This window comes from Marichromatium sp. AB31, from assembly GCF_003718685.1.
GTDB lineage: Bacteria > Pseudomonadota > Gammaproteobacteria > Chromatiales > Chromatiaceae > Marichromatium > Marichromatium gracile.
Genome location: NZ_RHFI01000008.1, coordinates 1 through 115,343, shown reverse-complemented (window position 1 = coordinate 115,343; position 115,343 = coordinate 1). Strand labels below are relative to the sequence as shown.

Sequence of the window (115,343 nt, the reverse complement as noted above, 5' to 3'; positions counted from 1 at the left end):
CAAGTGATGGACCTGAATCTATCCGGCCTCAGGGCCGCGATCCGTCGACGAGCCAAGAATTTAATGGAACTCTACAACCCGCGCATCTGGCGCGAACGGGGCCTCTGGTGGACCAGCGGAGTATTTCTGGTCACCTATCTGTTGGTGGTACTGGTGCTCGGCATCGTCTGGTCGCGCTCGCCCGGCGAGTTCGATGTGCGCGAGAGCGCACTGGAGATGGTCGGGGGCGACGAGGCCCGACTGGTCCCGGGCACCCTGACCACGGCCACCGCCATCCGCATCGTCGAGACTCTGCTCGACAAGCCCGGTGGCTATCTCTCCAATGATGTGATGCCGCCCGGGGTCTATCTCGACAATATCCCCAGTTGGGAGTTCGGTGCCCTGACCGAGGTGCGCGACCTCGTCGACTCGCTGCGCAATCACCTCAGCCGTGCCCAGTCGCAGTCGATCGAGGACGTCGACCTGCAGATCGCCCAGCCGCAGTTCAACTACAACGCCAACTCCTGGATCCTGCCCTCGAGCGAGTCCGAGTACCGCAAGGGTGCCGATGCGCTCTATCGTTATCTTGAGCGACTCTCCGACGAGCGCGCTCAGGATGGTCAGTTCTTTGCCCGCGCCGACAACCTGACGATGTATCTGGGGCTGGTGGAGAAGCGTCTGGGGAGTCTGGCGCAGCGTCTGTCCTATGCCGTGGGGCAGCGTCAGCTCAACACCGACCTGGCTGGCGACCCAAGCGCGCGTCAGTCGACGGCGGTCCCCGAGGAGCGGGTGCAGAAGACGCCGTGGAACCAGATCGACGACGTCTTCTTCGAGGCGCGTGGTTACACCTGGGCGTTGCTCCACACCCTCCAGGCAATCGAGGGTGATTTCAAGTCGGTGCTCGAGAACAAGAACGCGCTGGTCTCGCTGCGCCAGATCATCCGCAAGCTCGAGGAGACGCAGAGCCCGATCTGGAGCCCGCTGATCCTCAACGGTACCGGCTTCGGCCCGATGGCCAATCACTCGCTGGTGATGGCCTCCTACATCTCACGGGCCAACGCGGCGATCATCGAGCTGCGCACGCTGCTCGAGATGGGCTGAACGGGGCGGGCGGCACGACCGCCGCCCGTTCGTCATCCTACCTGGCCGGGGGCGTTCAGCCCTCGGCCTGCTCTTCCTTCTCAGCGGACGCTGCCGCCTCGACGTCGCTCGGTGCGGTGGTGGCGCGGTGGCTCGCCGCGCAGGCGGCCACGCACTCTTCGCGCTGGATACGACAGATGCGCAGGTCCGCGCCAAGACAGACGTCGGGCTTCAGGCAGCCGGCGCCGCGATTGGCGACACAGGTCTCGTAGTCTTCCCCGATCATGCGAATATGGGTCTGGCACTCGGTCTCGCGGATCTGCTGGCGCTGCTCGCAATGCGTGCTGGCGATCTCGCAGCGTGCCAGGCAGGTCTGTGACTGCGGGTCCTGGGCCTTGAAGTCACTGCTGGTCTCGGGGGTGGCGCAACCGCCCAGGCTCAGTGCGAGCAGGGCGGCGGCGAGGACGGGGGCGAATGCAAGCGGCATCGGCGGGACTCTCCTTCGAAAATGGGCGAAGACTAGCATAGAAGCCCCGGGCTGAACGCCGCTCGGCGATACCCGGGGCTGAGGGTGGCGATTCAGCCGCGCAGGTCGCGCAACTGCGCGAGGATACGCTGCTCGAGCCAATAGATCGGGCGCCAGGGATGGCTGCCGGAGACGAAGCCGACATGGCCGCCGTGGCGGCTGAGCTCCAGGGTGACGCCGGGGCCGAGTTCGTGTGCCATCGGGACCGTGGACGGATACATGAAGGGGTCGTCGGCGGCGTGGATGATCAGCGTCGGGGTGGTGATCCCGCGCAGATAGCCGCGACAGCTCGAGCGGCTGTAGTAGTCGAAGACACCGGCAAAGCCGTTGAGCGGTGCGGTGATCTGGTCGTCGAAGTCGTTGAAGTCGCCGATCCGCTCGAGGTCGACCGCCAGCGGCAGGGGGCGGTCGGCGAACTTGCGTCGCAGGTTGGCCTTGAGCCGGTCGAGCAGATAGCGACGATAGACCCTCGAGAGCCCGCGATTGAAACGCAGCATGCCGTCGCGCAGCACGAAGGGGACGGAGACGGCGATCGCTGCGCCGACCCGCGCGGTGTCGCGCTCGCCGAGATACTTGAGCAACAGGTTGGCGCCGAGCGAGAAGCCGACCGCCGCAAGCGGCTCGCCCTCGGGGTCGGCGGCGAGCTGCTCGAGCACCTCGGCGAGGTCCTCCGAGGCCCCCGAGTGATAGGATCGATCGAGCCGATTGGGCGCCTCCGAGCAGCCGCGCAGGTGCATGAACACCGGCTGGAAGCCGGCGCCCTCGAGGGCGTGGATCAGTGAGCCGGCGTAGTGCGACTCGAGGTTGCCCTCGAGCCCGTGGATCAACACCACCCGCGGACCGACGGGGCGACCGATGGCGAGATCGATGAAGTCGCCATCGCTGAGCTCGATGCGTCTCGGGGTCAGGTCGAGCGGCGGGCGTCGGCGCATCAGCGCCGGCCAGACGGTCTGCAGATGGGCGCCGGGCAACCACCAGGCGGGACGGAAGTCGCTAGCGACGAGACGTGCCATCGTTGGGGGAATCCTTGTGAGCGGGGAACGGCGGGCGGTCTGCGCGGTGCGGGGACGTCCGGTCGGGGCAGGGCGCCGACGCATTGAGGGCGGGCCCGCTTCTCCCCTATACTGCAATCCAAGCATGATGACGGAATCCCGTCTCGATTGGAACCATCGCCTCCGGATCCAAGCACGATCTCCAGCCGTCGTGCGCGGGTCTGCACCCAGGAAACCAAATCCGATGCGGAAAACCCTTCCGACCCTGATCACGGCTCTTCTGTGCGGGATCGCGCCGCTGAGCCAGGCCGAGGATCTGCTGCAGATCTATGACATGGCCGCGCAGAGCGCGCCCACCCTGCGCGAGGCCGAACAGCGTCTGTTCGCCTCCCGCGAAGCCCGCCCCCAGGCCCAGGCACTGCTGCTGCCGAACCTGAGCGTGCAGGGCGACATCGACTATCAGAGCGTCGACAGCAGCGGTACCAGCACCTTCGGCAGCTTCGACCGCTATGACAAGTACGGCACCCAGGGGCTGCAGGCGGTGGTCAACCAGACCGTCTACGACCGCGCCAGCTGGATGACCCTGAAGCAATCCGATCATGTCATCGCCCAGGCCGAGGCCGAGTTCCGCGACTCCCAGCTCGAACTCATGGTCCAGACCACCGAGGCCTATTTCAACGTGCTGCGCGCCGCCGACGCGGTGACCGTGCAGGAGGCGCTGCTGCGCGCCAACGAGCGCCAGCTCGAGCAGTCGCGCCAGCGCTTCGAGGTCGGTCTGGTGGCGATCACCGACGTCAACGAGAGTCAGGCCGCCTACGACCGCTCGCGCGCCGACCTGATCACCGCGCGCAACGATCTCGACAACGCCTGGGAGGCGCTGCGCACCATCGTCGGCCCGATCCAGGTACCGCTGGCGCGCCTCGGCGACCGCCTGCCGCTCTCGCCGCCCGAACCCAACGAGATCGACGTCTGGGCCAAGACCGCACTGCGCAGCAACTACGGCATCATCGCCGCGAGCGAGGCGGCCAACGCCGCGCGCAAGGGCATCGAGATCGAGCGCTCCGGCCACTACCCCTCGGTCAACCTCCAGGCCGGCTACGACATCTCGCGCTCCGATGCGACCTTCGACACCGACTCCGACACCGGCTTCGTCGGTCTGAGCGTCAACATCCCGGTGTTCCAGGGTGGGGCGGTGAGTTCGCGTACCCGTGAGGCCGGCTACAACTTCCGCGCCGCTCAGGATCGACTCGACCAGACCCGTCGTCAGGTCAGCCAGCAGGTCAAGGACGCCTATCGCGGCATCCTCTCGAGCATCGAGGACGTCAAGGCCCGTCAGGCCTCGATCGTCTCGGCGCGCTCGGCGCTGGAATCGACCCAGGCCGGGCTCGAGGTCGGCACCCGCACCCAGGTCGACGTGCTCAACGCCCAGCGCAACCTGTTCCAGGCCGAGTTCGAGTACCTGAGCGCGCGCTACAACTACATCGTCAATGGGGTCAAGCTCCACCAGGCCACCAGTACCCTGAGTCGCGAGGTGCTGGCCAAGGGCAATGCCTGGCTCGATCCCGACGACATGGTGGCGCCGCCGACCTATTGATCCGTCGGGCCGCGCCGGTGTGCTCGGCGTGGCTCGATCCGTTGTCCTGAATCCTTCTCGTTGCCTGGATCCCGATCATGTCTGGAAGCAGTCTCGGTAAACTGTTCGTCGTCTCCGGTTTCGGCGAGAGCCACGGGCCGGCCATCGGCGGCATGGTCGACGGCTGCCCGCCCGGGCTGGCGCTGTGCGCGGCCGATCTGCAGCGCGACCTCGATCGGCGCAAGCCGGGGCAGTCGCGCCACACCACCCAGCGGCGCGAGTCCGACACCGTCGAGATCCTCTCCGGGGTGTTCGAGGGGCGTACCACGGGGGCACCGATCGGGCTGCTGATCCGTAACGAGGACCAGCGCTCCAAGGACTACTCCGAGATCGCCACCCGCTATCGTCCCGGACACGCCGACTACTGCTACGACCAGAAGTACGGTCATCGCGACTATCGCGGCGGCGGTCGTTCCTCGGCGCGCGAGACGGCGGTGCGGGTCGCCGCCGGGGCGATCGCCAAGAAGTATCTGGCCGAGCAGGTCGGGGTGCGGATCCGCGGTCATCTCTCCCAGCTCGGCCCGATCCGTCCGCGCGGCTTCGACTGGGCGGCGGTCGAGTCCAACCCCTTCTTCTGGCCGTGTCGCGAGAGCGTGCCCGAGCTCGAGCGCTTCATGGACGAGCTGCGCAAGTCCGGCGATTCGATCGGGGCGGCGCTCACCGTGGTCGCCGAGGGGATGCCCACCGGGCTCGGCGAGCCGATCTACGACCGGCTCGACGCCGACATCGCCCACGCGATGATGGGGATCAACGCGGTCAAGGGGGTCGAGATCGGTGACGGCTTCGCCTGTGTCGAGCAGCGCGGCAGTGAGCATCGCGACGAGATGACCCCGGAGGGCTTCCTCTCCAACCATGCCGGCGGGGTACTCGGCGGCATCTCCTCGGGCCAGGACCTGGTGGTCCGTATCGCGCTCAAGCCGACCTCGAGCATCCGCATCCCCGGGCGCTCGATCGATCGTGACGGCAACCCCGTCGAGGTGGTCACCAAGGGGCGTCACGACCCCTGCGTGGGGATCCGCGCCACGCCGATCGCCGAGGCGGTGTTGGCAATCGTGTTGATGGATCATCTGCTGCGCCACCGCGCCCAGAACGCCGCCACCCAGGCGCCGATCCCACCGATCGCCGCGCGCGCGCCCGGCGCCTGAGTCCGCGTGCGCGCCCCCGTGGCGCCGCGCGCCCCCGTCATGCCCTACTGGCGTCTCTCCGGCTACTACTTCTTCTATTTCGCCTCGCTCGGGGCGTTGGTGCCCTATTGGGGGCTCTATCTGCAGGATCGCGGCTTCGATGCCCTGGCCATCGGCCAGTTGATGGCGATCCTCTACGCCACCAAGGTCGTCGCCCCGCTGGTCTGGGGTCAGCTGGCCGACCGCAGCGGCCGGCGGATGCCCTTGGTGCGGCTCGCCGCGCTGCTCTCGGTCGTGCTCTTCGGGCTGATCTTCTTCGGCGAGGGGTTCTGGGCCACGGCGCTGGCGATGGCGCTGTTCAGCTTTTTCTGGAACGCCTCGTTGCCGCAGCTCGAGGCGGTGACCTTCAATCATCTCCGCCGTCGGCCGACGCGCTATGCGCTGGTGCGGGTGTGGGGTTCGGTCGGCTTCGTGCTGGTGGTGGTGGCGCTGGGGATGGCGCTGCACGTGCAGTCGTTCGCGATCCTGCCCTGGTGGGTGCTGGCGCTGCTCCTTGGGATCTGGTTGACCAGTCTGGTGATCCCCGACAGTGCGCCAGTGCATGCCAAGGGCACCGAGCCCCGGATCGGGGCCTTGTTGCGCCGGCCCGCGGTGCTCGCCTTCTTCGCCGCCTGTCTGCTGATGCAGCTCGCCCATGGCATCTATTACGCCTTCTACTCGATCCATCTCGAGGCCAACGGCTACGGTACCGACGCCGTCGGCGGGCTGTGGGCGTTGGGGGTGGTGGCCGAGGTGGCGATCTTTCTGGTGATGCACCGCCTGCTCGAGCGCTTCGGCGCGCGTCGGGTGCTGCTCTGGAGTCTGGCCCTGGCGGTGGTGCGCTGGCTGGTGATCGGCGCCTGGGTCGAGCTGCTGTGGCTGCAGGTGCTCGCCCAGTTGCTCCATGCCGCGACCTTTGCCACCTTCCATGCCGCGGCGATCCATTGGGTCCACCATGCCTTTCCGGGGCGCACCCAGGGGCGCGGGCAGGCGCTCTACAGCGCGCTGAGCTTCGGCGCCGGCGGCGCCGCCGGCAGCCTGATCGGGGGGTTGTTGTGGGAGGACGCCGGTGCGCTGGTGACCTTCGGCGGCGCGGCGCTGGCCTCGGCGGTGGCCTGGGTGCTGGCCTGGGGCTGGGTCGATCGTCCTGCGCCGGCGGCGGTGCGGCACGCCTGAGGCGGTCGGGGCGAGCGCCCGTGCTATGCTCGCGGTGCCTGTGACGCCGCGGCTGCGTCACCTCTTCAGCTGTCCCTTCCGGCAGCATTCGCAACCGGGGCTGCGTATTCCGTCATGGTCGTTCTCAATGCTCCGTATCACACCCTGCCCGGGCACCGTCACCCGCCGGGGGCGACCGTGGAGGACGCCGGGGTCAACTTCTCGGTGTTCAGTCGTCATGCCACCGGTGCCGAGCTGCTGCTCTATGCCGGTGCCGACAGCGCCGAGCCCTTCCAGGTCATCCGTCTCGACCCCGAGGTCAACCACACCTTCTTCTCCTGGCACGTGCTGGTGGTCGATCTGCCGCCGGGGACCCACTACACCTGGCGCATGGACGGTCCCTTCGATCCGCAGGGCAACGGCTGGCGCTTCGACACGGAGGTCGAGCTGGTCGACCCCTGGGCGCGCGCGGTCAACGTCTGTGACTGGGACCGCTGGCGCCGTCAGGACGAGGGCGTGCGCCCCCACGACTCGCCGCGCGGTGTGGTGCTGGCCGAGGAGTACGACTGGGAGGGCGACACCCCGCTGCGCCGAGCCTGGGAGGAGACCATCATCTACGAGCTGCACGTCGGCGGCTTCACCCGACATCCCAGTGCCGGGGTCGCGCACCCGGGGACCTTCCTCGGGCTGATCGAGAAGATCCCCTATCTGCGCGCGCTCGGCATCAGCCATGTCGAGTTGATGCCGGTGATGGCCTTCGACGAGCAGGACGTGCCGCCGGCGGTGTGGCGAGCGGGGCTGCGCAATTACTGGGGCTACAGCAGCTACGGCTTCTTCTCGCCACACCCGGGCTATTGCGTCGACCCCGAGGCCGGCTGCCACCGGCGCGAGTTCCGTGACTTGGTCAAGGCGCTGCACCGCGCCGGGATCGGGGTGATCCTCGATGTGGTCTTCAACCACACCAGCGAGGGCGGGGCGGGGGGACCGACCCTGACCTTCAAGGGCTTCGGCAACGAGACCTTCTACTGTCTCGACGTGCTCGATCGGCGCATCTATCTCGATTTCACCGGTTGTGGCAATACCGTCAACGCCAATCACCCGCTGGTGGCGCGCTATATCATCGACGCGCTCGAGTACTGGGTGCGCGAGATGCACGTCGACGGCTTTCGCTTCGACCTGGCCAGCGCCATGGCGCGCGACGCCGACGGTCAGCCGCTGGCCAACCCGCCGGTGTTGTGGGGGATCGAACTCTCCGACACCCTGGCCACCAGCCGGATCATCGCCGAGGCCTGGGACGCCGCCGGGCTCTATCAGGTCGGCAGCTTCCCCGGCTATCGCTGGATGGAGTGGAACGGTCGCTATCGTGACGTGATCCGTCGTTTCGTGCGCGGCGATCCCGGGCTGGTGGCCGAGGTCGCCACCCGGCTCGCCGGCAGCAGTGATCTCTACCAGGCCAACCTCCGCCATCCGCTCAACAGCGTCAACTTCGTCACCTGTCACGACGGTTTCACCCTCTGGGATCTGGTTTCCTATAACCGCAAGCGCAATCTCGCCAACGCCGAGGACAACCGCGACGGCACCGACGACGATCTGAGCTGGAACTGCGGCATCGAGGGCGAGACCGACGACCCCGAGGTGCTGGCGCTGCGTCGGCGTCAGGCCAAGAACCTGCTTGCGCTGCTGCTGCTCAGCCAGGGGGTGCCGATGCTGCTCGCCGGCGACGAGGTGCTGCGCAGCCAGGGCGGCAACAACAACGCCTGGTGTCAGGACAACGCCGAGAACTGGTTCGATTGGTCGCTGGTCGAACGCAACGCCAGCATGCTGGGTTTCGTGCGCGGCCTGATCGCGCTGCGCCAGCGTCATCCGAGCCTGCGCCGGCGGCGCTTTCTCAGCGGTCGGGCGCGCGCTGGCGGGGGGCTGCCCGACATCCGCTGGCACGGGCTCGAACCCGATCAGCCCCCCTGGGAGGACCCCGAGGCGCGGGTGCTCGCCTTTACCCTGGCGCCGTTGCACAAGACCGAGGCGGTGCTCCATGTCGCCATCAACATGGAGCCCTGTGCCCGCCGCTTCACCCTGCCGCAGCTCCCGGGCGTTGCCTGGTTCCGTGCGCTCGATACCGCCAGGGCCTCACCGACCGACCTGATCGAGCCCGACCTCCAGCCGCCGCACCCGGCCTCGGTGCTGCTGGTGCGCGGCCGTAGCCTGGTGGTGCTCGAGGGGCGGGCCGAGTAGGGCGCGTCGATCGTCAGCCTCCAGCGGCCAGCTTTCAGCCTCCAGGGGCGAGGGCTGGCTGGCGGCGGCTGACGGCTGGTGGCTCTTGCCTGTCTCGCGCTCTTTGCGCCATTGCGGTTCAATCCTCTTGGCCGCTGGCCGCTGGCCGCTGGCCGCTGGCCGCTGGCCGCTGGCCGCTGGCCGCTGGCCGCTGGCCGCTATCCCGCGCTTTACCCGTCCCGCCCCATTGTTTAATGTGGGATTGCTCTAGCCCGTGGATGTCACGGGACTCGTCGACCCGCTGTTCAGATCCGGATGACCGTCACCAATATCGCCCACGCGCTCGGGCTCCACATGCACCAGCCCCCGGGCAATCTGCGCCTGCTGATCGAGGTCAGCCCCTGGGAGGCCGAGCAGATCATCCGTTGTTACGAACGGGTCGTGCGCTATGCCGAGCACTTTCGCGATGTCGCGGTGTTGCATGTCGGTTTCTCCGGGGTGCTGCTCGAGCAGCTGCTCGATCCCGAGGTGGTTGCGCGTTATCGCGCCATCGTCGATATCCCGGCGATGCTCGAGCGATATCGCCGGGCGCCCAACATCGAGCTGGTGGGGACGGGGTATTCGCATCCGATCTTCCCGCTGATCGCGCGCGCCGACTGGTCCGAGCAATTGACGCGTGGGCGGGCACTGGTTGAGCGTGCCTTCGGTCGTGCGCCGCGTGGGTTCTGGCCGCCGGAGCTGGCCTTCACCATGGAGATGACCCCGGCGCTGGTGAAGGCCGGTTACGACTATGTGGTGGTCGACGGTGGCCATGTGCGCCCGGCAGATGGCATGAGCGACGTGCTGCGCCCCTATCTGGCCTGTCATGATGGCGCCTGCATCCGTGTGGTGCCGCGCGATCGCGCCCTCTCCGGCGCGCAGCAATCGGGACTGGAGCCCGATGGTTTCGAGCGCGAGGTCTGTGTCCGCGCTGCCCGCTCGCCGCGTCCCCGCGAGCCGCGTTTGCTCACCACCTGGTGCGACGGTGAGAATGGTGCCTGGCTGCGTCAGACCCAGGAACAGGCTGGCTTCTTCGGTCATTTCTTCGCGCCGCAGATGACGCGCTGGCGCGCCGGCGAGAGCATGATCCGTCCGGTCTCGCTCGGACGCTATCTCGATGCCTTTCATCCACGCGTCCACGCGCGGGTCCAGACCGGTTGCTGGAACACCGACGCCGATGTCGGCGCCGCGCTCTCGCGCTGGACCGGTAGTCGGGCGCAGCGTGCGGCGGTGACCGAGCTGGTGCGACTGAGCGAGCGGTATTGGAGTCTGTTGCGCGAATATCGCGAGGATGACGATGATGGCCACCTGACGCGCGCCCGGCAGTTGATCCTCGAGGCCGAGACCAGCTGCTATCTGTACTGGGGCGAGTCCTGGCTGCCGTATCTGCATCAACGCCTGGAGGCTGCTGCATCGGCCTTGGCCGAGTTCGCGGGAGAGAGCGGCTCGGCGCCGCCTCCGATATGCTGCGCGGTCGACTTGACGTCGGCCGACGCCGAGGCCTGATGGGGCTGATTTGAAGAGGAGCGCAGAGCGATCGATATCCACCAAGACTTCAGCGCGGACGAGGTCAGTGCGCGTCCCGGCGATGCCGCCGATGCGGTGATGGTCGATCCATCGCTGATGTCGTATCCGGTGTCGCTGGATTTCCCTGCGCCCCGGCGTGGCAGTGAGGTGACCCTGTTCGAGCGCGCCGCCGGTGGTATCGGGGCGAGCTGGTGTCTCGCCTCGACCGATGTGGCCCGCGCCGCCGCGCTCTTTGGTCCTGGAGGGGCGAGTCCGGTGGTGCGGTTGCTGCGTGCGGATCCGGGCGCCGGCGATCGGCTGGTGGCGGAGCGGGTGGTGCGGGCACGGGTGAGCGGTGGCGCGCATGGGCTGATGGGACTCGTGGAGAGACCGCCGAGCGGTGATTATTGCGCCGAGCTCGGGCTCTCCGACGGCGCCGAGGGCTGGGTGATGATCGCCCGCTCCGAGCCCTTCGCGCATGGACTCGGGCTCGAGGTCGATGTCGAGCGGGTGCGCCGCGGTGTCGTGGCGCGAGGCGATGTCGCCGCCTCGGTGTCGATCGCCGCGCCTGCTCCTGCCGATGCGCCGCGGCCGGAGGAGGCGCGACTGGTCGGTCAGGCCCCGCCGAGATTGGAGTACGCACAGCCCTCGCCGCGCGCCGAGGATGTCGTGGTCGAGGCGCGGTTGTGCGTCTCGGGCTGGGCGCCGCCGGGGCGCGAGATCGATCTCTTCGGTCAGCCTTATCGGGTGGGGCCCGGTGGGCGCTTCCAGTTCGAGTGTCGGGTCGAGGACCCAGAGCTGCTGCGCGCGATCCTGGCGCAGCATCCGCCAGCGCTGGCGTCGCGCACCGAGGAGGACTGAGCGATGCGCGTGGTCATGGTCGGCGCCGAGTGTGCGCCCTTTGCCAAGGTCGGTGGGCTCGGTGACTTCATCCAGGGGCTGGCGCGCGCCCTGGCCGCGACCGGTGTCGAGGTCCAGGTGCTGCTGCCCTATTATCGCGGGCTGCTGCCGGAGCCTTTCGTCTCGCGGCTCGAGCCGCGAGACGTCGCAGTATCGATCCCGCTCGACGGCGCCGCGCTCGAGTGCACCTGCTGGCGTCTGCGCGCCGAGGGACTCGACTGTGTCCTGATTGATCCGGCGGGTGACTGGTTCCGCCGCCCGCACGTCTACGGTGAGCCCGACGACGGGCTGCGCTTCGCGCTGTTCGCGCGCGCGGCCGATGCGCTGCTGCGCCGCCCCGGATGGCGGCCCGACATCATCCATTGTCACGACTGGCAGAGTGCGCTGCTACCGGCGCTGCAATGGGCCGTGACGGATGCCGGCGAGCCCCCGGTCCGGGTCTGTCTCACCCTGCACAACCTCGCCCATCAGGGGCTGATCGAGCCGGCGGTGTTGGCCCGTCTCGGGGTCGATGTCGGGACGCTGCTCGGTCCGGGGCCGCTCGACGATCCCGCCGCGCCGGGGCGGGCCAATCTGTTGCGTGGCGCCATCCACTGTGCCGACTTCGTCAATACCGTCTCGCCGCGCTATGCCTGGGAGGTCCTGCACACCGGGCAGGGCATGGGGCTGCAGGGGGTGCTACAGGCCCATGTCGACAAGTTCGGCGGTATCCTCAACGGCATCGACGACGCGCTCTGGGATCCGCGGACCGATCCGCTGATCCCCGTCCACTATGGCCCCGATAGCCTGTCGCTCAAGGCCCGCAACGGCGAGGCGTTACGCCGGCGTCTGGGGTTGCGCGCGCGCGCCGCGCCGATCCTCGCCGTGGTCAGTCGGCTCGACGCGCAGAAGGGTGTCGAGCTGATCCTCGGCGGGATCGACAGCGCGCTCGCGCTCGGCTGTCAGGTGGTGCTGCTCGGCGCCGCGCCGGATGCGGCGGTGGCCGCGCGCTTCGCCGCCAAGCGTGAGGCGCTGGCCGACTGTCCCGATGCCCATCTCGAACTCGCCTTCGACGAGGGGCTGGCCCATCTCATCTATGCCGGTGCCGACATGATCCTGGTGCCGAGCCGCTATGAGCCCTGCGGGCTGACCCAGCTGATCGCGATGCGCTACGGCACCGTCCCCCTGGTGCGTCGGGTCGGCGGTCTGGCCGATACCGTGGTCGACGCCAACCACAGCGATCGCCCGGTGGGTGAGCGCAACGGTTATCTGTTCGAGGCGCAGACGACCGAGGCGGTGCATGCCGTCCTGGGTCGCGCCGCTTGGCTGTGGCGCCATCACCCGGATCACTTCGATCGTCTCCGGGACAACGGGATGCGTGCCGATCACGGTTGGCGGCGCCCGGCGGCGCGTTATCTCGACCTCTATCGCGGGCTGCTCGGCGCGTGATCCCGATGTCTGGCGCGGCGTGCGTGCCGCGCCAGGTTCGGGACGTGAGAGATGGTTCCGGGACCTTCCTGACGTCTGTGGCTTCAGCCTCCCCGGGGAGTGGGGTGCGTCGATTTCCGGGTGTCATGGTCGTCTCGGGAAACTAGCAATTATCGAACCATGAAATGTCTTGCGAATTGAAATGAAAGCCGATTCAGCGGCTTGTCTGTCCATTAAAAACATCTGTCCAATTTTATTGACATCACAAGGCGTCAAGCTAATATGACACCTGGGATCCCCAAGGGGTTCTGAGGAATTTCAAGGTCTGGCTGATTGCCAGGCCATTCGGTTCTCGATCACCGAACTCTCAATTCGCAATCCGCCGAGGAGGAGAATCATGCAGGTATTCGACTACAAGCCGATGGAACAGGATTACCGGATCTGGTTGGTCGTCAATCCCTCAACCTGGCTGATTCCGATCCTTGCCGCGGTGCTGGTCGTCGCGCTCGCGGTCCATGTCTATGCCTTCTCGCTCCCGGATCAGGGTTGGGCGGCGCCCGAGGCGGCTGCCGCGCCCGAAGAGGTCGTGGTCGTCGAGGAGGTGGTCATCGTCGAGGAGCCGGCCGCAGTCGAAGAGGCTGCGCCTGCCGCCGATGCGGCGCCCGCCGAAGAGGCCGCGCCGGTCGAGGACGCTGCCCCTGCCGAGGAGGCCGCACCGGCTGAAGAGGCCGCTCCGGCCATGCCCGAGACCGCTTGATCCGTCTCCGTCGTGACGGCGAGCCGTTCGTCGTCGCGGCACACCCGCCGCGGCCCCGGTCGCGGTAACCCATGACCCATCTTGGAGGATGACCCCAATGAGTCTTTCCGGACTGACCGATCAGCAGGCGAAGGAATTCCACGAGCAGTTCAAGGTGACCTACACCGCGTTCGTCGGGCTTGCTGCGCTCGCCCATCTGTTCGTCATCGCGGCCAATCCCTGGTTCTGATCTCACGCCCACCGGCGTCCCTGACCATCACTCAAAGAGAGAGTTGTCATGAGCGATATCGCAAAGCCGAAAAACCCCGATGACGATTGGAAGATCTGGCTCGTCGTCAATCCTGCCACCTGGCTGATGCCGATCCTGTTCTCCGTGCTGGTCATCGCGCTTGCGGTGCACGCGGTGGTGTTCTCGATCGGTCTGGGCTGGTAACGGCCACCGATCCGGTGTCGCCGAGCGGTCTCTGACGGCCGTCGGTGAACCAGATCAACGGGGATGCGTTCGCGCATCCCCGTTTTTCATTGGCTCATGCCTCGCTCCCGGTCTCGGTCGGCGTCTGTTCGAGCAGGCGCTCGATGTGGACCCGCACTGCCGGGATCACCCGCGCGACCTCGGGCGAGAGCCGGTAGCTGGCGTAGTCGAGCGAGGCGGCGCCGACCGAGAGCAGCCAGGCCCTCGGGCGGTGGTCATAGAGGGCCTCGCACCAGGCGAGCAGTTCGCGCGGATCGAGGAAGTGGGCCATGCTCGATCCGCCGGTGCGGCTCGGGTCGAGACGTTGACAACGGATCTCGCCGGGCGCGGTATCGAGCGCGGCGTCGAGGAAGATCACCCGGTCGCAGTCGAGCAGCTCCGGGATCAGGTCGGCGGTGAGGATATGACGGGCATGGATCCGCAGGCGCGGGTCGCTCGTCTCCGCCCCGAGTTGTTCGGCGAGCAGCGGGCCGAAGGCGTCGTCGCCGCGGATCGGGCTGCCGTAGCCGAGGATCAGGACTGGCATGTGCGCTCCAGGCGGTCGAGCAGCCGCTCGCGCTGATCGCGCAGCTCGATGACCAGTGGCATCTGACCGACGGCGTGCGAGGCGCAGGACAGACAGGGATCGTAGCAGCGGATCACCGCCTCGACCCGGTTGAGCATGCCCTCGTTCAAGCTGTTGCCGTCGACATAGGCTGCGGCGACCTGACGGATGCTCTGGTTCATCGCCAGGTTGTTGTGACCGGTGGCGATCACCAGATCGACCCAGGTGATCAGCCCCGTCTCGTCGATACGGTAGTGGTGCATCAGGGTGCCGCGCGGGGCCTCGGCGACACCGATCCCTTCGTCGCGATTGCTGCGCGCGCGGGCACGCACCCGGGTGTCGAGGATCTCGGGGTGTCTGAGCAGTCGCTCCATCATCTCCAGGGCATAGATGATCTCGACCAGCCGCGCGTAGTGATAGTGGAAGCTGCTGCTCACCGGTCCCGACTCCTGCAGCATGCGGAACTCGGCGAGGGCGACGTCGGCATAGGGGGTGCCGCAGGCGTCGGCGTTGTTGAGCCGCGCCAGCGGGCCGACGCGATAGATCCCCTGCGGATAGCCGTGCGGCTTGTAGTAGGGGAACTTCATGTAGCTGAAGTCCTCGACCGCCTCGCCGATCAGCCGGGGGTATTCGTGCGGCGGCACCTGATCCTCGAGGATTCGACCCTCGGCGTCCTTCACCCGCAACAGCCCGTCGTAGTGCTCGAGCCGTCCCTCGGGGCTGACCAGGCTGAGAAACAGGGTGGGGAAGTTGCCAAAGCGCGTCGCCTCGTCGCGAAAACGCGGCAGCAGCCCCTTGTAGAGGTCGTAGGTGCGCTTGGCAATCTCCAGCCCCTCGGGGAGCAGGCCGAGGATGGCGTCGCGTTGCTCGGCGCCGAGCGGCTCGCTCACCCCGCCGGGCACCACCCAGGTCGGGTGGATCTTCTTGCCGCCCAGGGTCTCGATGATCTGCTGACCGATCTGGCGCAGCCGGATGCCGTCGCGCGCGAGTTCGGGGTGCTGGCGCATCACCCCGAAGATGTTGCGGCTGGCCGGGTCGGAGTCCCAGCCGAGCAGCAGGTCGGGCGAGGAGAGATGGAAGAAGGAGAGCGCGTGCGATTGCGCCAGCTGGGCAAGGTTCATCACCCGGCGCAGCCGCTCGGCCGCCGGCGGGATGCTCACCGAGAGCAGATGATCGCAGGCCTTGTTGGAGGCGAGCAGGTGACTGACCGGGCAGATCCCGCAGGTGCGCGCGGTGAGCGCCGGCATCTCGCGATAGGGCCGACCCTCGCAGAACTTCTCGAAGCCGCGGAACTGGGTGAGATGGAAGCGGGCGTCGGCGACCTCGCCCTGGTCGTCGAGCTGGAGGCTGATCCGGGCGTGTCCCTCGATGCGGGTGACCGGCTCGATGGTGATGGTGCGGCTCATGGTGTCCTCTTGCTCGTGGCGTGCCGGCTCAGGTGCCCGTCTCGCGCCCCTGCTCGTTGGCGAGCGCCCGGGTGGTGATCTCGTGGTAGAGATGGATCATCGAGGCGATGATGCCGCCGAGCTCGGGGTGATCGCGCCAGCGTGGCTGCAGCGACCGGGCGTCGGCGAAGACCTCCTCGAGAAAGCTCAGGTCGAAGGTGTCGAGCGCCTCGCCACGCTCGACCTTGGCCTTGATGTCGAGCGCGCGCGGCAGGCGCTGGGTGCGCAGTCGCTCGAGCAGGGCGACGATCACGCCTTGTTCGGTCTCGGGGTCGGACATGGCCGGTGGTCTCCTGGGGTTGGTCAGGCGCCGAAGCGGGTGAAGGCGCTGGGGTCGGGGTCGCGCCCCTCGAGCAGGGCGACGAGCACCTGCCAGATCGCCTCGGCGCTCGGGGGGCAGCCGGGGACGAAGACGTCGACGGCGACCTCGCCGTGGATCGGCACCACGCGCTGGCGCAGCGCCGGCACCCCGCGCTCGGGCAGCTGTGGCTGCAGGGTGACGTTCTCGCGATAGGCGCGGGCGAGCACCTGCTCGAGCGGGAAGTGGTTGCGCATCGCCGGCACGTTGCCGTTGACCGCGCAGTCGCCGAGGCTCACCAGCACCCGGCAGTGCGCACGGAAGCGGCGGGCGAGCGCGAGGTCGTCGGCGTTGCTGATCGAGCCCTCGAGGATGCCGACGTCGACCCGTTCGGGCAGCACCTTGGCATCGACCAGCGGGCTGTAGACGATATCGATGCGCTCGCTGAGCTCGATCAGCCGCTGGTCCATGTCGAGCAGCGACATGTGACAGCCCGAGCAGCCGTCGAGCCAGGCGGTGGCGACCTTGAGTCTGGGGGTGGCGCTCATCGTGGATGCCTCCGGCGCGCGAGGATCGGCAGGAAGTGCTGGTCCTTGACCATCTCGCCGACCGAGGTGCCCTGCTTGACCAGCGCTCCGGTGGGACAGACCTGGACGCACTTGCCGCAGCTGGTACAGGTCTCGCTCTCGGCCCAGGGCTGAGCCATGTCGGTGATCACCCGACAGTCGCTGCCCCGACCCATCACGTCCCAGGTGTGGGCGCCCTCGATCTCGTCGCACACCCGCACGCAGCGGGTGCAGAGGATGCAGCGGTCGTGATCGACCCGGAACATCTCGTGCGAGCTGTCGACCGGGTAGGAGACGGCGCGTCTGGGCATGCGCATGTGGTCGACCCCGCAGCGTTGCGCCAGAGTCTGCAGCTCGCAGTGACCGTTGGAGACGCACACCGAGCAGACATGGGCGCGCTCGGCGAACAGCAGCTCGACCAGGGTGCGGCGGTAGCGGCGCAGCCGCTCGGTGTCGGTGTGCACCTCCATGCCCTCGACCACCCGCGTCGAGCAGGCGGCGGCCAGGCGTGGTTGGCCGACGATCTCGACCATGCACAAGCGGCACCCGCCCCAGGCCGAGAGCCCCTCGAGGTAGCAGAGGCTGGGGATCGGGATGCGGTGCTCGCGACAGACCTCGATCAGGGTCTCGTCCTCGCGGGCGGAGAGGTCCTGGTCGTCGACCCTGAAGGTGACGACACGGACCTTGGGCTGGCTGGCTGGACCTGGCATGCTCCCTCCCGTGCCTTCAGTCGACGAGTCGCGACTCGTACTCGTCGCGGAAATAGCGTAGCGTGCTCAGCACCGGATTGGGCGCGGTCTGACCGAGCCCGCACAGGCTGGTGGCCTGCACCACCTCGCACAGCTCCTCGAGCAGCGCCAGCTCGGCGCGCCCGGCCTCGGCGGCGGCGATGCGTTCGAGCAGGGCGTGCATCTGCTGGGTGCCGGTGCGACAGGGCACGCACTTGCCGCACGACTCGGTCATGCAGAACTCCATGAAGTAGCGCGCGACATCGACCATGCTCGAGCGCTCGTCCATCACGATCATCCCCCCCGACCCCATGATGGTGCCCAGGCCCTTGAGGCTGTCGTAGTCGACCGGGGTGTCGAGATGGGCGCGGGGGATGCAGCCGCCCGAGGGGCCGCCGGTCTGTACCGCCTTGACCCGACCGCCGCCGGGGATGCCGCCGCCGATGATCTCGATGATGTGCGCCAGGCGGGTGCCCATGGGCACCTCGATCAGCCCGGTGTTGACGATGGTGCCGGCGAGCGCGAAGACCTTGGTGCCCTTGGAGCCCTCGGTGCCGAGGGCGGCGAACCAGTCGCCGCCCTCGCGCACGATGGGGGCGATGTTGGCGAAGGTCTCGACGTTGTTGATCAGCGTCGGACAGCCCCACAGCCCGGCCTCGGCGGGGTAGGGCGGGCGTGGCCGTGGCTGGCCGCGCAGCCCCTGGATCGAGGCCATCAGCGCGGTCTCCTCGCCGCAGACGAAGGCGCCGGCGCCGAGACGGAGCTCGATCTCGAAGCCGAACTGGGTGTCGGCGATCTGGCTGCCGAGGAAGCCGGCGCGCTTGGCCTTGCGGATGGCGTTGGTGAGCCGCTCGACGGCCAGCGGGTACTCGGCGCGGACATAGACATAGCCCTTGCTCGCGCCGACGGCATAGCCGGCGATGGCCATGCCCTCGATCACCCGATGGGGGTCTGACTCGAGCACCGCGCGATCCATGAAGGCGCCGGGGTCGCCCTCGTCGGCGTTGCACACGACATATTTCTGCCCGCCCGGCATCTTCGCCACCGTCGACCACTTCAGTCCGGTCGGGTAGCCGCCGCCGCCGCGACCGCGCAGGCCGCTGCTGGTGACCTCGCGGAGCACCTCGGCCGGGGTCAGCTCGGTGAGCGCGCGCACCAGGGCGCTGTAGCCGCCGACGGCGATGGCGTCGTCGAGGCTGTCGGGGTCGATCCGGCCCGAGTGTTCGAGCACGATGCGATGCTGGGCGGTGAAGAAGGGCTGGTCGGTGGGGCAGTGCAGCCGCTCGATGGGCTCAGGGTTGCCGAGGTTGTCGAGGATCGCCGGGGCGTCGGTGGGGGCGACGTCGCGATAGAGGCGCGAGGCGTTCAGCGTGTCGCCGGGTGCGGCCACCGCGACCAGCGGACCGGCCGAGCACAGCCCCATGCACCCGACCCCCTTGACCCGACAGCTCTGGGTCTGCGGCTCGACCCCGGCACGCAGCGCATCGAGCACCTGGCCGGAGCCCGAGGACTGACAGCTCGCGGCCATGCACACCCGGATCTCGTGTTCGGTCTCCGCGCCGCGGGCGCGGATGGTGGCGGCCTGTTCGGCGAGGTCGTCCAGATGCATCGCTCTGTCGCGGGGAGCCCGGCTGTGGCCGGGTGGGATAGCACGGCTCGTTGGCAAGCCCCGGTCCCGCTCTCCTCTTGAGGTTGGCTATCTCGGTGGCTGACTGGTCGGTGGCGCCTGACGGTGCCCGCCGCCCCCTGTGCTGAGGCCGCCGCCTCAGGCCGGCGCGCGGGCGCGTGGTGGCGGCGCTGGTGCGGTCTTCGCGTGTTCGAGCTGATCGAGCCGTTCGAGCAGTGCTTCCGGGGCGAGCTTGCCGACGACCTCGCCGTCGACCACCGCCGCCGGGGCCAGTCCGCAGGCGCCGACACAGCGCGCGGTGAGCACCGAGAGCGCGCCGTCGGCGGTGGTCTCGCCGGGCTCGACCTGGTGGTGCGCGCGCAGCGCATCGACCAGCACGCCCGCCCCCTTGATATAGCAGGCGGTGCCGGTGCACACCACACAGGTGTGACGTCCCTTGGGCTTGAGTCGGAACAGATGATAGAAGGTGGCGACACCGAAGACCTTGCTCAACGGGACGTCGAGCGAGGCGGCGACGAACCTGAGCGCGGTCTCGTCGAGAAAGCCGAAGGCGTCCTGGACGCTGTGCAGGGTCTCGATCAGGGCGTGATCGGCATAGCCGTTGCGGCGCATGGTGGCGTTGACCAGCTTCCAGCGGGTGTCGTCACTGGGCAGCGGCGGTTTGGGTCGATGCAGGCTCATGTCCCCTCCGTCCGTCTGGCGACGGTGCGTGGATTCGAGCGCGTTCGGTGTCTGTCCCCGGATGATCGCACCCGGATGCGCGTGCCGCTCCTCGCTTTCGGACGGGGTCGGCTCCCGGCTATACTCGCGCCAGTGCAAGTCCTGCTGCGCATCCAGACAAAGGAGACTATGGACGAAACGCTCGCATCCCGCAAACGGGCCCGCGGCATCTATCTGCTGCCCAACCTGTTCACCACTGCCGCGCTGTTCGCGGGCTTCTATGCCGTGCTCTCGGCCACCCATGGGCGTTTCGAAGCCGCTGCGCTGGCGGTGCTCGCGGCCATGGTGCTCGATGGTTTCGACGGGCGCATCGCGCGACTGACCCATACCCAGACCGATTTCGGCGCCGAGTACGACAGCCTCTCGGACATGGTCGCCTTCGGCGTCGCCCCGGCGCTGGTCGCCTATCACTGGGCGCTCTCCGGGCTGGGCAAGGTCGGCTGGCTCGCCGCCTTCGTCTATACCGCCGCCGCCGCGCTGCGGCTGGCGCGTTTCAATACCCAGGTCGGGATCGCCGACAAGCGCTACTTCCAGGGGCTGGCGAGTCCGGCGGCGGCCTCGATCATCGCCACTGGTGTGTGGCTGGGCACCGACCTGGGGGTCGATGGGGCGAGTCTGTCATGGCTCGCCGCGCTGCTCACCGCCGGGGCCGGCCTGTTGATGGTGAGCAATTTCCGCTATCAGAGCTTCAAGCAGGTCAATCTGCAGGGGCGCGTGCCCTTCCTGCTCGCCGTGGTCATCATGCTCAGCTTCGCGGTGGTCTACATCAACCCGCCGCTGGTGCTGTTTGTGATGTCGGTCAGCTATGCGCTCTCGGGTCCGGCATGGACCCAGATCCGTCTGCGTCAGCGTCGCGCGCGGCGGCGCCAGTGAGCGCCCGGGGGTAACCGCGGTGTCGGGACAACTCGTCTCCCTGGTGCTCGGCAGCGGTGGCGCGCGCGGGCTGGTCCACATCGGCGTGATCGAGTGGCTGAATGCCCATGGTTATCGGATCGCCTCGATCAGCGGCGCCTCGATGGGTGCGCTGGTCGGAGGCATCCACGCCGCCGGCGAGCTCGACGCCTACAAGCATTGGGTGTGTGCGCTGCGCCGTCCCGACGTGCTGCGCTTCCTCGACTTCGCCTTCAGCGGCGACGGGCTGATCAAGGGCAACCGCATCATGGACACCCTGCGGGCGATGGTCGGTGACTTCGCCATCGAGGATCTGCCGATCGTCTTCACCGCGGTGGCCACCGACCTCGACCGCCAGCGCGAGGTGTGGATCTCGCGCGGCGCGCTGTTCGACGCCATCCGCGCCTCGATCTCGATCCCCGGTGTGTTCCGCCCGCACTGCTATCTGGGCAAGACCCTGGTCGATGGCGGATTGCTCAATCCGGTGCCGATCGCCCCGACCTTTCGCGACCTCACCGACCTGACCATCGCGGTCAACCTCAATGCCCAGCCCATCCCCGAGGCGCCACGCCCCCGGGTCGAGCGCCGGAATGATGCCGCGGCCTCGGCCACGCCCCCTGCCGAGATCGGTTACGAGCAACGGATTCGCCAGTTTCTCGACGCCATCGGACTCGATCTCGCCCGCGAGGACGAGGACAAGCTGGGGATGTTCGAGCTGATGAACCGCTCCTTCGAGACCATGCAGAACAGTATCGCCGCGGTGCAGCTGGCCGCCTATCGCCCCGACGTGGTGATCGATGTGCCGCGCGATACCTGTGCCGCGCACGAGTTCCACCGCGCCAGCGAGTTGATCGAGCTCGGCCACGCCCTCACCGAGCAGGCCGTCCGCGAGGCGCGTCGCTGAGTTCGGGGCGCTGCTCTCAGCACAGCGCCAGCATGGCCTCCTCGCGGGTGTAGAAGAGCCCGTCGCGAACGAACCCCGAGACGATCCCGGGACGGGTCTGTACCACGTTGCCGGCGGCATCGCGGCGCGCCACCCAGGTCGGCGGCAGGCCGTCGAGCACATGCACCGGCGCCGGGGAGCCGTCACGGAACCGCGACAGCACCCACTCGCCGCTGGTGCTGTCGAGATAGCCGGGGACGAAGTTGGCGGTGCGGTTGTGTTCGCTCACCCCGCGGGTTGTGGCGAAACGGACATTCTCGTCATGCAATGACAGGGCTGTCAGGCCGGCGCTGCGTCGCGAAAGCGGCTCGAGCGGCCAGGAATGGGTGCCTCTGCTCGATGTTTCGTTACACATGATATCTGCTCGTTGCGTGGATGCTGACTGGGTGGTCAGCCCGCTCGGCGCGGCTGAGCCCGGATCCGGCGCGGGGCCGTCGCTGTGATCGCGACGGCGCGCGCGCTGCCTTGTCGTTGATGCAGCACGGACCATGCCTTGTTATCGGCCTTGGCGTCCATTCGAACAGCGGAAAATGTAGGGATTTTGCGCGCGCTCAATCCACCGGCAGTTGGGTACGTTCGAACACCCGCCGCAGCACGAAGCTCGAGTGCACCCCGGAGACCCCCTCGATACGGGTGATACGCTCGATCAACAGTGCCTGATAAGCCTCCATGTCGGGGACGATCACCTTGAGCTGGTAATCGGCGTCGCGCCCGGTGATCAGCAGACACTCCAGGACCTCGGGCATCGCCGCCACCGCCCGCTCGAAGCGCTCGAAGCGCTCCGGGGTGTGGCGATCCATCGAGATGCTGATGATCACCAGCAGGTTGAGCCCGAGCGCCTGGGGCGAGACCAGGGTGCGATGGCCGGTGATGATGCCCGCGGCCTCGAGCGCGCGTACCCGACGCAGACAGGGCGAGGGTGAGAGCCCGACCCGCTCGGCGAGGTCCTGGTTGCTGATGCGTCCGTTGTCCTGTAGTTCGGCGAGGATCCGGCGGTCATAGCGATCGAGTTTCATCAAGGCTCCGCGGTTGCGTCTTCAGTTGTCTGGATGTTTTCAGAGTTGGCATTTTATTGCGCGAAACGCGCTTTTGCGGCGCGAATTCGCAATCCTCTGCCTGAGCCTCCGGCGTAGACTTACAACCGTCGGCCAACCAGCCGCCAACCACCGGCAGACGCCTACCAGGCGCGCGCCGAAACAGGCTCGATGTCCCAACCAGGACGAGAGCGGCCGAGGGTCCTTACCGGGACCAGGCACAGGAGACGACGCTCGCCATGTCTCTGCGCGACGACAGCGCGAGGTCGTCACTTCACAGGCCCTCAGGGTTGACTGCCGGGAAAGACCGGCCCCGATTCATTCGCGGGTCGTCGTCGCACGGCCCGCGTCCCGCCCCGCCGCGTGTCAGCGGCGGGGCATCCCCGCCAAGGAGTAGAGCGCATGACCCGCTTTGATCATCGCCGCTACCGGCCGTCCCCGGCGATGGCCATGCCCGACCGCCAGTGGCCGAACCGCACCGTCGAACAGGCCCCGCGCTGGGCCAGCGTCGATCTGCGCGACGGCAACCAGGCACTGCTCGAGCCGATGGATGTCGCGCACAAGCAGCGGTTGTGGCGATTGCTGGTCAAGCTCGGCTTCAAGGAGATCGAGGTCGGTTTCCCGGCCGCCAGCCAGCCCGATTACGACTTCGTGCGCTGGTTGATCGAACACGACGAGATCCCCGAGGACGTCACCGTCCAGGTGTTGGTGCAGGCGCGCGAGGCGCTGGTCGAGCGCACCTTCGCGGCGCTCGCCGGCGCACCGCGGGCGATCGTCCATGTCTACAACTCGACCTCGCCGGTACAGCGCGAGCGCGTCTTCGGTCGCGACCGCGCCGGGGTGATCGAGATCGCCCGCAACGGCGCGCGGCTGTTGCGCGAGGCCGCGTCGCGTCACCCCGAGACGCGCTGGACCTTCGAGTACTCGCCGGAGAGCTTCACCGCCACCGAGCCCGACTACGCCCTGGAGGTGTGCGAGGCGGTGCTCGCCGAGTGGGCGCCGACGGTCGATCGCCCCTGCATCATCAACCTGCCGGCCACCGTCGAGGTCGCCAGCCCCAACGTCTTCGCCGATCAGGTCGAGTACATCTCCACCCGGCTCTCGCGACGCGAGGCGGTGGTGCTCTCGGTGCACCCGCACAACGACCGCGGTGGTGGCGTGGCCGCCGCCGAGTTGGCGCTGCTCGCCGGCGCCGATCGCGTCGAGGGCACCTTGTTCGGCAACGGCGAGCGCACCGGCAACGCCGATCTGCTGACCCTGGCGATGAACCTCTACAGCCAGGGCATCGATCCCGAACTCGACCTCTCCGACCCGGCCGAGATCGTCGCCGTCTGCACCGAGTGCACCGGGTTGCCGGTCCATCCGCGTCACCCCTGGTTCGGCGAGCTGGTCTATACCGCCTTCTCCGGCAGCCATCAGGACGCGATCCGCAAGTGTCTCGCCCGGCAGCGCCCCGACGCGCCCTGGGACGTCGCCTATCTGCCGATCGACCCGCAGGATCTGGGCCGTGACTACCGCGCGGTGATCCGCGTCAACAGCCAGTCGGGCAAGGGCGGGGTGGCCTTCGTGCTCGAACAGGACTACGGCTTGCGCCTGCCGCGCTGGTTGCAGGTCGAGTTCGCCCAAGTGGTGCAGCGCGAGAGCGAGCGCCACGGCGGGGCGCTCGCCGCCGCCACCCTCTACGCGCTGTTTCGCGAGCACTATCTGCGCGAACAGGGCCCGGCGCGGTTGATCGGCTATCAGCTCGACCATCCCGGCCACGACCGCGTCGAGGCACGGATCGACGCCGGCGAGGGCGAGCAGCGCTGGTGCGGCGAGGGCGAGGGCACCATCGCTGCCTTCGTCGATGCCTGCGCGCGACGCTTCGACCGCAGCCTGCGGGTGCGGGATTATCAGGAGCACGCGCTCGACGGCGGCACCGAGGCCGAGGCGGTGGCCTATGTCCAGCTCGAGGTCGACGGCGTGCCGATCAGCGGCGTGGCGACCGATCGCGATACCGTGACCGCCTCGCTGCGCGCCGTGCTCCAGGCGCTCAACCGCGCCGCGCTGGCCCGGGCCGAGGTCGCCTGATCGGCGCGCCATGCCCGTCAAGGATATGACGGGCATGGCGCGCACGGGTTATGATCCGCTCCCGGTGGCGGGATCGGAGACGCTCCGCCGAGGCGGTGCATGGGGCACCCCCTGTATGGATCTCGCCGCGCAACCGACGTAGAGTAGCCGGTTGGACTACGGAGCGGCAGTCTGAGCCCATGGATCTCCGACATCACCCAAGCGAATCCCCGGCCGATCACACCCCGGACGCCGCTGCGCGCTGGGACGTCCCGGACCTGATCGACCTCGAATACTATCTCGACGCCGACGAGCGCGCGCTGCGCGACGAGCCCGCCGCCCGTCAGCGTCTCACCGAGCGCGATCGCGCGCTCTATCTCGAACACATCCAGGCGCCTCTCGACGGCGCCGCGCCCCACACCCAGGAACACCGTCGCGCCAGCCTGCGTCGCTGGCTCGCCGAGCGTCGCGCGCGCGAGCCAGCCGGCATGGGCGCGCTGCTGCCCGGCGCGGCCTTCGCCTCGGCGCAGCGACTGGGCAACCTGTTGCTCGGCGGCGCCGGCTTCCTGCTCGGCGTGGCGGTGGCCTCGGCGCTGCTCAACTACGACGGGCTGCAGCCGGTCAGCGTCACCTGGTACCTGTTCCTGCTGGTGTTCGTACAGTTCGCCCTGGTCGTCGCCCTGGTCTCGACCTGGGTGACGCGCCGGGTGCGCACCGGCGCGGCGATCGGCCAGGACCTCTCGCTGCTGACCCGTCTCATCCAGCCCCTGCTCAGCAAGGGCGCGGGCTGGTTGCAGCACCAGCGCCTGGCGCACAGCACCGAGGAGGTGCGCGAGCGCGCCCAGTCCACGCAGGGGCTGCTGCGCGCGCAGTATGCGCTCTACGGTCCGATCGCCTACCTGCCGCTGCTGATCCCGGCCCAGCTCTTCGGGGTGGCCTTCAACCTCGGGGTGATCCTCACCACGGTGATGCTCGAGTGGTTCACCGACATCGCCTTCGGCTGGGGCTCGGCGCTCGCCGTACACCCGCAGACCATCCACGACCTCGCACGGCTGATCGCCACCCCCTGGGGCTGGCTGTTCGGCGAGGGCGTCGGCTATCCGACCCTGGAGCAGATCGAGGGCTCGCGGATCTATCTCGAACAATGGGCGATGTCCTCGGTGGCCCGGCCCGACCCCGAGCACCTGCGCTCCTGGCGCTGGTTCCTGGTGCTGGCGGTAATCTCCTACGGGCTGCTGCCGCGGCTGCTGCTCTACTGGGCCTCGCGCCTGGTCCTGCGGCTGTCGCTGGAGCGGCTGCCCTTCACCCATGGCCGTACCCAGGCGCTCTATGCGCGGATGCTCAACCCCCGGCTCGACTTCACCGGGGTCGGCGGCGAGGGCGGAGCCGAGATGCACATCCCGGCGCCGGTTGCCCCCGGCGAGCGCAAGCCCAAGGAGGCGGGTGAGCCGCGCGCCAAGGTGCCGCTGCACGTCGCCCGGCCCTGGCGCGATCAGGTGCAGCGGCGCGCTCCGGTGCCGCCGCAATCGACCCCGGTGGACGAGACCTCGACCCCGCCAGCCGCCATTCGGTCGGCGCCAGAGACCGCCGCTCGACCGGCGGTCCCTGCGGTCCCGACCATGCCGGTGACGCCGCCCGTCCCGAGCGCGGCACCGTCCGTGGGCGAGGTCGCGGCGGCGGATTCGACCGCCGAGACTGCGGCGGGGACGCCTGGGCCCCGAGCGACCCCGCCGGTGTTCGAGCAGGTCGCCGAGCCCCCGGTCGAGGACCGGACCTCGGCGTCCGAGCCCGTCACCGAGCCCGAGGCCGAGCCGAAGGCGGCGCCGGCGGCCGCCGAACCCGAGGGAGTGCCCGAGCCCCCGCGGCCGGCGGTCGAGCCGGTCGTGGAGCCTGCGTCAGAACCGGAACCCGAGCCCGAGCCCGAGCCCGAGCCGCACGCGGCATCTGAGTCGGGAGAGGGGCAGGAGAGGGTTGGCGATACCGGGGCCGAGCGTCTCATCGAGCCCGATCCGGAGGCCGCGTCGAGGACCGAGCCCGCCGAGCCGTCGGTCGCGGCGGCGTCGCAATCGTCGATCGTGTCCGACGCCGTCTCGTCGGTGGATCAGGCGCGCTCGACCGCGGCGCCCGAGTCCGTCGCCGAGCCGGAATCCGAGCAAGGGGTGGAGGTGACCGAGGGCGAGACCGAGCCGGAGGCGGAGAAGACGACCGCCGAGCCCGAAGGAGCGCCCGAGCCCCTGCAGACGCAGGCCGCGACGCTCGTCGAGTCGGCCGCAGAGCCCACGTCAGAAGCGGAACGCGTGTCGGAACCCGAGCCCGAGTCGACACCCCAACCTGAGCCTGAGCCTGAGCCTGAGCCTGAGCCTGAGCCTGAGCCTGAGCCTGAGCCTGAGCCCGAGCCCGAGCCCGAGCCCGAGCCCGAACCTGTGGTACCGGTGGCCTCAGGCGCTGGGCCGCGTTTCGCCCCCGACGGCTGTCTGCTGCTGATCCATGTCGACATCGACGACGTGCTCGAGCCCGAGGATCAGCCGCGACTGGCCGCGCTGCTCGCGCAGCACACCGGGTGGCGGATCGGCGCCCGGGCGCCCTTCGGCGCCGGCAGCCAGATGACCGAGGAGGCGCTCGCCCTGGTGACCGACGGGGCCTGGGAGGCGCCGCCGGCGCGCATCGCCATCATCCAGGACGGCTCGCAGCCGCCGATCACCGAGAACCTGGTGTTCCTGCGCGAGCTGCGCGCCGCCGCCGGCACCCAGGCACAGATGCTGCTCGCGCTGGTCGGCGACCCCGAGGACGAGGACCGCCTGCCGCCGCTCAGCACCTTCGATTACACCGACTGGCAGCGCAAGATCGAGCAGATGGCCGACCCCTATCTGCGTCTCGAGATGCTGGCGCCGCAGCCGCAGGATGGAGAAGATTGATGGCGGTGAAGATCCCACGCCTGGCGATCATGGGACACCCCAACGCGGGCAAGTCCTCGGTGGTCGCCACCCTCACCGAGAACGACCGGATCGCGATCGACAAGCGCGCCGGCACCACCACCGAGTCGACCAGCTACCCGGTGATCATCGATGGCCGCACGGTGGTCGAGTTCATCGACACCCCGGGCTTCCAGAACCCCAACGCCATCCTCGAGTGGTTCCAGGCCAACGAGTCGGTGGGCGATCTGGCGCGCGCCTTCGTCGACACCCATCAGCGCGACCCGCTGTTCGCCCACGACTGCGCCCTGCTGCAGCCGGTGGCCGAGGGCGCGGGCATCATCCTGGTGGTCGACGGCTCCAAGCGCATCAAGGAGAAGGACCGGGTCGAGATCGAGCTGCTGCGTCTCACCGGCCGTCCGCGCATGGCGATCCTCAACAACCTCACCAACCAGGATCGCCACATGGCGCAGTGGCAGGACGCGCTGAGCAAGGCGTTCAACTCGGTGCGCGAGTTCAATGCCCACCGCGCCACCTACAGCGAGCGCATCAAGCTGCTCGAGGCGCTCAAGAGCATCGATCAGCGCTGGGAGGAACGCGTCGAGGAGGCGATCGACGCCTTCGCCTGCGACTGGGAGCGGCGCACCGACCAGGCGGTCAACACCATCCTGCAGTTGCTCAAGGATGCGCTCACCTATCGCGTGACCCGTACCGTGAAGAACGGCAAGCTGGTGTTCAAGACCGGGCGCGAGCGTATCCGCGACGAGGTCGCCGCCGAGTTCGAGCAGGGGCTGCGCCAGCTCGAACTCGACGCCCAGGAGCATGTCCGCGCCAACTTCCGCCATCATGTCTGGAACCTGCCGCCGGACTCCATCCTCAACCAGGATCTGTTCTCCGACGAGGTCGGTCAGGCACTGGGGCTGTCGCGGCGTCAACTGGCGATGGTCGGGGTCGCCGCCGGCGCCGCCTCCGGGGCCACCGTCGATCTCGCCGCCGCCGGTCACTCGCTCGGCGCCGGGGCGCTGATCGGCGCCTTCACCGGCGGCGTGCTCGGACTGGTCGGCGGCAAGGCGCTGGCCAAGCTCGATATCGAGCGCGCCCCCGGCACCCAGCGCTTCACCATGGGGCCGGTCTCCGACCCGCGCTTCCCCTTCGTGCTGCTCGATCGCATCGTGCTCTACAGCGCGCGGGCGATGAACTGGGCGCATGGTCGTCAGGCCGCCGACGAGGAGGCGGCGAACAAGGTCCCCGAGCGCGTCGCGGTGCGCCGTGGCTTCTCCGAGGAGCTCACCCAGTCGCAGCAGCGTGAGCTCGCGCGCTTCTTCCAGGCCGCGCGCCGCGGTCGCGACTGCGACCGCGAGGCGGCCTGTCGCGAGATCATCAAGGAGATCCTCTCCGGCGTCGCCACCAGTCGGATCGACAGTCGCGCCGACATGTAGCCGACATGTCATGGCTTCATCCCGTCTGCGAGCAGGGCCGCGCGCGGGCGGTGTGTCCTTCATCCCATCCAAGGCGGCCCGTGCGATCGACCAACCATGCAAGCCAACGACATCCTCGCCATCGATCAGGCCCATGCCTGGCACCCCTATACCTCCACCCGCGATCGCGACCCGGTCTATCCGGTGCGCGCCGCGCGCGGCTGCCGCATCGAGCTGAGCGACGGGCGCGAGCTGATCGACGGCATGTCCTCCTGGTGGTGCGCGATCCACGGCTACAACCACCCGGTGCTCAACCAAGCCGCGCGCGATCAGCTCGAGCGCATGGCGCACGTGATGTTCGGCGGACTCACCCACGAGCCGGCGGCGCAGCTCGTCGAGCGGCTGGTGGCGATCACCCCGGAGCCGCTGCAACACGTCTTCCTCTGCGATTCGGGCTCGGTCTCGGTGGAGGTGGCGATCAAGATGGCGCTGCAGTTCTGGCAGGCCGCCGGTCGCCCCGAGCGCCATCGCCTGATGACCATCCGTCGCGGTTATCACGGCGATACCTTCAACGCCATGTCGGTGTGCGATCCGGTCACCGGGATGCACCACCTGTTCAGCGCCACCCTGCCGCAGCAGGTCTTCGCCCCGGCGCCCGAGTGTCGCTACGGCGAGCCCTGCACGCCGGCGGCGATCGCCGAGTTCGCCACGCTGATCGAGCGCCACCAGCACGAGCTGGCCGCGGTGATCCTCGAACCCATCGTCCAGGGCGCCGGCGGCATGCGCTTCTACAGCGCCGACTACCTGGCGCAGGTGCGAGCGCTGTGCGATCGCTTCGAGGTGCTGCTGATCGCCGACGAGATCGCCACCGGCTTCGGGCGCACCGGGCGGCTGTTTGCCTGCGAGCACGCCGGCATCGCCCCGGACATCATGACCGTCGGCAAGGCACTGACCGGCGGCTACATGACGCTCGCCGCCACCCTCGCCAGCACGCGCGTGGCCGATACCATCTCCGGGGCCGAGCCCGGCGCCTTCATGCACGGACCGACCTTCATGGGCAATCCGCTTGCCTGCGCGGTGGCCAACGCCAGCCTCGGGCTGCTGCTCGAGGACGACTGGCTGGGCCGGGTGGCGGCCATCGCTGCCGGGCTCGAGCGTGGTCTGGCGCCGGCGCGCGCGCTGCCCGGGGTGGCCGAGGTGCGGGTGCTGGGCGCGATCGGTGTGGTCGAGATGACCGAGCCGGTGGCGATGCGCGAGATCCAGCGTCGCTTCGTCGAGCGTGGCGTCTGGGTCCGTCCGTTCGGTCGGCTGATCTATCTGATGCCCCCCTTCGTGATCACGACCGAGGAGCTCGAGGCGCTTTGCGCCGCGGTGGTTGCCGTGGTCGCCGACTCGGCCGCGGACTGATCTCGCTGCCGTCCTGGCGTTGTTTCCGCCCACCGCTGCCCTGATCTGGTGGCGGTGGCGGTAATCGTGGAAACAAATGGCATCCACCACATTTGCCGTAGCAGGGTGGCCTGCGCCTCGGCACAATGCCCCTCCCGGGGGTGAGACCGCCCGCCGGCCTGGTCATCGTCGCCCCGGGCGCCGATGACGGCGCATCCAACCCCAGCTCAATCGACCAAGGGACACCGTGAATCGTCTGCTCAAGTTGTTGCTGCCCGTCCTGATCCTCGCCGTCGGTTTCGGTGTCTTCCAGTATCTCAAGCAAACCCGCCCCGATCGCCCGGTCACCGAGACCCGCGAGCGGGTCTGGCGGGTGGCGCTGGAGCCGCTCGAACCGCGTGCGCTGGCGCCGATGCTCGAACTCTACGGCCAGGTCGAGAACCCCGACCTGCTGCGCGCGGCGGCCTCGGCCTCGGCGCGGGTGGCGCGGGTGCTGGTGCGCGAGGGTGAGCGGGTGGTGCCCGGCCAGCTGCTGCTCGAACTCGATCCGCGCGATCTGGTGCCGGCGCTCGCCCGCACCGGCGCCCAGGTCGCCGAGCTCGAGGCCCAGCTCGAGAGCGAGCGCAACGGTCAGGAGAGCGATCAGGCGGCGCTCGAACAGGAGCGCCGCCTGCTCGAACTCTCCGAGGACGCGGTGGCACGCGCCAAGAGCCTCACCCGCCGTCAGGTCGGCTCGCAGAACGACCTCGACATCGCCGAACAGGACCTGGCCCGTCAGCGTCTGGCGGTGAGCGAACGCAGCATGCGCATCGCCGACTACCCGGCGCGCCGGCGCGCCCTCGAGGCGCGGTTGCAACAGGCCCGTGCCGAGTACGAGGAGGCGCGACTGGCGTTCGCCCGCTCGCGCGTGGTCGCGCCTTACGCCGGGGTGGTCAGCGCGGTGGAGGTCGCTGTGGGCGATCAGGTCAAGACCGACGAGGTGCTGCTCTCGCTCTATCCGCTCGCCGGGCTCGAGGTGCGCGCCCGCATCCCCGCGCCCTATCAGGCCGAGCTTGCCGCCGCGCTGCGCAACGCCGGCTCCTTGCCGGCCTCGGCGCTGGTCGATGGCGGTCGTGTCGGGCTGGTGCTCGAGCGGCTCGCCGGCGAGGCCGATCCGAGCGGCATCGACGGGCTCTTCACCCTCACCGAAGGGGCCGAGTGGTTACGTATTGGTCAGATGCTCACGCTGCGCCTGGAGCGTCCGTTGCGCGAGTCGGTGGTGGCGGTGCCCTTCGCCGCGGTCTACGGCGGCAACCGGGTCTATACCTTCGTCGACGGGCGGATGCGCGCGGTCGCGGTGCGCACCCTGGGGAGCTGGTTCGCGCCCGATGGCGAGGAACGGCTGCTGGTCGCGGCGCCCGAACTCGTCTCCGGTGACCAGCTGGTGGTCACCCACATGCCCAACGCCGTCGACGGGCTGCGGGTGGAGGCGCATCAGTGAGCCGGGCGCGTCGGGCAACGGGACATCGCAGCGACCTGATCGGGCTGTTTGCACACCACAAGGTCGCGGCCAACCTGCTGATGGTGATGATGATCCTCAGCGGCATCTTCGCCCTCGATCGGCTCAACATCCAGTTCTTCCCCAACTTTGATCTCGACATCGTCAGCGTCCGGGTGGTGTGGACCGGGGCCAGTGCCGAGGACGTCGAGGATGGCATCACCAACCCGCTCGAGCAGCGTCTGCGTAGCGTCGACGGACTCAGTGACCTGACCTCGACCTCCTCGCAGGGGATCTCGGCGATCACCCTGGAGTTCGACGAGGACACCGACCCGCTGCTCGCGCTCGATCAGGTCAGGCGGCTGGTCGACAACTTCCGCAACCTGCCGCAGGACGCCGAGAAGCCCGAGGTGGCGCTCGCCACCCGCTACGAGACCGTGGCGCGGCTGCTGGTGAGTGGCCCGGATCGCCCCGAGGAGCTGCGTCATCTGGTGCGCCGCTTCGAGTCCGAGCTGCTCGATCGCGGGATCGACAAGGTCGACATCCGCGGGTTGCCGGAGGAGGAGATCAGCATCGCGGTCGACCACCAGCGTCTCGAGCAGCTCGGCCTGAGCCTGGGGCAGATCGGCGATCGGGTGGCCGCCTTCAGCCGCGATCTGCCGGCCGGTCAGGTCGGTCGCGCCGAGGCCGCGCGCGAGCTGCGCAGCCTCGACAAGCGGCGCGATCCGCTGGAGTTCGCCGACCTGCCGGTGGTGACCGAGGAGGTGCTGCAGATCGATCTCGGCGATGTCTCCGAGATCGAGCGGGTGCCGCGCGACGGTCAGCTGCTGCTCACCGTCGATGGCCGTCCGGCGGTGGAGATGGTGCTGCAGCGCGCCGAGCTCGGCAATTCGCTGGAGGCGGCGCGGGTGCTCGACCAGTGGCTCGCCGACACCCGCCCGACGCTCTCGCCCGGGGTCGAGCTGGTGGTCTACGACGCCGCCTGGCAGTTGATCCGCGACCGCATCATGCTGTTGGTGAGCAACGGCGCCGGGGGCTTGATCCTGGTGGTGGCCATCCTCTTCCTGTTTCTCAGCGGACGGGTGGCCTTCTGGGTCGCCTGGGGCATCCCGGTCTCCTTCATGGCGACCCTGTTCATCCTCTATCTCGCCGGCGGCAGCATCAACATGATGAGCCTGTTCGCGCTGATCATGGCGCTCGGCATCATCGTCGACGATGCCATCGTCGTCGGCGAGGACGCCCAGGCCCATCACCAGATGGGCGAGGATCCGCTGCTCGCCGCCGAGGGCGGGGTGCGGCGGATGCTCGCCCCGGTGCTCGCCTCGTCGTTGACCACCATCGCCGCCTTCCTGCCGCTGATGCTCGTTGGCGGGATCATCGGCAACATCCTCGGCGCCATCCCGCTGGTGGTGGTGGCGGTGATCCTCTCCTCGCTGCTCGAGAGCATGCTGGTGCTGCCCGGGCACCTGCGCGGGGCCTTCGTCCACGCCCATCGCACCCAGCCGGGGTCGTTGCGCGCGCGTCTCGACCGCGGCTTCGAGCGGCTGCGCGACGAGTTCTTCCGCCCGCTGGTGACGCACGCCGTGGAGCACCGCTTCGCCACCATCAGCGCGGCGGTGGCGCTGTTGATGATCGCCGTCGGCCTGCTCGCCGGGGGGCGCATGACCTTCGTCTTCTTCCCCACGCCCGAGAGTCAGATCATCAATGCCAATGTGACCTTCGTCGCCGGCACGCCGCGCGCGCGCGTCGATGACTTCCTCGAACATCTCGACCACACCCTGCGCGAGACCGAGGCGAGCTTCGATCAGGGGCGGCTGGTCAACCTGGCCATCGCGCTGCACGGCAGCAAGCCCGAGAGCGCCGGCTCGACCGCCGATCAGCTCGGCGGGCTGCGCGTCGAGCTCACCCCGACCGATGCGCGCACGGTGCGCAACGCCGAGTTCATCCGCGCCTGGCGCGCGCGCATCGAGCAGCCGCCGGGGCTGGAGTCCTTCACCATCACCTCGCGCCGGGCCGGACCGCCGGGGCGTGATCTCACGGTGCGTCTCAACGGTGCCGAGGCCGAGACCCTCAAGGAGGCCGCGCTGGCGCTCTCCGAGGCGCTCAAGGGCATGCCCGGGGTCGGTGAGGTGGAGGACGACATGGCCTATGGGCGCGAGCAGATCATCTATCGGCTCTCGCCGGCGGGCGAGGCGCTGGGGCTGACCGTCGAGGACCTGGGGCGCCAGCTGCGCAACGCCTTCGACGGCCAGCTGGTACAGATCTTCCAGGACGGCGCCGACGAGGTCGAGGTGCGGGTGCGGTTGCCGCGCGCCGAGCGCGACCAGCTCGGCGCGCTCTATCGCTTCAACGTGCGTCTGCCCGACGGTTCGGCGGTGCCGCTGAGCGCGGTGGCCGAGTGGGATTCGCGCCGTGGCTTCGAGATCCTGCGTCATGCCGGCGGCAAGCTCGCCGTCGAGGTCTCGGCCGATGTCGACTCCGAGGTCAGCGAGGTCGGCGCGGTGCTCGAGTCGCTCGCTGCCGGGCCCTTGCCCGAGCTGCAGCGTCTCCACGGTATCAGCTACTCGTTCGAGGGACGCTCGGCCGATCAGCGCGAGACCCTGGGGGACATGCGCAAGGGCCTGCTGCTCGGGCTGATCCTGATCTATATCATCCTCGCTTGGGTGTTCGCCTCCTACGGCTGGCCGCTGGTGGTGATGGCCGCCATCCCCTTCGGTCTGACCGGGGCGCTGTTCGGGCACTGGTTGATCGACATCGACGTCACCATCCTGTCGCTGTTCGGCATGTTCGGCCTCTCCGGGATCGTGATCAACGATTCGATCATCCTGGTGAAGTTCTATCAGCAGTTGATCGACCAGGGGCTGGGGCGCCAGGACGCCCTGGTCGAGGCTGCCTGTCAGCGTCTGCGCGCGGTGTTGCTGACCAGTCTGACCACGGTCGCCGGGCTGATGCCACTGCTCTTCGAGACCTCGGTTCAGGCCCAGTTCCTGATCCCGATGGCGACCTCGATCGCCTTCGGTCTGGCCTTCGCGACCCTGTTGGTGTTGCTGGTGATCCCGGCGCTGCTGTCGGTGCACGAGAGCATCCATGCCCGGTTGCAGGCGCTGCGCGTGCGGCCCGCCTGAGCACGCTGCGTTTGCCAAGGACGAGGCCAGGGCAGTAGGCTTCGGCCATCATCCCCGTGACGCCGGTTGCGGCGTGACTGGGGATTCGGGGTGAAGCGGTCTGGTGATGCGAAGGGATCGAACCATGCAGCAGTGTTGCGGTTGGATGCCGGCCGAGCAACGGCCGGTGGCGGAGATTCAGGGAAGTCTTGCGACCATGCTCGAGGGCAGTGCCGCCGAGGTGGCGCAGCGCTGTGTTGCCGAGGGTGGGTTTGCGGGTCGCTCCGGGGCCGATCTGGCCGAGTCGGACGGCCTGCTTGTGCTGATCGTCGGTCGTCCACGCAGTGCGCATGATTCCGCTCCGGTCACCGCGCGCGCGCTGCTCGCGCGCTGGCAGGAGCGGGGCAGGGCGCTGCTCGGTGAGCTGCACGGACCCTTCGCGCTGGCCGTGCTCGATCGCCGCCGCCGCACCCTGACCCTGGCGATCGATCGGCTCGGTATCCATTCCCTGGCCTTCGCCGTCGGGCCTCAGGGCGCCGTCTTCGCCACCCGCGCCGACCGGGTCGCCGCCCACCCCGAGGTGGCCGCCGCGCTCTCGCCCCAGGGGCTGTTTCACTATCTCTACTTCTACCAGGTGCCGGCGCCGGGGACGGTGTTCCACGGCGTCGAGAAGCTGCTGCCGGCCGAGTGGGTCGAGATCGACGCCTGCGGCGGGGTGGCGCGCGGTTTCTACTGGCGTCTGGCCTATCGCGACGCGCCCCGCCACGACTTCGCCGCGCAGCGCGCGCGTTTCCACGGGCTGCTGCGCGAGTCGATGACGCGCGCCCGGGGCGAGGACGCGGTCGCCGCCTTCCTCTCCGGCGGCACCGACAGCTCCACCGTCGCCGGGGTGCTCACCGAGCTGCAGGGCACGCCGGCGCGCACCTATTCGATCGGTTTCGCCGCCGAGGGTTTCGACGAGATGGAGTACGCGCGGCTCGCCGCCCGCCACTTCGGGCTCGACGCGCGCGAGTACTACCTGACCCCGGACGACGTCCTCGCCACCATCCCGCTGATCGCCACCACCTACGACGAACCCTTCGCCAACGAGTCGGCGGTCTCGGCCTATCACTGCGCGCGCCTGGCCGCGGCGGACGGCTACCGGGTGATGCTCGGCGGCGATGGCGGCGACGAGATCTTCGGCGGCAACGAGCGCTACGCCAAGCAGGGCGTCTTCGAGCTCTACGCCGCGCTGCCGGCGCCGCTGCGCCGCGGGTTGGTAGACCCGCTCGCCGCGCTGCCGGGGATGGGAGCCTGGTGGGGCGGGCGCAAGCTGCAGAGCTATGTGCGCCAGGCGCGCATCCCGCTGCCCGAGCGCATGGAGTCCTACAACTTCGTCCACCGCCAGCCGCTCGCCGAGATGTTCACCGCCGATTTCCTCGCCGCGATCGACCCCGAGGCGCCGGCTGCGCTGCTGCGCGATCCCTACAATCGCGCGGCCAGTGACAGCTACATCAATCGCATGCTCCATCTCGACCTCAAGTTCACCCTCGCCGACAACGATCTGCGCAAGGTCTCGGCGATGGCCGCCGCCGCCGGGGTCGAGGTGCGCTATCCGCTGATCGACGACGCCATGGTCGAGTTCTCCGGCGAGGTGCCGCCGGACTGGAAGGTGCGCCGGGGTTATCTGCGCTGGTTCTTCAAGCGCGCGCTCAAGGGCTATCTGCCCGATGCCATCATCGACAAGAGCAAGCACGGCTTCGGCCTGCCGTTCGGGGTCTGGGTGCGCGAGCACGGACCGCTGCGCGAGCGCGTCTCCGATCGTCTCGCCGACAGCCAGCGTCGCGGCTGGCTGCAGCCGGGCTATGTCGAGCGGCTGCGCCGCGCCCACGAGGCCGAGCACGCGACCTATTTCGGCAAGATGCTGTGGGTGCTGGTGACGCTCGAGGAGTGGCTCGATGCCCAGCCCGACCGGGTCGTGCGGCTCCATGACTGAGCCGTCCGGGGCCGACTGTCCCGCGCGCATCGTCCTGATCGGGCCGCTGCCGCCGCCGGCCGGCGGCATGGCCAACCAGACCCGCCAGCTCGCCGAGCTGCTGCGCGCCGAGGGGCTGGCGGTCGAGCTGGTGCAGGTCAACGCCCCCTACCGCCCGGCCTGGGCCGGACGGTTGCCGGTGGTGCGCGCACTGTTCCGCCTGTTGCCCTATCTGTGGCGACTGTGGCGCGCCATGGGCGGTGGCGGGGTGGTGCACCTGATGGCCAACTCCGGCTGGTCCTGGCACCTCTTCGCCGCCCCGGCGCTGCTGATCGCCCGTGTCCGCGGGCTACCGGCGGTGATCAACTATCGCGGCGGCGAGGCACAGATCTTCCTGCGCGCCCAGGCGCGCTGGGTGGTGCCGCTGATGCGTCGCGCCGCGGCCATCGCCGTGCCCTCGGGCTATCTGCGCGCGGTGTTCGCGCCCTACGGCCTGGAGGCCGAGGTGGTGCCCAACATCGTCGATCTCGAACGCTTCGCCGCGCGCGCCGCCGCCGCGCGCCACCCCGAGGTCCCACACCTGGTTGTCACCCGCAACCTCGAGGCGATCTACGACAACACCACCGCGCTGCGCGCCTTCGCGCGCATCCGCGCGCGCTGGCCGGCGGCACGTCTGACCATCGCCGGGACCGGGCCCGAGGCCGCGGCGCTGGCCGCCGAGGCGCGCGCGCTGGGGATCGCCGAGTCGGTGACCTTCAGCGGTCGGCTCGAGCGCGCGGCGATGGCCGCGCTCTATGCCGAGGCCGACCTGATGCTCAACCCCAGCCGGGTCGACAACACCCCCAACTCGGTGCTCGAGGCCTGGGCGAGCGGGGTGGCGGTGGTCAGCACCCGCGTCGGCGGGCTGCCCTATCTGGTCGAGGACGGGGTCGATGCCGTGCTGGTCGCCCCGGGTGATCCCGAGGCGCTGGCCGAGGCGGCCTGCGCCCTGCTCGACGATCCGCCGCGCCGCGCCGCGCTGGTCGCCGCCGGGCGGCGCGCGGCCGAGCGCTTCTCCTGGCCGGCGGTGCGACCGCTGTGGCTCGCGCTCTATCGGCGGATCGCCGGCGGGGAGGGGTGCGGCGAGTGAGAGACATCGCCATCACCCTGATCATCTTCGGCCTGTTGCCGGTGATCCTCTCGCGCCCCTATGTCGGCATCCTGGTGTGGTCCTGGCTCGGCTACATGAACCCGCACCGGCTCGCCTGGGGGTTCTCGACCACCATGCCCTTCGCGATGATGGTGGCGCTGGCGACCTTCGCCGCGATGATCGCCTCCAAGGAGCGCCACCCGCTGCCCTGGTCGCGCGAGACCGTGGTGCTGCTGATCCTGGTGCTGTGGATGTTCATGACCACGGCGCTCTCGCTCTATCCCTGGCTGGCCTGGCCGCAGTGGGACAAGGTCTGGCGGATCATGCTGATGACCTATGTCACCCTGATGTTGATCAACGATCCGCAGCGGGTGCGGTTGCTGATCTACGTGATCGCACTCTCGATCGGTTTCTACGGCTTCAAGGGCGGGGTCTTCGTGCTCACCGGCGGTAGCGCCAACTCGGTGCTCGGTCCCCAGGGCAGCTTCATCGAGGATCGCAACTCGCTCGGTCTGGCGATGATCATGACGGTGCCGCTGCTCTACTACATGCGTGCGCAGATGACGCATGTGTGGGCGCGGATCGGGCTGCTGGTCGGTATCGTGCTCACCCTGATCGCCATCGTCGGCACCCATTCGCGCGGCGCGCTGCTCGGGTTGGCGGCGATGATGCTGTTCTTCCTGCTCAAGTCGCGACAGAAGTTCGCCGCCATCCTGGCGATGATCCCGCTGGCGCTGGTGCTGCTCTACGTGATGCCCGAGGAGTGGTTCCAGCGCATGGAGACCATCGAGCACTGGGAGGAGGACGAGTCGGCCTCGGAGCGGGTGCGCGCCTGGCACAACGCCATCGATCTCGCCCAGCACCGCTTCATCGGTGGCGGCATGCGCGCGCTGGTGGTCTGGGGCGGGCGCGACTCGCACAGCATCTATTTCGGCATGCTCGGCGAGCACGGCTGGGTGGGGCTCGGGCTGTTCCTGCTGCTGCTGTTGCTCACCTGGCGCTCGGCGAGCTGGATCATCCGCAACGCCAAGCGCCAGCCCGAACTCCGGTGGGCGCGTGATCTCGCGGCGATGATCCAGGTCAGCCTGGTCGGCTACATGGTCGCCGGCGCCTTCCTCGGGCTGCAGTACTTCGACATGTACTACCACCTGGTGGTGATCGTGGTGATGACCAAGATCCTGGTGCGCCGTGCGCTCGAGCCCGATGGGCCGGCGCGCGCGCCACCGCACGTCCGGCGCGCGCCGGCACCGGCACGGGGGCTGGACCGATGAGCCTGGTGTCGACGCTGGTCGTGCTGCTGCTCTGCGCCTGGTGCGCCATCCTCCTCGTCTATCGTCGGCGTCTGCTGCGGCTGTGGCGCGAGCCGGTGCTCGCCGCCCCGGTGCTGATCATCGAGAGCGACGACTGGGGGCCGGGGCCGGCGTCCCATGTCGCCGCGCTCGAGCGCCTGATCGCGCTGCTCGCGCGTCATCGCGACGCCAGCGGGCAGGCGGCGGTGATGACCATCGGCGCAGTGCTCGCGATCGCCGACACCGCCGCGATCCGCGCCGGCGAGATCAGCTGCTACCGACGTCAGCGGCTGTGCGACAGCGACGGCGCGGCGATGCGCGAAGCGCTGCTCGCCGGGCGCGCGCGCGGGGTGCTCGCGCTCCAGCTCCATGGCATGGAGCACTACTGGCCGCCGAGCCTGCTGACGGTCGCGCGCCGCGATGCCGAGGTCCGCGACTGGCTGGAGACTGCCGCCGGCAGCGATACCGAGCGTCTGCCCTCGGCGCTGCAGAGTCGCTGGACGGATGTCACCACGCTGCCCTCACGCCCGCTGCCCGAGTCCGAGATCCGCGCGGCGGTGGCCGAGGAGGTCGCCTGTTTCGAGACCAGCTTCGGCGCGCGTCCGTTGGTCGCGGTGCCGCCGACCTTCGTCTGGACCGAGCAGGTCGAGCGCGCCTGGGCCGAGGCCGGGGTGCGGGTGATCATCACCCCGGGGCGGCGTCTCACCGGGCGCGACCGCGCCGGGCGTCCGGGCGGCTGCGATCGCGACATCCTCAATGGTGAGCGCGGCGCCGGCGGGGTGCGCTATCTGGTGCGCGATCTCTATTTCGAGCCCGCTCTCGGTCACCGCCCCGAGCGGCTGTGCGACGAACTCGCGCGCCACTTCGCGCTGGGGCGCCCGGCGCTGATCGAGACCCACAGGTTCAACTTCACCGGCGAGCACGCCGAGAGCGCCTATGCCGCGCTCGAGACGCTGCTCGAACAGGCGCGCGCGCGCTGGCCGGGACTGCGCTTCATGTCCGCCGAGGCGCTCGCCACGGGCCAGGTGAGGGGCGCGGAGTGGCTGGTGCGCGATCGCGCGCGCCGGCTCGAGGTCTGGCTGCGTCGCGCCGCGCGCGTCGACCGGCTGCGCAAGCTCGCCTGGTCGAGCGGACTGGCGCTGCCGGCCTGGGCGCTACTGGCGGTCTTGGGCGCGTGGCGCCGAGGAGAGGAACACGGATGACGGATGCACGCTATCTGGTACTGAGCGAGCTGTTCATGCCCACCAAGGGGGGCACGGCGGTGTGGTTCGCCGAGGTCTATCGCCGACTCGGTGGCGCCGGGACCCATATCGTCACCGCGCGGGTGCCGGGCGACGCGGACTACGACCGCACCCAGCCCAACAGCGTCCATCGGGTGACGATGCGCGAGTCGCGCTGGCTGCGCCCGGCCTCGCTGCCGCGCTATCTGGGGCTGTTGCGCGGCGGTCTGGCGGCGATCGCGCGCGCGCGTTTCAGCGCCGTGCACGCCGGTCGGGTGCTGCCCGAGGGGCTGGTCGCCTGGCTGCTGGCGCGACTGATCCGCCGCCCGCTGGTGGTCTACGCCCACGGCGAGGAGATCACCACCTGGTCGCGCTATCCGCGTCGGCTGTGGGCGATGCGCTGGGTCTATCGTCGCGCCGAGCGGGTGGTGGCCAACAGCGACTTCACCCGCGAGCGCCTGCTCGAGCTGGGGGTGCGCCCGGCGCGCATCCGGCTGATCCACCCCGGTGTCGACCTGGCGCGCTTCCACACCGCGATCGACGCCAGCCCGGAGCGCGCCGAGCTGGGGCTCGGCGAGGGCGCGCGGCTGATCCTCTCGGTCGGGCGGCTGAGTCGGCGCAAGGGCTTCGATCGGGTGATCGAGGCGCTGCCCGCGCTGCGCGCGCAGGGGCTCGACGTCCATTACGCGGTGATCGGCATCGGCGAGGACCAGCACTATCTGGAGACGCTCGCCGCGCGTCACGGCTGCGCCGAGCGCGTCCATCTGCTCGGTCACGTCGCCCCCGAGGCGCTGCCGTGCTGGTACGCCGCGGCCGATCTGTTCGCCATGCCCAACCGCGAGATCGACGGCGACACCGAGGGCTTCGGCATGGTCTTTCTCGAGGCCGCCGCCTGCGGTACGCCAGCGCTTGCCGGGCGCGCCGGTGGCACCGGTGCGGCGGTGCTCGACGGCGAGACCGGCCTCAGGGTCGAGGGCGCCGACGCCGAGGCGGTGAGCGCCGCGTTGGCGCGGTTGCTCGGCGATCCGCTGTTGCTCGCGCGCATGGGCGAGGCGGCCGCCGCCCGCGCCCATGCCGCGTTCTCCTGGGAGCGGGTCGCCGAGCTGACCCGGACACTGTGATGATCAAGACACCCGCAGCACTCTCGCGCCGACTGGTCTATCCGCTCCAGGAACGGCTGCTGGGACGCCCGACCTTCGCCATGCTCGACGAGCTGGAGCAGAGCCAGTGGTTGTCGCGCGAGGCCATCGAGACCTTGCAGCGGCGCCGGCTCGCGCGGCTGCTCGGCATCGCCAATGGCCACTGTCCGTGGCATGCCGAGCGGCTGGCGGCGGTCGGTCTCGGCGCGGTCGATGCCGCCACCGAGCTCACCCCCGAGGACCTCGCGCGCATCCCGACGATGGACAAGCGTGACGCCCAGCTCGCCGGCGAGCGGATGCGCTGGAGCGGGGTGCCGGGCGGGGCGCAGCCCTACAACACCGGCGGGTCGAGCGGTACGCCGCTGCGTTTCGTGTTCGGTCGTGCGCGTCAGGCCGCCGACGCGGCGGGGCGGATGCGGGCGCGACGCTGGTGGGGGGTGGAGGTCGGCGACCCCGAGGTCTATCTCTGGGGCGCGCCGGTCGAACTCTCGCGGACCGATCACGTCAAGCAGCTGCGCGATCGTCTGCTCAACCAGCTGGTGCTCGACGCCTTCGCCATGTCGACGGCCAACATGGACCGTTATCTCGTCGCGCTCGAGCGTTTCGACCCGGCCTGTATCTACGGCTATGCCAGCAGCCTGGAGCTGCTCGCCGAGCATGCACGGGCGCGGCGTCGCATCCCCCGGTTGCGCGCCCTGCGGGTGGTCTGCGCCACCGGTGAGCCGCTCTATCCGCATCAGCGTGATATCATACGCGACGTGTTCGGCGTGCCCATGGCCAACGAGTTCGGCAGTCGCGATATCGGCTTCACCGCGCACCAGACGCCCGCCGGTCAGCTGTTGCTGCTGAGCGAGGGGCTGATCCTCGAGGTGCTCGACGATGCCGGGCGCGCGGTGGCCCCGGGCGAGGCGGGCGAGGCGGTGATCACCGGGCTCTGCTCCGAGGCCCAGCCCTTCATCCGCTACCGCACCGGCGATCGGGTGCGGTTGAGCGCCGAACCCTGTCGCGCCGGGCGCGGACTGCACGTGATCGACGCGGTGCTGGGGCGCTCGACCGACTTCGTGGTCAAGCCCGACGGCACGGTGATGCACGCCCTGGCGGTGATCTACATCCTGCGCGCGGTCGAGGGGGTGGCCGAGTTCAAGGTCATCCAGCACGCGCTCGATGTCATCGAGGTCCAGCTGGTGACCAACGCGCGCTGGCGCGAGGCCTCGCGCCAGACCATCCTCGCCGCCTTCGCCGAGCGGCTCGGTGCGACGGTGCGGGTCGATATCGAGCAGGTCGCAGCGATCGCCCCGGAGGCCTCGGGCAAGCATCGCTATGTCGTCAGTCGGGTCTCGCCGCCGTTCGGTGGGGCCGTGGAGAATGAGGAGTCCAGTCGATGACATCCCCGCTCACCCTGCTGGGGCTGCCCAGGCGTTACCGGTTGTGGCGTCCGACCCATCTGCGCCTGATCGCCGCCGATCTGCTGCGCCCCGCCGCCCAGTCCCCGCGCGACCGGCGCGCGCACCTGAGCGCGGCGATCGACTGGCTGTGCCGCGCCCAGGACCGACGCGACGGGTGCGCCGACGCCGGCGGGGTCTCGGCCGGGTGGAGCTTCGAGGACGGCTGGCTGCCGAGCTATCCCGAGACCAGCGGCTATATCGTCGAGACCCTGCTCGCCGCCGCGCGGGTGCTCGATCGCCCCGAGCTGACCGCGCGCGCCGGGCGCATCCTCGACTGGGAGCTGGGGCTGCAGTTGCCCGACGGCGCCTTCCCCGGACACTTCGGCGAGCCCGGCAGCACCCCGGTGATCTTCAACACCGGCCAGATCATGCACGGCCTGCTCGCCGGTCATCAGCAGCTCGGTCGCGACGACTGTCTCGCCGCGGCGGTGCGCGCGGCGCACTGGATGGTCGCGCGTCAGGACCCCGATGGCTGCTGGCGGCGCAGCGTGCACAACGCCATCCCCCACGTCTACAACACCCGCGCCGCCTGGGCGTTGCTGCGCACCGGGCTGGCCAGCGGCGAGCCGGGGCTGGTCGAGGCGGCGCTGGCCAACCTGCGCTGGGCGCGCTCGCAGGCGAGCCCCAGCGGCTGGTGGCGCGAGAACGCCTTCCGTCGCGGCGAGGCGCCCTTCACCCACAACATCGCCTATGCCATGCGCGGCCTGCTCGAGGGCGGGGTGCTCGCGGGCGACCCCGAGCTGGTCGAGTCGGCGGCCTGCGCGGCACGGGCGCTGGTGCGCGCGCAGCGTGCCGACGGCTGGATCGCCGGCGCCTTCGCCGAGGACTGGCGACCGGCGGCGCGCTACAGCTGTCTGACCGGGGTCGCGCAGATCGTGCTCAACTGGCAGCGGCTCGAGCAGCTCGGGGTCGTCGGCGCGTGGCGCGAACCGATCGAGCGCTCGCTGGGGTTCCTCGCGCGCAACCAGCGTCTGCGCGGCGACGGCGCACCGGATGACGGCGCGCTGGCCGGCTCGCTGCCGATCTGGGGTCGCTATTCGCGCTTCGAGTACCCCAACTGGGCGACCAAGTTCCTCGCCGATGCGCTGATCATGGCCTGCTCCGACGAGGTCGTGCCGCCGCTGCCCGAGCGCGCGTCGGTGGAGGCCGGGGCATGAGCGGGCCGCGCGTCATGGTGCTCTGCGGGCGCTCGCCGCGCCATCTCTATCTGGCCAACCGGCTGTGCGCCTGCGCCGAGGTCTGCGCCGTGGTCCACGAGGCGCCGACCCAGTGGACGCGCGAGAAGCTGCTGCGCAACCTGCGCCCGGCGGTGGCTGGGCGCAAGGCGTGGCGCTGGCTGCGCGATCGTCGTCGTTACAGCGGCAACCCCGAGGCGCGTTTCTTCTTCGGCGCGGCCACCCCGGCGCTCGCGCGGCCCGAGCTGGCGCACGAGGTGCCGAGCGTCAGCGACCCGGCGCTGCTCGCGCTCGCCGAGCGGCTGTCACCCGAGCTGATCTGTGTCTTCGGCACCAGCCTGATCCGTGGTCCGCTGCTCGAACGCTACCCGCTGATCAATCTCCACGGCGGGCTCTCGCCCGAGTATCGCGGCGCCGACTGTACCTTCTGGGCGCTGCACAACGGCGAGCCCGAGCAGGTCGGCTGCACCCTGCACTTCATCGACCAGGGGATCGACACCGGACGGTTGATCGCCCATGTCAGCCCCGAGGTCCGTCCCGACGACGACGAGCTGACGCTGTTCTGGCGCGGGGTGCGCGACAGCGCCGAGGTCTATTGCGAGGCGCTCTCGCGCTGGCGCGCCGGTACCCTGCCGGGGGCGGTGCAGCCGGGGCGGGGGCGGCTCTATCAGGTGCGCGATCGCAGCTGGAGGGCCGAGCGCGCGCTGGCGCGACGCCTGGCGCGCGCGCCGCTGCCGGCGTTGCCGGCGCGGGTGCGCTGGTTCGAGGCCGCCGCGCCCAGTGAACAATGAGGATGTCATGAAGAGGATCGATCAGGTGAGCGAGACGAGTCGGGATCGGGCCGCGGCGCTGCTCGGCGCGGGGCTGCTGTTGCTCGGCGCCGTGCTGCTGGCGCCGTCCCCGGTGCGCGCTGCCGAGCCGACGGCGCTGGAGATCGTGATGTTGCCGCCCTATTGCCAGGCGCGACTGAGCGGTGATCGGGCGGCGATGGAGCAGTGGAGTGCGGCGCTCGGCAAGGAGGTCCATCTGCACATCCACCACTATTGTTACGGCTTGGTCTACGTCAATCGCGCCAACCAGACCTTTGAGCAGCGCAAGCGGCGCTATCTGCTCAATCAGGCGATCAGTGAGTTCGACTATGTGCTCAAGCGCTGGCCGCCGACCTCGACGCTCTATGCCGAGGCCCAGGGGCAGAAGGCGCTGGCGCAGATGCTGGAGCAGCCATGAGCGAAACGGCGGGGCAGCCTGGAGCGCAGGCACGGGTGTCGGTATGGCGCGAGCTCTACGCCTATCGCGAGCTGATGCTGACCCTCGCCTGGAAGAACGTCATCGTGCGCTACAAGCAGGCCTATCTCGGTCTGGTGTGGGCGGTGCTCAAGCCGTTGCTGCTGATGCTGATCTTCAGCGTGGTCAAGGGGTTCGTCGGCATCGAGACCGGCGGCATCCCCTATCCGGTGCTCGCCTTCGCCGCACTGATGCCCTGGATCCTGTTCCAGGAGTCGGCCTCCGAGGGGGTCAACAGCGTGGTCGGCAACGCCGCGCTGATCCGCAAGATCTACTTCCCGCGCGAGATCTTCCCGATCACCGCGACCCTGACCAAGCTCATCGAGCTGTTGATCAGCTTCGCCATCCTCGCCGCGCTGATGGCCTACTACCAGATGGCCCCGACCTGGCAGGTGCTGTGGGTGCCGCTGATCATCGCCTATACCCTGCTCGCGGCACTGATCATCAGCCTGGTCGGCTCGGCGATCAACGTCTACTACCGTGACATCGGGGTGGCGCTGCCGGTGTTGCTGCAGATCGCGATGTATCTCTCGCCGGTGATCTATCCGCTGTCGCTGGTCAAGCAGCGTCTGCTCGAGGACCAGGCCGCCGGCGCCTGGTCGGACTGGCTCTACCTGATCTATACCCTCAATCCGCTGGCCGGGATCATCGACGCCTTCCAGCGCACCATGCTCCACGGCCAGGCCCCCGACCTCGCCAGCCTGTGGCCGGGCATGCTGCTGACGGCGCTGCTGCTGCCGCTCTCCTACCGGCTGTTCAAGCGCGCCGAGTCGCGTTTCGCCGACGTGATCTGAGCCATGCAGGCCCCTCAGGTCATCACCCGGCACCCATCCCGCGCGCGCCCCGAGCGGCGCGGCGCGGGGCACTCCCTTGCCACCCAGGCGCCGCGGCACGGCCGCGGCGCGGACGACCCCGTGGACCCACATGGCCATCTACTATCTCTGTCCTGAGCACCGCCACCCGGTCGGTGGCGTGCGGGTGATCTATCGCCATGTCGACATCCTCAACGCCCACGGCATCCCGGCCTACGTGGTGCATCGCACCCCGGGTTTCCGCACCGACTGGTTCGACAACGACACCGCCATCGTCTACTGGCGCGAGACCCGCGTCGAGCGCCTGCTGGCGCGGCTGCGCCGTCGGTTGCTCCCGGAGGCGGTGATCGAGCTGCCGATCCGTGGCGGGCGCGCCGCGAGGATCGGCGCCGGGGACATCCTGGTGGTGCCGGAGATCTACGGCCCGGACCTGGCCGCCGCCCAGGGGCGCGGTATCCCCAAGGTGGTGCTCAACCAGAACTGCTATCTCACCTTCAACGGTTATTCGCTCGATCCGGAGCGGCGCATCACCCCCTACCAGCACCCCGACGTGCTGGCGACCCTGGTCAACTCGGAGGACGGTGAGGACTATCTCCGCCATGCCTTCCCCGCGCTCGCGCTGCACCGCTTCCGCCTCTCGATCGACCCCGAGCGCTTCGCCTATCGCGGCGAGAAGCGACGCCAGCTCTGCTTCTCCTGCATCAAGAACCGCGCCGACGCGATGCAGGTGATCAACATCCTCAAGTTCCGCGACGCGCTGCGCGGTTTCGAGGTGGTGCCCTTCATCAACCGGCCGCAGCACGAGGTGGCGCGGATCTACCAGGACTCGGCGCTGTTCCTGAGCTTCGGCTATCCCGAGGGCTTCGGCCTGCCGGCGGCCGAGGCGATGGCCTGCGGCTGCGTGGTGGTCGGGTTCCACGGCGGCGGCGGGCGCGAGTTCTTCCGCCCCGAGTTCTCCTATCCGATCGAGCAGGGCGACGTCCTCGGCTTCGCCCGCACCGTCGAGCGGGTGATCGAGGGGCTCGACCGCGACCCCGAGACCTTCGCCGCCAAGGGGCGCGCGGCCTCCGAGTTCATCCATGCGCACTATGCCCCGGAGCGTGAGGGCGCCGAGGTGCTCGGCGCCTGGCGCGCGATCCTCGAGCGCGCCGGACAGGTGGGCGGGGCATGAGTCGTCGCGTCGGCGTGCGCCGCGCGACCCGCAATCCGCGTCCGTGGTGACGGGCGCCAAGGAGTCGATGACGATGAGGCCAGCAAGCAGCACCGAGCGATGCCGGGGGCGGGCGCGATGAAGGCGCGGATGATCGCCTTCCACCTGCCGCAGTTCCACCCGACCCCGGAGAACGACGCCTGGTGGGGCAAGGGGTTCACCGAGTGGACCAATGTCGCCCGCGCCGAGCGGCTCTACCCCGGCCACTACCAGCCGCACGTACCCGCCGACCTCGGCTTCTACGACCTGCGCCTGCCCGAGGCGCGCCAGGCCCAGGCCGATCTCGCCCGTGCCCACGGTATCGAGGGCTTTTGCTACTACCACTACTGGTTCGGCGGACGGCGTATCCTCGAGCGCCCGGTCGAGGCCATCCTTGCCTCCGGCGAGCCCGACTTCCCCTTCTGTCTGTGCTGGGCGAACCACAGCTGGAACACCGCCTGGCAGGGCACCGACTCGACCCTGATCGAGCAGGTCTATCCCGGCTGGGACGACCATGCCGCGCACTTCGACTGGCTGTTGCGCGCCTTCACCGATCCGCGCTATCTCAAGGTCGACGGCAAGCCGATCTTCGTCATCTACAAGCCCGATCTGATCCCCGACGTCGCCGCGGTGATCGCCTTCTGGCGCCAGCGCGCCGAGCGCGCCGGGCTGCCCGGGCTGCATCTGATCGGGGTGTCGCACCGCAGCGAGCGCTGGGACCCGCGCGAGCGCGGGCTCGACGCCTCGACCATGCAGGTGCTGCCGCAGCGCGACGGGCGCATCCCGCGGCGCTATCTCGGGCTCAAGCTGCGCTTGGCGCTGCGCGGCAACCGTCACCAGCTGACCATCTGGGACTACGAGGAGATGCGCCCGAGCCTGCTGCGCAGCCGTCCCGCGCCCTGGCGCGACTATCCGCTGGTGTTGCCCAACTGGGACAACACGCCGCGCTCCGGGATGCGCGGTCTGGTGCTCCACGGGGCGACCCCGGAGCGCTTCCGCCCGCACCTGCGCGAGGCCATCGCGCGGGTCGCCGAGCATCCGCCAGAGGAGCGCATCGTCTTCCTCAAGGCCTGGAACGAATGGGCCGAGGGCAACCATGTGGAACCCGACCAGCGCTTCGGTACCGGCTGGCTGGAGGTGATCCGCGAGGAGCTCGCGGCGCCGTCCGCGACCTGAACCCCGACCCTGGAGCCCCGAACGATGCAGCCGAACGCGCCTGACGGCATCTCCGTCATCATGCCCTGCTACAACTGCGCGCGCTTCGTCGCCGAGGCGGTCGACAGCGTGCTCGCCCAGACCCATCCGGTGGTGGAGCTGATCGTGGTCGACGACGGCTCGAGCGATGACTCGCTGCGCATCCTCGAGGGCTATGGGGCGCGCATCCGGTTGTTGCGCCAGCCCAATCGCGGCCCCTATGTGGCGCGCAACCTCGCCCTGCGTCATGCCGAGGGGCGTTATCTGGCCTTCCTCGACGCCGATGACTGGTGGCTGCCGGAGACCCTGGAGCGGCTCCATCGCGCGCTGCGCGAGGCCGAGGCGGATATCGCCTACTGCGGCTGGCAGAACGTCGGCGAGGGGATACGCGCCGCGCCCCACGTGCCGCCCGAGCGTGATCGCCGCGCGCTGCTCGAGCACGCGGTGCGCAGCTGTCCCTGGCCGATCCATGGCGTGCTGGTGCGGAGCGCACTGGTGCAGGGGGTCGGCGGTTTCTCCGAGCGTCGTCGTACCGCGATGGACTACGATCTGTGGCTGCGCCTGCTGGGGCTCACCGACCGGGTGGTGCGGGTACCCGAGGTGCTCGCCTTCTATCGCTGGCACGACAGCGGCCAGATCTCCGCGGTGAAGTGGCGTCAGGTGCTCGATGCCTGGGAGGTGCAGCGACGCTTCGTCGCCGAGCACCCGGGGCTGCTCGACTGGATCCCGGCGCGCCGGTTGCGTGCGCTGATCGACGATCAGTTGCGCGACCAGGCCTATCGCGCACTGTGGCGGCGCGATCTGGTCTCGGCGCAGCGGCTGTTCCGCCATGCCTTGCGGGTCGGTGCGCTGGGGCGCGGCGATATTGTCCATGCCCTCGGCGCGCTGCTGCCCGGTTCGCTTTATCGTGCCCTGATCGGGGCGCGTGACCGGGGGCAGCCGGCGCCCGGGGGTGAGTCGTGAGCGCAGGGGCCGAGCGTTGTCCGGTATTGATGTATCACCGGGTCGATCTGCCCGGGTCGCGATTCTGCGTCCCCCCGGCGCGTTTCGCCGCGCAGCTGCGCGCGCTGGCCCGCGCCGGTTTCCGTGCCGTCACCCTGGAGCACTTCACCGCCTGGCTGGCGGGTGAGACGCGGCTCGAGCCGGGGGACTTCCTGCTGACCTTCGATGACGGCTATCGCGACCTCCATCACCATGTCCTGCCGGTGTTGCGCGAACTCGACTGGCCCGGCGTGGTGTTCCTGGTCAGCGACCGGATCGGCGGCGAGAGCCGCTGGGCGACGGATGATGAGGCGCGACCGGTCTATCCGCTGCTCGATGCCGCGATGATCGCCACGCTGCGTGCCCACGGGGTGAGCTTCCAGTCGCACTCGCGCACCCATCCGCGGCTCACCGCGCTCGACGCGACGGCGCTCGCCGATGAGTTGGCGGGTTCGCGCGTGCGGCTCGAGGCCCTGCTCGACGAGCCGGTCGAGGCGCTCGCCTATCCCTTCGGCGCGGTCGACGAGCGGGTGGCCGAGGCCGCGCGCGACGCCGGCTATCGTCTCGCCTTCTCCACCCGCAGCGGCTTCAACCGTCGCGGCGAGGATCGCTGGAGGCTGCGGCGCATCGATGTCCACGGCGACGACAGCCCGCGGATGCTGCTGCGCAAGATCCGCCTCGGCACCAACGACGGCGGGCTGATGCCCCTGGTTCGCTACTATCTGCGCCGTTTACTCGGCAAGGTCTGATCATGGACGCCTCGATCATCGTCTGTACCTACAACCGCGCCGACTCCCTGGCCGAGACCCTCGACGCCCTGGCGGCACTGCGTACGCCGCCGGGGTGCGACTGGGAGGTGGTGGTGGTCGACAACAACTCCAGCGATCACACCGCCGCGTTGCTGCGCGAGCGCGCGGCGGGCTGGTCGCGGCTGCGCGCGGTCAGCGAGCCGCGTCAGGGGCTCTCCCATGCGCGCAACCAGGGCATCGCCAGCGCCCGGGGCGAGGTGCTGCTGTTCACCGACGATGATGTGCTGCCCGAGCCCGACTGGCTCGAGCAGGTGCTCGACGGGCTCGAGCGCGAGCGGGCGGACGCCTGCGGCGGCTATATCGCGCCGATCTGGGAGCGACCGCCGCCGTCCTGGCTGAGCGCGCGTTTCCACGGCTTCCTCGCAGTCCGCATGGACGAGCGAGGCCCCTTCGTCTTCAACCCCGGCGACTCGCCCCCCTATGGCGCCAACATGGCCTTCCGCCGCGCGGTGTTCGAGCGCGTCGGCGGGTTCGACGTGAACCGCGGGCGCAAGGGCGCGGTGCTCGCCAGCGGTGAGGACGGCGAGCTGTTCGAGCGGGTGCTGGCCGCCGGGATGCGGGTGGTGTGGCTGCCGCGGGCGCGGGTCCATCACAAGGTCGAGGCCTTCCGTCTCGAACGGCGCTATTTCCGCCGCTGGCGCTACCAGAACAGTCGCAACCTCGCCCAGGCGCGGGGACTGCCCGGGGGGCGCCGGCTGCTCGGCGTGCCGCTCTATGTGCTGCCGCAACTCGCGCGCGCGGTCGGTCGCTGGCTGTTGGCGCTCGCCACCGCGCCGGCCGACGAGACCTTCAGGCGCGAGATCCTGATCCATCACTTCCTCGGTACCATCCACGGGCTCTACGACACCCGCGCGCGCGGCCACGAGTGAGCGCGACGCTCAGTGCAGCCAGGGCTGGAGCCTCGCCCTGAGCCGCGCGACCACCTCGGGGTGCGCGGCGGCCCGGTCGTGGCGACAGTCGGGGTCGCGCTCGAGGTCGAACAGCTGCCAGATCGCGCCCGCGACGAGTGGCTGATAGGTCAGCTTCCAGCGCCCCTCGCGCACCATCCGGTCCTTGGCGCGAACCACCAGATCGGCGTACTCGGGGCGGATGGCGAGGGTGCCGCTGCGGTGATCGGGCACGTCGAGCAGACCCAGCAGGTCGGGGTAGCGCAGATGGCCCTCGGGCATCCCCGGCAGGTCGGTCAGCCAGATCCCGCTCTCGGTGTAGGCGGTGAGTGCGGGGGCGGGTGCGCCGCCGAGACAGGCGACGAGCGAGACCCCGTCCATCGCCGGCGGCGGGCGCAGCCCGCAGCGCTCGAGCAGGGTGGGGGCGAGGTCGACGCTGCGCACGATCCCCTCGATGCGGTGTCCGCCGCGCTCGACCGGGTCGCGTACGATCAACGGGATGCGCGCGCTGTGATCGCTCAGCACGCTGTTGCCCTGGCCCCAGGTGTCGTGCTCGAAGAACTCCATGCCGTGGTCGCTGTAGATCACCACCAGGGTGCGCTCGGCCAGTCCGCAGCGCCCGAGATGATCGAGGATGGCGCCGACCTCGTCGTCGAAGCGCTTCACGCAGCCGTCGTAGAGCCTGAGGATCTGGTCGAGGTCGAACTCGCGTCTCGGCTCGCCCTGGCGGCGGATGATCTCGAAGGGGTCGGTGAGGCGCGCCATCGCGAACTTCGACGGCCCGCTGTAGCCGGGCTCGGCATAGCGGGCGTAGTAGGGATGCTCGCAGGCGAAGGGTGGGTGGGTGGTGGAGAAGAAGGCATTGAGCAGGAAGGGGCGCTCGTCATCGGCCAGCCGGCTGAGCCGGGCGCGCACCTCGGCGCCGAGCGCGCTGGTCGAGGGTACCCCGCCGAGATAATAGACCTCGGGCAACAGCCGCTTGCCGAGCCGGTTGTGGAGAAACAGCGAGAGGAAGAGTCGCAGGTCCTTGGGGCCCTGGCGCAGCAGATAGCGCAGGTTCCAGGAGTCGTCGGGCAGGTCGAGCCGGTCGAAGCCGAAGTCGAACTTGCCGAGATCGGCGCCGCACCAGTCGCTGATCGCCTCGCTGCGATAGCCCGCCGCGCCGAGCAGCCGGGGCAGGCTCGGCACCCGCAGCCGGGTGGCGGCGTCGGCGACGAAGTTGTCGCGGATCCCGTGGGTCTGCGGCCAGGTGCCGGTGAGCAGCGAGATCAGGCTCGGTGCGGTCCGTCCGCAGGGCACGTAGCAGTGCGCGAACTGGGTGCCGGCGGCGGCGAGCGCGTCGATGTTGGGGGTCAGACCCCGCGGGTGCCCGGCGCAGCCGAGCCAGTCGGCGCGCAGGGTGTCGCAGCCGATCAACAGCAGGTTGGGGCGCTCGCGGCTGCCGGCGCGCCCCTGGCGCGCCGGGGCGCGTGGCCGCTGGCTGGCGAGCGCGGCGAGACCGAGCAGCAGCGCCAGGGTGGCGAGCAGCAGCAGGCTCCCGGCCCGGTCGCCGGTGCGCGCCGGGGCCAGCGCCCCGAGCAGCATCGGCACCAGCCCGGCGACGAGCAGTCCCTGCTCGATGCGCCGCAGTCGCGCCGGGCTGAGCCGCGCCCACAACGGATAGAAGCGGCTGATGCGATAGTGCGAGGAGGCGACGATCAGCCCGGGGTTGTGCAGCAGGGCGTGGACGAAGCGCCACAGGGTGGCGCCGGCGATCGCCAGGGCGGCGGCGAGTGCCACCCCGGCCATGGTCGTCTGGTGACCGAGCAGGGTGGCGACCCCCTGCCACCACAGCGCCCCGGCCAGCGCCCAGTAGCCGGCGACCAGCAGCGCCCAGACGGCCAGCCGCGCCAGTGCCCAGACGGCGTAGCCGCGGAAGCGGCGCACCACCTCGTCGGGCAGCATGGGACCGGCGGTGGTGTAGTCGCGGACCGACTTGAGGGTGAGCGCCAGGGTGAAGGCCAGCGCCGCGAGCAGGGCGCCGCCGTGGACGGTCGCGGCAAGCTGCGCGAGCGTCGGGGTCAAAGCGTCCGTCCCGCACCCATCGCGGCGAGCAGCCCGAGCAGCATCCGGCCCCGGCTCAGCGGCGCCAGCGCCAGCCCCTCGGCGAGGTGCAGCATGGCGCGGCCGCGTTGGCCTGCGCGGTACTCCCACTTGGCGAAGTCGGCGAGCACGCTGGCATAGCCCGCGCGCCACAGCCGACCGCGCGCCGCTCGCGGGAGCAGGTGGCGGTTCTTGCGCATCACCCGTAGCGCGGCCGCGCGCATCACCGCGAGGTTGCGGCTCATGCTCCCGGGGTGCTTGACCACCAGGGTGAGGGGCTCGTCGATGCAGGCATAGCCGCTGACCGCGGCCAGGCGCATCCACATGTCGATGTCCTCGAGGCTGCGCAGGCTCTCGTCGAAGCCGCCGACCCGGGCGAACAGGTCGCGCCTGACCATCACCCCCGAGCCGCTGCCGGGGACGGCGCCGTTGCGCAGGAACAGGGTCTCGAGCAGGGTGCCCGCGTCGTCGGGGCAGTCCCAATGATTGAGCAGCCTGCCCGCCGGGTCCTCGACCCGGGTGCGGGTGGAGCAGAAGCCGAGCGCGGGGTCGGACTCGAGCCGCGCGAGCTGGCGGGCGAGCTTGTCGGGGTGCCAGCGGTCGTCGGCATCGAGAAAGGCGACGAAGGTGCCCCGAGCCTCGGCGATGCCGCGGTTGCGGGCGTTCGACAGGCCGCCGTTGGGCTGGCGGATCACCCGGATGCGCTCGCAGAATCCGGCGAGCAGCTCGGCGGTGGCGTCGCGACTGCCGTCGTCGACCACCACCACCTCGACCCCCGCGAGGGTCTGGGCGAGCACGCTCTCGACCGCGCCGACGATGTGCGCGGCGGCGTCGTAGGCCGGGATCACCGCGCTCACCCGCGGGGTCTCAGGCGTCGCAGTCATAGCCGAGCTCCTCCATCAGCGGGCGGATGCGCGGCAGGATGCGCGCGATCGCCTCGGGGTTGCGGGTGCGCCACTTGGCCCGCTGGGGCGGGCCGGAGACGATGCTGGTGGGACGCTGGTCGAGGGCGCGGCAGTGCGCGCGCAGCGGTTCGTCGAAGGGGATGCCGAGTCGCGCGAAGACCTCGGCGAAGACCGCTTCCGGTCGCGCCACCAGGTCCTCGTAACGGATCTGGATCCATTGCTCGGCGGGGATCTCGGCGGCGGCGTCGAGCGCCCTGCGGTTGGCGCTGAGCCACTGGTAGGCGCAGACCTCCTCGAGGCTGGCGTGGTTGTAGTCGCGCCAGCCCGGGGGCAGGAAGAAGTGCCACTGGGTGAACTCGCCGTCGTTGATCGCCACCGGCTCGGGGGATGGGCCGAAGAACTGGTCGAGCCCGAAGCCCCCATCGGTGCGGCCCTGGCGCCAGCCATCGATCATCGAGCTGATGTTGTCGCGCCCGTCGCGATGGATGAAGACGAAGCGCGCCTCGGGAAAGAGTGCGTGGAGATAGGGCAGGCGCAGGGTGTTGATGCAGGTCTTGTCGAGCACCCAGCCGCCTCCCAGGTGCTGGTAGAAGAAGCGCAGCGCGGCGTCGCGGTGTTCGGGGCGGGCGTCGGCACGGCCCGCCGCCTCCGAGGCCCAGCCGTTGTTGAGCGGCCCATGACATCCGTTCCACAGTCGCGGCACCTCGTAGCCGAGGCTCAGCAGCTGCGGCGCGGCGGCCAGGGTCTCGTAGGTCACGGTGGTACCGGAGCGCGAGCAGCCGACCAGGAACACCGGGTCGGGCACCCGGGGCCGGGTCAGGTCCCACCAGCGTCCGCGCACGCCGAGGCGCAGTGCGCGCCAGTTCTTGGCGCGGATCTCGGGGTCGCGCAGCTTGGCGAGCTTAGCGAGTGGGCGCATCCGGGTCGCTCCCTGACGGTGATTCCGGGTGGGGATCACGCACCTGCTGGCTGAACCCCTTGATCTCGCCGAGCGCGGCGGCGAGCCGGGTGAGATAGAAGCGTCGCGCCGGCCAGCGGAGGGCGAACAGGGCGCGCAGCCCGTAGCCGACGACCTTGCGCAGCATGTAGCGCGGCGGCCAGCGGTGCGGGTGCTCGCTCGGCGCGATGCGCAGGGTCGAGGCGGAGCGCTCGTAGGCCTTGCGCAGCACATAGCCGAGGGTCATGCGGTCGGCCTCGACATAGTGGTACTGACACATCCCGGGGACATAGTGCAGTGGCGCGCCGCTGGCCACGGCGCGCTTGACCCACTCGATGTCCTCGGCGCCGCCGAGGTTGTGACCGTGCGGTCCGAGTTCGAGGCGGAAGGGACCGATGCGCGCGAACAGCCCCTGACGGATGGCGAGATTGCCGCCGCCCGGGGTGGCGCTGCCGGGGACCACCGGATGGGGCTCGGTGCCGAGGTCGAAGCGCGGCACCGGCAGCGGATAGATGCGGTAGGGCCCCTGGTCGTGGACCCAGGCCGGTTCGCTGCCGTCCCAGTCGGGGAGGATGCGGCCACAGAAGAGCTCGGCCTCGGGCTGGGTGCGGGCGGCCTCGACCAGGGCGAGCAGATAGCCGGGGTCGAGTCGGTGATCGTCGTCGACGAAGGCGATCAGCGGGGCGCGTGCCTGCGGCAGGGCGAGGTTGAGCGCGTGGCTCTTGCCCGGGACCGGATCGACGATCCAGCGCAGCGGCAGCCGCGCGGTGTCGGTTGCGGCGGCGCGCTCGGCGAGCAGTCTGGGGGTGTCGTCGCTGCAGGCGTTGGCGACCACGAAGACGCCGAGCGGACAGTCCGCCGGGCGCGTCGCCGCCTCCAGCGAGTCGAGCGCGCGCGCCAGCAGCCGGGCGCGCTGATGGGTGCAGATCAGCACCTCGAGCGCCGGCCGTGACGGGTAGTGTCGGCTCTGCTGGGCGTTCACCTGGAGCGTCGCGCCTGGGGGTTGCGATGACGGCATTGTGCCCGTCCCGGGTGACGGCGGGGTTGCCGTGTGCGGTCGCGCTCAGTCATCGCCGCCCCACTTGTGTCTGAGTCGGGCGATCTCGGCCTCGCCGTAGAAGTGGCGGGCGAAGGCGGTGTCGTAGAGTCGGTCGAGATAGTCCGCCGGCAGCCGGACATTGGCGATGAAGTCCTTGTACATCGAGTAGGCCGGATCCTCCTCGGTGACATGGGTCTGCTCGAGCCCGGGGATGTCGACCCCGAGGAACTCGGCGAAGGCCGTGGCGTAGCAATCGTTGAGACGCTCGACCTTGATCAGCAACAGCTCGATGCCCGGCGCGCGGACGATCTGGTAGCCCTGTCCGGCGGGGAAGGGATGGGCATAGACATCGATGCCGAAGGTGTCGCGGATCTCCTCGTCGAACCAGCGCACCGGCTCCTCGTGCGGGAAGCGCTCGAGGAAGGTGGCGAGGATCTCGGCGTCGTCGAGCTCGCCGCGGGCGTGGCGGGCGAAGAAGTCGGGGATGAACTCCTCGATGCTGAGGAAGTAGACCGAGAGGTTGCGCGCCACCGGCTCGCGAAAGACGGTGACCAGGTGCCAGGGGCGGTGGCGGGGACCGTGACGCTGCAGCTCTTCGCCGACGCGGCGGGCGACGCGCACGTTCAGCGGCATGCGCCGATCCGCCACCCCGGCGAAACGGTCGAGGCGCTTGCGGATGTTGGCCGGGTTGAGCCAGTGGGTGTGGAACACCGGCATGGTCAGTCCGGCGGCGCGCAGGGTGTTGACCGTGGTCATCGAGCCGGCGCGGCCCATCTGATGGACCAGCAGCGCCGGCTCCTGTGTGGCCAGGTGTGCCTCGAGCGCGGCGATGCTGCGCTGGTTCTTGTGGCGGGTGTGCCAGGTGTAGAGGCGTTGGCGCGCCTGTTCCAGAGTCAGTTTCATCATCTCTCCCGAAAGGTCGCCGTCGGCCGCGCGCCGCGATCAGGCCTGGCGGCCGAGTGCCTGGGCATAGGCCGGTCCGTAGTGGGCGATGCTGGCGCGCCAGTTGCGCGTCTGCTCGACGAAGTCTCGGCCCGCCGCACGCATCGCCGGCCATCGTTCGCGTGTCTCGAGCGTCTCCGTGACCACGGTGGCGAGCGCTGCGACGTCACCGGCGCGAAACAGTCGGCCGGTCTCGCCGTCGCGGATCAGCTCGCGGTGTCCGCCGACGTCCGAGGCGACGAACAGCCGTCCCTGGGCCATCGCCTCGAGCGGCTTGAGCGGGGTGACCAGCTCGGTGAGACGGATCGAGTGACGGGGGTAGACCAGCAGGTCGATCAGGTCGTAGTAGCGCTGCACCTCCTGGTGCGGCACCCGTCCGGTGAAGCGGACCGCCGCGGTGAGGCCGAGGCGCTCGGCGTGCGCGCGCAGCGCCGCCTCCTGGGGGCCGCCGCCGACCAGCAGCAGCCGCAGCCCCGGGCGCTGTCGCAACAGTTGTGGCAGCGCCTCGAGCAGCAGGTCGAGCCCCTCGTAGGCGTAGAAGGAGCCGACGAAGCCGAGTACCTCGGTGGCGTCCGCGAGCCCGAGCTGGTGCGCCAGCGCCGGGTCCGGCGCGGCGCTCGGGCGGAAGTGTTCGATGTCGACGGCGTTGGGGATCACGGTGACCCGCTGCGCCGGGATGCCGCGGGCGATGATGTCGTTGCGCAACCCCTCGCAGATGGTGAAGACGTGCGCGGCGCGGCGCAGCGCACGGGTCTCGAGCGCGCGGGTGGCGCGATAGCGCAGGCTGCCGGCGCTGGTGGTGCCGTGATCGACCGCGGCGTCCTCCCAGAAGGCACGTACCTCGTAGACCACCGGGATGCCGAGCCGGCGCCCGACGCGGAGCGCGGGCAGGGCGTCGAGCACCGGCGAGTGAGCGTGCAGCAGATCGGGTTCGACACGTTGCGCGAGATCGAGCAGCCGCCGCTCGGTGGCGCGCATCTCCAGCCAGGGGCCGAGCGCGGGGTGACGGGCGAGCGTCCCCCGGGGTGGTGCGGTGCGGTGGAACTCGAACCCGTCGCTGTGCTCGCTGCCGGCCTGTTGATTGCCGTGTCGCGGTCCGGTGAGGTGGATGGTCTCCCAGCCGAGCCGGCGCTGCTCGCGCAGGATGTTGGCGGTCCTGAAGGTGTAGCCGGAGTGGAGCGGCAGCGAGTGGTCGAGGACGTGGAGGATGCGCATCGTTGGGGGCTCAGGGGGCTCAATCCGGCAGGTGGCGCGCATGCGAGGCCTCGGCCCCGTGGGTTGGGCTGTACAACGGCATGCTCCTGTGACGGGCTGGATGGGCCGAAAGCTACGGAATGTGTGGGGTTCGCGTCAAGTCGGCCGGCGTGCCTCAGATGGATATCTTACTGTGCTGGGCGTTTACGCGGATCGAGGTGTCGGTTTTTTTTACAGTTCGGGTTCGGTGCGTGTGCGCAGGGGTGGCGATACGGTATGATGATTCGAACAGTCCCCATTCAGGTGCGCTGTCCCGTCGGGTGTGTCGGCAGGTGGCGTGAAAATTGCCGCTTGTACCTGGCGCCGCCCGTCGCCAAGAAAGAATGCTGTAACCGTTCACCGTTTAAATGTGCGAGACGCATGTCGTTGAGTCCATGGCAGTGGATCCTGTCGCGCGATCCAGCGCAGGGCTTGATGCGCTGGGGGCGGTGCTTCATCAAGGTCGCAGGGGCTTGCGCCCGCCTCGAAACCAGGCCAACACGCTGAGACATCATCATGACTACCCCGAATTCGTCCGACGCCGAACATGGCCAGAACCCTCAGACAGCACGACGGCGACTGCTCAAGCAGGCCGCCATCGCCGCGCCGGCGATCCTGACCCTGCGCAGTGGCGCGGCGCTCGCCCAGACCAGTGGCTGTCTCGACGTCATCGAGCGCAACGTCAAGCGCGAACTCAATCCCGGCGAGGCCTGCGACGGCTTCCTCACCGACGAGACCAATAATGGCGTGACCACCACCCAGTGCAACGGCAACATCGTCACCGCCTCGTCGGCGACCTCGCTGGGGCCGGATGCGCCGCTTTGCGAGTAGCGCCGCTCCCGTGCTCGCCGAGCCTTGCCCGCATGCGCCTTGCCCGGCGGCGGTGAGCGATGACCGTGCCGTCGTCGACAGCCGTTCAACGGCGCTGGCGCTTGAGCAGCGCCCCCCTGCTCGAGGTCGAGTGGGACGGTGAGCGGTTGCTCTATCATGGCGCCTCGGGCGAGACCCACTTTCTCAACGCCACCGGCGCGCGGGTGGTCGAACGGTTGCGCGAGGGCGATGCCGATCTCGACGAGCTGCTCGCGGCGCTCGACCCCGAGTCCCTGGGGATCGCCCCCGAACTGTTGCGCGATCAGCTCGATGCGCTGCTCACGCGTCTCGACGAACTGGGGATCGTGATCGGGACGACGACGGCGTGAGGATCGGTGATCTCAGCGACGGCGAGCTCGCTCGCCAGGTGCGTGCTCGCCCCGGACTCGACGTGCGCATCGGCCCCTTCCTGGTGAACCTGCGCCTCGGTCTGTGCGAGCCGCTGCCGCTGCTGCAGCGGATGTGGCACGACTATCCCCTGGAGCCGTCTGCCGGGATACGCGACTTCCACGTCAGCCTCGATCACAACGGCTGGCTGCGGCGCTGGTGGCGCCCGCAGGCGCGTTTCACCGTCGATGGCCGCTCTCCCTTCCAGCCGCTCGCAGCAGCGCACCATTTCCCGATGCTGGAGTGGGGCCTGAACTGGTGCGTGGCCCGTCGTGGCCACCATCTGTTGATGCTCCATGCCGCAGTGCTCGAACGCGGTGGACGTGCACTGATCCTGCCCGGTGCTCCGGGCGCGGGGAAGTCGACGCTGTGCACCGCGCTGGCCCATCGTGGCTGGCGGCTGCTCTCCGACGAGTTCGCGCTGGTGTGTCCTCAATACGGGCGCCTGCTGCCGCTGCCGCGTCCGATCCCGCTGAAGAATGCCTCGATCGGGGTGATCCGAGACTTCGCGCCGGAGGCCGAGATCGGCCCCGCGTTCACCGGCACGCGCAAGGGCACTGTGGCGCATGTGCGTCCCCCCAGCGCGGCGGTCGCGCGCATGGACGAGCCGGCGACGCCAGGTTGGCTGGTGTTCCCGCGTTGGCAGGCCGGGTCGGACACCCAACTCGAGCCGTTGAGTAGGAGCGATGCCTTCCTGCTGGTGGCGAGCAACGCCTTCAACTACGAATTGCTTGGCGAGACCGGTTTCATCACCGCGGCACGTCTGGTCGAGCGCTGCGGTTGCCATACCCTGAGCTACTCCAATCTCGACGAGGCGATCGTCAGGCTCGGCGCGCTGGCGGAGGGTGCGGCATGAGTCGGCGCATGGCCGAATCACGCCGTGCCGCGGCATTGCTGGTGGCGGCGCTGAGAGCACCGGAGCGGTTGCCGACACTGGCCGATGAGGACTGGGACCTGTTGCTGCGCATCGCCCGACACGCACGCCTGCTCGGGCGGCTCGATGCCGATCTCGGCACGCTCGGTCTGCACGCGCGGGTGCCAGAGCGAGTGTGTCATCACCTGGAGTCGGCGCGTCAACAGGTCGCCTATCGGCAGCGGTTGCTGACCTGGGAGGTCGATCGTGTGCTGCGCGCGCTCGAGGGTCTCGATGTCCAGGTGGTGGCGCTCAAGGGGGTGGCCTATGTCCTCGCCGGGGTGCCGGCGGCACGTGGTCGGATGTTCGCCGACGTCGATCTGCTGGTCCCGATGGCGGCGCTCGAGCCGCTCGAGCAGCGCCTGCATGCGCGTGGCTGGCTGTCGCTCGGTCATTCAGAGTATGACGAGCGCTACTATCGCGACTGGATGCACGAGATCCCGCCGCTGCGCCATGCCGAGCGCGACAACGAGATCGATATCCACCACCGCCTGCTGCCCCGGACCAGCCGCTTCCATTTCGATCCGGCGCCACTGTTCACCGCCAGTCAGGCACTCGATGGGCACGGGGCGCTGCGGGTGCTGGGCGCGCCCGACATGGTGCTGCACGCGGTGGTGCACCTGTTCCTGGAGGGGGATGCGCGCGAGGGCCTGAGGTTGCGCGACCTGGTCGATGTCTGGGACCTGATCCGTCACTTCGAGGCCCGCACGGGGTTCTGGGACGCGCTGCTTGATCGTGCCGAGCAGCTCGGGCTGCAGCGTCCGCTGTTCCATGCGCTGCGTCAGGCGCAATCGCTGTTCGCTCTCGAGCCGCCGGCGCACTGTCGCGCCAGACTCGCCGGGTGGGGACCGGTGGCGCCGGTGCGGTGGCTCATGGACCGTCTGGTGCCGTTGGCGCTCTTTCCCGATCATGCCGGGCGGGCGCCGCTCCGGGTGAGGCTGGCGCGACTGGCGCTCTATGTCCGCGCGCACTGGCTGCGGATGCCTTCCGGGTTGCTGCTGCGCCATCTCGGCTACAAGGGTTGGCTGCGGGTGCGCGGGTGGCTGATGACAGGTCGGGAGGAGGCGGCACGCCGTTGATCGGGGCGCTTTCGGGGTTGGTGTAGCATACACGCTTCGATGTGTCTGGCCTTGTCGGATGGAGGTGCGTCGATCCCTCTCCTTATCGGCTAATACCGACATGATGCGAGATGGGCGGTTTCTGAACATGCTTTTCGTTAGTCTCTTGTGATTTTTGTGGGCGTGTCCGATGCGCCTTCGATCATGTTTCGACTGCCGTCTCTCGATGGTTGGTGGCCACGTTTCGGGGGCGTTGGCGGTGCCTGCGCATCAGCCGGTCGCCGGCACGAGTCGCGCGTTGTGATCAACAGTGCCCGGACATGTTTTTTCGTCCGTCGCGGGGCAGCCTTCGTCTGTCGCTCCGTGCGATGCTAGCCAGGAATCCAGCTCATGCGTTCGGTTCGTATCTTTCGTCATTACATGCGCCTACCCCTGCTGATCCTGGCCGGGGTCGAGGGGCTGATGTTCGTCGCCTGTTTCCATGCCAGCTTCCATCTGCGTTGGTGGTCGATCGGTGCCGAGGTACCGGCCTCGACCTCGGGGGTGATGGCCTACTCGGTGGTGCTGGCGGTCGTCTTCGTGCTCTCGATGGGCGCCATGGGGCTCTACGAGGCCAGCCTCCGCGAGGGCTGGTGGGGCTCGCTGCTGCGCATCGTGCTGGCGTTGCTGCTCGGCGCCGTGGCGCTGGCGGCGATCTCCTTCAGCTTCCCGCACATCGAGCTGTGGCGCAGCATCCTGGCGCTGACCGTGGTGCTCTCGATCATCGTCGTGAGCGGTCTGCGGTTGCTCTCCTATGTCATCAAGCCGGGCATCTTCAAGCGTCGTGTGCTGGTGCTTGGTGCCGGACCGCTCGCCGAGGCGGTGATGGTCGCCAATCCACGTGGGCTCGATATCGTCGGGCTGGTGCCCCTGCAGGCCGATGTGGACGAGCGCGACTTGCCGAAGCGCATCCCCTATGACCGGCCGTTGCTGCGCATCGTCACCGAGACCCAGGCCGATGAGCTGGTGGTGGCGGTCAAGGACCGGCGCGGCAAGCTGCCGATCGAGGAGCTGCTCGACTGTCGCATGGCGGGGATCCAGGTGCTCGAGCCGCAGGGCTTCTTCGAGCGTGAGATGGGGGTGGTCAAGCTCGATCTGCTGACCCCGAGCTGGCTGATGCTCTCCGATGGCTTCCAGCACGGGGCGATGACGATGCTGCTCAAGCGGCTGTTCGACGTGCTGGTCTCGGTGGTCTTCCTGGTGCTGCTGTGGCCGGTGATGCTGGTGACCGCGCTGGCGATTGCCGCCGAGAGCCGCTTCCGCCACCCGGTGTTCTATCGTCAGACCCGGATCGGCGAGAACGGCATGCCCTTCGAGGTGGTCAAGTTCCGCAGCATGCGGGTCGACGCCGAGGCCGATGGGCGGGCGCGCTGGGCGACCAAGAACGACTCGCGCATCACCCGTGTCGGGCGCTTCATCCGCAAGACCCGGATCGACGAGCTGCCGCAGATCTTCAACGTCCTCAAGGGTGAGATGAGTTTCGTCGGTCCGCGCCCCGAGCGCCCCGAGTTCGTCGCCACCCTGGCGAGCAAGTACGACTATTACGCCGCGCGTCACCGCGTCAAGCCGGGGCTGACCGGCTGGGCCCAGCTCTGCTACCCCTACGGCAGCTCCGAGGAGGATGCGCTGCGCAAGCTCGAGTACGACCTTTATTACGTCAAGAACTACAGCATCTTCCTCGACCTGTTGATCCTGATCGAGACGGTCGAGGTGGTGGTGTTCGGCAAGGGGGCCGTCTAGCGGCGAGCCGCCGCGGGCATCGCTCCAGGGCCGCCGTCAGTCGTCGTTGTCCTCTTCCTCGCAGTCGGCGAGCGCGCTCAGGGCGTGCTCGCAGGCGTGCTCGCCGAGCCCGAGGCGTTCGAGCAGGCCGGCCTGGGTCTCGGGATCGCTGGGGCGGGCGCCGAGTCCGTCGCCGCGACCTTCCAGCAATTGATCGGCCAGACAGGTGAGCAGCACCAGCGACTGGTGCTCGCCGCTGTAGGCGGGGTTGTGGTGCTGGCGCTGCACCGTCTGCAGTGCCTCGGGCATCTCCCAGGCCTCGAACAGCCAGCCGCCGAGTTGGGTGTGTTCGACGCCGATGGCGAAGCGCTCGAGGGTCGGCAGCGCCAGCCCGGGGTTGGATTGGATGAAGCGTCCGAGCAGCTGGAAGTGTTCGGGGAGCAGGTGTCCGAGCAGCAGATAACCGATGTTCTGGGTGACCCCGGCGAGCTCGATCAGGCCGCTGGCCGGGCGTATCTCGGCGGGTTGCTCGCGCGCGAGCGCCTGCATCAGGGTGGCGCACTGCATGCCGTGACGCCAGATGCGGTCGCGACTGAGTGGTCCGGTGTTGGGGGTCTTGAGCGGGCTGAGCGCCGCCAGCCCGAGCGCGAGGCTGAACGAGAGGTTGAAGCCGAGTGCGCGCACGATGGCGTCGCGCACGGTGCTGACCGGGCTGCGCGGGGCATAGTAGGGGGAGTTGGCCCAGCGCAGCAGCTGTGCCGAGAGCATCGGGTCGAGTCCGACCGCCTCGGCCAGCATCAATGCATTGGCGTCGGGGTCGGCGCGCAGCTCGAGCAGCCGGCGAGTGATCTCGGGCAGGGGCGGGAGCGCCTCGCTCGAACGAATGCGGTCGCGGATGTCGCCCGGTGCGGCCAGGGTCTGTCCGGCGCCGGTGGCCGACTCCAGGTTCCAGCGCAGGGTCTGGATCTCGTCGGCGGTCCTGGAACGCTCAACTGCCACTGTGTGTTCGTTCATCGGTTGTATTGAGCCGGTAGCGCTTGAGTTTGCGATAGAGCGTGCGCTCGCTGATCGACATGCTGGCCGCGACCTCCTTGCGGCTGCCGCGATGACGCTGCAGCAGTTGCAGGATGTACTTGGCCTCGACGGCCTCGACCGGCGAGAGCGTGGTCATGCTGGGGTGCTCATGCAAGAGCTCTGCCGCCTCGCTGCTGGGAATCGTCGGCGATGCCGGTTGCTCGGCCGTGACCGGCAGGCGGATGGCCTCGGCGTCGATCACGCCGTCTGCGCTGAGCACGGTGGCCAGGTGCAGCAGGTTGCGCAGCTCGCGGATGTTGCCCGGGAACTGGTAGAGCAGGAGCTTGCGCAGCGCATCCTTGGTGATCCGGTAAGGGTGGCCCGACTGCGCCGAGATCTCCTGTAGCAGGTGCTCGGTGAGTTCGGGGATGTCGGCGCGCCGTCCGCGCAGCGGCGGAATCGCCAGCGGCAGGACGGCGAGACGATAGTAGAGGTCCTGGCGGAAGTGCCCCTGCTGGACCATGGCGAGGAGGTCGCGATGGGTGGCGCTGACCACGCGCACATTGGCCTGGCGGATCTTGGTCGAGCCGACCTGTCTGAACATGCCGCTCTCGAGCGCGCGCAGCAGCTTGGGCTGTTGCGAGAGCGGCAGCTCGCCGATCTCATCGAGGAACAGTGTCCCGGCGTCGGCCAGCTCGAGCAGGCCGGTCTTGTTGCCGACGGCGCCGGTGAAGGCCCCCTTGACGTGGCCGAACAGCTCGCTCTCGAACAGGTCCTCGCTGAGCACCGTGCAATCGACCACCACGAAGGGGCCGTTGGCGCGGGTGGAGTGCTGGTGAAGGAACTCGGCGGCCAGCTCCTTGCCCGAGCCGGTCTCGCCCTGGAGCAGCACGGAGACATCGGTGGCGGCGGCGCGCTTGAGTTCCTGGACGAGGCCACGCATCTGCTCCGAGCGACCGATCATCCGTCCGGGCTGGCGCTGCCCCTGGAACAGGTGCAGTGATTCGCCGAGAAAGATCTGCCCCTGGCCGTCGACGATGGGGAAGCCCTGGATCTGGGCGAAGTGGACCTCGCCCCGGCCATCGGCCAGGGCGCGGGTCTCGACATAGGGTTCCAGGTCACGGAAGAAGCGGCGATGACGGCAGCCGTCCTCGGCGGCGTTCGCATCCAGTCGACAGCAGGGGCTGCCGATCAATTCGCTGGTGTCGTATCCCAGGGTGGTCTCGAGCGATGCATTGACACTGCGGATGCGCGCGTCGGCATCGATGACCACGAAGGGGTTTCTCTGGGCGAGCAGCAGGCTCGAGAAGTACGGTGTCCGCGACATGGGGGGCTAGGCTGTGTCCTGACGTCCTCCACTCTCGGCGCCGTCGGGGCTCCGCCGTGCGCGTGATCGTGAGAGTGGCCATTGTGGTATTGAGCCGCCCCGGGACGCACGAGCGTCCAGGCCGACCGGTATCCGTCGAGCAGCGTGGGGCGGGCGCCCTGAACGGCGCAGCCACGACGCGCGGCGGCTCGGGTGTCGCGGTTGGCCAGCGTGGGCGGGTACCAAGGCAGTGTAGCAGTGCCCGCGCGGGCCTCTCAAAGACAGCGCATACCATCGTCTCCACCCGCCGTTGTCGATGCTGTGGCCTGGACCGCTCGAGGTCAAGCGCATGACCATGGCGGTTATGGGCAGGCGGTGTCGCCCGCTGTCTGCCAGATCTGGCAGTGGCCAGACCCGCTCCGGGGTCATCGCCAGCACTCGACCCGTGCGATGAATGCGTGGGTGTACTCGAGCATGTCCTCCGGCGGTGTCGATGGCGCCGTTTCCTCGATGCCGATGCCGTGCCGCTCGAGGAACGGCAGGGTGACGGTGTTGGGGATGGAGACCCCGATGTTGCGCACCACGCGTCCGGTGTGCTCGTAGACCGCCGGGGTGTCGACCGCGGCGAAGACCACGCCGACCACTCGACCATCGTCGGCGAGTACCGGACCGCCGCTGTTGCCGGGGCGGATGTCGGCATTGAGGGTGAGGGTGCGCGGTGGGGTGGTGATCAGCCGGGTGGGGGCGATGGTGCCGATGGTCAGCAGCGGGCGCAGTGGCGGCAGTCCCTGGTTGGGATAGCCGACGATTGCCACCGTCTCGGGCAGTGGGGCATCGAGCGGCATGAAGGGGGCGGCGCGTTCCGGGCGATAGTCGGTGGCGAGCAGCGCCAGATCGGCGCGGCTGTCCACCGCGATGGGGCGGGCCGGCGCCATCTCGCCGCGATCGCGCGAGACGGTGATGGTGGTGCAGTTGTTGACCACGTGGGCGTTGGTGAGCAGGTGTCCGGCTGGATCGACGAAGAAGCCGGCACCGATGCGCTCGAGGCGCCTGCCGAGTACCCGGGGGTTGCTGTTGACCTCGAGCGAGTCGCGTACATAGCTGCGCCGCCGCTCACGGATGGCCGCCGCCTCGGCATCGCTCACCGCGCGACCCTGACAGTCCTCCTGACGGGTACGGACCACCATCTCGCGTTGTGCGTCGTAGCAGTTGACCAGGGTGGCGCCCACCACGGTGCGGGTGGGCAGGATGCCTGTCAGCAGCAGGAGCACGACGGGCAGGGTGATGAGCGCCGGTCGCGCGCAGGGGAGGGCGTGCATGCTTGGAGTTCCTGTTCGGTCGGGCCATATGGTCGGGAGGAGAGGCCGGTGTCAGCGCTGCCGGTCTGCTTCGCGGTCTGCGTTGCGTGTTCCTCGGAGTGATCTGGATCCTACAATCGGTCATGATAAGCATGACCCCGTCATCGTCGAGAGGTGGCTCGCTGGCGCCATGTGGCAGCCTGGACGGTTGCGGGGCCCGACGATTAAGGACGCAAACCCGTTTCTGCCAGGGAGACCCCTTTCCATGCCGAAGGTCGATCTCGTTACACCGTACAAGGAATACTTCAAGATCATCGCGGCGACAACGGACGAGTTGCGCGACCGGGTGTTCGCGCTGCGCTATGAGGTGTACTGCAAGGAACTCGGCTGGGAGGATGCCGCAGCCTTTCCGGACCAGCGTGAAACCGACGCCTTCGATGATGATGCCGTGCACTGTCTGCTGTTCCATCGCCGCTCGGGGCGCGATGCCGGCACCGTCCGCCTGGTTCGCTCCCGCCCCGAGGATCCCGAGCCCAGGTTGCCGCTGATCGAGCACTATGATCGCAGTCTGTTCCGCACCGAGCACAATCCGCTGACCATGCCCAAGGGCTGTTTCGGCGAGATCTCCAGGCTGGCCCTGCACGAGCAGTTCAGGCGTCGCCCGGGGGAGCAGTCGACGCCCGAGGGACATGGCACCGAACTCTTCCAGTGGAGCCAGGACGATCGCCGCCGGTTCCCGCACATGGCGCTGGGGCTGTATCTGGCGGCGGCGACCATCGGTCTGTCCGAGGGCATGGAGGGCGTCTACGCGATGATGGAGCCACGGCTGGCGCGTCATCTGCACTTCGGCGGCATCTATTTCGAGCAGGTCGGCGAGGCGATCGAGTTTCGCGGCGCGCGCGCGCCCTTCTACATCTCGCGCCAGATGCTGTTCGAGCGTCTCACGCCGCCGCTGCAGGCATTGCTCGATGCCATCGCCGAGGATCTCGACGTGGCGCTGTGAGGTTCGCGGCATGCTCACAGCGTCTTGCTGCCGGCGCGGCCGAAGGCTGGGTTGTGATCGAGCTGCGGGATGTAGCGGCTCTGTGTGAAGGCGTGTCGACTGCAGTCCTCCACCCGTCCGATCATCGGCACCACATGATCGCCGATCTCGGGGATCCACAGCGGTTCATGGATCGGCCTGAAACCGATGCGTCGATACAGTGGGGTCAGCTTCGGGGTCGAGTTGAGGATGACGTGGGTTGCGCCCCAGTGCTGGAAGCAGTGGGTCGCGGCCCGGAAGAGTGCGCGCAGGATGTTGTAGCGTCGGCGCCAGGGGCTGCGGATCACCAGCATGCTGCCCGATGCGGCAAGACAACGACCGCCCGGTTGCTGTTCGTGCATACGCAGCTCGGCGATGGCGGGACGGAAGTCGAAGTGGGTCTCGGGGGGGAGTCCGTGGCCGGTCTCGAGGTTGACGCGGATGGCCGCCACCGGTTGCGCGCGATCATAGGCGAGGATGTGGCGCACCCCCCCGAGCCGGTCGAAGCGATCGGTGAGTTTCGCCGCGGGCAACGGGACTCCGCCGTAGCGCCCTTCCTCGACGATGTACACTTGGTGTCTGAGCCAGAAGGCGTCCTCGATTTGATCTGGCGTCCTAGCGATCAGTATCTTAATCGTCATCGTCGATGATAGAGCTGTGCTTTTTGGGCTGGTCGCGTCCGCTGCGGTCCATGGTTGAGCCATGCTAACGGATTCGTGCACTGGGTCACATTCTTTTCACACGAGCGGTTGCATCGGCGGGAGGATTACACGCAATGGAGGCACGAAGGATGTGCATGAGCGACGCTGCCGACCTGAACTCGGCGCTGGAACTCTGGAAGGAGCAGCTCGGAGCGCAGCGTGTTCTGGTCGGCGAGGCGGCCGAACGCAGGTACGGAGGCGACACCACCGGAACGCAGCGTCGGATCGCCGCTGCGCTGCTGGTCGAGGACGCCAGCCAGGTTGCCCCCCTGGTGAGCGTGGCCGCCCGCCACGGGCTCTCCCTGTATCCGATCAGCACGGGCAGGAACTGGGGGTATGGCGGCGCCCTGCCAGTTCGCGATGACTGCGTGATCGTCGATCTCGGCGCGCTGCGCCGGATTCTCGACTTCGATCCCGAGCTCGGCGTGGTCACCCTCGAGCCCGGGGTGACCCAGGCGCAGCTCGCCGAGTTTCTCGACCAGGGCGAGCACCCCTTCCTGGTGCCGGTGACCGGCGCCGGTCCACACTGCAGCCTGATCGGCAATGCGCTGGAACGTGGCTACGGCATCACCCCGCATATCGATCATTTCGGCGCGCTGACCGACCTCGAGGCGGTGCTCGCCGATGGCTCGATCTATCGCTCGATGCTCAGCGAGGCCGGTGGCGAGGGTCTGGCCCGGTTGTTTCGCTGGGGCATCGGTCCCTATACCAATGGGCTCTTCACCCAGAGCGGCTTTGGCATCGTCACCCGTGCCAGCATCGCGCTGGCGCGCCGCCCCGAACGGGTCGGCATCTTTCTCTTCAGCCTCAGGAACGAGGCGGCGCTCGAGTCGGCCATCATCCGCGTGCGCGATATCCTGCAGCGTCTGCCCGGGGTGGTCGGCGGGGTGAACCTGATGAATCGTCGCCGCGTGCTCGCCATGGCCGCGCCCTATCCGCAGTCGCGTCTCGACCGGCACGGGCTGATCCCCCAGGCGGTGATCGACGAACTCGGCGCCCAGTATCAGGTGCTGCCCTGGACCGGCTTCGGCACCCTCTACGGCTCGGCGGCGGTGATGGCCGCGGCGCGCCGCGAGATCCGTCGCGCGCTCTCTGGGGTCGGCGTGCGGCTGATCTTCCTCAGCCCGGAGCGCGCCGCGCAGCTTGCCCGGTTCGCACGCTGGCTGCCCGGCCGTATCGGTCGTGGTCTGGCCAGTACCGCCATGACCCTCGCCAGCTCGCTCGAACTGGTGGCCGGTCGTCCCAACCAGACGGCGCTGCCGCTGTGCTACTGGCGCAACCCGGCGGCGATGGGCGAGGGGATGCTCGATCCGGCGCGCGATGGTTGTGGTCTGCGCTGGTACTCGCCGCTGGTGCCGATGCGCCCGCGTCAGGTGCGCGAATATGTCGACATGGTCGAGCGCATCGGGTTGGAGCACGGCATCGAGCCCCTGATCACCCTCACCAGCCTCAACGACCGGGTGTTCGACAGCACGGTGCCGCTGATCTTCGCCCGTGACGAGAGCGGTGCCGGCCAGCGCGCCGCGCGCGCGTGTCATCGCGCGCTGGTGGCGGCCGGGCGCGAGATCGGTTGTTTTCCCTATCGCGTGGGGGTCGATGGCATGGGCGAGCTCGACAGCCTGCTCGATCACTCCAGGGACTTCGGGCGGCGGCTGCGCCAGGCCCTCGATCCCGACGGGGTGATCGCGCCTGGTCGTTACGAGGGGGGCTGATGCCGCACCTCGGGACGGACCCCTTCACCGATCAGGAGCCTGGCCGACGATGATGCAACAACGTATCCATCTCTTCGAACTCGAGGATCTGCCCTGGTTACCGGCCGCGATCCGCGACGGTATCACCGACTTCCTCGAGTTCGCGGTGCGGGTTCCCGACCTCTATCGTCCGGTGGCGCCGCGTCTCGAACGTGCCCTGAAGGAGAGCGGGGCGTCGACCATCCTCGACCTTTGCGCCGGCGGCGGCGGTCCCTGGATGCGGATGCTCGATCAGCTCGGTCCAGTTCGCGCCGGCGAGGTCCGCGTGTTGGTGAGCGATCTCTATCCCAATCGCACCGCCCTGGCGCGGCTGCGCGAGCAGGCCGGGGCGCGGGTCGAGGTGGTCGAGCGCTCGGTGAGCGCGATGGCGGTGCCGCGAGATCTCGAAGGCTTCCGCACCCTGTTCTCCGCCTTCCATCACTTTCGCCCGCGCGAGGCGCGGGCGATCCTCGCCGATGCCGTCGAGCAGGGGCGGGGGATCGCGGTGTTCGAGTCGACCCAGCGGCATCCGCTGCTGCTGCTCTATATGCTCTTCACCCCCCTGCTGGTGCTGCTTGCCACCCCCTTCATCCGTCCCTTTCGCTGGAGCCGGCTGTTCTGGACCTATCTGATCCCGGCGATCCCGCTGGCGGTGATGTTCGACGGTATCGTCTCCTGTCTGCGCACCTACAGCGTCGCCGAACTCGATGCGCTCACCCGTGGGCTCGAGCGCGAGGGTTATCGCTGGGAGCGTGGCGTGGCGCGGCTGGGACCCTTGCCGGTGGGGGTGACCTATCTCATCGGATTGCCGGGGCGCTGAGCGGGCACCGTCTCGGCTCCTGGTGTCTGTCGGTGATCGCGCCGGCAGTACACTCGTGCAACGAAGGTGAGGGCGTGTCGTGCTGGCCTCGGACGCCCCGCCTCGAGGCCATTTCGCAAGAGGATGATCGATGTCGCGTGCAACGAAAATGATCGAGCTGGTCGCAGTCTCCACCGCACTGACGCTGTTGAGCGGGGCTGCCCTGGCCACCCCCGCCGACCCCCTGCAGCGCGGCGCAGCCGCCCTCGACGAGGGTGAGCCGCGGGTGGCGGTGATCGAGCTGAAGAATGCCCTGCAGGCTGATCCGCGCAATGCCCGGGCCCGGGTCCTGCTCGGGCGCGCCCTGCTCGCTCAGGGGGATGTCAACGCCGCCGCCCAGGAGTTCGCGCGTGCACAGCGACTCGGCGCCGATGCCGCGCTGCTCCAGCCCTGGCTCGCCCGCGCCTGGCTGCGTCGTGGCGAGTTCGAGCAGTTGCGCGCGCTCGAGGTGACCCCGGAGCTGTCGCCCGCGCATCGTGCCGAGCTGCTCGCGCTGCGTGCCGAGGCCGAGCTGGCTGACGGCGAGTCGGGCGCGGCGCGGGCGACGCTCGAGCGTGCCGCTGCGCTGCAGCCCGATGCGCCCGCGGTACAGCTCGCCCTGGCCCGGGTCGAGGTCGCCGAGGGGGCGGTCGATGAGGCGCGTGCGCGGCTCGCGACCCTGCTCGAAAACGCCCCGGAGGCAACCCGGGCCTGGTCGCTGAGCGGTGAGCTGGCGCGCCAGGCGGGTGACATGGACGCGGCCGAGGCGGCCTTTTCGCAGGCCTTGGAAGACCCGTTGGAGCAGGCCCAGGCGCGTCTCAATCGGGCCTATGTGCGGATCCAGGATGGTCGACTCGATGCGGCCCAGGCCGATCTCGATCAACTGCGCCGCGCCGCGCCCGACAATCCGCTGGTCAAGTACGCGCAGGGCTTGCTGTTCTACAGCCGTGAGGACTATGCCGCCGCGATCGAGCAGCTGGATGCCGCGCTCGGTGCGCTGCCCGATTTCGCCCCGGCGCAGTCGTTGGCGGGGGCGACGCGACTGGCGCTGGGTGAGCCCGAACTCGCGCGCATCCATCTCGAGCGCGCCCGCTCGCTGCGCCCGGATGATGCGTCGACCCAGCGGCTGTTGGCGATGACCCTGTTGCAGCAGGGCGAGGCGGCCAAGGCCGAGCAGCTGGCGCGCGCGGTGCTCGAGCGTCAGCCCGAGGACCTCGCCACCATGGACCTGCTGGCAAGCGCTCTGCTGCAGCAGGGCCGGCGCGAGGAGAGCTTGCCCTATCTGCGTCGGGTCAAGGCGGAGCTGCCCGACTCCCCCGTGGCCAGCGCGCGGCTCGGTGCGGCGCTGCTCGCCGACCCCGGATCCGACGAGGGGGTGCTGGAGTTGCAGGCCGCGCTGGCGCAGGACCCCGATTTCCAGGGCGCGGCCGAGCAGTTGGTGATCGGTCGGTTGGCTCGCGGTGAATTCGACCAGGCACTGGCCGCGGCGCGTGACTATCGCGACCGTCACCCCGACTCGGCGCGCGCCCACACCCTGCTCGGGGTGGTCGAGCTGCGTCGCGAGGCGTCGCAGGCTGCGCGCGCGGCGTTCGAGCAGGCGCTGGCGCTGGATGCCTCGGACCTTGCCGCGACCACCGGACTGGCGACCCTGGCGCTCGCGCGTCAGGACCTTGCCGAGGCGCGGCGGCTGTTCGGCGAGAGTCTCGAGGCGCGTCCCGATGATCCGCGGGTGCTGATCGCCCTGGCCCGGATCGCACTGACCGAGGGCGAGACCGCACAGGCGCAGGCACTGCTCGAGCGGGCGGTGACGCACAACCCCGAGACACTGGCTCCCAGACTCTATCTGGCCGCCTATCTGTTGCGTCACGGTGAGCCCGGGCAGGCGCTCGAGATGCTCGATGCGGCGCGTGCGCGCTTTGCCGAGACCCCGGTGCTGCTCGGTCTGATCGCGGATGCGCAGCTCGTCCTCGCGCGTCACGGTGCCGCGCGCGATACCCTGATGCGTCTGGTCGAGCTGGCGCCCGCCGATCCCCGGGTGCGGGTCGCCCTGGCGACCAGTCTGGTGGGTCTGGACGAACTCCCCGCCGCGCGTGACCAGCTCGATCGTGCCCTGGTGATCGATCCCGAGTTCGCTCCGGCGCTTGCCTGGTCGGCACGGTTGGCGCTGGCCGAGGGTGAGTTCGAGCAGGCCGAGGCGCGGCTGGAGCAGCTGCGCCGGGTCCGTGGCGCGCTCGATGCCGATGTGCTGCTGATCCAGGGCCAGTTGGCGCAGCAGCGCGGTGATCTGTCGAGCGTCGCCGATGCCTTCACCGAGCTGCTCGAGGGCGCGAGCGAGGATCCTGCGCTCGGCCTCGACCCGCAGCGTCTCGACGCCGCCGAGCAGCTGGTGCTCGGTCAGGTGCGACGTGGTGACCTGGCCGCTGCGATCGATGCCGCGCGCGCACTCTGTGCGCGTGAACCCGATGCCGCGCGACCGCGTGCGCTGCTCGGGATGATCTATCTGCGCGCCGATCAGCGCGAGGCGGCGGCGACGGCCTTCGCCGAGGCGCTCGACCGCGACCCCGGCATGGCGATGGCGGTCGACGGGCTGGTCTCGCTCGATCTCGAGGGCGATGATCCGGACACCGCCGCGGGGCGTTATCGCAGTGCGCTGGAGTCGGCGCCCGGAGACGCCGAACTGCTGATCGGCCAGGCGCGGCTGGCACTGCTGCGTGAGGATCCGCAAGGCGCGCAGCAGGCCCTCGAGGCGGCGGTGGCGGCCAACCCCGAGCAGCTGCGTCCGCGGCTCTATCTGGCGGCCTACCAGCTGCAGCGTGGCCAGCCACAGGAGGCCCTCGACGTGCTTGGCACCGTGGCGGCGGCCCATGCCGATGCCCCCGATCTGCTCGGGCTGCGCGCCGAGGCCCAGCTTGCGCTGGGGCACAACGAGGACGCGCGTCAGAGCCTGGTGGAACTGGCCCGGCTGCAGCCGGGTGCGCCCGGGATATTGACCGCCCTGGCGACCGCCGAGGCGCGGCTGGGACGCATGGCGCTGGCCGAGGAGGCGCTGCGACGCGCCCTGGAGCAAGCGCCCGATTCGGTCGCCGCGCACGCCGGGCTGGTCCGGTTGGCGCTGGCCGAAGAGGACATGGTGTTGGCCGGTGAGCGACTCGAGTCACTGCGGGCAGTGGTCGGTGAGGCGCACCCCGAGGTGCTGCTGCTCGAGGGGTTGATCGCCGACGGACAGGGGGATGGCGTGGCTGCACTGGCCAGCTATCAGCGTCTGTTCGAGGTGGCGCCGAACTCGGTCAACCTGCTGCGGCTGGCGCGAGCGCAGCGCCAGGCCGATGATCCGGCGGCCGCTGTCGCGACCCTTGAGGGCTGGCTCGTGGAGCACCCCGAGGATGTCCGCATTCAGTTCAATCTGGCGCAGACACAGATGGAGGTCGGGGAGTTGTCACAGGCGATTGCCGCCTTCGAGCGCACCATCGAGATCGCGCCGGAACATGCCATCGCGCTCAACAACCTGGCCTGGTTGATCCGCGACCGGGATCGTGCGCGTGCCCTGGACTATGCACGCCGCGCCTATGCCGCGGCACCTGAGTCGGCAGACGTGGCCGACACCCTGGCCGTAGTGTTGTTCGAGGAGGGCGCGCTCGACGAGGCGAGACGGATCATCGACGAGGCCCAGGCGCTCGCGCCGAAGAGCGCGACGGTGCGCTTCCACAAGGCGCAGATCCTGGTCTCCCAGGGGCTCGACGATGAGGCCGGACGGTTGCTTGAGTCGACCCTCGCCGATGTCGCAGACTTCCCCGAGCGCACCGAGGCCGAGTCGTTGCTCGAGAGTCTCGATCGCTGAACTCCGCGCCCCGTTTCGTCCGAGCCGATCCGGGGCCCTCGTGCATCGGCCTCGCCCCATCCGGGGAGAGGCCTGACACCCGCTCCGTCGGACACGATCTGTCGGCCACTGCCGGCAGATCGTGTCGGTGCGCGTCAGGTCAGCGCCTGATGGCTGGTGTGGTGCTCCTTGTCATAGCGTTGCAGCAGACAGCGATAGACATTGACCAGAACCTCCTCTCTGAAGGTCGCCGGCGGGGTCAGGTCAGCGATCTCGCGCCGGTAATGATCGATGCGTGCGTCGAGATTCATTTCATCGATTGCAACGTCGTTATCGTTCTGATGCTTGTGCATGATTCGGCCTGCTTGTCGTGCGTGAAGTGGATGCGAGCGCGGGGACGGTCATTGCCGTTCCGTGCCGGCTGAGCGGCCCGCTCTAGGCAGCAAAATACGTGCCTTTCTGGTCTTCATGAGCGACATCCGTATCTGCCTGACTGCGAGGGCGTTGTCGAGCGCCCCAGTGGTGCCGCCATACGCGGCATGAGAACGGTTGTGCGCGAACGGGTCGTGGTGCAATGGGTCGTTCACCGTCTTCACATTGCTGCCGTGCGACGCGAGTGTCAGAATCTGACGACCTGTTGCCAATGCTGCCCGTCGTCTTGTTCTATCAGTCCTTGAGTGCGAGATGGGGGCTGGCGCGGCTGCTCGTACGCTACCGCAGATGCGTGTGTCAGGTGCGTCTTCTTTTCCGATATTCGTAGTTGCGGTCTGGCCCTTGTATTGCAATGTCGACTGCACGCAGACAGGGGTGATGCCGACATTTCGGGCAGTGCGCCGCCGTAGCCACTGCCACTGGCCACACCCCGTGATCTTTACCACGAAAAGCATCGCGCCGCCAGATCGATCAGAGGTCTTGAGCCATTATGTACGAGCATTTCTATGCCCTCGGGGCCGATCCGTTTCGCTTGAGCCCGGATCATCGTTTCTGTTTCACCCACAGGAACTACGCCCGTGCGCGCTCTTATATCGATTATGCGCTGCACCGTGGCGAGGGCTTCGTCATGATCACCGGTCGACCGGGGACAGGCAAGACCACGCTGATCAATGACCTGCTCGATCGTCTGCCGACACAGGAGGTGTCCGTCTCCATGTTGGTCAGCACCCAGCTGGCCGCCGAGGATCTGCTGCGGATGACCGCCCACGGTTTCGGGTTGAGTGCCGGCGCCCCGCGCAAGGCGGATGTGTTGCAGGGACTGATGGCGTTCCTCGAGCGCCAGCACCAGGCCGGGCGGCGTGCCCTGCTGATCATCGACGAGGCGCAGGACCTGGCTGCCTCGGCGCTCGAGGAGCTGCGGCTGCTGACCAATCTGCAGCGCCAGGGGCGTCCGCTGCTGCAGATCGTGTTGGTCGGTCAGGAGCGGCTGCGCGAGCTGGTCCAGGGGCCGGATATGGAGCAGGTCCATCAGCGTCTGGTTGCGGCCTGGCATCTCGAGCCGCTGGGACCGGTCGAAACCTTGGCCTATGTCCGCCACCGCTTGGAGAAGGGGGGGTGGCACGGTGATCCGGAGTTCGCGCCCGGGGTGCTGCGTACCGTCTTTGAGTTCAGCGGTGGGGTGCCGCGGCGGATCAACCTGATCTGCAGCCGGTTGCTGCTGCACGGCTTCATCGAGGAGCGCCGCCTGATCAGCGCCGAGGATGCCGAGGGGGTGCTCGATGAGTTGCAGCAGGAGTCGCTGACCGGCGCGTCACCGGAGATCGAGGTCGATTGGGACGCGCTCGACCAGGGATTGAGCGCGTCGCCCGACCTTGCTCCGGTGATCGCCGAGACGCCGCGGCCTGGGGAGGCTCCGCCGTCACAGATGTCTCCGCCACCGTTGGTCGATGACGCCCCGTCCGCAAGCCAGGCCGCCGAGCCGGTGTTCGAGCTCGACGAGGCGCTCGACGGCGAGGTGCCGCCATCCGATGACGAGTTCCCGTTGCGTGAGGCGGTGTTGCTGCCCGAGGAGCTCGATGAGCTCGTCACCGAGCCGGCGGTCGCCCCTGGACGGCGTCGCTCGCCCGCCCGCTGGGTCGTCGGCGGCAGTGTCCTGGCCGCCAGCTGTCTGCTCGGTGCCTTCTATCTGCTCCAGCCGCAGCAGACCGTCGAGTTGGGGCGAGCAACCTTCGCGTGGGTGGCGCGATCGCTGCACGAGCTGAGGGTCGAGGTGATGCCCCCCGCCGCCGACGATCGGGTCGCCGGCCTCTCGCCGGCCGATGAGCCGCCACCGGCCGCGCCCGAGGCGCTATCGCCTGTCGAGACGATGCCGGCTGCTGTGGTGGTTGAGTCCGGGCTGGTGGCCGAGGAGTCGTCTGTGGCGCCACGACCGGCGCCGATCGAGCCCGAGCCCGAGCCTAACGAGCCTCGCGCACGCGTCCAGTCTCGTCCTGCGGTCGCAGTGGCCGACGCAGTCGGGTCAAGTGTGACCGCCGCCGATCAGGCGCTGCCGGTGGGGCGAGCGACCGCGGATGGGTCCATGGCGGTCTCCACCGAGGTCAGCGATGAGCCTCCGGTGCTCAGGGTGGCCGATCTCCGCTCGGTGGCGCCGTCTCCGTCGACCGCTGCCGCCGCTGTATCGGCCGTTGACAGCTCCGCGGCGGTGCGCGAGGTGTCGCGTGGGCCCTGGCCGGAGCCGCTCCAGGTGGTGTTCGGGTGGAACAGCACCGAGGTCGAGGGGCGTTTCGCCGGGCGGCTCGATGTGCTGATCGAGGCGTATCGATCGCGTGATGATCTCGGCATCGAGATCATCGGTTATTCCGACGCCCTCGGCGATCCCGCCTACAATCTCGACCTGTCGCGGCGTCGTGCACAGGCGGTTGCCGATTATCTGGTCGCCGGCGGTCTCGCCCCTGATCGATTGCGGGTCGAGGGCCGAGGTCCGGTCGAACCGGAGGCGTTGGAGGGGCAGTCGGCCGAGGCGGCCGGGTCGCGCGGTCGCATGGTCGAGCTCACCCCCTATGCGCCGGAGAGGGTGGAGATGGATGAGGAGAACGGATGAGCGTGCCCACCATCAGCTATGCGGCGGCGCTGATCGCCTATCTGGTGCTGACCCTGCTGCTGGCCACTGCGTGGCGTGGGCGCCTGTTGGGGCTGTTTGCGCTGGTGGCGAGCATGGCCGGCGTCTGCTGGGCGGCGATCGTGTTGGCGATGACGCATGGTCTGCTGCCTGCGGGGCAGTGGTCGGCGGTGGCCGAGCTGATCCGCAGTGGTGCCTGGTTCATCTTCCTGTCGCGGGTGCTGGTGGCCGAGCACGATCCGAGTCAGCTGCGTTTCTGGGCGCAGGCACCGTGGTGGGTGATCAGCGGTGGCGCGCTGCTCACCCTGGGGGTGCCGTTGCTCGAGGTCCCGCTCGGCCTCGACGGCGCCCAGGTGATCAATGCGATGCTGCTCGGCTGGGTGCTGTGGTCGATCTTCGGTCTGGTATTGCTCGAGCAGATCTTCCGCAATCGCCGCCCCGAGCAGCGCTGGGGCATCAAGCACCTGTGTCTCGGGCTCGGGGCGGTGTTCGCCTTCGACCTGTACTTCTTCTCCGATGCCCTGTTGCTGCATCGGGTCGATCCCGTGCTGTGGCAGGCGCGCGGCCTAGTGCACGCCTTGGTGGTGCCGTTGGTCGCGGTCTCGGCGGCGCGTAATCCGAGCTGGTCGCTGGAGGTGCACGTCTCGCGTCACGCGGTGTTCCACTCCGCCACGCTGACCGCCGCCGGGCTCTATCTGCTGGCGATGGCCGCCGCCGGCTACTACATCCGCTATTTCGGCGGCGCCTGGGGGGCGGTGCTGCAGATCACCTTCCTGTTCGCGGCCCTGCTGTTTCTGCTGGCGGTGCTGTTCTCGGGGCAGCTGCGCGCGCGCCTACGGGTCCTGCTCAGCAAGCACTTCTTCAGCTTCAAGTACGACTATCGCGAGGAATGGCTGGGCTTCACCACGGCACTGTCGCGTCCCGGCGTGGCGTTGCCGGAGGCGGTGATCTCGGCGCTCGGCGGGATCGTCAACAGCCCGGGCGGGATGCTTTGGGTGAAAGGTGAGCACGGCGCGTTCGAGTTCTGTGCCCAGAGCCATTTGGGTGAGTCGCAGGCGCAGATCCTCGCTGCCGACGCGCCGATGATCACCTTCCTGGCGCGCAGCGGCTGGGTGGTCGATCTCGAGGAGTATCGCCGCCACCCGGAGCGCTACCAGGGCTTCTCGGCGCCGTCCTGGCTCGCGTCGCTGGCCGATGCCTGGTTGATCATCCCATTGCTGCATCGCGAGTCGCTGTGCGGCTTCGTGGTGCTGGCCCGCCCGGGAGGCGCCGGGGCGCTCAACTGGGAGGACCGCTCACTGTTGCGCACCGCGGGGCGTCAGGCGGCGACCCATGTCGCTCAGCACCTGGCCGACCAGGCGCTGATCAGGGCGCGTCAGTTCGAGGCGTTCAGCCAGCTCTCGGCCTATGTCGCTCATGACCTCAAGAACCTGCTCGCCCAGCAGTCCCTGCTGGTCTCCAATGCCGAGCGTCATCGCGACAATCCTGCCTTTTTCGATGATGTCATCCGTACCGTGCGCAGCTCGGTCGAGCGCATGACCCGGTTGATGGAGCAGTTGCGCGATGGTGTGCGCGGCGAGGCGCCGCAGCGACTGAGTCTGGCGCCCTTGCTGGAGGAGTTGGTGCGCGGGCGTGGCGGGCATGCCCCGGTGCCGGTGTTCGAGGCGCCGCAATCGTCGCCCTGTGTGTGTGCCGATCGCGAGCGTTTGCTGACTGTGTTCGGTCATTTGGTGCAAAATGCACAGGAAGCGACCACGCCGGAAGGGCTCGTGGTGGTTCGTCTGTTCGCAGAGGGCCGATTCGCGATCGTCGAGATCGAGGATGATGGCGTCGGCATGTCGCAGGAATTCGTCCGCGAGCGGCTGTTCAGGCCCTTCGACTCGACCAAGGGCTTGACCGGCATGGGGATCGGCGCATTCGAGAGCCGCGAGTTCATCCGGCTGCTCGGCGGTGATCTTTTGGTGTGTAGTCAGCCGGGGGAGGGTACGCTGTTTCGTGTATGCTTGCCGCTGGATGGCGAGTTACAGCAGGAGGAGCGCGTGCACGCCGGGCATCATGGAGTGGCCTCATGAAGGGCTCGGAGAAGTGTCTGTTGGTCGTCGAGGACGACCCAGGGCTGCAGAGCCAGCTGCGCTGGTGCTTTGATGGTTTCGAGGTGGTGCTCGCCGGTGATCGGCGTGAGGCGCTGGCGCAGTTGCGTCGCCACCGTCCCAGCGTGGTCACCCTGGACCTTGGCCTGCCGCCCGACCCCGGCGGGGTGAGCGAGGGGCTCGCGCTGCTCGAGGAGATCGTCGCGCTGGCCCCACAGACCAAGGTCGTGGTGGTCACCGGCAACGATGATCGCAGTCATGCGCTCAAGGCGATCAGCCTCGGGGCCTACGACTTCTATCTCAAGCCGATCGACGCCGAGACCCTCAACCTGGTGGTCGAGCGTGGCCATCGGCTGCATGCGCTCGAGACCGAGAATCTCCGCCTGCAGCACAGCCAGATGGACTCGCCGCTGCGCGGCATCATCGCCAGCAGCACGCCGATGCTCGAGGTCTGTCGTGCGGTCGAGAAGGTCGCGCCGACCGACGTCACCACCCTGATCCTCGGCGAGAGCGGGACCGGCAAGGAGCTGTTCGCCCGCGCCCTGCACGAGATGGGGCCGCGCGCCTCGGGCCGGCTGGTGGCGATCAACTGTGCCGCCATCCCCGAGAACCTGCTCGAGAGCGAACTGTTCGGCTACGAGAAGGGCGCCTTCACCGGCGCGGCCAAGCAGACCCGAGGCAAGATCGAGTACGCCGATGGCGGCACCCTGTTTCTCGACGAGATCGGCGACCTGTCGCAGCCGCTGCAGGCGAAGCTGCTGCGTTTTCTGCAGGAGCGGGTGATCGAGCGGGTCGGTGGTCGTCAGGAGATCCCCGTCGACCTGCGGGTGATCTGCGCGACCCATCGCGATCTGCGGGCACAGATCGCCGAGGGCAGTTTTCGCGAGGACCTTTTCTATCGGGTCAGCGAGGTGACCATCACCCTGCCGCCGCTGCGCGATCGCGAGGGTGATCTGCTGGTGCTGGCGCGCGCCTTTCTCGAGCGCTACAACCGTGAGTACGCCAAGACGGTGCGTGGTTTCACCAAGGATGCGCTGGCGGCGATGGAGACCTATGCGTGGTCGGGCAATGTGCGCGAACTCGAGAGTCGGGTCAGGCGGGCGGTGATCATGGCCGATGGGCAGCAGTTGACACCTGCCGATCTCGAGCTGGCGCCCGCCGGCGCCGAGCCGGTCCTGCCGCTGAACCTGCAGCAGGTCCGTGAACAGGCCGAGACTCGGGCGATCCGTCAGGCGCTTGCCCGGGTCGACGGCAATATCACTCAGGCTGCGCGGTTGCTGGGCGTGACCCGTCCGACCCTGTACGGCCTGCTCGATAAGTATGGGCTCAAGGAATGAGGTCGTTGCGACCTTCAGGCACTGTGATCGTGTTTACACGATTGGTGCTTGGTGCTTTGTCCTCGTGGTTTGCGCCACATCTATGCAACGCATGGCGGAGTACGGACGCGGCGCTCGGCGAAGATCATGAACAAGCCGCGCCCGGCCTCGCCGGGCGCGGTATCGGACCAGGGCTGGTCCCTGGAGCTTGGTTACAGGGGGAACACTGTTGAGCGCGTATCTTGGATCGATCGACGGCGCCTGGTCGCGGTTGTGCATGGGCGCGGCACTGGTGCTGCTGGCCGGTTGTTCTGGCTCCGGCAAGGACCTGCCGCCGGTCCCGCCGGAGCAGCGCGAGCTGGCGGTACAGCAGGGATACTTCTACGAGATCGCTCCGGGCGATTCGGTCAGCATCTTCGTCTGGGGCCTCAACGACCTCTCGGGAACGGTCCCCGTGCGCCCCGACGGCATGCTCACCACGCCGCTGATCGAGGACATGCCGGCGAGCGGCAAGACCCCGTCGCAGCTTGCCCGCGATCTCGAAAAGGAATATGCGGTCTATGTCCGCTCGCCGATCGTTACCGTGATCGTCAAGGGCTTCGTCGGACTGCCCTCGCAGCAGGTGCGGGTCATCGGCGAGGCGATGGCGCCAGCCGCGGTGCCGTTTCGCAAGCACATGACCCTGCTCGACCTGATGATCGCCGTCGGCGGACTGACCGATTTCGCCGCCGGCAACAAATCGGTGCTGGTGCGCTACTACGGTGGCGAGCGCCAGGAGTACTCGGTACGGCTGGATGATCTCATTCGCGATGGTGAAATCGCGGAGAACGTGAGCTTGCTCCCGGGCGATATCCTGATCATCCCCGAAGCTTGGTTCTGAAGCCGTGCAACAGCCCGGCGTGATGCAGGTTTAGACTGAAAGAGGACGGCGATGCACGAACTCCTGGCCCAACTGTTCGGCTACGCGCGCGGCATGTGGCGTTACCGCTGGCTCGCGCTCGTCGTCGCCTGGGCGATTGCGATCGCCGGATGGACCATCGTCTCGCGTATCCCCGATGAGTATCGCTCCTCGGCGCGGGTGTTCGTCGACACCAACAGTGTGCTGCGGCCTCTGCTGCGCGGTCTGACCATCCAGCCGGATCTGGTGCAGCGCGTGGCGCTGATGAGCCGAATGCTGCTGAGCCGACCGAATCTGGAAAAGATCATCCGCATGAGCGATCTGGATCTGAAGCTGCGCACCGAGGCCGAGCGCGAGCGGCTGATCAGCGATCTCGGCAACAAGATCAAGATCCGTGGCGATCGCTCCAACCCCTCGCTCTACACCATCTCCTTCGAGGATCGCGATCCCCAGAGCGCCAAGCTGGTGGTGCAGTCGCTGGTGTCGATCTTCATCGAGGAGGCGCTGGTGAGCGATCAGCGCGCTACCTCCAACGCCCAGGACTTCCTCGATCAGGAAATCGAGGAGTACGAGGCACGGTTGCGTGACTCCGAGCACCGTCTCGCCGATTTCAAGCGTCGCTATGCCGGGTTGCTGTCGGGAGATATCGGCAGTTACTACTCCAACCTCCAAGCGGCGCAGAAGGAGCTCAAGGACGCCGAGCTGACCCTGCAGGAGGCCAAGCGGCGTCGTGATCAGCTCCAGCAGCAGATCGAGACCCAGGAGCAGGCGCTGGAGAACGCCGAGGCGCTGGTTCCGCAATTGCCTGATGATCCGCGCATCGCTGCGCTGCAGACCAAGCTCGACGAGCTGCTGCTGCGCTACACCGAACGCCACCCCGATGTCATCGAGCTGCGCCGATTGATCCGCGAGATCCGCTCGCGTCAGCAGCAGCGCAACGAGATCACCGGTAGCTCGCTGATGGCCACCACGGTACAGGCCGACAGCCTCTATGGCAGCCTGCGCATGGCGCTCAGTCAGGCCGATGCACAGGTGGCGGCACTGCAGGCGCGGGTCGATGATCATGGCCAGCGGGTGCGTGACCTCGATCAGAAGATCGACACCATCCCCGAGATCGAGGCGGAGCTGACCCAGCTCACCCGTAACTACAAGACGATCGTCGCCCAGCATGCCGAGTTGCTCGAGCGGCGTGAATCGGCGCGGCTCTCGAGCGAGGTCGAGAAGACCGCCGAGGGGGTCAAGTTCCGCGTCATCGATCCACCAGTGGCGCCGCTCAAGCCCTCGGCGCCGAACCGGCTGCTGCTCGCCAGCGGCGTGTTGCTGGTCGCCCTCGGTGGCGGTCTGCTCGCCGCCCTGGCGATGGATCTGGTTCGTCCCGTGTTCGACGATCGGCGGCTGCTCTATCGTGCCACCGGTCTGCCGGTGCTCGGCACCGTGGCCCTGGTGCGCTCGCCCACCGAGCGCAGACGTGAACGGGTCATGCTGATCCCGTTCTTCGCGATGACCGTGGGGCTTGCGGTCGCCTTCATCTTAGTTGTCTCCGGTCTGCCGCTGTTGCAGTCTCTCATCTAGTCCGACACACGGACATGCAGGGGGTATCCTTGTGAGTACCATCGAAAAGGCCATTGCCAAGATCGGTCGCCAGGGCGCAGTGGAGCCTGGCGTTGCCGATTCGTCCACCGGTTGGGCGACGTCCGCAGGGAGGCAGGGGCACGTATCGGAGGGAGCCATCACCGACCCGGGACGGGTCCAGCACCTGGCGCTCGAGCGTCTGCGTGCCCAGGGCTTGCTGACCCCGGATGCCAAGCGCTCACAGCTGGCCGAGGAGTACCGGCTGATCAAGCGTCCGCTGCTGATGAATGTCGACAAGAAGGGTGCCGACATCGTCGATAACGCCAACATGATCATGGTCACCAGCGCCCTGCCGGGCGAGGGCAAGACCTTCTCGGCGATCAACCTGGCGATGAGCATCGCCATGGAGCGCGATCGCACGGTGCTGCTGGTCGATGGTGACGTGGCCAAGCCGACCGCGGCCAAGCGCCTGGGGATCGAGGCCGAGCTGGGGTTGACCGATCTGCTCGACGGTAGCTGCGACTCGGTGGCCGACGTACTCGTGCATGCCGATGTGGCCAACATGCGCATCCTGCCGGCCGGGCGTCGTCACGAGCGTGCCACCGAGCTGCTGGCCAGCGAACGGATGAGCATGGTCATGGCCGAGCTCTCGACCCGCTACAGTGATCGTGTGGTGATCTTCGACTCACCGCCGCTGCTGCTGGCCAGCGAGAGCGCGGTGCTGGCCGAGATGATGGGGCAGGTGATCATGGTGGTGGCTGCCGAGCAGACGGGGCAGCACGCGGTCAACGAGGGGTTGGCGCGACTCGGCGAGGACAAGATCATCGGGTTGCTGCTCAACAAGTACCGCCCCGGGCTCGGCAATCGCTATGGCACCGGTTACCGATATGGTTATGGATACGGATACGGTTATGGACAAGCGCCAACGGCGGACGAATCGGCGGCCCAGCCCGGCGTCTGACCCGGGTCCGTGCTGTCGGGGAGTGGAGTCATGCTGAAGCCCGCGCGGCATCGTCATCTGGTGTCGTTGTGCCTGTGTGCGACCGCGCCCCTGATCTGGGGCGCCGCCTGGGGCGCGGACTGGCGGCTGTCGCGTCAGCTCAGCGTCAACGGGGTCTATACCGACAACCTCTCGCTCTCCGAGGAGGATCAGGGCAGCGACTTCTATGTCGAGCTGACCCCGGGCTTCGTGGTCTCAGGCAAGGGAGGGCGCGCGGAACTCGATCTCGCCTATTCGCTGCAGTACCTCAACTATCTCAGTTCGGACAGCGGCGACCGGGCCAATCACCGCCTGCAGGGCAACGGCCGGGTCGAGCTGCTCAGGGAGCGGCTGTTCGTCGATGCCAAGACGACAGCGCGCCAGGAGTTGATCGACCCACTTGGTCCGACCAGCGGCGATGCCACCAACCGCTCCGATAACCTCCAGACCAGTTACACCTACGAGATCTCGCCTTCTTATTACGAGCGCTTCGGTCGTCGTGCGGAGCTGACCGCGCGCTTCTCCAACAACGGGGTCTTCTACTCCGACGAGGGCAGTGACAGCATCGGCTACGATGGCTCGATCGAGCTGCGCAGTGGTCCGGCCTTCGGCACCACCAACTGGGCCCTGTTGATCTCTTCCGAGCAGATCGACTACCAGGACGACGAGGTGCCCTCGGATACCTATTCCGATGCCAGCTTTCTGCTCGGCAACCAGCTCTCGCGGCGCTGGCGCCTCGACGCCACCCTGCTCTACGAGGACAACGACTACACCTCGCGTGATGGCACCAGTGGGGCCGGTTGGGAGCTGTCGACCACCTGGACGCCGACGCCTCGGACCTCGCTGCGGGTCGGTGTCGGTCACCGCTATTTCGGCATGACGCCGGTGCTCGACTTCTCCCATCGCAGCAAGCGCTCGATGTGGCGCGCGAGCTATGCTCGCGATGTCTCCAGTGCGCGGGGCGATCGTCTCGATTCGGAGGTCTTCGCGTTCGAGGACGTCTTCGGCGATCCGACCGTCCCCGAGGTGACCGCACCCTTCGAGGTCACCGACGACACCGCGGCACCGACCACCGGAACCTATATCAGCAACACCTTCGAGACCAGCTACACCCTGCAGACCCGACGCAGCACCCTGGGGGCCTCGCTCGGCTATGTGCTGCGCGAGTACGAGGCCACCGCGGAGGATCAGTCGACGATGCGCGCCCGGCTGTTCTGGAGTCGGCAACTCTCCGGCCTGACCCGCTCCAACCTCACCCTCGGCTGGAGCCGGAGCGAGCTCGACCAGACCAGCGTGACCGATGGCAGTGACGAGCGCGACGAATACACCCTCGATGCCGGACTGAGCCGGCGCGTCGGCACCAACACCCGGGTGGCGCTGCAGTATCGGTTGAGCAGCTCCGATGACATCACCGAGAACCGCGTGACCCTGGGCCTGGTCACCAGCTGGTCGGACTGAACGTGCTGGATGCCGTCCCGTCCCCATCCCTTCGCATGCGTCCGGCGCCGGAGCGGCGTCCGGGGCAGAGCCCTGTCGCGAGTCCGTCAGCCATGCTGAACGCCATGACCATCGACGTGGAGGATTACTTCCAGGTCTCCGCCTTCGAGCGTCACATCGCTCGCACCGACTGGGAGCAGATCCCCTGCCGGATCGAGCGCAACATGGATCGAATCCTCGAGCTGCTCGAGCGTCATGCCACCCGCGCGACCTTCTTCACCCTCGGCTGGATCGCCGAGCGCCATCCCCGGGTGGTGCGCGAGCTGGTCGCCGCCGGGCACGAGCTGGCCTGTCATGGGTTGGCCCATGTGCGCGTCACCCAGCAGACGCCGACGTCCTTTCGCGAGGATGTGCGCCGCAGCAAGGCGCTGCTCGAGGACATCGGCGGGGTCGAGGTCCGTGGCTATCGCGCGGCCAGCTACTCGATCGATCGCGACAACCAGCGCTGGGCGCACGAGACGCTGTACGACTGCGGCTACCGCTACAGCTCCAGCGTCTACCCGGTACGTCATGATCTCTACGGCATCCCCGAGGCGCCGCGCTTTGCCTACCGACCGCTCGCCGGGGTCGAGGACTTCGTCGAGATCCCGATCACCACCAGCACGCTCCTCGGGCGCCGCCTGCCCAGTGGCGGCGGTGGTTTCTTCAGACTCTATCCCTACGCGCTCTCGCGCCAGGCGATCCGACGGATCAACCGTCGCGAGGGGGCCGCCGCGATCTTCTACTTCCACCCCTGGGAGATCGACCCCGACCAGCCCCGTGTCGGCGGTCTCCCGCCGCGTACCCGGGTGCGTCACTATCTCAACCTGGCACGCACCGAGGCGCGGCTCGAGCGCCTGCTCCAGGATTTTCACTGGGGACGCATGGACCAGGTCTTTCTCGAACCGCAAGGAGTGTCTGTTCGCCGATGATGGACTCGCCATCGACCGCCCCCGCCGACCCGGACACGTCAACCGCCGCAATCCGTATCGCCCGACTCGAGACGGACGCCGATCTCGCCCGCTGGGACGCCTTCGTCGACCGTCACCCCGAGGCGACCTTCTTCCACCGCGCCGGCTGGAAGCAGGTGCTCGAGCAGGGGCTCGGTCATCGTGCGCCCTTCCTGTACGCCGAGCGTGACGGCGAGCTGTGCGGCATCCTGCCGCTCGGCGAGATCCGCAGCCTGTTGTTCGGGCGCGCGCTGATCTCCACCCCTTTTTGTGTCTACGGCGGCGCGGTCGCCGACGACCCGGAGGTCCGCGGGCTGCTCGAGGCCGAGGCCTGCCGGCTCGCCGAGACCGCCGGGGTGGGGCACCTGGAGCTGCGCGAGCGCGAGCCGCATCACCCGGAGTGGCCGGGCAAGGCGCTCTATGCCACCTTCCGTCGAGCGATCGATCCCGACCCCGAGCGCAACCTGCAACAGATCCCGCGCAAGCAGCGGGCGATGGTGCGCAAGGGGATCAAGGCGGGGCTGTCGAGCCGCTTCGACGACGGCGTCGATGCTCTCTATCGGGTCTACAGCGAGAGCGTGCGCAACCTCGGCACCCCGGTGTTCCCGCGTCGTTATTTTCGCGTGCTCAAGCAGGTCTTCGGCGATGATTGCGAGGTGCTGCTGGTCGAGCACCAGGGCGCGCTGGTCTCCGGGGTGATGAGCTTTCGCTTCCGCGACGAGGTGCTGCCCTACTATGGCGGCGGCACCCAGGCGGCGCGCGCGCTCAAGGCCAACGACTTCATGTACTGGGAGGTGATGCGCCGGGCCTGCGTCGACGGCGCGCGTACCTTCGACTTCGGGCGCAGCAAGCGCGGCACCGGGGCCTTCGACTTCAAGCGCAACTGGGGCTTCGAGCCCGAGCCGCTGCACTATGCCTATCGGCTGGTGCGTGCCAGCGAGCTGCCCGACGTCAACCCGCTCAACCCCAAGTATCGGCTCTTCATCGCGGCCTGGAAGCGGCTGCCGCTGCCGCTGAGCCAGCTCATCGGCCCGCTGCTGGCCAGGAATCTCGGCTGAGGACCACACCCGGACATGGATGATCTGCTGTTTCTGGTCCACCGCATCCCCTATCCACCGAACAAGGGCGACAAGATCCGTTCCTTTCACCTGCTGCGCTTCCTCAGCGAGCACTATCGGGTGCACCTGGCGACCTTCATCGACCAGCCCGAGGACCGCGTCCATCGCGCGCGTGTCGCCGAGTGCTGCGCGAGCAGCTGGTTCGGTACCCTCGATCCGCGCCGCGACAAGTTCCTGAGCCTGCGCGGGCTGCTCGGCGGCGAGCCGTTGACGCTCACCTATTACCGCGATCGCGCGCTGCGGCGCTGGCTGCGCGAGACTCGCGCGCGTCATGCCATCGGTCGCGTGCTCGCCTTCTCCTCATCGATGGGCCAGTACCTGTTCGATCCGGCCTGCGCCGATCTGCGCCGGGTGATCGACCTGGTCGATGTCGACTCGGAGAAATGGCGCCAGTACGCCGCCGAGAGTCCGCCGCCGATGCGCTGGGTCTATGCCCGCGAGGCGCGGCGACTGGGCGCGTTCGAGCGTCGCCTGGCCACCGCCTGTGATGCCTCGACGCTGGTCTCCGAGGCCGAGGCGGCGCTCTTTCGTGAGCGGCTCGATGACGCCTCGGCGCGGGTCGAGGTGGTCGGCAATGGTGTCGACACCGCGCACTTCGCCGTGGCTCCCGGGACGCCATCGCCCTATCCGGACCTCGCCCCCAGGCTGGTCTTCACCGGCGCCATGGACTACTGGGCCAATGCCCAGGGCGCGGCCTGGTTCGCCGAGCAGGTGCTGCCGCGGATCCGCGCACGTCGGGCCGATGCCGAGTTCTGGGTGGTGGGGATGAATCCGACCCGCGCGGTGCGCCAGCTCGGGCGGCTGCCCGGCGTTGTGGTCACCGGCGCGGTGCCCGACGTGCGACCCTATCTGCAACATGCCGCCGCGGCGGTGGTGCCGCTGCACATCGCCCGCGGTATCCAGAACAAGGTGCTCGAGGCGATGGCGATGGCGCGTCCGGTCATCGCCACCCCGCAGGCGCTGGAGGGGATCCCGGCGGCCCCGGGGCGCGAGGCCCGGGTGGCCGAGGCAGTCGAGCCCTTCGCCGCCGAGTGTCTCGCCGCGCTGGCGACGTCCGATGACCCGATGGGCGCACAGGGTCGGGCGCTGGTCGAGCGCCATTTCGCCTGGGAGGCGACCCTGCCCAGGCTGGTCGAGCTGTTGGAGGGTGGATCATGAGTCGAGTCGACTGGTTGTCCCGACCGCTCTCGCCGCGGGCGCGGCTGATCTGGCTTGCGCTGCTGCTGCTCGTGCTGCTCGCCGCCTTCTGGCCGACGGTTGCCGGGATGATCGAGATCTGGACGCGCTCGGAGACCTTCACCCACGGCTTCCTGGTGCTGCCGGCGGTGTTGTTCATGATCTGGCGCGAGCGCGCCGGGCTGCGCGGGGTGGTGCTGCGCGGCGAGCCGCTGGCGCTGCTGGCGATCGCCGCCGGGGGGCTGGTGTGGCTGCTGGCGCGGCTCACCGAGGTGGCGGTGATCGAGCAGCTGGCGCTGGTCGGGCTGAGCTGGGCGCTGATCGGGCTGGTGCTCGGCCGGACGATGCTGTGGCGTCTGGCCTTTCCGCTCGCCTTCCTGCTGTTTGCGGTGCCCATGGGCGAGGGGTTGATCTACCCGCTGATGGAGTTCACCGCCGCCTTCACCGTCAACCTGCTGCGCCTGACCGGCATCCCGGTGTTCTGGGACGGCACCTTCTTCAGCATCCCCAGCGGTGACTGGTCGGTGGTGGAGGGCTGCAGCGGGGTGCGCTATCTGATCGCCTCGCTCTTCCTCGGGGTGATCTACGCCTATCTCAGCTATCGCTCGCCCTGGCGCCGGCTTGCCTTCATCGTCCTGGCGGCGGTGGTGCCGCTGCTCGCCAACGGGTTGCGCGCCTATCTGATCGTGATCATCGCCCACCTCAGCGACATGCGCCTGGCCGTCGGCGTCGATCACCTGATCTACGGCTGGGTGTTCTTCGGGCTGGTGATGTTCGTGCTCTTTCTCATCGGCGGGCTGTGGCGCGAGCCGCCGCGCGCCGAGCCAGAGACGCCGACGGTGTCCTCCACCGCCGATCGGCGGGGCGCGCGGCGGCGTGGCGGACACGCGCTGCCCGCGCTCGGGCTGGCGTTGCTGCTCGCCTGGCCGGCGCTCGCCGCCGACCTCGAGCGCCCGCGCGCGATTCAGCCGCTCGCGCTCGCGCCGCTCGCGGCCCCCGCCGGCTGGACGACGGGCGCGGCCTTCACCGAGTGGCGCCCGACCTATCTCGGCGCGAGCGCCACCCTGGAGCAGGTCTTCGTCCGCGATGGCGAGCCCGTCGGGTTCTATCTCGCCGGTTATGCCGGCGAGGGCGGCGAGCTGGTCAACTCGCAGAACGTGCTGGTCGCGCAGAAGCACCCGAGGTGGAAGATGCCGCAGCAGGCGCCGCGTCGCGAGGACCTTGCCGGTGGCTCGCTGGGGCTGATCGAGTCGCGGGTACGGACCCCCGAGCAGACCCTGCTGGTGTGGCACTGGTACTGGATCGACGGCGCGCATCTCGCCAACGACTACCTGGCCAAGCTTCATGAGGCGCTGGCGCTGCTCCAGGGGCGCGGGCGTCACGAGGCCGGGGTGGTGATCTACACCCCGCTCGGACTCGATCCGCAGGCCGCGCGCGCGCGGTTGCGTGCCCTGGCCGAGCGGTTGCGCCCCGCGCTCGACGCCCTGCTCGATGCCCCCAGTCGTCCCGCCGCCGGAGTCCATGATGGCCGAGAATAATCCGCCGCTGATCGTCCATGTCATCCACCGGCTCGCCGTCGGCGGGCTGGAGAACGGACTGGTCAACCTGATCAACCGCACCCCGGAGGGGCGCTATCGTCATGCGATCCTCGTCCTCGAGGGCGTGGATCCTGACTTCCGCGCGCGCATCGAGCGACCGGTCGAGGTCCACGACCTCGCCAAGCGCCCGGGGCAGGACCTCGGGCTCTATCTGCGGATGTGGCGCGCGCTGCGGCGGCTGCGCCCGGCGATCGTCCATACCCGTAACCTCGCCACCCTGGAGATGCAGCTCCCGGCGCGATTGGCCGGGGTGGCGCACCGCGTCCACGGCGAGCACGGGCGTGACGTCCACGACCTCGACAACACCCGCCGCCGGTATCGCTGGCTGCGCCGTGCCTTCCGTCCGCTGGTCGAGGCCTACATCCCGCTCTCGCGCGAGCTGGCCGAGTATCTGCGCGAGGATGTCGGGGTCGCGCCCGAACGCATCCACACCATCCGCAACGGGGTCGACGAGCAGCGCTTCCGCCCCGCGCGGCCCGACGAGGAGCCGCGCGCGGTCCTGCCCGCGGGCTTCGCCGGACCGGATGACCTCGTCATCGGCACCGTCGGGCGGCTCGAGCCGGTGAAGGATCAGGCCACCCTGGTGCGTGCCTTCATCGCCCTGGTGCGCGAGGACCCGGCGCGCGGCGCGCGGTTGCGGCTGGTGCTGATCGGCGACGGCTCGCAGCGCACCCGGCTCGGCGCCCTGGTCGATGCCGCCGGGCTCGGCGCCCAGGTGTGGTTCGCCGGCAGTCGCGACGATGTGCCGGCCTGTCTGCGCGCGCTCGATCTGTTCGTGCTGCCCTCGCTCGGCGAGGGCATCTCCAACACCATCCTCGAGGCGATGGCCTCGGGGCTGGCGGTGGTGGCGACCGAGGTCGGCGGCAACGGCGAGCTGGTGGTGGCCGGGGAGACCGGCGCCCTGGTGCCGCGCGACGACACCCAGGCACTTGCCGCCGCGCTGCGGGGCTATCTCGCCGATCCGGCGCTGGCGCGTACCCAGGGCGCGGCGGCGCGCTCGCGAATCGAGGCCGAGTTCGGACTCGACACCATGGTCGCGCGTTATCTCGAGGTCTATGACGGGCTCCTCGCGGGGCCGGGGGAGTAGGACAGTCCATCATGTGCGGAATCGCAGGCATCTTCGACACCCGGGGACCGGGGCCGATCGACCCCGAGCTGCTCGGGCGGATGAACGAGGCGCAGCATCATCGCGGCCCGGACGACGGCGGGGTCCACATCGAGCCCGGGGTGGGGCTGGCGCACCGACGTCTGTCGATCATCGACCTCTCCGGCGGGCATCAGCCGCTGTTCAACGAGGACGAGACCGTCGCCGTGGTCTTCAACGGCGAGATCTACAACTTCCAGGAACTGGCCGCCGAGCTGCGCGCCGCCGGGCACCGCTTCCGCACCCACAGCGACACCGAGGTGATCGTCCATGCCTGGGAGGCCTGGGGCGAGGCCTGTGTCGAGCGCTTTCGCGGCATGTTCGCCTTCGCCATCTGGGATCGCGGACGCGAGACCCTGTTCCTCGCCCGTGACCGGCTCGGCATCAAGCCGCTGCACTACGCGCTGCTCGACGACGGCCGGCTGCTGTTCGGCTCCGAGCTGAAGGCGCTGCTGGTCGACCCGACGCTGCCGCGCGCGCTCGACCCCCAGGCGATCGAGGAATACTTCGGCTTCGGCTACATCCCCGATCCACGCACCATCTTCGGCGCGGTGCGCAAGCTCGAACCCGGTCATACCCTGACCCTGCGCCGGGGCCGCACGGCGCCGCCGCAGCCGCGCCGCTACTGGGACCTGGATTTCGCCGACAACGGCGTGCGCGATCTCGATCGCGCCGGCGAGGAGCTCATCGAGCGGCTGCGCGAGGCGGTGCGTATCCGTCTGATCTCCGAGGTGCCGCTCGGTGCCTTCCTCTCCGGCGGGGTCGACTCCAGCGCGGTGGTGGCGATGATGGCCGGGCTCTCCGAGCAGCCGGTCAACACCTGCTCGATCTCCTTCGGCGATCCGCGCTACAACGAGTCGCGCTATGCCGAGCAGGTGGCCGGGCGCTTCGCCACCCGGCACCTGGTCGAGTCGGTCGATCCCGACGACTTCGCCCTGCTCGAACGGCTCTCGGCGCTCTACGACGAGCCCTATGCCGACAGCTCGGCGCTGCCGACCTATCGTGTCTGCGAGTTGGCGCGCAAGCGCGTGACCGTCTGTCTCTCCGGCGACGGCGGCGACGAGAGCCTCGCCGGCTATCGCCGCTATCGCTGGCATCTCTACGAGGAGCGGCTGCGCCGGCTGTTGCCGCAGGGGATGCGCGGGCCGCTGTTCGGGCTGCTCGGGCGGGTCTATCCCAAGGCCGACTGGGCGCCCAAGGTGCTGCGCGCCAAGTCGACCTTCCAGGCGCTGGCGCGCGACTCGCTCGAGGGCTATTTCGAGAGCGTCTCGATCCTTGGCGACGGGCTGCGTCAGTCGCTGTTCTCGGCCGATTTCAGGCGCGAGTTACAGGGCTATCGCGCCGTCGAGGTGCTGCGTCGTCATGCCGAACGCGCCCCTGATCATCCGCTCTCGCGGGTGCAGTATCTCGACCTCAAGACCTATCTCCCCGGCGACATCCTCACCAAGGTCGATCGCGCCAGCATGGCCCACGGGCTGGAGGTGCGGGTGCCGATCCTCGACCACCAGCTGCTCGAGTGGAGCGCCGGGCTCGCCCCCGGCCTCAAGCTCTCCGGGCGCGAGGGCAAGTATGTGTTCAAGCGCGCGCTCGAGCGCCATCTCGACCCGGAGATCCTCTATCGTCCGAAGATGGGCTTCGCGGTGCCGCTCTCGGCCTGGTTCCGCGGGCCGCTGCGCGAGCAGGTGCGCGAGACCCTGCTCGGCGACCGGCTCGCCGACACCGGGCTGTTCGACAGCAAGCAGCTCGCCTGGATCGTCGACCAGCATCAGTCGGGGATGCGCGAGTTCAGTCCGGCGATCTGGAGTCTGTTCATGTTCGCCGCATTCCACCGGCGGGTGATCGACGGCGAGGGCTGAGGGAGATCCCGGTCGGCCATCGCCGGTGGGACAAGGAAGAGAGAGGAGGGAGGCTGGTGCGCGAGGGGGGACTTGAACCCCCACGGATTGCTCCACTGGAACCTAAATCCAGCGCGTCTACCAATTCCGCCACCCGCGCAAGCGCGTCATTCTATACCGAATCCACCGCGAGATTAAACGGGCGCCGATCGCCATCGGCGCCCGTGTCGTTCAGGGCGTGACCGTGGTCAGGCCGACGCTCACCCAGTCCTGCATCCCGCCGCGATACCACTTGAGCTTGTGCAACGGATAGCCGATCTCGACCAGGTTCTTGATGTTGGCGGTCGACTGCGGGCACCAGATGCCGTTGCAGAACAGCACCAGTGTCTTGGCCTCGCCGAAGTCCCAGCCGCCCCCGGCCAGTGGTTCGGCGGCGAACTCGTCGGCCAACACGTGGCGGAAGGTGTCGGCCTCGGTGGGGGTCTCGAAGGTGCCAGCGTTGTCGCGGCTGATGGTGTTCCAGGGGATGTTGACCGATCCCGGGATGGTGCCGCGCAGTACCCAGTCCGGGGTGCGCGAGTCGACCACCAGGATGTTGTCGTCGCCCTGCTCGATACGCTTGAGATAGTCGAGCAGCTCCAGCTCGCCGATGGTCTCGACGCCGGGGACGGCGACCATCGGCTGGACGCAGAAGGGCGGGCAGCCGCGATCTGTCTTCTGGAACGCCTCGGGCAGGGTCGCGTCGCGGTCGTGACCGCGGGCGATGGTGACGCTCTCGCCCTGGTGGGTGACGGTGACCGATTCGATCTCGGGGGAGATCCGGTTCTCGGCGGCCGGTGCGGCGGTAGCGACGCCGAGCGCGCCGGCCAGCGCGACCAGGATCAGGGTGCTGTTCGCGTGCATGGAGGTCTCCTGGGCTCAGGGTTGGCGGATATAGTCGGGGAAGTCGGCGTCGCGCTCGCGCAATGCCTGCGCGTGACCGAGTTCGCCCTGGCGGCGGGCGCGTTCGGCGAGCGCGACGGCGGCCTCAAAGTCACCGGCGCGGGCCAGTCCCTGCGCCTCGGCGATCAGTTTGGCGGTGTCGCGCCACTCGCCGCCGACCGCGTCGGCGCGCGCGCGTGCGGCCTCGGCCGCGGCGATCGCCGCCTCGGCTGCGGCGGCGCCGGGCTCGGTCTCGTCGCGTTGCGCCTGTTCGTAGGCATGGGTGTCCTGGGCGATCGCCTGCTCGGCGATCCGCACCGCCTTGGTGTATTGGCGCGAGGGCAGCAGCCCCGCCGCGCGTTCGATCAGCGCCGCGGTCTCGGCGACCTCGGCCCCGGCCTCGACGGCGCGTTCGTGAGCGGCGCGCGCCGCGGCGATCGCCGCCTCGGCCTCGCTGCGGTGGGTGGCCCAGGCGGGTGCGATCATCAGTGTGGTGAGCGCCAGAACGAGGGTGAAGCGGGCGCGGGTGCGAAATGGCGTCATGCCGTCATCTCCTCTGGTGCGTGGGCCGGGATCATTTGCGCGCGCCCGGGCCGTTGAGCGGCAGACCGTTGTTCATGTAGGTCATGAAGAACTCCAGGTTGCGATATTCCTCGCCCTGGGCGGGGAAGGCCTTGGCGCGGACCTGCTCGTTGCAGCCGCTGAAGCGGCGGTGCAGGGTGCCCATCTCGCCCCACTTGGAGCGATAGACCGGGAAGTGGGTGGTGTGGCCGTAGGCGGGACTGAGGATCTCGGTGCGCAGCGTGGTGCCCGAATTGCCCATGTGGCAGTGGCTGCAGGCGAAGTTGAGCTGGCCGCGACGGGCGAAATAGAACTGTCTGCCCTGTTCGTAGGCGGCCAGCGCGCGGGGGTCGTCCTCGGGGATCTCGACGGCGGTGATCTGGCCGCGCGAGGCGAAGGCGATGTAGGCGACCAGGTCGGCGATCGGGCCCTTCTTGTACTTCAGCGGTGGTTCGTCGTTGGCCGCGCGGCAGTCGTTGAGCGCCAGCGGCAGGGTGATCACCATGCCGCGCTCACGGTCCCAGTGGGGATAGCGCCCGGCGATCGCCGGCCCGTCGGGGAAGCAGTCGGCATAGCCCTGGCCGTTGGCGAAGGGGGTGTTCCACATCTCCTCGCCCTTGCTGAGGGCGGTTTCGTAGGGGGGGAACTCCTCGATCGCCTCCCAGTTCTCGCGCCCGACCGGGTCGAGCGCGTAGGCGCCGTTGATGAAGTCCTCGGTGGCGATGGCGGGGAAGCGGGTCTCGAAATACTGCTGGAAGGCGGCGCGGTCTTCTTCGGGACCGGCCGCGACCGGGGCGGCGAGCAGTGCGCCGGCGAGCAGTGCCAGGGCGCGATGGCTGGATTTAGCTGTCATGCGGTCTGACCTCCGGGGTGGGCGGCGGCTGCGGGGCGCGGTTGTTCAGAGCGACCAGATGAACTCGACCACATCAGCGAATTCCCGCTCGGTGAGGATCTCGTGCTTGCCGAAGGGCGGCATCACCACCTCGGGGTTCTGCGCCGTGGGGTTCCAGATCTGTTCGGCGAGCGCGCGCTTGCTCGGGTAGCGGGTCTGCATGGCGATCAGTATCGGGCCGATGGCGCCAGGGCTCTCGGCGCCGGCGATCACGTGGCAGGCGACGCAATTGCCCTTGGCGCGCGTGGTGGCGACGATGCGCCCGGCCTCGATGTCGCCCTCGAGCGTGAGGTCGGAGGGCATCTCGGCGCGCGTCGGAGCGGTGCCGAGCGCCAGGGTGAGCGAGAGTGCGGTCAGCACCAGCCTGGGGTGCGGGGACGAGCTCATGCGGGGCCTCCTGGATCTCCGTTGGTGACGGTGGTGGTCTGGGGCGGCCAGGGGCGTGATCGTCGGCGATCCGGTCGAGCATCGTGGTGTCGCGCGCATCGTGGAGCGGTGCGCGCCGGGTCGAACGGTACCGGATGTCTTCTATCGTTATTGTGTGCGCCGCCCCGTGCGCCGAAAGTGAAGGTGACGACCGGTGTTTTCAATCTCGTCGTGACACCTTCGATGTCGTCGCGGGGTGTCTTGCAATCGTGGCGGGAGCGCCGATTTCTTTGTCTTGTTAGTCCGCACGGCCCGATGCCGAGCCCGAGAGAACCCAGCAGGAGGACATCCCCGATGACCCTGTCGCGACGTGACTTCGTGCGCCTGCTCGCCCTCGCGGGCGCCGCCGGCATGCTCCCGCTCAGTGCCCGCGCCGCACGGCGCATCCCCGCCGATCCCTACGACCTGCCGGTCTTCGGCAACCTCCGGCTGCTCCACATCACCGACACCCATGCCCAGCTCAACCCGGTCTACTACCGCGAGCCCAACGTCAACCTCGGGCTGGGGGCGGCGCGCGGGCGTGCGCCGCACCTGGTCGGGCAGGCGCTGCTCGATCACTTCGGGGTCGCACCGGGGGGGCTTGAGGCCCATGCGCTGACCTATCTCGACTATGCCGAGCAGGCCGAGCGCTTCGGCCGGGTCGGCGGCTTTGCCCAGCTGCGTACCCTGGTCGAGCGGCTGCGCGCCGAGCGCGGGCGCGAGGCCACCCTGCTGCTCGACGGCGGCGACACCTGGCAGGGCTCGGGGACGGCTTACTGGACCCGTGGGCGCGACATGGTCGGCGCCTGCAACCTGCTCGGCGTCGACGTGATGACCGGGCACTGGGAGTTCACCTATCGCGATGCCGAGGTGATCGACAACATCGCCGCCTTCGCCGGCGACTTCGTCGCGCAGAACGTCAAGGTGCGCGAGGAGGCGCTGTTCGACTATCGCTTCGAGGACTTCGCCGGCTTCGACGAGGACCTCGGGCTGGCCTTCGACCCCTATGTGATCCGCGAGGCCGGCGGGGTGCGGGTGGCGGTGATCGGCCAGGCCTTCCCCTATACCCCGATCGCCAATCCGAGCCGATTCATCCCCGACTGGACCTTCGGCATCCAGGAGGGGCGGCTGCAGGAGATCGTCGATCGGGTGCGTGAGCGCGAGCGCCCGGCGCTGGTGGTGCTGCTCTCGCACAACGGCATGGACGTCGATCTCAAGCTCGCCTCGCGGGTGCGCGGCATCGATCTGATCCTCGGCGGTCACACCCACGACGGCGTGCCCGCGCCGCAGGTGGTCGACAACCCGGGCGGGCGCACCCTGGTGACCAACGCCGGCTCCAACGGCAAGTTCCTCGGGGTGATGGACCTCGATGCCGGCCCCGGGGGGCTGCGCGACTTCCGCTATCGGCTGCTGCCGGTGTTCTCCGACCTGATCGCGCCCGATCCGGAGATGACCGACTATATCGCCGGGGTGCGTGCACCCTATCGCGCGCGCCTCGAAGAGCCCCTGGCGGTGGCCGGGCAGACGCTGTATCGTCGCGGCAACTTCAACGGCACCTTCGACCAGCTCATCTGCGATGCGCTGCGCACGGTCAAGGACGCCGAGATCGCCCTCTCGCCCGGGTTCCGCTGGGGGACCACCCTGCTGCCGGGCCAGACCATCACCATGGAACACGTGCTCGACCAGACCTGCATCACCTACCCCGAGACCTATCGGCGCGAGATGACCGGCGCCGAGCTTAAGGCCATCCTCGAGGACGTCTGCGACAACCTCTTCAACCCCGATCCCTATGTCCAGCAGGGTGGCGACATGGTGCGTAGCGGCGGGCTCGACTATGTCTGCGAGCCGGGCGCGGCGATCGGCTCGCGGATCCGGTCGCTGCGTCTCGCCGACGGCACTCCCATCGAGGCCGACAAGCGCTATGTGGTGGCCGGCTGGGCGAGCGTCGGCGCCCAGGCCGAGGGCGAGCCGATCTGGGAGACGGTGGCGACCTATCTGCGCGATCGCGAGCGGATCGACATCGCCCGGCTCGAGACCCCACGTCTCGCCGGTGTCGCCGACAACCCCGGCATCGCCGATTATCCAGGAGAGGTTTAGTGCGTGATGGCAGTGGGCGCGTCGCGGTGTGGCGCGTGGCGGGTGCGGTGGTGGCCGTGGGTTGGAGCGGTGCGGCCAGCGCCGAGCCGGTGGCGGGGTTGATCGAGCCGGCGTGGCTGATCGGACCGTTGTTGCTGCTGGTGGTGACCTTCTTGATCTGGAATCGGCGACTGCGTCGCGAGGTCGTACAGCGGCGTGCCGCCGAGCAGGCGTTGCGGCGCTATCGCCAGGTGGTCTCGGCGACCCAGGACTCGATCTCGCTGATCGACCGCAATGCCGTCTATCTGCTGGTCAACGAGTCGTATCTGCGCATCTTCGAGCGTCGCTATGACGACATCGTCGGCCATTCGGCCCGCGAGCTGCTCGGCGCCGAGACCTTCGAGCGCGTGGTGGCGCCGCGGTTGGCGCGCTGTCTGGCCGGCGAGACGGTCAACTATCAGGCCTGGTTCGAGCGGCCCAGCACCGGGCGCTGTTATCTCGACGTGATCTATGCCCCTTACCGCGATCAGGGCACGGAGATCGACGGCGTACTGGTGAGCGTGCGCGACATCACCGAGCGGCGCCGTGCCGAGGAGGCGCGCCAGCTCGCCGCCAACGTCTTCACCCATGCCCGCGAGGGCATCGTCATCACCGACCCGCAGGGGGTCATCGTCGACCTGAATGCCGCCTTCGTCGAGATCACCGGCGAGTCGCGCGAGACCCTGCTCGGTCGCCGTCCGGCGGTGCTCGAGTCCGGCGTCGGGCTGCTCGGTGGCAGCGATGCCGTCACCGTCGAGGCGATCTGGACGACCCTGGCCGATCAGGGCCACTGGGAGGGCGAGTTCTGGGGCCGACGACGGGGCGGCGAGAGCTATGTGGCGATGATCACCATGACCGCGGTCGGCGACGAGGCGGGCGCGTTGCAGCACTATGTCCTGCTCTATCACGACATCACCGCGCTCAAGCTGCAACAGCGCAGGCTCGAACAGGCGGCGCACTACGACGGCCTCACCGGGCTGCCCAACCGCGCGCTGCTGTTCGATCGGCTCGAGCAGGCGATGACTCAGGTGCAGCGACGTGGCGGCGCCCTGGCGCTGGTCTATTTCGACCTCGACGGCTTCAAGGCGGTCAACGACGGGCTCGGTCACGAGGCCGGCGACCGTCTGCTCGCCGGCCTCGCCGTGCGGATGCGCGGGGTGTTGCGCGAGGGCGATACCGTCGCCCGGCTCGGCGGTGACGAGTTCGTCGCCGTGCTGCTCGATCCGGGCGGGATCGCCGAAGTCGCGCCGCTGCTCGATCGTCTGCTCGAGGCGCTCTCGCGCCCCATGCCGATCACCGATCACCTGGTGCAGGTCTCGGCCAGCCTCGGCGTCAGCTGCTTCAAGCAGGGCGACGAGATCACCCCGGATCTGCTGCTGCGCCGCGCCGATCAGGCGATGTATCAGGCCAAGCTCGCCGGCAAGGGGCGCTATCGCTTCTTCACCCCGGGGGTCGACGACGCCCCGCGCCGTCACGCGCTCGCCGGCTGAGGCTCACAGCCTGACCCCGGGCGAGGCGCTGTAGCTGTCGAGCACGTTGACGTAGTTGGCGCGCTCGAACTCCGCCGGGTTGGGCACGGCCAGGGCGCTGACCCGGCCACGGAAGTCCTCCACCGACTCGAACCCCTGCTCCTCCATCCATTGCTCCACCCCGCCGATCACCTCGCCGAGATAGGCCGGGCCGTGGGCGAGCAGCGCGCTGCACAGGTGTACCACGTCGGCGCCGGCGAGTAGCAGCTTGATCGCGTCCGCGGCGGTGTGCACGCCGCCGGTGGCGCCCAGCGACAGGCCCTCGAAGCGACCGTGGAGCAGGGCGATCCAGCGCATCGCCAGCAGCGCCTCGGCCGAGGTCGAGGGGTGCAGGCTCGGCTGCAGGCGCAGGGTGTCGATGTTGATGTCGGGCTGATAGAAGCGGTTGAACAGCGCCACCCCGTTGGCCCCGGCGGCGGCGAGCTGACCGATCAGGTGGCCGAGCGAGCTGAAGCTCGGCGAGAGCTTCATGTTGATGGGGATGGCGACGTGAGCGCGCAGGTCGCGCAGCAGGTCGAGATAGCGTGCCTCGACCGTGGCGCCGTCCTGACCAATGTCGCCGGCGACATAGTAGACGTTGAGTTCCAGGGCGTCGGCCCCGGCACGCTCGATCTCGCCGGCATGGGCGATCCAGCCGCCGGGGGTGACGCCGTTGAGGCTGGCGATGACGGGGATGTCGAGCGCCGCCTTGAGCCGGCCGATGTGCGCCAGGTACTGCTCGAGCGGGCTGTCGAAGTCGTGATAGTCGGGCAGGAAGCCGTCATCGGCCTCGGCGAAGCCGATCTCCTGGTGGTGGAGGAAGCGCACCATGGCCTCGGACTCGGCGCTGACCGCCTCCTCGAACAGCGACCAGAGGATGATCGCCGAGGCGCCGTGGTCCTCGAGCGCGCGCGCCTGGTCGAGGCTGCGCGACAGCGGCGAAGCTGAGGGGACGAAGGGGTTGCTGAGGTCGAGACCCAGATACTTGGTCGCTAGATCCATGATCGGCTCCGTGTTCGGTCCGGGACGGTGTGTTCAGTGGTTGTGCTCGTCGGCATCGGCCGCTGGCGCCTTCTGCAGCGCGATCTGCGCGAGCTGCTCGTAGAGGCTGAAGCGTGTCTGCACATGACGCTGGGCCTGTTGCAGGTAGCGTTCGGCGGCCTCGGGGTGGATGCGCTCGAGCACGCTGAAGCGGGTCTCGGTGGCGATGAAGTCGCGATAGGGCAGGCTCGGCGGCTTGCTGTCGATGTGCAGCGGGTGCTCGCCGGCGGCGGCGCGGCGCGGGTCGTAGCGCAGCAGCGACCAGTGTCCCGAGTTGACCGCCATGTCCTGCTGGCGCAGGTTGTTGGAGAGATCGACGCCGTGGGCGATGCAGGGCGCGTAGCAGATGATCACCGAGGGGCCGGGGTAGGACTCGGCCTCGAGGAAGGCGCGCACCGTCTGCACGTCCTTGGCGCCGAAGGCGACCTGGGCGACATAGACGTTCTCGTAGGCCATCGCCATCAGCGCCAGGTCCTTCTTGAAGGTCGGCTTGCCGCCGGCGGAGAACTTGGCCACGGCGCCGAGCGGGGTGGCCTTGGAGGTCTGGCCGCCGGTGTTGGAATAGACCTCGGTGTCGAGGATCAACAGGTTGACGTCGCGTCCGCTGGCGAGCACGTGATCGACACCGCCGTAGCCGATGTCGTAGGCCCAGCCGTCGCCGCCGACGATCCACACGCTGCGCTTGACCAGCTGATCGCACAGCCCCTCGAGCAGTCGCGCCTCGGGCGCGTCGATGCCGCTGAGCGCCAGGCGCAGCCGCTCGATGCGTGCGCGCTGGGCGTGGATGCCGGCCTCGTCGGACTGCCCGGCCTCGAGGATCTCGCGCGCCAGCCCCACGCCGATGGTGTCGGCGAGCCGACCGAGCAGCTCGCGCGCCTGATCGCGCTGCTTGTCGATCGCCAGGCGCATGCCCAGGCCGAACTCGGCGTTGTCCTCGAACAGCGAGTTGTTCCAGGTCGGTCCGCGGCCCTCGGGATCGGTGGTGTAGGGCGTGGTCGGCAGGTTGCCACCGTAGATCGAGGAGCAGCCGGTGGCGTTGGCGATCAGCATGCGGTCGCCGAAGAGCTGGGTGGCGAGCTTGACGTAGGGCGTCTCGCCGCAGCCGACACAGGCCCCGGAGAACTCGAACAGCGGCTGCATCAGCATCGCGTGCTTGATCTTGGTCGGTTCGAGCTGGGTGCGGTCGTACTCGGGGAGATCGAGGAAGAAGTCCCAGTGCGTCTGCTCGGCGGCATGGATCTCGCCGGCCTCGACCAGGTTGAGCGCCTTGCGGCTCGGGTCCTTGCGGTCGCGGATCGGGCAGACCTCGACACAGAGCCCGCAGCCGGTGCAGTCGTCGGGGGCGATCTGGTAGCTGATGCGGTGTCCGGCGGGGAAGTCGCGTCCCTTGACCGGGGCGCTGAGAAAGCCCGCGGGCGCGCTCGCCAGCGTCTCCTCCGGATAGACCTTGGCGCGGATCGCCGCGTGCGGGCAGACCAGCGGGCACTTGCCGCACTGGGTGCACAGCTCCGGCTCCCACAGCGGCAGTTGCAGCGCGATGTTGCGCTTCTCGAAGCGGGTGGTGCCGGTCGGCCAGGTGCCGTCGGCGGGCATCAGGCTCACCGGCAGCCGGTCGCCGAGTCCGGCGATCAGCGGTGCGGTGACCTGGCGGACGAACTCGGGGGCATCGGCCGGGACCACCGGCGGGCGCTCGAAGTCGCTGCTCGGCGTCGCCGGCACACTGACCTGGTGCAGCCCGGCGAGCGCGGCGTCGATCGCGCGATAGTTGCGATCGAGCAGGCGCTGGCCCTTGCGTCCGTAGGTCTTGCGCACCGCCTCCTTGATGTGGGTGATGGCCTCGTCGCGGGGCAGCACCCCGGAGATGGCGAAGAAGCAGGTCTGCATGATGGTGTTGATGCGCCGTCCCATGCCGGTCGCGGCGGCGATGCCATAGGCGTCGACGACATAGAAGGCGAGCCCCTTGTCGATCATCTGTTGCTGCATCGACCGTGGCAGGCCGTTCCACGCCTGATCGGGCGGGGCGGCGCTGTTGAGCAGGAAGGTCGCCCCGGGGGCGGCGAGCGCGAGCATGTCGTAGCGCTCGAGGAAGGTCGGTTGGTGACAGGCGACGAACTGCGCCTCGTCGGCGCCGATCAGATAGGTGCTGGAGATCGGTCGCGGGCCGAAGCGCAGATGGCTGATGGTGACCGCGCCGGCCTTCTTGGAGTCGTACTGGAAATAGCCCTGGCCGTAGTTGGGCGTCTCCTCGCTGATGATCTTGATCGAGTTCTTGTTGGCCGAGACGGTGCCGTCCGAGCCGAGTCCGTAGAAGACGCAGGCGCTCACGCCGGCGCTGGCGTCGGGGCGGAAGGCGGGGTCCCAGTCGAGGCTGGTGTGGCCGACGTCGTCGATGATGCCGACGGTGAAGGGGCAGCGCGGCTGCTCGGCGGCGAGCTCGTCGAGCACCGCCTTGGCCATCGCCGGGGTGAACTCCTTGGAGGACAGCCCGAAGCGCCCGCCGATCACCCGAGGCATCGTCGCGCGCGCGCCGCTGGCATGGGCTTGGGCGAGGGCGGTGAGCACGTCCTTGTAGAGCGGCTCGCCGTCGGCGCCGGGCTCCTTGGTGCGATCGAGCACCGCGATCCGCGCGGCGCTGGCGGGCAGCGCGGCGAGCAGCGCCTTGGGCGCGAAGGGACGGAACAGCCGCACCTTGACCAGCCCGACCCGCTCGCCGCGCGCGACCAGGTGCTCGATGGTCTCCTCGGCCGCCCCGATCCCCGAGCCCATCAGCACCAGCACGCGCTCGGCGTCGGGTGCGCCGACATAGTCGAAGGGCTGGTAGTGACGACCGGTGTGTCCGGCGAAGCGGGTCATCACCCGGGCGACGATCTCCGCGGTGGCCTCATAGTAGGGGTTGACCGACTCGCGCCCCTGGAAATAGACGTCGGGGTTCTGCGAGGTGCCGCGGATCACCGGTCGGTCGGGGTTGAGGGCGCGCGCGCGACAGGCCCGTACCTGCTCCTCGCTGATCAGCGCGCGCACCGTCTCGCGCGGGATGCGCGCGATCTTGCTGACCTCGTGCGAGGTGCGGAAGCCGTCGAAGAAGTGCAGGAAGGGCACCCGGCTCTCCAGGGTCGCGGCCTGGGCGATCAGCGCAAAATCCATCACCTCCTGCACCGAGGCCGCGCACAGCATCGCGAAGCCGGTGCCGCGACAGGCCATGACGTCACCGTGATCGCCGAAGATCGACAGCGCCTGGGCGGCCAGCGAGCGCGCCGAGACATGGATCACCGTCGGGGTCAGCTCGCCGGCGATCTTGTACATGTTGGGGATCATCAGCAGCAGCCCCTGCGAGGCGGTGAAGGTGGTCGCGAGCGACCCCGCCTGCAGCGCCCCGTGGACCGCGCCAGCGGCACCGGCCTCGCTCTGCATCTCGATCACGTCGGGGACCGTGCCCCACAGATTGGTGACCCCCAGCGAGGACCACTCGTCCGACCACTCACCCATCGGCGAGGCCGGGGTGATCGGGTAGATGGCGATGACCTCGTTGGTCATGTGGGCGATGTAGGCCGCGGCTTCGTTGCCGTCGAGCGAGACCATTTCTGTGTGCGACATCGATCTGTCCCGGGTTGCGAGGTGGCTGGAGCGGGGGCGCGGCGGTTGCTCGTGACCCCTGGTCCGGAGGCTGTCCCGACCACTGGGGCGCGAGCCGGTCTGTCATCCGGCGTCCGGCACGTCGCCCCGATCAACTATAGTCGCTATCTGTGAATGCTTTTGATCGCCGGGCAAGCGGCGATCGACCGACGGGGATGATGTCAGGAACCCTGATGAATGCAGTGATCGAACAGGCGGGGTTGGCCCTGCGCGAGATGCGCGAGACCGACCTCGCGACGGTGATGATGGTGGAGCGGGCGGCCTATCCCCACCCCTGGAGCGAGGGGGTGATGCGCGACTGTCTGCGCGCCGGCTACGACTGCCGGGTGGGCGAGCTCGACGGCAGGCCGGTGGCCCATGCGGTGGTTTCGGTGGCGGTCGGTGAGTGTCACGTGCTCAACATCACCGTCCATCCCGACTGCCAGCGTCGCGGCTTCGGTCGCGTCCTGCTGCGCGCGCTGGTCGAGCGCGCCCGCGCCAAGGGAGCGCAGACCGCCTTTCTCGAGGTGCGCGCCTCCAACACCGCCGCGCGCGCACTCTACGAGGCCGAGGGCTTCTGCGAGATCGGCCGTCGTCGCGGCTACTACCCCGCCGCCAACGGCCGCGAGGACGCCCTGGTGCTGGCGCGGGAACTCGGATCGGGAGTCGCCGGCTTCCAGTCGCCAGCCACCAGTGGGTCGAGGTGATGGCCGTCGCCGGCGCGCATCCCCGTAGGATCGAGTTGGGGTGAGGGGGGGCACCAACCCCCAGCGTCCGCGCCCACTGGGGGCCGGTGGCTGGCGGCTGGTCGCGTTGCCTTACAGCTCGCGCGTGGCGGAGAAGCGGACCTCGGGCCAGCGCTCCTCGGCGAGGCTGAGGTTGACGCGGGTGGGGGCGAGATAGACGAGCTGGTCGTCGCCGTCGAGGGCGAGATACTCGTAGTTCTTGTCCTTGAAGCGCTCGAACAGCTTGGCGTCGTCGCAGCTCACCCAGCGCGCAGTCTGGACGTTCACGGCCTCGACGATGGCGTCGACGCCGTACTCGTCCTTGAGGCGGTAGGCGGCGACGTCGAACTGCAGCACACCGACCGCGCCGAGGATCATGTCGTTGTTCTTGAGCGGGCGGAAGACCTGAGTCGCGCCCTCCTCGGCAAGCTGCACCACGCCCTTCTGCAGCGCCTTCATCCGCAGCGGGTCCTTGAGCACCACGCGGCGGAACAGCTCGGGGGCGAAGTAGGGCACGCCCTCGTACTTGAGCTCCTCGCCCTCGGTGAAGGTGTCGCCGATCTGGATGGTGCCGTGGTTGTGCAGACCGATGATGTCGCCCGGCCAGGCCTCCTCGACGTGACGGCGTTCATCGGCCTGGAAGGTGATGGCGTTGGCGATCTGAATGGTGCGACCGATACGTACGTGACGCATCTTCATGCCCTTGCGGTAGCAACCCGAGCACACCCGCATGAAGGCCACGCGGTCGCGGTGGGCGGGGTCCATGTTCGCCTGGATCTTGAACACGAAGCCGGTGAAGCCTTCTTCGGCGGGCTCGACCGGGCGCTGCAGGGTGTTGCGCGGGCGCGGCGGCGGGGCGTACTGGACGAAGGCGTCGAGCAGCTCGCGCACGCCGAAGTTGTTGATCGCCGAACCGAAGAACACCGGGGTCTGGCGCCCGGCGCGGTAGGCCTCGAGGTCGAGCGGGTGGCTCGCGCCCTCGACCAGCTCCAGCTCCTCGCGCAGCTCCTCGGCCTGATCGCCGAGCACCTCGTCCATGCGCGGGTTGTCGAGCCCCTCGATCACCTCGCCCTCGACGATGCGCCCGCCGTGCTGGGCCGAGAACAGATGGGTGCGCCCGTCGCGCAGGTCGTAGACGCCGCGGAAGCGCTTGCCCATGCCGATCGGCCAGGTCACCGGCGCGCACTGGATCTTCAGCACCTCCTCGATCTCGTCGAGGACCTCGATGGCGTCGCGGCCCTCGCGGTCGAGCTTGTTGACGAAGGTGAGGATCGGGGTGTCGCGCAGCCGGCAGACGTCCATCAGCTTGATGGTGCGGTCCTCGACGCCCTTGGCCACGTCGATCACCATCAGCGCCGAGTCGACCGCGGTGAGGGTGCGGTAGGTGTCCTCGGAGAAGTCCTCGTGGCCGGGGGTGTCGAGCAGGTTGACGGTGGCCTCGCCGTAGGGGAACTGCATCACCGAGGAGGTCACCGAGATGCCGCGCTGCTTCTCCAGCTCCATCCAGTCGGAGGTGGCGTGGCGGGCGGCCTTGCGCCCCTTGACCGTGCCCGCGAGCTGGATCGCGCCCCCGAACAGCAGGAGCTTCTCGGTGAGGGTGGTCTTGCCGGCGTCGGGGTGGGAGATGATGGCGAAGGTACGACGTTTGTCGAGTTGCGCTTGAAGCTCGCTCATAAGAGGTGTCTGGCGTTGCTGGCTGCGGACTGGGAAAACCATCAATTATATCCCCGCGACCCGGTTGCGTTCATCCGCCGGGTGGGCGGCTCGGGCGGGGAAATGGTTGAACCGCCAAGATACCGTCTTGCCCGTCAATCGCCGATCAAGCACACCAGCTTCGCCGACCGGAGGCTGGATGCTGATTCGAACCGCAAAGCCGCGAAGGGCGCGAAGAAGACTTGATGGAATCGAGGTCTCGGCGGTGGTGCCGGCTTCCCACGGTGGGTGGCAGCTGGCAGCTGGCAGCTGGTGACTGGTGACTGCAAGCCTTTCTTCTCTGCGCGTCCTTCGCGTCCTTCGCGGCTTTGCGGTTCAATCCCCTTGGTAGCTGGTAGCTGGTAGCTGGTAGCTGGCCGCTGGCCGCTGGCCGTGGCTTGAGCCAGGGCCGCGCCGCACCAATCTCTGGCGGGTGCGCCGAGTCGGCGCGCGTTCATTCTCAAGCCTGCGCAGGAGTCGAGACGTGGAGACGACAGCGGTTGCCGATCTGATTCGTCGGGGGATGCCCGAGGCCGAGGTGGAGGTCACCGGCGATGGTGAGCACTTCGACGCGGTGGTGGTCAGCGAGCGGTTTGAGGGGCTGACGCCGCTGGCCAAGCAGCGGTTGGTGATGGAGACGGTCAAGGCGGAGATCGCCAGCGGCGCCTTGCACGCCATCTCGATCCGCACCCTGACCCCGGCGCAGCGCGCCGCGGGGTGAGGGCAGGGCGGGTGCCGCCTGCGCGGCACCCAGACGACGCCTTGCGGCGTCGCCCGGCCCGTCTTACTCGATCTCGACCGGGATCTTGCCGATGCGCGCGCGCCACTCGGCCGGGCCGCTCTGATGCACCGCGCCGCCGCGGCTGTCGACGGCGACCGTGACCGGCATGTCCTCGACCTCGAACTCGCGGATCGCCTCCATGCCCAGGTCCTCGAAGGCGACCAGGCGCGAGGACTTGATCGCCTTGGCCACCAGATAGGCGGCGCCACCGACGGCCATCAGATAGACCGCGCCGTGTCGCGCGATCGACTCCACCGCCGCCGGGCCGCGCTCGGCCTTGCCGACCATGCCGATCAGCCCGGTCTCGGCGAGCATCTGCTCGGTGAACTTGTCCATGCGGGTGGAGGTGGTGGGACCGGCCGGGCCGACCACCTCCTCACCGACCGGGTCGACCGGGCCGACGTAGTAGATGAAGCGGTTGGTGAGGTCGACCCCCTCGGGCAGCGACTCGCCGCGCGCGAGCATCTCGGTGATGCGCTTGTGCGCGGCATCGCGTCCGGTCAGCAGCTTGCCCGAGAGCAGCAGGCGCTCGCCCGGCTGCCACGCGGCGATCTGCTCGCGGGTGAGGGTGTCGAGATCGACCCGACGCGCGCCGGCGGCGCCGTCCCACTCCAGTGCCGGCCAGTCCTCCAGGCGCGGCGGCTCGAGCCTGGCCGGGCCGTTGCCGTCGAGGGTGAACTCGACGTGCCGGGTGGCCGCGCAGTTGGGGATCATCGCCACCGGCAGGGAGGCTGCGTGGGTGGGGTAGGTGTGGATCTTGACGTCGAGCACGGTCGCCAGTCCGCCGAGCCCCTGGGCGCCGATGCCGAGCGCGTTGACCTTCTCCATCAGCTCCAGACGCAGCGCCTCGATCTCGTCCTCGGCGCCGCGCTGTTGCAGCTCGTGGATGTCGATCGGCTCCATCAGCGCCTCCTTGGCCATCAGCATCGCCTGCTCGGCCGAGCCGCCGACACCGATGCCGAGCATCCCCGGCGGGCACCAGCCGGCGCCCATGGTCGGCACCGTCTTCAGCACCCAGTCGACCAGGCTGTCGCTGGGGTTGAGGATGGCGAACTTGGACTTGTTCTCCGAGCCGCCGCCCTTGGCTGCGATCTTCACCTCGAGGCTGTCGCCCGGCACCAGCTCCATGTGCACGATCGCCGGGGTGTTGTCGCGGGTGTTCTTGCGCGCCCCGATCGGCGGCGTGACCATCGAGGCGCGCAGCGGGTTGTCGGGGTGGGTGTAGGCGCGGCGCACGCCCTCGTCGACCATCGCCTGCACGCTCTTGTCGGTCTCCCAGCGCACCTCCATGCCGACCTTGAGGAAGACCACCACCATGCCGGTGTCCTGGCAGATCGGGCGCCGGCCCTCGGCGCACATCCGCGAGTTGACGAGGATCTGTGCCATGGCGTCCTTGGCCGCCGGCGACTCCTCGGCCTCGTAGGCCGCGGTCAGGGCGCGGATGTAGTCCTGCGGGTGGTAGTAGGAGATGAACTGAAGGGCATCGGCGATGCTCTCGACGAAGTCAGACTCGCGAATGGTGGTCATCGTCTCTCGTGGCTGTTTGGCTGTGGGGGAGGGGCTCGCCGTCATCGATGGCGCGCCCCGTGTTGCAGTGGTCGCCATCGCCGGCGGCCGGTCTGTTCGCGCCAGTATATCAATCGGGTTTGGCGTGCCGCCTCGCGCGCGCCCGCGCGTTGATTACATGGACGAAGGGTCAGAAACCCTCGATTGTCATTTTTTTCAAAAAAGGGGTTGCGCGATCAGGGAAGGGTCTGTAGTATACATGGCTCACGACGACAGGCGCATAGCTCAGTTGGTTAGAGCACCACCTTGACATGGTGGGGGTCGTTGGTTCGAGTCCAATTGCGCCTACCAAACACCGGGCCGTCAGTCTCCAAACGTCAGTATGCCCCACTACGGTGGCGACGACCAAGGAGGCTGGCGGCTTTTTTTCATGTGATCCCTCGTATCGATCACCACTGAACACCCAAGGTCCGCGCATGCCTCAGATTACCCTTCCCGACGGCTCGACGCGTCAGTTCGACGCGCCGGTCAGTGTTCACGATGTTGCCGCATCCATCGGTCCCGGTCTCGCCAAGGCGGCGCTCGCCGGTCGCGTCGATGGCGAGCTGGTCGACACCTCCTATCGCATCGATCGCGATGTCGAACTCGCCATCGTCACCAGCAAGGACGAGGAGACCGCCCTCGAGCTGATCCGTCACGATGCCGCGCACGTGATGGCCCAGGCCGTCCAGGAGCTCTACCCCGGCACCCAGGTCACCATCGGCCCGGCGATCGAGAACGGCTTCTACTACGACTTCGCCCGCGACGAGCCCTTCACCCCCGACGACCTCGAGCGGATCGAGGCGCGGATGCACGAGATCGTCAAGCGCAACCTGCCGATCGTGCGCGAGGAGCTGTCGCGCGAGGAGGCCAAGCGGGTCTTCGCCGAGCTCGGCGAGCACTACAAGGTCGAGATCATCGACGCCATCCCCGAAGGCGAGACCATCACCCTCTATCGCCAGGGTGACTGGTTCGACGTTTGTCGCGGTCCGCACCTGCCGAGCACCGGCAAGCTCGGCAACGGCTTCAAGCTGACCAAGCTCGCCGGTGCCTACTGGCGCGGCGATGCGGCCAACGCCATGCTGCAGCGCATCTACGGCACCGCCTGGCGCGACAAGAAGGAACTCAAGGCCTATCTGCGTCGTCTGGAAGAGGCCGAGAAGCGCGATCATCGCAAGCTCGGCAAGCAGCTCGATCTCTTCCACTTCCAGGACGAGGCCCCGGGCATGGCCTTCTGGCACGCCAAGGGCCGGGTGGTCTACCGCCTCGCCGAGCAGTACATGCGCGAGAAGCTGGAAGAGTACGGCTATCAGGAGGTCGAGACCCCGCAGGTGCTCGATCGCTCGCTGTGGGAGCGCTCCGGGCACTGGGAGAAGTTCGCCGAGAGCATGTTCACCACCCAGCTCGACGATCGCGACTTCGCGATCAAGCCGATGAACTGCCCCGGCCACATCCAGCTCTACAACCAGGGGCTGAAGAGCTATCGCGACCTGCCGCTGCGCATGGCCGAGTTCGGCGTGGTTCATCGCAACGAGCCCTCCGGCACCCTCCACGGGCTGATGCGCGCGCGTCGCTTCACTCAGGACGACGCCCACGTCTTCTGCACCGAGGAGCAGCTCCAGCCCGAGGTCGCCACCCTCATCGACATGGTCTTCGAGACCTATCGCGATTTCGGCTTCGACAACATCGAGCTGGCGCTCTCGCTGCGCCCCGAGAAGCGGGTCGGCAGCGACGAACTCTGGGACAAGGCCGAGGCGGCGCTCAAGCACTCGCTCGACGCCAAGGGACTCGAGTATCGGGTACAGCCGGGCGAGGGCGCCTTCTACGGTCCCAAGATCGAGTTCACCCTGCACGACAGCATCGGTCGCGCCTGGCAATGCGGTACCATCCAGGTCGATTTCTCGATGCCGGGGCGGCTCGGCGCGCACTACATCGCCGAGGACAACAGCAAGCAGACCCCGGTGATGATCCACCGCGCGGTGCTCGGTTCGGTCGAGCGTTTCATCGGTATCCTCATCGAACACTACGCCGGCCTGCTGCCGCTGTGGCTCGCTCCGGTGCAGGTGGTGGTGCTCAATATCACCGATCGCCAGGCCGACTATGTCGCTGAGATCGCTAAGACCTTGCGTGCAAAGGGCTTGCGTGTTGAGACCGACTTGAGAAACGAGAAGATCGGCTTTAAAATCCGCGAGCACACCCTGCAGAGGGTGCCCTATCTGCTCGTCATCGGTGACCGCGAGGTGGAAACCCGCTCCGTCGCCGTGCGTGACCGCAAGGGCCAAGATCTCGGAACGCTCGAGCTCGACGCCTTTGTCGAGCGTGTAGGCGAGGAGATGACAAACCGAATCGCCTAACCCGGTCGGGCTGCGCGGACGACGATCGACGTTGCCTGATGCCCGATCGATCGTGATCTGTGCTTTTGGAGGAACCTGCTATCGCTGCACCAAAGAGAAACCGCGTCAACAAGGAAATCAACGTACAGGAGGTACGTCTGATCGGCGCGGACGGTAACCAGGTCGGCGTCGTCAGTACGCGAGAGGCTCTCACCCTCGCCCAGGAAGCGTCGCTCGATCTGGTCGAGATCGTTCCTAATGCCGATCCGCCGGTGTGTCGGCTCATGGACTTCGGTCGTTTTCTCTTCGATCAGAAGAAAAAGAAGAACGAAGCCAAGAAGAAGCAAAAGCAGGTTCAGGTCAAGGAAGTCAAGTTCCGTCCTGGAACGGATCAGGGAGACTATCAGGTCAAACTACGCAACCTGACGCGTTTCCTGCAGGAAGGGGACAAGGCCAAGGTCACCATGCGTTTTCGTGGTCGCGAGCATGCTCACCGTGAACTCGGGCTCGAGCTGCTGCGGCGCGTGGAGAGCGACCTGGCCGAGATCAGTACCGTCGAGCAGCAGCCGCAGATGGAAGGGCGGCAGATGGTGATGGTGCTGGGTCCCAAGAAGAAATAGCGACACCGAACGGATCGTCGATCCTCTTCCCCGAAGAGCACGCCCCGGCGTGGCCGCCGCCCGACCGTCGTCGACACGACGGTCGGGCGATGTGGCGTCGTCGGTTCGTTGCCGTCGCTGTAAAAACAAAAGATCAGCAAATAGCGGAGTATCGAATGCCCAAGCTGAAATCCAACCGCGGAGCCGCGAAGCGCTTCAAGCGCACCGCATCCGGTTCGGTCAAGTGCAACGCCTCCCACCGGCGTCACATCCTGACCAAGAAGAGCACCAAGCGTAAGCGTCAGCTGCGTGCGCCGCAGCGCATCCACAAGTCGGATGTGCGTGCAGCGCTGCGCATGATCCCTTACTGCTAACCCGCTGATTCCAACCGGAGACTCCACATGCCACGAGTGAAACGCGGTGTTACCGCTCGCGCCCGCCACAAGAAGGTTCTGAACGAGGCCAAGGGTTATTACGGTGCCCGCCGCAAGGTCTATCGCGTCGCCAAGCAGGCCGTCATCAAGGCCGGCCAGTACGCCTATCGCGACCGTCGCCAGAAAAAGCGTCAGTTCCGCGCCCTGTGGATCGCCCGTATCAACGCCGCTGCGCGTGCCAACGGTCTGTCCTACAGCCGCCTGATCGCCGGTCTGAAGATGGCCGGCGTCGAGGTCGACCGCAAGGTGCTGGCCGACATCGCCTACCACGACAGCGTCGCCTTCGCCGCGCTCGCCGCTCAGGCGAAGGAAGCGCTGGCTTGAGGCGCGCGGCGTGGTCCGCCTCGGCTGACCACGCCGGTGACGGCGGTCGGTATGGGCGCGTGACGAGCGTCTGCCTGCAACACCTTCCCAGGGATCGGGTCGCTCGACAACGCCAGGGGTGCGTCGCCGAGATCGCGACCCGCCCCGCGCTCGCCGCCATCCCGCCTGCGTAGCCGCCGAACGGAAGAGGGAAAGGCCCCGGTCTTTCCCTCTTTTTGCGTCATGGGGCTGGCAGGCCGTTCAACAGACACCCCTGTCGGAAGATCCAGGTATGGCAGAAGAAATCGGACTCGATATCGACACCCTCTGCGAGACGGCGCTCGCGGCCATCGCCGCCGCCCCCGATCTCGCCACGCTCGATCAGGCGCGGGTGCGCTATCTGGGCAAGAGCGGCGAGCTGACCGCGTTGCTGAAACGGCTCGGCACCCTGCCGCCGGCCGAGCGTCCCGTCGCCGGGCAGCGCATCAACCAGGCCAAGGGTCAGGTCCAGAGCGCGCTCGACGCACGTCGCGAGACGCTGGAACAGGCCGCGCTCGAGGCCCGCCTCGCCGCCGAGCGCATCGACGTCACCCTCCCCGGACGCGGCACCTCCGCCGGCGGTCTGCACCCGGTCACCCGCGCGCTGCGCCGCATCGAGCGGCTGTTTGCCGACGCCGGCTTCGCCGTCGAGCAGGGCCCCGAGGTCGAGGACGCCTATCACAACTTCGAGGCGCTCAACATCCCCGCGCATCATCCCGCCCGGGCGATGCACGACACCTTCTATTTCAACGCCGAGCTGCTGCTGCGCACCCACACCTCGCCGGTGCAGGTGCGGGTGATGGAGGAGCAGGCGCCGCCGCTCAAGCTCATCGCCCCGGGGCGCGTCTATCGCTGCGACTCGGACCTGACCCACACCCCGATGTTCCATCAGGTCGAGGGTCTGGTGGTCGACGAGCAGATGAGCTTCGCCGACCTCAAGGGCGTGCTCTACGACTTCCTGCGCAACTTCTTCGAGCGCGATCTGGAGCTGCGTTTCCGCCCCTCCTACTTCCCCTTCACCGAGCCCTCCGCCGAGGTCGACATCCAGTGCGTGATGTGCGGCGGCGACGGCTGTCGGGTGTGCAAGCACACCGGCTGGCTCGAGGTCTTGGGCTGCGGCATGGTTTACCCCGAGGTGTTCCGCCACGTCGGCATCGACCCCGACCGCCACCAGGGTTACGCCTTCGGCATGGGCGTGGAGCGACTGGCGATGCTGCGCTACGGCATCGACGACCTCCGACTCTTCTTCGACAACGATCTGCGCTTCCTGCGACAGTTCGCCTGAGGCGCGCTGGAGCGCGCCGCGCGCCTAGAT

The 115,343-nt window shown here is 68.8% G+C and carries 96 protein-coding genes and 2 tRNA genes; 67 read left to right on the top strand and 31 right to left on the bottom strand.

Features of this window, described 5'->3' with window-relative positions:
- Positions 1-63: 63 nt before the first annotated feature.
- Entirely contained in the window at positions 64-1,080 is a 1,017-nt protein-coding gene (locus EBL84_RS08270; protein ID WP_223806094.1) for a DUF2333 family protein, read from the top strand.
- 55 nt (positions 1,081-1,135) lie between these two features.
- Here the strand turns inward: EBL84_RS08270 and EBL84_RS08265 are convergent, their stop codons facing one another.
- Together EBL84_RS08265 and EBL84_RS08260 are read right to left on the bottom strand one after the other, a co-directional pair.
- Entirely contained in the window at positions 1,136-1,546 is a 411-nt protein-coding gene (locus EBL84_RS08265; protein ID WP_123140385.1) for a hypothetical protein, read from the bottom strand.
- Between the two features lie 92 nt (positions 1,547-1,638).
- Positions 1,639-2,598, bottom strand: a complete 960-nt coding sequence (locus EBL84_RS08260; RefSeq protein ID WP_123140384.1) for a hydrolase — start codon at positions 2,596-2,598, stop codon at positions 1,639-1,641.
- A 223-nt stretch (positions 2,599-2,821) separates the two neighbouring features.
- Between EBL84_RS08260 and EBL84_RS08255 the strand changes: the two genes are divergently transcribed.
- The 10 genes from EBL84_RS08255 (at position 2,822) to pufA (EBL84_RS08210) (ending at position 13,781) form a co-directional block, all read left to right on the top strand.
- Positions 2,822-4,171: a TolC family outer membrane protein gene (locus tag EBL84_RS08255; protein ID WP_123140383.1), complete on the top strand. Its 1,350-nt coding sequence runs from the start codon at positions 2,822-2,824 to the stop codon at positions 4,169-4,171.
- Between the two features lie 77 nt (positions 4,172-4,248).
- Positions 4,249-5,355 (top strand): chorismate synthase, encoded by a 1,107-nt coding sequence (gene aroC / locus EBL84_RS08250; RefSeq protein WP_123140382.1) that lies wholly within the window; start codon positions 4,249-4,251, stop codon positions 5,353-5,355.
- Positions 5,356-5,394: 39 nt separating this feature from the next.
- On the top strand, positions 5,395-6,549 hold the full coding sequence (locus EBL84_RS08245) for an MFS transporter (RefSeq protein ID WP_123140430.1): 1,155 nt from the start codon (positions 5,395-5,397) through the stop codon (positions 6,547-6,549).
- Between the two features lie 114 nt (positions 6,550-6,663).
- Entirely contained in the window at positions 6,664-8,760 is a 2,097-nt protein-coding gene (gene glgX, locus EBL84_RS08240; protein WP_123140381.1) for a glycogen debranching protein GlgX, read from the top strand.
- Positions 8,761-9,054: 294 nt separating this feature from the next.
- On the top strand, positions 9,055-10,284 hold the full coding sequence (locus EBL84_RS08235; protein ID WP_123140380.1) for a glycoside hydrolase family 57: 1,230 nt from the start codon (positions 9,055-9,057) through the stop codon (positions 10,282-10,284).
- 99 nt (positions 10,285-10,383) lie between these two features.
- Positions 10,384-11,145 (top strand): hypothetical protein, encoded by a 762-nt coding sequence (locus EBL84_RS08230; RefSeq protein ID WP_123140379.1) that lies wholly within the window; start codon positions 10,384-10,386, stop codon positions 11,143-11,145.
- 3 nt (positions 11,146-11,148) lie between these two features.
- Entirely contained in the window at positions 11,149-12,612 is a 1,464-nt protein-coding gene (locus EBL84_RS08225; RefSeq protein ID WP_123140378.1) for a glycogen synthase, read from the top strand.
- Between the two features lie 376 nt (positions 12,613-12,988).
- Positions 12,989-13,348, top strand: coding sequence for a light-harvesting antenna LH1, alpha subunit (gene pufA, locus EBL84_RS08220; protein ID WP_123140377.1), 360 nt, complete (start codon positions 12,989-12,991; stop codon positions 13,346-13,348).
- Positions 13,349-13,436: 88 nt separating this feature from the next.
- A complete protein-coding gene (gene pufB / locus EBL84_RS08215; RefSeq protein ID WP_062277812.1) occupies positions 13,437-13,577 on the top strand; it encodes a light-harvesting antenna LH1, beta subunit in 141 nt (46 codons plus the stop codon).
- Between the two features lie 48 nt (positions 13,578-13,625).
- The gene (pufA, locus tag EBL84_RS08210) at positions 13,626-13,781 is read left to right on the top strand and encodes a light-harvesting antenna LH1, alpha subunit (RefSeq protein WP_123140376.1); all 156 of its coding nucleotides are present in this window, start codon (positions 13,626-13,628) and stop codon (positions 13,779-13,781) included.
- Between the two features lie 94 nt (positions 13,782-13,875).
- On the opposite strand, the gene EBL84_RS08205 is transcribed toward pufA (EBL84_RS08210), so the two are convergent.
- The 7 genes from EBL84_RS08205 to hoxE all read right to left on the bottom strand — a co-directional run bounded on the left by EBL84_RS08205 (position 13,876) and on the right by hoxE (position 19,709).
- Positions 13,876-14,346 carry a hydrogenase maturation protease gene (locus EBL84_RS08205; protein WP_123140375.1) on the bottom strand — a complete coding sequence of 157 codons (471 nt, stop codon included), beginning with the start codon at positions 14,344-14,346 and terminating at the stop codon, positions 13,876-13,878.
- On the bottom strand, positions 14,334-15,770 hold the full coding sequence (locus EBL84_RS08200) for a Ni/Fe hydrogenase subunit alpha (RefSeq protein WP_123140374.1): 1,437 nt from the start codon (positions 15,768-15,770) through the stop codon (positions 14,334-14,336). Before EBL84_RS08200 ends, EBL84_RS08205 begins: the two co-directional genes overlap by 13 nt.
- 28 nt (positions 15,771-15,798) lie before the next feature.
- Complete coding sequence (locus EBL84_RS08195) at positions 15,799-16,089, bottom strand: hypothetical protein (protein WP_123140373.1); 291 nt, start codon at positions 16,087-16,089, stop codon at positions 15,799-15,801.
- A gap of 23 nt (positions 16,090-16,112) precedes the next feature.
- Positions 16,113-16,655, bottom strand: a complete 543-nt coding sequence (locus EBL84_RS08190; RefSeq protein WP_123140372.1) for an NADP oxidoreductase — start codon at positions 16,653-16,655, stop codon at positions 16,113-16,115.
- On the bottom strand, positions 16,652-17,383 hold the full coding sequence (gene hoxU, locus EBL84_RS08185; RefSeq protein WP_123140371.1) for a bidirectional hydrogenase complex protein HoxU: 732 nt from the start codon (positions 17,381-17,383) through the stop codon (positions 16,652-16,654). The genes EBL84_RS08190 and hoxU overlap by 4 nt, the downstream gene beginning before the upstream one ends.
- Before the next feature lie 16 nt (positions 17,384-17,399).
- Positions 17,400-19,010 (bottom strand): NADH-ubiquinone oxidoreductase-F iron-sulfur binding region domain-containing protein, encoded by a 1,611-nt coding sequence (locus EBL84_RS08180; RefSeq protein WP_123140370.1) that lies wholly within the window; start codon positions 19,008-19,010, stop codon positions 17,400-17,402.
- 156 nt (positions 19,011-19,166) lie between these two features.
- Entirely contained in the window at positions 19,167-19,709 is a 543-nt protein-coding gene (gene hoxE, locus EBL84_RS08175; RefSeq protein WP_123140369.1) for a bidirectional hydrogenase complex protein HoxE, read from the bottom strand.
- A gap of 168 nt (positions 19,710-19,877) precedes the next feature.
- On the opposite strand from hoxE, the gene pssA reads away from it, so the two are divergent.
- Both pssA and EBL84_RS08165 read left to right on the top strand, forming a co-directional pair.
- The gene (pssA, locus tag EBL84_RS08170) at positions 19,878-20,621 is read left to right on the top strand and encodes a CDP-diacylglycerol--serine O-phosphatidyltransferase (RefSeq protein WP_123140368.1); all 744 of its coding nucleotides are present in this window, start codon (positions 19,878-19,880) and stop codon (positions 20,619-20,621) included.
- A 19-nt stretch (positions 20,622-20,640) separates the two neighbouring features.
- Positions 20,641-21,543 carry a patatin-like phospholipase family protein gene (locus EBL84_RS08165; RefSeq protein ID WP_123140367.1) on the top strand — a complete coding sequence of 301 codons (903 nt, stop codon included), beginning with the start codon at positions 20,641-20,643 and terminating at the stop codon, positions 21,541-21,543.
- 16 nt (positions 21,544-21,559) lie between these two features.
- Here EBL84_RS08165 and EBL84_RS08160 read toward each other — a convergent pair whose 3' ends face one another.
- Complete coding sequence (locus EBL84_RS08160; RefSeq protein WP_223806093.1) at positions 21,560-21,811, bottom strand: hypothetical protein; 252 nt, start codon at positions 21,809-21,811, stop codon at positions 21,560-21,562.
- A 322-nt stretch (positions 21,812-22,133) separates the two neighbouring features.
- On the bottom strand, positions 22,134-22,598 hold the full coding sequence (locus EBL84_RS08155; RefSeq protein ID WP_123140366.1) for an Lrp/AsnC family transcriptional regulator: 465 nt from the start codon (positions 22,596-22,598) through the stop codon (positions 22,134-22,136).
- Between the two features lie 420 nt (positions 22,599-23,018).
- Between EBL84_RS08155 and leuA the strand changes: the two genes are divergently transcribed.
- From leuA to EBL84_RS08050, 21 genes are all read left to right on the top strand, one after another.
- Positions 23,019-24,686 (top strand): 2-isopropylmalate synthase, encoded by a 1,668-nt coding sequence (gene leuA / locus EBL84_RS08150; RefSeq protein WP_123140365.1) that lies wholly within the window; start codon positions 23,019-23,021, stop codon positions 24,684-24,686.
- A 179-nt stretch (positions 24,687-24,865) separates the two neighbouring features.
- Positions 24,866-27,580 (top strand): DUF2868 domain-containing protein, encoded by a 2,715-nt coding sequence (locus tag EBL84_RS08145; protein ID WP_123140364.1) that lies wholly within the window; start codon positions 24,866-24,868, stop codon positions 27,578-27,580.
- On the top strand, positions 27,580-29,016 hold the full coding sequence (locus EBL84_RS08140) for a GTPase/DUF3482 domain-containing protein (RefSeq protein ID WP_123140363.1): 1,437 nt from the start codon (positions 27,580-27,582) through the stop codon (positions 29,014-29,016). The genes EBL84_RS08145 and EBL84_RS08140 overlap by 1 nt, the downstream gene beginning before the upstream one ends.
- A 96-nt stretch (positions 29,017-29,112) precedes the next feature.
- Positions 29,113-30,402 (top strand): adenosylmethionine--8-amino-7-oxononanoate transaminase, encoded by a 1,290-nt coding sequence (gene bioA, locus EBL84_RS08135; protein ID WP_123140362.1) that lies wholly within the window; start codon positions 29,113-29,115, stop codon positions 30,400-30,402.
- A 226-nt stretch (positions 30,403-30,628) separates the two neighbouring features.
- Entirely contained in the window at positions 30,629-31,861 is a 1,233-nt protein-coding gene (locus tag EBL84_RS08130; protein WP_123140361.1) for an HlyD family secretion protein, read from the top strand.
- The gene (locus EBL84_RS08125; RefSeq protein ID WP_123140360.1) at positions 31,858-34,983 is read left to right on the top strand and encodes an efflux RND transporter permease subunit; all 3,126 of its coding nucleotides are present in this window, start codon (positions 31,858-31,860) and stop codon (positions 34,981-34,983) included. The genes EBL84_RS08130 and EBL84_RS08125 overlap by 4 nt, the downstream gene beginning before the upstream one ends.
- 196 nt (positions 34,984-35,179) lie before the next feature.
- Entirely contained in the window at positions 35,180-36,937 is a 1,758-nt protein-coding gene (locus EBL84_RS08120) for an asparagine synthetase B (RefSeq protein WP_223806977.1), read from the top strand.
- Entirely contained in the window at positions 36,930-38,045 is a 1,116-nt protein-coding gene (locus EBL84_RS08115) for a glycosyltransferase family 4 protein (RefSeq protein WP_190287915.1), read from the top strand. Before EBL84_RS08120 ends, EBL84_RS08115 begins: the two co-directional genes overlap by 8 nt.
- The gene (locus EBL84_RS08110) at positions 38,042-39,316 is read left to right on the top strand and encodes a putative O-glycosylation ligase, exosortase A system-associated (protein ID WP_123140357.1); all 1,275 of its coding nucleotides are present in this window, start codon (positions 38,042-38,044) and stop codon (positions 39,314-39,316) included. Before EBL84_RS08115 ends, EBL84_RS08110 begins: the two co-directional genes overlap by 4 nt.
- Complete coding sequence (locus tag EBL84_RS08105) at positions 39,313-40,536, top strand: glycosyl hydrolase (protein ID WP_123140356.1); 1,224 nt, start codon at positions 39,313-39,315, stop codon at positions 40,534-40,536. The genes EBL84_RS08110 and EBL84_RS08105 overlap by 4 nt, the downstream gene beginning before the upstream one ends.
- Positions 40,533-41,675: a glycosyltransferase family 4 protein gene (locus tag EBL84_RS08100; protein WP_123140355.1), complete on the top strand. Its 1,143-nt coding sequence runs from the start codon at positions 40,533-40,535 to the stop codon at positions 41,673-41,675. The genes EBL84_RS08105 and EBL84_RS08100 overlap by 4 nt, the downstream gene beginning before the upstream one ends.
- Positions 41,675-43,078 (top strand): phenylacetate--CoA ligase family protein, encoded by a 1,404-nt coding sequence (locus EBL84_RS08095; protein ID WP_123140354.1) that lies wholly within the window; start codon positions 41,675-41,677, stop codon positions 43,076-43,078. Before EBL84_RS08100 ends, EBL84_RS08095 begins: the two co-directional genes overlap by 1 nt.
- Positions 43,075-44,295 carry a prenyltransferase/squalene oxidase repeat-containing protein gene (locus tag EBL84_RS08090; RefSeq protein WP_123140353.1) on the top strand — a complete coding sequence of 407 codons (1,221 nt, stop codon included), beginning with the start codon at positions 43,075-43,077 and terminating at the stop codon, positions 44,293-44,295. The genes EBL84_RS08095 and EBL84_RS08090 overlap by 4 nt, the downstream gene beginning before the upstream one ends.
- Positions 44,292-45,104 carry a formyl transferase gene (locus tag EBL84_RS08085; protein WP_123140352.1) on the top strand — a complete coding sequence of 271 codons (813 nt, stop codon included), beginning with the start codon at positions 44,292-44,294 and terminating at the stop codon, positions 45,102-45,104. Before EBL84_RS08090 ends, EBL84_RS08085 begins: the two co-directional genes overlap by 4 nt.
- Before the next feature lie 7 nt (positions 45,105-45,111).
- Entirely contained in the window at positions 45,112-45,540 is a 429-nt protein-coding gene (locus tag EBL84_RS08080; protein ID WP_123140351.1) for a hypothetical protein, read from the top strand.
- Positions 45,537-46,391 carry an ABC transporter permease gene (locus tag EBL84_RS08075; RefSeq protein WP_062277898.1) on the top strand — a complete coding sequence of 285 codons (855 nt, stop codon included), beginning with the start codon at positions 45,537-45,539 and terminating at the stop codon, positions 46,389-46,391. Before EBL84_RS08080 ends, EBL84_RS08075 begins: the two co-directional genes overlap by 4 nt.
- Before the next feature lie 130 nt (positions 46,392-46,521).
- Positions 46,522-47,580 (top strand): glycosyltransferase, encoded by a 1,059-nt coding sequence (locus EBL84_RS08070; RefSeq protein ID WP_123140350.1) that lies wholly within the window; start codon positions 46,522-46,524, stop codon positions 47,578-47,580.
- A gap of 99 nt (positions 47,581-47,679) precedes the next feature.
- The gene (locus EBL84_RS08065; RefSeq protein WP_223806976.1) at positions 47,680-48,774 is read left to right on the top strand and encodes a glycoside hydrolase family 99-like domain-containing protein; all 1,095 of its coding nucleotides are present in this window, start codon (positions 47,680-47,682) and stop codon (positions 48,772-48,774) included.
- A 24-nt stretch (positions 48,775-48,798) separates the two neighbouring features.
- Positions 48,799-49,755 (top strand): glycosyltransferase, encoded by a 957-nt coding sequence (locus EBL84_RS08060; protein ID WP_123140349.1) that lies wholly within the window; start codon positions 48,799-48,801, stop codon positions 49,753-49,755.
- Positions 49,752-50,522 (top strand): polysaccharide deacetylase family protein, encoded by a 771-nt coding sequence (locus tag EBL84_RS08055; protein WP_223806089.1) that lies wholly within the window; start codon positions 49,752-49,754, stop codon positions 50,520-50,522. The genes EBL84_RS08060 and EBL84_RS08055 overlap by 4 nt, the downstream gene beginning before the upstream one ends.
- A 2-nt stretch (positions 50,523-50,524) precedes the next feature.
- Positions 50,525-51,451, top strand: coding sequence for a glycosyltransferase family 2 protein (locus tag EBL84_RS08050; protein ID WP_123140347.1), 927 nt, complete (start codon positions 50,525-50,527; stop codon positions 51,449-51,451).
- 9 nt (positions 51,452-51,460) lie between these two features.
- Here the strand turns inward: EBL84_RS08050 and EBL84_RS08045 are convergent, their stop codons facing one another.
- The 6 genes from EBL84_RS08045 to EBL84_RS08020 form a co-directional block, all read right to left on the bottom strand.
- Positions 51,461-53,533, bottom strand: coding sequence for a sulfatase (locus EBL84_RS08045; RefSeq protein WP_123140346.1), 2,073 nt, complete (start codon positions 53,531-53,533; stop codon positions 51,461-51,463).
- Positions 53,530-54,435: a glycosyltransferase family A protein gene (locus EBL84_RS08040; RefSeq protein WP_123140345.1), complete on the bottom strand. Its 906-nt coding sequence runs from the start codon at positions 54,433-54,435 to the stop codon at positions 53,530-53,532. The genes EBL84_RS08045 and EBL84_RS08040 overlap by 4 nt, the downstream gene beginning before the upstream one ends.
- On the bottom strand, positions 54,419-55,375 hold the full coding sequence (locus tag EBL84_RS08035) for a sulfotransferase (protein ID WP_123140344.1): 957 nt from the start codon (positions 55,373-55,375) through the stop codon (positions 54,419-54,421). Before EBL84_RS08035 ends, EBL84_RS08040 begins: the two co-directional genes overlap by 17 nt.
- A complete protein-coding gene (locus EBL84_RS08030) occupies positions 55,359-56,375 on the bottom strand; it encodes a glycosyltransferase family 2 protein (RefSeq protein WP_223806975.1) in 1,017 nt (338 codons plus the stop codon). The genes EBL84_RS08035 and EBL84_RS08030 overlap by 17 nt, the downstream gene beginning before the upstream one ends.
- 81 nt (positions 56,376-56,456) lie before the next feature.
- Positions 56,457-57,335: a putative capsular polysaccharide synthesis family protein gene (locus EBL84_RS08025; RefSeq protein ID WP_190287914.1), complete on the bottom strand. Its 879-nt coding sequence runs from the start codon at positions 57,333-57,335 to the stop codon at positions 56,457-56,459.
- A gap of 39 nt (positions 57,336-57,374) precedes the next feature.
- The gene (locus tag EBL84_RS08020) at positions 57,375-58,589 is read right to left on the bottom strand and encodes a TIGR04063 family PEP-CTERM/XrtA system glycosyltransferase (RefSeq protein ID WP_123140341.1); all 1,215 of its coding nucleotides are present in this window, start codon (positions 58,587-58,589) and stop codon (positions 57,375-57,377) included.
- A gap of 534 nt (positions 58,590-59,123) precedes the next feature.
- On the opposite strand from EBL84_RS08020, the gene EBL84_RS08015 reads away from it, so the two are divergent.
- From EBL84_RS08015 to EBL84_RS07995, 5 genes are all read left to right on the top strand, one after another.
- The gene (locus EBL84_RS08015; protein ID WP_123140340.1) at positions 59,124-59,438 is read left to right on the top strand and encodes a hypothetical protein; all 315 of its coding nucleotides are present in this window, start codon (positions 59,124-59,126) and stop codon (positions 59,436-59,438) included.
- 101 nt (positions 59,439-59,539) lie between these two features.
- The gene (locus EBL84_RS08010; protein ID WP_165913496.1) at positions 59,540-59,806 is read left to right on the top strand and encodes an HPr-rel-A system PqqD family peptide chaperone; all 267 of its coding nucleotides are present in this window, start codon (positions 59,540-59,542) and stop codon (positions 59,804-59,806) included.
- 2 nt (positions 59,807-59,808) lie between these two features.
- The gene (locus EBL84_RS08005) at positions 59,809-60,720 is read left to right on the top strand and encodes an HprK-related kinase A (protein WP_223806085.1); all 912 of its coding nucleotides are present in this window, start codon (positions 59,809-59,811) and stop codon (positions 60,718-60,720) included.
- A gap of 8 nt (positions 60,721-60,728) precedes the next feature.
- Entirely contained in the window at positions 60,729-61,856 is a 1,128-nt protein-coding gene (locus tag EBL84_RS08000) for a nucleotidyltransferase family protein (RefSeq protein ID WP_223806974.1), read from the top strand.
- Positions 61,857-62,225: 369 nt separating this feature from the next.
- Positions 62,226-63,614: a TIGR03013 family XrtA/PEP-CTERM system glycosyltransferase gene (locus EBL84_RS07995; RefSeq protein WP_123140337.1), complete on the top strand. Its 1,389-nt coding sequence runs from the start codon at positions 62,226-62,228 to the stop codon at positions 63,612-63,614.
- 36 nt (positions 63,615-63,650) lie between these two features.
- Here EBL84_RS07995 and EBL84_RS07990 read toward each other — a convergent pair whose 3' ends face one another.
- The 3 genes from EBL84_RS07990 to EBL84_RS07980 form a co-directional block, all read right to left on the bottom strand.
- Positions 63,651-64,592: an HDOD domain-containing protein gene (locus EBL84_RS07990; protein ID WP_223806973.1), complete on the bottom strand. Its 942-nt coding sequence runs from the start codon at positions 64,590-64,592 to the stop codon at positions 63,651-63,653.
- Positions 64,582-65,934 carry a sigma-54-dependent Fis family transcriptional regulator gene (locus EBL84_RS07985; protein ID WP_123140335.1) on the bottom strand — a complete coding sequence of 451 codons (1,353 nt, stop codon included), beginning with the start codon at positions 65,932-65,934 and terminating at the stop codon, positions 64,582-64,584. Before EBL84_RS07985 ends, EBL84_RS07990 begins: the two co-directional genes overlap by 11 nt.
- Before the next feature lie 404 nt (positions 65,935-66,338).
- Positions 66,339-67,232 (bottom strand): serine protease, encoded by an 894-nt coding sequence (locus EBL84_RS07980; protein ID WP_123140334.1) that lies wholly within the window; start codon positions 67,230-67,232, stop codon positions 66,339-66,341.
- Between the two features lie 244 nt (positions 67,233-67,476).
- Here EBL84_RS07980 and EBL84_RS07975 point away from each other — a divergent pair, with 244 nt between their 5' ends.
- Positions 67,477-68,214, top strand: a complete 738-nt coding sequence (locus tag EBL84_RS07975) for a PEP-CTERM/exosortase system-associated acyltransferase (protein WP_190287913.1) — start codon at positions 67,477-67,479, stop codon at positions 68,212-68,214.
- A gap of 14 nt (positions 68,215-68,228) precedes the next feature.
- Here EBL84_RS07975 and EBL84_RS07970 read toward each other — a convergent pair whose 3' ends face one another.
- A complete protein-coding gene (locus EBL84_RS07970) occupies positions 68,229-68,765 on the bottom strand; it encodes a hypothetical protein (protein WP_132229873.1) in 537 nt (178 codons plus the stop codon).
- A gap of 263 nt (positions 68,766-69,028) precedes the next feature.
- Here EBL84_RS07970 and EBL84_RS07965 point away from each other — a divergent pair, with 263 nt between their 5' ends.
- The 3 genes from EBL84_RS07965 to prsT all read left to right on the top strand — a co-directional run bounded on the left by EBL84_RS07965 (position 69,029) and on the right by prsT (position 75,339).
- Positions 69,029-70,645: an FAD-binding oxidoreductase gene (locus EBL84_RS07965; protein WP_123140332.1), complete on the top strand. Its 1,617-nt coding sequence runs from the start codon at positions 69,029-69,031 to the stop codon at positions 70,643-70,645.
- Between the two features lie 49 nt (positions 70,646-70,694).
- Positions 70,695-71,483: a class I SAM-dependent methyltransferase gene (locus EBL84_RS07960; protein WP_123140331.1), complete on the top strand. Its 789-nt coding sequence runs from the start codon at positions 70,695-70,697 to the stop codon at positions 71,481-71,483.
- Between the two features lie 148 nt (positions 71,484-71,631).
- A complete protein-coding gene (gene prsT, locus EBL84_RS07955; protein WP_190287912.1) occupies positions 71,632-75,339 on the top strand; it encodes an XrtA/PEP-CTERM system TPR-repeat protein PrsT in 3,708 nt (1,235 codons plus the stop codon).
- 134 nt (positions 75,340-75,473) lie between these two features.
- Here the strand turns inward: prsT and EBL84_RS16885 are convergent, their stop codons facing one another.
- Positions 75,474-75,671 carry a hypothetical protein gene (locus EBL84_RS16885; RefSeq protein ID WP_132229879.1) on the bottom strand — a complete coding sequence of 66 codons (198 nt, stop codon included), beginning with the start codon at positions 75,669-75,671 and terminating at the stop codon, positions 75,474-75,476.
- Positions 75,672-76,240: 569 nt separating this feature from the next.
- Between EBL84_RS16885 and EBL84_RS07950 the strand changes: the two genes are divergently transcribed.
- The 13 genes from EBL84_RS07950 to EBL84_RS07890 all read left to right on the top strand — a co-directional run bounded on the left by EBL84_RS07950 (position 76,241) and on the right by EBL84_RS07890 (position 94,543).
- Positions 76,241-78,352, top strand: a complete 2,112-nt coding sequence (locus EBL84_RS07950) for an AAA family ATPase (RefSeq protein WP_123140329.1) — start codon at positions 76,241-76,243, stop codon at positions 78,350-78,352.
- Entirely contained in the window at positions 78,349-80,442 is a 2,094-nt protein-coding gene (prsK, locus tag EBL84_RS07945; RefSeq protein ID WP_123140328.1) for an XrtA/PEP-CTERM system histidine kinase PrsK, read from the top strand. Before EBL84_RS07950 ends, prsK begins: the two co-directional genes overlap by 4 nt.
- Positions 80,439-81,797: a PEP-CTERM-box response regulator transcription factor gene (prsR, locus tag EBL84_RS07940; protein WP_123140327.1), complete on the top strand. Its 1,359-nt coding sequence runs from the start codon at positions 80,439-80,441 to the stop codon at positions 81,795-81,797. The genes prsK and prsR overlap by 4 nt, the downstream gene beginning before the upstream one ends.
- Before the next feature lie 256 nt (positions 81,798-82,053).
- Positions 82,054-82,656, top strand: a complete 603-nt coding sequence (locus EBL84_RS07935; protein ID WP_062277964.1) for an XrtA/PEP-CTERM system exopolysaccharide export protein — start codon at positions 82,054-82,056, stop codon at positions 82,654-82,656.
- Positions 82,657-82,707: 51 nt separating this feature from the next.
- The gene (locus EBL84_RS07930) at positions 82,708-84,246 is read left to right on the top strand and encodes an XrtA system polysaccharide chain length determinant (RefSeq protein WP_123140325.1); all 1,539 of its coding nucleotides are present in this window, start codon (positions 82,708-82,710) and stop codon (positions 84,244-84,246) included.
- Between the two features lie 31 nt (positions 84,247-84,277).
- Positions 84,278-85,207 (top strand): XrtA-associated tyrosine autokinase, encoded by a 930-nt coding sequence (locus EBL84_RS07925; RefSeq protein ID WP_123140324.1) that lies wholly within the window; start codon positions 84,278-84,280, stop codon positions 85,205-85,207.
- 30 nt (positions 85,208-85,237) lie between these two features.
- Positions 85,238-86,683 carry a TIGR03016 family PEP-CTERM system-associated outer membrane protein gene (locus tag EBL84_RS07920; protein WP_123140323.1) on the top strand — a complete coding sequence of 482 codons (1,446 nt, stop codon included), beginning with the start codon at positions 85,238-85,240 and terminating at the stop codon, positions 86,681-86,683.
- Between the two features lie 92 nt (positions 86,684-86,775).
- Positions 86,776-87,633, top strand: coding sequence for an XrtA system polysaccharide deacetylase (locus EBL84_RS07915; RefSeq protein ID WP_123140322.1), 858 nt, complete (start codon positions 86,776-86,778; stop codon positions 87,631-87,633).
- On the top strand, positions 87,630-88,709 hold the full coding sequence (locus tag EBL84_RS07910; RefSeq protein WP_123140321.1) for a FemAB family XrtA/PEP-CTERM system-associated protein: 1,080 nt from the start codon (positions 87,630-87,632) through the stop codon (positions 88,707-88,709). The genes EBL84_RS07915 and EBL84_RS07910 overlap by 4 nt, the downstream gene beginning before the upstream one ends.
- Before the next feature lie 15 nt (positions 88,710-88,724).
- Positions 88,725-89,927: a TIGR03087 family PEP-CTERM/XrtA system glycosyltransferase gene (locus EBL84_RS07905; RefSeq protein ID WP_123140320.1), complete on the top strand. Its 1,203-nt coding sequence runs from the start codon at positions 88,725-88,727 to the stop codon at positions 89,925-89,927.
- Complete coding sequence (xrtA, locus tag EBL84_RS07900) at positions 89,924-91,483, top strand: exosortase A (RefSeq protein WP_123140319.1); 1,560 nt, start codon at positions 89,924-89,926, stop codon at positions 91,481-91,483. The genes EBL84_RS07905 and xrtA overlap by 4 nt, the downstream gene beginning before the upstream one ends.
- Positions 91,470-92,630: a TIGR03088 family PEP-CTERM/XrtA system glycosyltransferase gene (locus EBL84_RS07895; RefSeq protein ID WP_123140318.1), complete on the top strand. Its 1,161-nt coding sequence runs from the start codon at positions 91,470-91,472 to the stop codon at positions 92,628-92,630. Before xrtA ends, EBL84_RS07895 begins: the two co-directional genes overlap by 14 nt.
- 11 nt (positions 92,631-92,641) lie before the next feature.
- Positions 92,642-94,543, top strand: a complete 1,902-nt coding sequence (locus EBL84_RS07890; RefSeq protein ID WP_123140317.1) for an XrtA/PEP-CTERM system amidotransferase — start codon at positions 92,642-92,644, stop codon at positions 94,541-94,543.
- A gap of 54 nt (positions 94,544-94,597) precedes the next feature.
- Here EBL84_RS07890 and EBL84_RS07885 read toward each other — a convergent pair.
- From EBL84_RS07885 to soxX, 5 genes are all read right to left on the bottom strand, one after another.
- Positions 94,598-94,682, bottom strand: a tRNA-Leu gene (locus EBL84_RS07885).
- A gap of 71 nt (positions 94,683-94,753) precedes the next feature.
- Entirely contained in the window at positions 94,754-95,425 is a 672-nt protein-coding gene (locus EBL84_RS07880) for a rhodanese-like domain-containing protein (RefSeq protein ID WP_123140316.1), read from the bottom strand.
- Between the two features lie 15 nt (positions 95,426-95,440).
- Positions 95,441-95,986, bottom strand: coding sequence for a hypothetical protein (locus EBL84_RS07875; RefSeq protein ID WP_123140315.1), 546 nt, complete (start codon positions 95,984-95,986; stop codon positions 95,441-95,443).
- 31 nt (positions 95,987-96,017) lie between these two features.
- A complete protein-coding gene (gene soxA / locus EBL84_RS07870) occupies positions 96,018-96,857 on the bottom strand; it encodes a sulfur oxidation c-type cytochrome SoxA (RefSeq protein ID WP_123140314.1) in 840 nt (279 codons plus the stop codon).
- A 45-nt stretch (positions 96,858-96,902) separates the two neighbouring features.
- Positions 96,903-97,283 carry a sulfur oxidation c-type cytochrome SoxX gene (gene soxX / locus EBL84_RS07865; protein ID WP_123140313.1) on the bottom strand — a complete coding sequence of 127 codons (381 nt, stop codon included), beginning with the start codon at positions 97,281-97,283 and terminating at the stop codon, positions 96,903-96,905.
- A 333-nt stretch (positions 97,284-97,616) separates the two neighbouring features.
- Here soxX and soxB point away from each other — a divergent pair, with 333 nt between their 5' ends.
- Complete coding sequence (gene soxB, locus EBL84_RS07860; RefSeq protein WP_123140312.1) at positions 97,617-99,398, top strand: thiosulfohydrolase SoxB; 1,782 nt, start codon at positions 97,617-97,619, stop codon at positions 99,396-99,398.
- Entirely contained in the window at positions 99,398-100,906 is a 1,509-nt protein-coding gene (locus EBL84_RS07855) for a diguanylate cyclase domain-containing protein (RefSeq protein ID WP_190287911.1), read from the top strand. Before soxB ends, EBL84_RS07855 begins: the two co-directional genes overlap by 1 nt.
- Positions 100,907-100,909: 3 nt before the next feature.
- Here EBL84_RS07855 and EBL84_RS07850 read toward each other — a convergent pair whose 3' ends face one another.
- On the bottom strand, positions 100,910-101,926 hold the full coding sequence (locus EBL84_RS07850) for a dihydroorotate dehydrogenase-like protein (protein ID WP_123140310.1): 1,017 nt from the start codon (positions 101,924-101,926) through the stop codon (positions 100,910-100,912).
- A gap of 33 nt (positions 101,927-101,959) precedes the next feature.
- The gene (gene nifJ, locus EBL84_RS07845; protein WP_123140309.1) at positions 101,960-105,559 is read right to left on the bottom strand and encodes a pyruvate:ferredoxin (flavodoxin) oxidoreductase; all 3,600 of its coding nucleotides are present in this window, start codon (positions 105,557-105,559) and stop codon (positions 101,960-101,962) included.
- 212 nt (positions 105,560-105,771) lie between these two features.
- Here nifJ and rimI point away from each other — a divergent pair, with 212 nt between their 5' ends.
- On the top strand, positions 105,772-106,284 hold the full coding sequence (gene rimI, locus EBL84_RS07840) for a ribosomal protein S18-alanine N-acetyltransferase (protein ID WP_123140308.1): 513 nt from the start codon (positions 105,772-105,774) through the stop codon (positions 106,282-106,284).
- A 111-nt stretch (positions 106,285-106,395) separates the two neighbouring features.
- On the opposite strand, the gene EBL84_RS07835 is transcribed toward rimI, so the two are convergent.
- Positions 106,396-107,976 (bottom strand): peptide chain release factor 3, encoded by a 1,581-nt coding sequence (locus EBL84_RS07835; RefSeq protein ID WP_123140307.1) that lies wholly within the window; start codon positions 107,974-107,976, stop codon positions 106,396-106,398.
- Here EBL84_RS07835 and EBL84_RS16880 point away from each other — a divergent pair.
- Positions 107,962-108,201 carry a hypothetical protein gene (locus EBL84_RS16880; RefSeq protein ID WP_132229909.1) on the top strand — a complete coding sequence of 80 codons (240 nt, stop codon included), beginning with the start codon at positions 107,962-107,964 and terminating at the stop codon, positions 108,199-108,201. The two genes, EBL84_RS07835 and EBL84_RS16880, sit on opposite strands and share 15 nt — an antisense overlap.
- Positions 108,202-108,478: 277 nt before the next feature.
- Complete coding sequence (locus EBL84_RS07830; protein ID WP_005220592.1) at positions 108,479-108,715, top strand: BolA family protein; 237 nt, start codon at positions 108,479-108,481, stop codon at positions 108,713-108,715.
- A 63-nt stretch (positions 108,716-108,778) separates the two neighbouring features.
- On the opposite strand, the gene EBL84_RS07825 is transcribed toward EBL84_RS07830, so the two are convergent.
- Positions 108,779-110,302, bottom strand: coding sequence for a fumarate hydratase (locus tag EBL84_RS07825; protein WP_123140306.1), 1,524 nt, complete (start codon positions 110,300-110,302; stop codon positions 108,779-108,781).
- A 253-nt stretch (positions 110,303-110,555) separates the two neighbouring features.
- On the opposite strand from EBL84_RS07825, the gene EBL84_RS07820 reads away from it, so the two are divergent.
- The 6 genes from EBL84_RS07820 to pheS all read left to right on the top strand — a co-directional run bounded on the left by EBL84_RS07820 (position 110,556) and on the right by pheS (position 115,313).
- Positions 110,556-110,632: transfer RNA gene (locus tag EBL84_RS07820), tRNA-Val, on the top strand.
- A 125-nt stretch (positions 110,633-110,757) separates the two neighbouring features.
- Entirely contained in the window at positions 110,758-112,674 is a 1,917-nt protein-coding gene (gene thrS / locus EBL84_RS07815; RefSeq protein ID WP_123140305.1) for a threonine--tRNA ligase, read from the top strand.
- 65 nt (positions 112,675-112,739) lie between these two features.
- Positions 112,740-113,273 carry a translation initiation factor IF-3 gene (gene infC / locus EBL84_RS07810; protein ID WP_123140427.1) on the top strand — a complete coding sequence of 178 codons (534 nt, stop codon included), beginning with the start codon at positions 112,740-112,742 and terminating at the stop codon, positions 113,271-113,273.
- Positions 113,274-113,428: 155 nt separating this feature from the next.
- Positions 113,429-113,626, top strand: coding sequence for a 50S ribosomal protein L35 (gene rpmI / locus EBL84_RS07805; RefSeq protein ID WP_005220599.1), 198 nt, complete (start codon positions 113,429-113,431; stop codon positions 113,624-113,626).
- Between the two features lie 27 nt (positions 113,627-113,653).
- On the top strand, positions 113,654-114,010 hold the full coding sequence (rplT, locus tag EBL84_RS07800) for a 50S ribosomal protein L20 (protein ID WP_005220602.1): 357 nt from the start codon (positions 113,654-113,656) through the stop codon (positions 114,008-114,010).
- A 271-nt stretch (positions 114,011-114,281) separates the two neighbouring features.
- Entirely contained in the window at positions 114,282-115,313 is a 1,032-nt protein-coding gene (pheS, locus tag EBL84_RS07795; protein WP_123140304.1) for a phenylalanine--tRNA ligase subunit alpha, read from the top strand.
- Positions 115,314-115,343 lie beyond the last annotated feature (30 nt).

Coding starts and splice junctions, on each gene's coding strand:
- EBL84_RS08270 (WP_223806094.1), top strand. CDS start 64: ATGGAACTCTACAACCCGCGCATCTGGCGCGAACGGGGCCTCTGGTGG.
- EBL84_RS08265 (WP_123140385.1), bottom strand. CDS start 1,546: ATGCCGCTTGCATTCGCCCCCGTCCTCGCCGCCGCCCTGCTCGCACTG.
- EBL84_RS08260 (WP_123140384.1), bottom strand. CDS start 2,598: ATGGCACGTCTCGTCGCTAGCGACTTCCGTCCCGCCTGGTGGTTGCCC.
- EBL84_RS08255 (WP_123140383.1), top strand. CDS start 2,822: ATGCGGAAAACCCTTCCGACCCTGATCACGGCTCTTCTGTGCGGGATC.
- aroC (WP_123140382.1), top strand. CDS start 4,249: ATGTCTGGAAGCAGTCTCGGTAAACTGTTCGTCGTCTCCGGTTTCGGC.
- EBL84_RS08245 (WP_123140430.1), top strand. CDS start 5,395: ATGCCCTACTGGCGTCTCTCCGGCTACTACTTCTTCTATTTCGCCTCG.
- glgX (WP_123140381.1), top strand. CDS start 6,664: ATGGTCGTTCTCAATGCTCCGTATCACACCCTGCCCGGGCACCGTCAC.
- EBL84_RS08235 (WP_123140380.1), top strand. CDS start 9,055: ATGACCGTCACCAATATCGCCCACGCGCTCGGGCTCCACATGCACCAG.
- EBL84_RS08230 (WP_123140379.1), top strand. CDS start 10,384: ATGGTCGATCCATCGCTGATGTCGTATCCGGTGTCGCTGGATTTCCCT.
- EBL84_RS08225 (WP_123140378.1), top strand. CDS start 11,149: ATGCGCGTGGTCATGGTCGGCGCCGAGTGTGCGCCCTTTGCCAAGGTC.
- pufA (WP_123140377.1), top strand. CDS start 12,989: ATGCAGGTATTCGACTACAAGCCGATGGAACAGGATTACCGGATCTGG.
- pufB (WP_062277812.1), top strand. CDS start 13,437: ATGACCCCAATGAGTCTTTCCGGACTGACCGATCAGCAGGCGAAGGAA.
- pufA (WP_123140376.1), top strand. CDS start 13,626: ATGAGCGATATCGCAAAGCCGAAAAACCCCGATGACGATTGGAAGATC.
- EBL84_RS08205 (WP_123140375.1), bottom strand. CDS start 14,346: ATGCCAGTCCTGATCCTCGGCTACGGCAGCCCGATCCGCGGCGACGAC.
- EBL84_RS08200 (WP_123140374.1), bottom strand. CDS start 15,770: ATGAGCCGCACCATCACCATCGAGCCGGTCACCCGCATCGAGGGACAC.
- EBL84_RS08195 (WP_123140373.1), bottom strand. CDS start 16,089: ATGTCCGACCCCGAGACCGAACAAGGCGTGATCGTCGCCCTGCTCGAG.
- EBL84_RS08190 (WP_123140372.1), bottom strand. CDS start 16,655: ATGAGCGCCACCCCCAGACTCAAGGTCGCCACCGCCTGGCTCGACGGC.
- hoxU (WP_123140371.1), bottom strand. CDS start 17,383: ATGCCAGGTCCAGCCAGCCAGCCCAAGGTCCGTGTCGTCACCTTCAGG.
- EBL84_RS08180 (WP_123140370.1), bottom strand. CDS start 19,010: ATGCATCTGGACGACCTCGCCGAACAGGCCGCCACCATCCGCGCCCGC.
- hoxE (WP_123140369.1), bottom strand. CDS start 19,709: ATGAGCCTGCATCGACCCAAACCGCCGCTGCCCAGTGACGACACCCGC.
- pssA (WP_123140368.1), top strand. CDS start 19,878: ATGGACGAAACGCTCGCATCCCGCAAACGGGCCCGCGGCATCTATCTG.
- EBL84_RS08155 (WP_123140366.1), bottom strand. CDS start 22,598: ATGAAACTCGATCGCTATGACCGCCGGATCCTCGCCGAACTACAGGAC.
- leuA (WP_123140365.1), top strand. CDS start 23,019: ATGACCCGCTTTGATCATCGCCGCTACCGGCCGTCCCCGGCGATGGCC.
- EBL84_RS08145 (WP_123140364.1), top strand. CDS start 24,866: ATGGATCTCCGACATCACCCAAGCGAATCCCCGGCCGATCACACCCCG.
- EBL84_RS08140 (WP_123140363.1), top strand. CDS start 27,580: ATGGCGGTGAAGATCCCACGCCTGGCGATCATGGGACACCCCAACGCG.
- bioA (WP_123140362.1), top strand. CDS start 29,113: ATGCAAGCCAACGACATCCTCGCCATCGATCAGGCCCATGCCTGGCAC.
- EBL84_RS08120 (WP_223806977.1), top strand. CDS start 35,180: ATGCTCGAGGGCAGTGCCGCCGAGGTGGCGCAGCGCTGTGTTGCCGAG.
- EBL84_RS08115 (WP_190287915.1), top strand. CDS start 36,930: ATGACTGAGCCGTCCGGGGCCGACTGTCCCGCGCGCATCGTCCTGATC.
- EBL84_RS08105 (WP_123140356.1), top strand. CDS start 39,313: ATGAGCCTGGTGTCGACGCTGGTCGTGCTGCTGCTCTGCGCCTGGTGC.
- EBL84_RS08100 (WP_123140355.1), top strand. CDS start 40,533: ATGACGGATGCACGCTATCTGGTACTGAGCGAGCTGTTCATGCCCACC.
- EBL84_RS08095 (WP_123140354.1), top strand. CDS start 41,675: ATGATCAAGACACCCGCAGCACTCTCGCGCCGACTGGTCTATCCGCTC.
- EBL84_RS08090 (WP_123140353.1), top strand. CDS start 43,075: ATGACATCCCCGCTCACCCTGCTGGGGCTGCCCAGGCGTTACCGGTTG.
- EBL84_RS08085 (WP_123140352.1), top strand. CDS start 44,292: ATGAGCGGGCCGCGCGTCATGGTGCTCTGCGGGCGCTCGCCGCGCCAT.
- EBL84_RS08080 (WP_123140351.1), top strand. CDS start 45,112: ATGAAGAGGATCGATCAGGTGAGCGAGACGAGTCGGGATCGGGCCGCG.
- EBL84_RS08075 (WP_062277898.1), top strand. CDS start 45,537: ATGAGCGAAACGGCGGGGCAGCCTGGAGCGCAGGCACGGGTGTCGGTA.
- EBL84_RS08070 (WP_123140350.1), top strand. CDS start 46,522: ATGGCCATCTACTATCTCTGTCCTGAGCACCGCCACCCGGTCGGTGGC.
- EBL84_RS08065 (WP_223806976.1), top strand. CDS start 47,680: ATGCCGGGGGCGGGCGCGATGAAGGCGCGGATGATCGCCTTCCACCTG.
- EBL84_RS08060 (WP_123140349.1), top strand. CDS start 48,799: ATGCAGCCGAACGCGCCTGACGGCATCTCCGTCATCATGCCCTGCTAC.
- EBL84_RS08050 (WP_123140347.1), top strand. CDS start 50,525: ATGGACGCCTCGATCATCGTCTGTACCTACAACCGCGCCGACTCCCTG.
- EBL84_RS08040 (WP_123140345.1), bottom strand. CDS start 54,435: ATGACTGCGACGCCTGAGACCCCGCGGGTGAGCGCGGTGATCCCGGCC.
- EBL84_RS08035 (WP_123140344.1), bottom strand. CDS start 55,375: ATGCGCCCACTCGCTAAGCTCGCCAAGCTGCGCGACCCCGAGATCCGC.
- EBL84_RS08025 (WP_190287914.1), bottom strand. CDS start 57,335: ATGAAACTGACTCTGGAACAGGCGCGCCAACGCCTCTACACCTGGCAC.
- EBL84_RS08020 (WP_123140341.1), bottom strand. CDS start 58,589: ATGCGCATCCTCCACGTCCTCGACCACTCGCTGCCGCTCCACTCCGGC.
- EBL84_RS08015 (WP_123140340.1), top strand. CDS start 59,124: ATGACTACCCCGAATTCGTCCGACGCCGAACATGGCCAGAACCCTCAG.
- EBL84_RS08000 (WP_223806974.1), top strand. CDS start 60,729: ATGGCCGAATCACGCCGTGCCGCGGCATTGCTGGTGGCGGCGCTGAGA.
- EBL84_RS07995 (WP_123140337.1), top strand. CDS start 62,226: ATGCGTTCGGTTCGTATCTTTCGTCATTACATGCGCCTACCCCTGCTG.
- EBL84_RS07985 (WP_123140335.1), bottom strand. CDS start 65,934: ATGTCGCGGACACCGTACTTCTCGAGCCTGCTGCTCGCCCAGAGAAAC.
- EBL84_RS07980 (WP_123140334.1), bottom strand. CDS start 67,232: ATGCACGCCCTCCCCTGCGCGCGACCGGCGCTCATCACCCTGCCCGTC.
- EBL84_RS07975 (WP_190287913.1), top strand. CDS start 67,477: ATGCCGAAGGTCGATCTCGTTACACCGTACAAGGAATACTTCAAGATC.
- EBL84_RS07965 (WP_123140332.1), top strand. CDS start 69,029: ATGAGCGACGCTGCCGACCTGAACTCGGCGCTGGAACTCTGGAAGGAG.
- EBL84_RS07960 (WP_123140331.1), top strand. CDS start 70,695: ATGATGCAACAACGTATCCATCTCTTCGAACTCGAGGATCTGCCCTGG.
- prsT (WP_190287912.1), top strand. CDS start 71,632: ATGATCGAGCTGGTCGCAGTCTCCACCGCACTGACGCTGTTGAGCGGG.
- EBL84_RS16885 (WP_132229879.1), bottom strand. CDS start 75,671: ATGCACAAGCATCAGAACGATAACGACGTTGCAATCGATGAAATGAAT.
- EBL84_RS07950 (WP_123140329.1), top strand. CDS start 76,241: ATGTACGAGCATTTCTATGCCCTCGGGGCCGATCCGTTTCGCTTGAGC.
- prsK (WP_123140328.1), top strand. CDS start 78,349: ATGAGCGTGCCCACCATCAGCTATGCGGCGGCGCTGATCGCCTATCTG.
- prsR (WP_123140327.1), top strand. CDS start 80,439: ATGAAGGGCTCGGAGAAGTGTCTGTTGGTCGTCGAGGACGACCCAGGG.
- EBL84_RS07935 (WP_062277964.1), top strand. CDS start 82,054: ATGGGCGCGGCACTGGTGCTGCTGGCCGGTTGTTCTGGCTCCGGCAAG.
- EBL84_RS07930 (WP_123140325.1), top strand. CDS start 82,708: ATGCACGAACTCCTGGCCCAACTGTTCGGCTACGCGCGCGGCATGTGG.
- EBL84_RS07920 (WP_123140323.1), top strand. CDS start 85,238: ATGCTGAAGCCCGCGCGGCATCGTCATCTGGTGTCGTTGTGCCTGTGT.
- EBL84_RS07915 (WP_123140322.1), top strand. CDS start 86,776: ATGCTGAACGCCATGACCATCGACGTGGAGGATTACTTCCAGGTCTCC.
- EBL84_RS07910 (WP_123140321.1), top strand. CDS start 87,630: ATGATGGACTCGCCATCGACCGCCCCCGCCGACCCGGACACGTCAACC.
- EBL84_RS07905 (WP_123140320.1), top strand. CDS start 88,725: ATGGATGATCTGCTGTTTCTGGTCCACCGCATCCCCTATCCACCGAAC.
- xrtA (WP_123140319.1), top strand. CDS start 89,924: ATGAGTCGAGTCGACTGGTTGTCCCGACCGCTCTCGCCGCGGGCGCGG.
- EBL84_RS07895 (WP_123140318.1), top strand. CDS start 91,470: ATGGCCGAGAATAATCCGCCGCTGATCGTCCATGTCATCCACCGGCTC.
- EBL84_RS07890 (WP_123140317.1), top strand. CDS start 92,642: ATGTGCGGAATCGCAGGCATCTTCGACACCCGGGGACCGGGGCCGATC.
- EBL84_RS07880 (WP_123140316.1), bottom strand. CDS start 95,425: ATGCACGCGAACAGCACCCTGATCCTGGTCGCGCTGGCCGGCGCGCTC.
- EBL84_RS07875 (WP_123140315.1), bottom strand. CDS start 95,986: ATGACGCCATTTCGCACCCGCGCCCGCTTCACCCTCGTTCTGGCGCTC.
- soxA (WP_123140314.1), bottom strand. CDS start 96,857: ATGACAGCTAAATCCAGCCATCGCGCCCTGGCACTGCTCGCCGGCGCA.
- soxX (WP_123140313.1), bottom strand. CDS start 97,283: ATGAGCTCGTCCCCGCACCCCAGGCTGGTGCTGACCGCACTCTCGCTC.
- soxB (WP_123140312.1), top strand. CDS start 97,617: ATGACCCTGTCGCGACGTGACTTCGTGCGCCTGCTCGCCCTCGCGGGC.
- EBL84_RS07850 (WP_123140310.1), bottom strand. CDS start 101,926: ATGGATCTAGCGACCAAGTATCTGGGTCTCGACCTCAGCAACCCCTTC.
- nifJ (WP_123140309.1), bottom strand. CDS start 105,559: ATGTCGCACACAGAAATGGTCTCGCTCGACGGCAACGAAGCCGCGGCC.
- rimI (WP_123140308.1), top strand. CDS start 105,772: ATGAATGCAGTGATCGAACAGGCGGGGTTGGCCCTGCGCGAGATGCGC.
- EBL84_RS07835 (WP_123140307.1), bottom strand. CDS start 107,976: ATGAGCGAGCTTCAAGCGCAACTCGACAAACGTCGTACCTTCGCCATC.
- EBL84_RS07825 (WP_123140306.1), bottom strand. CDS start 110,302: ATGACCACCATTCGCGAGTCTGACTTCGTCGAGAGCATCGCCGATGCC.
- thrS (WP_123140305.1), top strand. CDS start 110,758: ATGCCTCAGATTACCCTTCCCGACGGCTCGACGCGTCAGTTCGACGCG.
- rpmI (WP_005220599.1), top strand. CDS start 113,429: ATGCCCAAGCTGAAATCCAACCGCGGAGCCGCGAAGCGCTTCAAGCGC.
- rplT (WP_005220602.1), top strand. CDS start 113,654: ATGCCACGAGTGAAACGCGGTGTTACCGCTCGCGCCCGCCACAAGAAG.
- pheS (WP_123140304.1), top strand. CDS start 114,282: ATGGCAGAAGAAATCGGACTCGATATCGACACCCTCTGCGAGACGGCG.